Annotated in this window: 104 protein-coding genes (2 of these 104 cut by a window edge); 48 read left to right on the top strand and 56 right to left on the bottom strand. The window is 35.4% G+C overall.

Annotated elements, in window-relative coordinates; translation table 11 throughout:
• The 12 genes from C1638_RS05920 to C1638_RS05975 form a co-directional block, all read left to right on the top strand.
• Positions 1–440, top strand: partial view of a TlpA family protein disulfide reductase gene (locus tag C1638_RS05920; protein WP_109619177.1) — the 3' portion only. Its footprint begins 121 nt before the window's first position; the window shows 440 of its 561 coding nt (coding positions 122–561); its start codon lies off the left edge, out of view; it ends in the stop codon at positions 438–440.
• A 25-nt stretch (positions 441–465) separates the two neighbouring features.
• On the top strand, positions 466–1,437 hold the full coding sequence (locus C1638_RS05925; protein WP_185140410.1) for an iron chelate uptake ABC transporter family permease subunit: 972 nt from the start codon (positions 466–468) through the stop codon (positions 1,435–1,437).
• A 332-nt stretch (positions 1,438–1,769) separates the two neighbouring features.
• On the top strand, positions 1,770–2,147 hold the full coding sequence (locus C1638_RS05930; RefSeq protein WP_109619181.1) for a GxxExxY protein: 378 nt from the start codon (positions 1,770–1,772) through the stop codon (positions 2,145–2,147).
• A gap of 102 nt (positions 2,148–2,249) precedes the next feature.
• The gene (locus C1638_RS05935) at positions 2,250–3,173 is read left to right on the top strand and encodes an ABC transporter ATP-binding protein (RefSeq protein ID WP_109619183.1); all 924 of its coding nucleotides are present in this window, start codon (positions 2,250–2,252) and stop codon (positions 3,171–3,173) included.
• Positions 3,174–3,338: 165 nt separating this feature from the next.
• A complete protein-coding gene (locus C1638_RS05940) occupies positions 3,339–3,791 on the top strand; it encodes a MarR family winged helix-turn-helix transcriptional regulator (RefSeq protein WP_106916701.1) in 453 nt (150 codons plus the stop codon).
• A 55-nt stretch (positions 3,792–3,846) separates the two neighbouring features.
• Positions 3,847–6,240, top strand: a complete 2,394-nt coding sequence (locus tag C1638_RS05945) for a 3-hydroxyacyl-CoA dehydrogenase/enoyl-CoA hydratase family protein (RefSeq protein ID WP_109620564.1) — start codon at positions 3,847–3,849, stop codon at positions 6,238–6,240.
• A gap of 39 nt (positions 6,241–6,279) precedes the next feature.
• Positions 6,280–6,633 carry a four helix bundle protein gene (locus C1638_RS05950; protein ID WP_109619185.1) on the top strand — a complete coding sequence of 118 codons (354 nt, stop codon included), beginning with the start codon at positions 6,280–6,282 and terminating at the stop codon, positions 6,631–6,633.
• A gap of 72 nt (positions 6,634–6,705) precedes the next feature.
• On the top strand, positions 6,706–7,884 hold the full coding sequence (locus C1638_RS05955; RefSeq protein ID WP_109619187.1) for a thiolase family protein: 1,179 nt from the start codon (positions 6,706–6,708) through the stop codon (positions 7,882–7,884).
• Between the two features lie 49 nt (positions 7,885–7,933).
• The gene (locus tag C1638_RS05960) at positions 7,934–10,198 is read left to right on the top strand and encodes a hypothetical protein (protein ID WP_109619189.1); all 2,265 of its coding nucleotides are present in this window, start codon (positions 7,934–7,936) and stop codon (positions 10,196–10,198) included.
• A 17-nt stretch (positions 10,199–10,215) separates the two neighbouring features.
• The gene (locus tag C1638_RS05965; RefSeq protein ID WP_109619191.1) at positions 10,216–11,991 is read left to right on the top strand and encodes an acyl-CoA dehydrogenase FadE; all 1,776 of its coding nucleotides are present in this window, start codon (positions 10,216–10,218) and stop codon (positions 11,989–11,991) included.
• 305 nt (positions 11,992–12,296) lie between these two features.
• Positions 12,297–12,632 carry a YegP family protein gene (locus tag C1638_RS05970; protein WP_109619192.1) on the top strand — a complete coding sequence of 112 codons (336 nt, stop codon included), beginning with the start codon at positions 12,297–12,299 and terminating at the stop codon, positions 12,630–12,632.
• Positions 12,633–12,712: 80 nt separating this feature from the next.
• Positions 12,713–13,159: a phosphohydrolase gene (locus C1638_RS05975; RefSeq protein WP_106915834.1), complete on the top strand. Its 447-nt coding sequence runs from the start codon at positions 12,713–12,715 to the stop codon at positions 13,157–13,159.
• Here C1638_RS05975 and C1638_RS05980 read toward each other — a convergent pair.
• Together C1638_RS05980 and C1638_RS05985 are read right to left on the bottom strand one after the other, a co-directional pair.
• Positions 13,156–13,872, bottom strand: coding sequence for a DUF2490 domain-containing protein (locus C1638_RS05980; protein ID WP_109619194.1), 717 nt, complete (start codon positions 13,870–13,872; stop codon positions 13,156–13,158). The genes C1638_RS05975 and C1638_RS05980 overlap by 4 nt on opposite strands.
• A gap of 71 nt (positions 13,873–13,943) precedes the next feature.
• Positions 13,944–15,755, bottom strand: a complete 1,812-nt coding sequence (locus C1638_RS05985) for a TonB-dependent receptor plug domain-containing protein (protein ID WP_109619201.1) — start codon at positions 15,753–15,755, stop codon at positions 13,944–13,946.
• A 648-nt stretch (positions 15,756–16,403) separates the two neighbouring features.
• On the opposite strand from C1638_RS05985, the gene uvrA reads away from it, so the two are divergent.
• Positions 16,404–19,196: an excinuclease ABC subunit UvrA gene (uvrA, locus tag C1638_RS05990; RefSeq protein ID WP_109620565.1), complete on the top strand. Its 2,793-nt coding sequence runs from the start codon at positions 16,404–16,406 to the stop codon at positions 19,194–19,196.
• A gap of 473 nt (positions 19,197–19,669) precedes the next feature.
• On the opposite strand, the gene C1638_RS05995 is transcribed toward uvrA, so the two are convergent.
• Complete coding sequence (locus C1638_RS05995; RefSeq protein WP_109619203.1) at positions 19,670–21,391, bottom strand: helix-turn-helix domain-containing protein; 1,722 nt, start codon at positions 21,389–21,391, stop codon at positions 19,670–19,672.
• 126 nt (positions 21,392–21,517) lie between these two features.
• Complete coding sequence (locus C1638_RS06000) at positions 21,518–23,122, bottom strand: helix-turn-helix domain-containing protein (protein WP_109619205.1); 1,605 nt, start codon at positions 23,120–23,122, stop codon at positions 21,518–21,520.
• Positions 23,123–23,560: 438 nt separating this feature from the next.
• On the opposite strand from C1638_RS06000, the gene C1638_RS06005 reads away from it, so the two are divergent.
• From C1638_RS06005 to C1638_RS06030, 5 genes are all read left to right on the top strand, one after another.
• A complete protein-coding gene (locus tag C1638_RS06005; protein ID WP_109619207.1) occupies positions 23,561–24,154 on the top strand; it encodes a hypothetical protein in 594 nt (197 codons plus the stop codon).
• Between the two features lie 116 nt (positions 24,155–24,270).
• Positions 24,271–24,798 carry a phage tail-like protein gene (locus C1638_RS06010; RefSeq protein WP_109619209.1) on the top strand — a complete coding sequence of 176 codons (528 nt, stop codon included), beginning with the start codon at positions 24,271–24,273 and terminating at the stop codon, positions 24,796–24,798.
• 188 nt (positions 24,799–24,986) lie between these two features.
• Positions 24,987–32,078 carry a thrombospondin type 3 repeat-containing protein gene (locus C1638_RS06020; protein ID WP_123838347.1) on the top strand — a complete coding sequence of 2,364 codons (7,092 nt, stop codon included), beginning with the start codon at positions 24,987–24,989 and terminating at the stop codon, positions 32,076–32,078.
• Between the two features lie 248 nt (positions 32,079–32,326).
• On the top strand, positions 32,327–32,656 hold the full coding sequence (locus C1638_RS06025) for a hypothetical protein (RefSeq protein ID WP_317047557.1): 330 nt from the start codon (positions 32,327–32,329) through the stop codon (positions 32,654–32,656).
• Between the two features lie 74 nt (positions 32,657–32,730).
• Positions 32,731–33,057: an AsnC family protein gene (locus C1638_RS06030; RefSeq protein WP_109619216.1), complete on the top strand. Its 327-nt coding sequence runs from the start codon at positions 32,731–32,733 to the stop codon at positions 33,055–33,057.
• A 144-nt stretch (positions 33,058–33,201) separates the two neighbouring features.
• Here the strand turns inward: C1638_RS06030 and C1638_RS06035 are convergent, their stop codons facing one another.
• Both C1638_RS06035 and C1638_RS06040 read right to left on the bottom strand, forming a co-directional pair.
• On the bottom strand, positions 33,202–33,420 hold the full coding sequence (locus C1638_RS06035) for a hypothetical protein (protein ID WP_185140411.1): 219 nt from the start codon (positions 33,418–33,420) through the stop codon (positions 33,202–33,204).
• Positions 33,421–33,573: 153 nt separating this feature from the next.
• Positions 33,574–34,416, bottom strand: a complete 843-nt coding sequence (locus C1638_RS06040) for a helix-turn-helix domain-containing protein (protein ID WP_109619218.1) — start codon at positions 34,414–34,416, stop codon at positions 33,574–33,576.
• A gap of 202 nt (positions 34,417–34,618) precedes the next feature.
• On the opposite strand from C1638_RS06040, the gene moaA reads away from it, so the two are divergent.
• The 5 genes from moaA (at position 34,619) to C1638_RS06065 (ending at position 39,048) form a co-directional block, all read left to right on the top strand.
• Positions 34,619–35,605, top strand: coding sequence for a GTP 3',8-cyclase MoaA (moaA, locus tag C1638_RS06045; protein WP_109619220.1), 987 nt, complete (start codon positions 34,619–34,621; stop codon positions 35,603–35,605).
• Between the two features lie 2 nt (positions 35,606–35,607).
• Complete coding sequence (locus C1638_RS06050) at positions 35,608–36,810, top strand: molybdopterin molybdotransferase MoeA (RefSeq protein ID WP_109619222.1); 1,203 nt, start codon at positions 35,608–35,610, stop codon at positions 36,808–36,810.
• 66 nt (positions 36,811–36,876) lie between these two features.
• Positions 36,877–37,353, top strand: a complete 477-nt coding sequence (moaC, locus tag C1638_RS06055; protein ID WP_109619224.1) for a cyclic pyranopterin monophosphate synthase MoaC — start codon at positions 36,877–36,879, stop codon at positions 37,351–37,353.
• Complete coding sequence (locus C1638_RS06060; protein WP_109619226.1) at positions 37,334–37,939, top strand: NTP transferase domain-containing protein; 606 nt, start codon at positions 37,334–37,336, stop codon at positions 37,937–37,939. The genes moaC and C1638_RS06060 overlap by 20 nt, the downstream gene beginning before the upstream one ends.
• A gap of 74 nt (positions 37,940–38,013) precedes the next feature.
• The gene (locus C1638_RS06065; protein WP_109619227.1) at positions 38,014–39,048 is read left to right on the top strand and encodes a HesA/MoeB/ThiF family protein; all 1,035 of its coding nucleotides are present in this window, start codon (positions 38,014–38,016) and stop codon (positions 39,046–39,048) included.
• A 23-nt stretch (positions 39,049–39,071) separates the two neighbouring features.
• On the opposite strand, the gene C1638_RS06070 is transcribed toward C1638_RS06065, so the two are convergent.
• From C1638_RS06070 to C1638_RS06105, 8 genes are read right to left on the bottom strand one after another with little or no spacing between them, the layout of a single operon-like run.
• Entirely contained in the window at positions 39,072–39,986 is a 915-nt protein-coding gene (locus tag C1638_RS06070) for a bestrophin family protein (protein ID WP_109619229.1), read from the bottom strand.
• Between the two features lie 27 nt (positions 39,987–40,013).
• On the bottom strand, positions 40,014–40,499 hold the full coding sequence (locus tag C1638_RS06075; RefSeq protein WP_109619231.1) for a molybdopterin-binding protein: 486 nt from the start codon (positions 40,497–40,499) through the stop codon (positions 40,014–40,016).
• Between the two features lie 21 nt (positions 40,500–40,520).
• Positions 40,521–42,914, bottom strand: a complete 2,394-nt coding sequence (locus C1638_RS06080) for an FdhF/YdeP family oxidoreductase (protein WP_109619234.1) — start codon at positions 42,912–42,914, stop codon at positions 40,521–40,523.
• A gap of 21 nt (positions 42,915–42,935) precedes the next feature.
• The gene (locus C1638_RS06085; RefSeq protein ID WP_109619236.1) at positions 42,936–43,286 is read right to left on the bottom strand and encodes a DUF7009 family protein; all 351 of its coding nucleotides are present in this window, start codon (positions 43,284–43,286) and stop codon (positions 42,936–42,938) included.
• Positions 43,287–43,343: 57 nt separating this feature from the next.
• A complete protein-coding gene (gene fdhD, locus C1638_RS06090) occupies positions 43,344–44,216 on the bottom strand; it encodes a formate dehydrogenase accessory sulfurtransferase FdhD (protein ID WP_109619238.1) in 873 nt (290 codons plus the stop codon).
• Positions 44,217–44,265: 49 nt separating this feature from the next.
• Positions 44,266–44,682 (bottom strand): molybdenum cofactor biosynthesis protein MoaE, encoded by a 417-nt coding sequence (locus tag C1638_RS06095; protein WP_109619241.1) that lies wholly within the window; start codon positions 44,680–44,682, stop codon positions 44,266–44,268.
• 4 nt (positions 44,683–44,686) lie between these two features.
• On the bottom strand, positions 44,687–44,929 hold the full coding sequence (locus C1638_RS06100) for a MoaD/ThiS family protein (protein ID WP_109619243.1): 243 nt from the start codon (positions 44,927–44,929) through the stop codon (positions 44,687–44,689).
• A gap of 11 nt (positions 44,930–44,940) precedes the next feature.
• Complete coding sequence (locus C1638_RS06105; protein ID WP_109619245.1) at positions 44,941–45,690, bottom strand: sulfite exporter TauE/SafE family protein; 750 nt, start codon at positions 45,688–45,690, stop codon at positions 44,941–44,943.
• Between the two features lie 262 nt (positions 45,691–45,952).
• Between C1638_RS06105 and C1638_RS06110 the strand changes: the two genes are divergently transcribed.
• The gene (locus C1638_RS06110; protein WP_109619247.1) at positions 45,953–47,029 is read left to right on the top strand and encodes a resolvase; all 1,077 of its coding nucleotides are present in this window, start codon (positions 45,953–45,955) and stop codon (positions 47,027–47,029) included.
• 113 nt (positions 47,030–47,142) lie between these two features.
• Positions 47,143–47,709 (top strand): hypothetical protein, encoded by a 567-nt coding sequence (locus tag C1638_RS06115; protein WP_109619249.1) that lies wholly within the window; start codon positions 47,143–47,145, stop codon positions 47,707–47,709.
• A 71-nt stretch (positions 47,710–47,780) separates the two neighbouring features.
• On the opposite strand, the gene C1638_RS06120 is transcribed toward C1638_RS06115, so the two are convergent.
• From C1638_RS06120 to C1638_RS06185, 13 genes are all read right to left on the bottom strand, one after another.
• On the bottom strand, positions 47,781–48,410 hold the full coding sequence (locus C1638_RS06120; RefSeq protein ID WP_076355544.1) for a response regulator transcription factor: 630 nt from the start codon (positions 48,408–48,410) through the stop codon (positions 47,781–47,783).
• Positions 48,411–48,412: 2 nt separating this feature from the next.
• The gene (locus C1638_RS06125; RefSeq protein WP_109619253.1) at positions 48,413–50,620 is read right to left on the bottom strand and encodes a tetratricopeptide repeat-containing sensor histidine kinase; all 2,208 of its coding nucleotides are present in this window, start codon (positions 50,618–50,620) and stop codon (positions 48,413–48,415) included.
• A gap of 200 nt (positions 50,621–50,820) precedes the next feature.
• Positions 50,821–51,021: a contact-dependent growth inhibition system immunity protein gene (locus C1638_RS06130; RefSeq protein ID WP_228428050.1), complete on the bottom strand. Its 201-nt coding sequence runs from the start codon at positions 51,019–51,021 to the stop codon at positions 50,821–50,823.
• Between the two features lie 147 nt (positions 51,022–51,168).
• The gene (locus tag C1638_RS06135) at positions 51,169–52,386 is read right to left on the bottom strand and encodes a hypothetical protein (protein ID WP_109619255.1); all 1,218 of its coding nucleotides are present in this window, start codon (positions 52,384–52,386) and stop codon (positions 51,169–51,171) included.
• A 46-nt stretch (positions 52,387–52,432) separates the two neighbouring features.
• Positions 52,433–53,197, bottom strand: a complete 765-nt coding sequence (locus tag C1638_RS06140) for a hypothetical protein (RefSeq protein ID WP_109619257.1) — start codon at positions 53,195–53,197, stop codon at positions 52,433–52,435.
• Between the two features lie 42 nt (positions 53,198–53,239).
• Positions 53,240–53,710 carry a hypothetical protein gene (locus C1638_RS06145; protein WP_076355552.1) on the bottom strand — a complete coding sequence of 157 codons (471 nt, stop codon included), beginning with the start codon at positions 53,708–53,710 and terminating at the stop codon, positions 53,240–53,242.
• Positions 53,711–53,743: 33 nt separating this feature from the next.
• The gene (locus tag C1638_RS06150) at positions 53,744–54,196 is read right to left on the bottom strand and encodes a hypothetical protein (RefSeq protein ID WP_228428052.1); all 453 of its coding nucleotides are present in this window, start codon (positions 54,194–54,196) and stop codon (positions 53,744–53,746) included.
• 182 nt (positions 54,197–54,378) lie between these two features.
• A complete protein-coding gene (locus C1638_RS06155; protein WP_109619259.1) occupies positions 54,379–55,140 on the bottom strand; it encodes a hypothetical protein in 762 nt (253 codons plus the stop codon).
• Between the two features lie 89 nt (positions 55,141–55,229).
• On the bottom strand, positions 55,230–56,096 hold the full coding sequence (locus C1638_RS06160; protein ID WP_109619260.1) for a DUF4303 domain-containing protein: 867 nt from the start codon (positions 56,094–56,096) through the stop codon (positions 55,230–55,232).
• 172 nt (positions 56,097–56,268) lie between these two features.
• Positions 56,269–56,796 carry a hypothetical protein gene (locus C1638_RS06165; protein WP_228428054.1) on the bottom strand — a complete coding sequence of 176 codons (528 nt, stop codon included), beginning with the start codon at positions 56,794–56,796 and terminating at the stop codon, positions 56,269–56,271.
• Positions 56,797–56,917: 121 nt separating this feature from the next.
• Entirely contained in the window at positions 56,918–58,030 is a 1,113-nt protein-coding gene (locus C1638_RS06170) for an SMI1/KNR4 family protein (protein WP_109619263.1), read from the bottom strand.
• A 7-nt stretch (positions 58,031–58,037) separates the two neighbouring features.
• Positions 58,038–58,667, bottom strand: coding sequence for a hypothetical protein (locus C1638_RS06175; protein ID WP_109619265.1), 630 nt, complete (start codon positions 58,665–58,667; stop codon positions 58,038–58,040).
• A gap of 417 nt (positions 58,668–59,084) precedes the next feature.
• Complete coding sequence (locus C1638_RS06185; RefSeq protein ID WP_109619269.1) at positions 59,085–60,563, bottom strand: hypothetical protein; 1,479 nt, start codon at positions 60,561–60,563, stop codon at positions 59,085–59,087.
• Between the two features lie 206 nt (positions 60,564–60,769).
• Between C1638_RS06185 and C1638_RS06190 the strand changes: the two genes are divergently transcribed.
• A complete protein-coding gene (locus C1638_RS06190) occupies positions 60,770–61,255 on the top strand; it encodes a hypothetical protein (protein ID WP_109619272.1) in 486 nt (161 codons plus the stop codon).
• Positions 61,256–61,424: 169 nt separating this feature from the next.
• On the opposite strand, the gene C1638_RS06195 is transcribed toward C1638_RS06190, so the two are convergent.
• Complete coding sequence (locus tag C1638_RS06195) at positions 61,425–63,224, bottom strand: POTRA domain-containing protein (RefSeq protein WP_109619274.1); 1,800 nt, start codon at positions 63,222–63,224, stop codon at positions 61,425–61,427.
• Positions 63,225–63,536: 312 nt separating this feature from the next.
• Here C1638_RS06195 and C1638_RS06200 point away from each other — a divergent pair, with 312 nt between their 5' ends.
• Complete coding sequence (locus tag C1638_RS06200) at positions 63,537–63,770, top strand: hypothetical protein (protein ID WP_109619275.1); 234 nt, start codon at positions 63,537–63,539, stop codon at positions 63,768–63,770.
• 20 nt (positions 63,771–63,790) lie between these two features.
• On the opposite strand, the gene C1638_RS06205 is transcribed toward C1638_RS06200, so the two are convergent.
• Entirely contained in the window at positions 63,791–64,642 is an 852-nt protein-coding gene (locus C1638_RS06205; RefSeq protein ID WP_228428057.1) for an AraC family transcriptional regulator, read from the bottom strand.
• A 65-nt stretch (positions 64,643–64,707) separates the two neighbouring features.
• Here C1638_RS06205 and C1638_RS06210 point away from each other — a divergent pair, with 65 nt between their 5' ends.
• Together C1638_RS06210 and C1638_RS06215 are read left to right on the top strand one after the other, a co-directional pair.
• Positions 64,708–65,655, top strand: a complete 948-nt coding sequence (locus C1638_RS06210; RefSeq protein ID WP_109619277.1) for an NADP-dependent oxidoreductase — start codon at positions 64,708–64,710, stop codon at positions 65,653–65,655.
• A gap of 53 nt (positions 65,656–65,708) precedes the next feature.
• Positions 65,709–66,290, top strand: coding sequence for an NAD(P)H-dependent oxidoreductase (locus tag C1638_RS06215; RefSeq protein WP_109619279.1), 582 nt, complete (start codon positions 65,709–65,711; stop codon positions 66,288–66,290).
• Positions 66,291–66,342: 52 nt separating this feature from the next.
• On the opposite strand, the gene C1638_RS06220 is transcribed toward C1638_RS06215, so the two are convergent.
• Complete coding sequence (locus tag C1638_RS06220; protein WP_109619281.1) at positions 66,343–66,975, bottom strand: NAD(P)H-dependent oxidoreductase; 633 nt, start codon at positions 66,973–66,975, stop codon at positions 66,343–66,345.
• A gap of 213 nt (positions 66,976–67,188) precedes the next feature.
• On the opposite strand from C1638_RS06220, the gene C1638_RS06225 reads away from it, so the two are divergent.
• Complete coding sequence (locus C1638_RS06225) at positions 67,189–67,548, top strand: winged helix-turn-helix transcriptional regulator (protein ID WP_109619283.1); 360 nt, start codon at positions 67,189–67,191, stop codon at positions 67,546–67,548.
• Positions 67,549–67,557: 9 nt separating this feature from the next.
• Here C1638_RS06225 and C1638_RS06230 read toward each other — a convergent pair whose 3' ends face one another.
• The gene (locus C1638_RS06230) at positions 67,558–68,406 is read right to left on the bottom strand and encodes an AraC family transcriptional regulator (protein ID WP_109619284.1); all 849 of its coding nucleotides are present in this window, start codon (positions 68,404–68,406) and stop codon (positions 67,558–67,560) included.
• Between the two features lie 73 nt (positions 68,407–68,479).
• On the opposite strand from C1638_RS06230, the gene C1638_RS06235 reads away from it, so the two are divergent.
• On the top strand, positions 68,480–69,862 hold the full coding sequence (locus C1638_RS06235; RefSeq protein WP_109619285.1) for an MFS transporter: 1,383 nt from the start codon (positions 68,480–68,482) through the stop codon (positions 69,860–69,862).
• A gap of 46 nt (positions 69,863–69,908) precedes the next feature.
• Positions 69,909–70,298 (top strand): hypothetical protein, encoded by a 390-nt coding sequence (locus C1638_RS06240; RefSeq protein ID WP_109619287.1) that lies wholly within the window; start codon positions 69,909–69,911, stop codon positions 70,296–70,298.
• 76 nt (positions 70,299–70,374) lie between these two features.
• On the opposite strand, the gene C1638_RS06245 is transcribed toward C1638_RS06240, so the two are convergent.
• The gene (locus tag C1638_RS06245) at positions 70,375–71,532 is read right to left on the bottom strand and encodes an MFS transporter (protein WP_109619288.1); all 1,158 of its coding nucleotides are present in this window, start codon (positions 71,530–71,532) and stop codon (positions 70,375–70,377) included.
• Between the two features lie 190 nt (positions 71,533–71,722).
• On the opposite strand from C1638_RS06245, the gene C1638_RS06250 reads away from it, so the two are divergent.
• Together C1638_RS06250 and C1638_RS06255 are read left to right on the top strand one after the other, a co-directional pair.
• The gene (locus C1638_RS06250) at positions 71,723–72,571 is read left to right on the top strand and encodes a helix-turn-helix domain-containing protein (protein ID WP_228428058.1); all 849 of its coding nucleotides are present in this window, start codon (positions 71,723–71,725) and stop codon (positions 72,569–72,571) included.
• A 59-nt stretch (positions 72,572–72,630) separates the two neighbouring features.
• Positions 72,631–73,251 carry a hypothetical protein gene (locus C1638_RS06255; protein WP_123838348.1) on the top strand — a complete coding sequence of 207 codons (621 nt, stop codon included), beginning with the start codon at positions 72,631–72,633 and terminating at the stop codon, positions 73,249–73,251.
• 74 nt (positions 73,252–73,325) lie between these two features.
• On the opposite strand, the gene C1638_RS06260 is transcribed toward C1638_RS06255, so the two are convergent.
• From C1638_RS06260 to C1638_RS06270, 3 genes are all read right to left on the bottom strand, one after another.
• Positions 73,326–74,243, bottom strand: coding sequence for a helix-turn-helix domain-containing protein (locus C1638_RS06260; protein ID WP_109619292.1), 918 nt, complete (start codon positions 74,241–74,243; stop codon positions 73,326–73,328).
• A gap of 78 nt (positions 74,244–74,321) precedes the next feature.
• Entirely contained in the window at positions 74,322–75,119 is a 798-nt protein-coding gene (locus C1638_RS06265; protein WP_109619293.1) for an SDR family oxidoreductase, read from the bottom strand.
• Positions 75,120–75,334: 215 nt separating this feature from the next.
• Entirely contained in the window at positions 75,335–76,831 is a 1,497-nt protein-coding gene (locus C1638_RS06270) for a catalase (RefSeq protein WP_109619295.1), read from the bottom strand.
• Positions 76,832–77,006: 175 nt separating this feature from the next.
• Here C1638_RS06270 and C1638_RS06275 point away from each other — a divergent pair, with 175 nt between their 5' ends.
• On the top strand, positions 77,007–80,345 hold the full coding sequence (locus C1638_RS06275; RefSeq protein WP_109619297.1) for a DEAD/DEAH box helicase: 3,339 nt from the start codon (positions 77,007–77,009) through the stop codon (positions 80,343–80,345).
• 94 nt (positions 80,346–80,439) lie between these two features.
• Here C1638_RS06275 and C1638_RS06280 read toward each other — a convergent pair whose 3' ends face one another.
• From C1638_RS06280 to C1638_RS06305, 6 genes are all read right to left on the bottom strand, one after another.
• Complete coding sequence (locus tag C1638_RS06280) at positions 80,440–81,744, bottom strand: T9SS type A sorting domain-containing protein (RefSeq protein WP_109619299.1); 1,305 nt, start codon at positions 81,742–81,744, stop codon at positions 80,440–80,442.
• 199 nt (positions 81,745–81,943) lie between these two features.
• A complete protein-coding gene (locus tag C1638_RS06285; protein WP_109619302.1) occupies positions 81,944–82,828 on the bottom strand; it encodes a leucine-rich repeat domain-containing protein in 885 nt (294 codons plus the stop codon).
• 46 nt (positions 82,829–82,874) lie between these two features.
• On the bottom strand, positions 82,875–84,050 hold the full coding sequence (locus tag C1638_RS06290) for an acetyl-CoA C-acyltransferase (protein ID WP_109619303.1): 1,176 nt from the start codon (positions 84,048–84,050) through the stop codon (positions 82,875–82,877).
• A 151-nt stretch (positions 84,051–84,201) separates the two neighbouring features.
• Entirely contained in the window at positions 84,202–84,702 is a 501-nt protein-coding gene (locus C1638_RS06295) for an endonuclease V (RefSeq protein ID WP_109619305.1), read from the bottom strand.
• Between the two features lie 40 nt (positions 84,703–84,742).
• Entirely contained in the window at positions 84,743–85,222 is a 480-nt protein-coding gene (locus tag C1638_RS06300) for a GNAT family N-acetyltransferase (protein WP_228428060.1), read from the bottom strand.
• Between the two features lie 83 nt (positions 85,223–85,305).
• The gene (locus C1638_RS06305; protein ID WP_109619307.1) at positions 85,306–86,349 is read right to left on the bottom strand and encodes a M28 family metallopeptidase; all 1,044 of its coding nucleotides are present in this window, start codon (positions 86,347–86,349) and stop codon (positions 85,306–85,308) included.
• Between the two features lie 183 nt (positions 86,350–86,532).
• Here C1638_RS06305 and C1638_RS06310 point away from each other — a divergent pair, with 183 nt between their 5' ends.
• On the top strand, positions 86,533–87,672 hold the full coding sequence (locus tag C1638_RS06310; RefSeq protein WP_109619309.1) for an aminotransferase class I/II-fold pyridoxal phosphate-dependent enzyme: 1,140 nt from the start codon (positions 86,533–86,535) through the stop codon (positions 87,670–87,672).
• A gap of 90 nt (positions 87,673–87,762) precedes the next feature.
• Here the strand turns inward: C1638_RS06310 and C1638_RS06315 are convergent, their stop codons facing one another.
• Complete coding sequence (locus C1638_RS06315; RefSeq protein WP_109619310.1) at positions 87,763–90,492, bottom strand: sodium-translocating pyrophosphatase; 2,730 nt, start codon at positions 90,490–90,492, stop codon at positions 87,763–87,765.
• A gap of 136 nt (positions 90,493–90,628) precedes the next feature.
• Here C1638_RS06315 and C1638_RS06320 point away from each other — a divergent pair, with 136 nt between their 5' ends.
• The gene (locus tag C1638_RS06320; protein WP_109619312.1) at positions 90,629–92,350 is read left to right on the top strand and encodes an amidohydrolase; all 1,722 of its coding nucleotides are present in this window, start codon (positions 90,629–90,631) and stop codon (positions 92,348–92,350) included.
• A gap of 83 nt (positions 92,351–92,433) precedes the next feature.
• Here C1638_RS06320 and C1638_RS06325 read toward each other — a convergent pair whose 3' ends face one another.
• From C1638_RS06325 to C1638_RS06370, 10 genes are all read right to left on the bottom strand, one after another.
• Positions 92,434–93,045, bottom strand: coding sequence for an inorganic pyrophosphatase (locus C1638_RS06325; protein ID WP_045496234.1), 612 nt, complete (start codon positions 93,043–93,045; stop codon positions 92,434–92,436).
• A 17-nt stretch (positions 93,046–93,062) separates the two neighbouring features.
• On the bottom strand, positions 93,063–93,575 hold the full coding sequence (locus C1638_RS06330; RefSeq protein ID WP_109619314.1) for a DUF7935 family protein: 513 nt from the start codon (positions 93,573–93,575) through the stop codon (positions 93,063–93,065).
• Between the two features lie 36 nt (positions 93,576–93,611).
• A complete protein-coding gene (locus tag C1638_RS06335; RefSeq protein WP_109619316.1) occupies positions 93,612–94,544 on the bottom strand; it encodes a phytanoyl-CoA dioxygenase family protein in 933 nt (310 codons plus the stop codon).
• Between the two features lie 21 nt (positions 94,545–94,565).
• A complete protein-coding gene (locus C1638_RS06340; RefSeq protein ID WP_109619318.1) occupies positions 94,566–95,480 on the bottom strand; it encodes a hypothetical protein in 915 nt (304 codons plus the stop codon).
• Positions 95,477–96,154, bottom strand: a complete 678-nt coding sequence (radC, locus tag C1638_RS06345) for a RadC family protein (RefSeq protein ID WP_109619321.1) — start codon at positions 96,152–96,154, stop codon at positions 95,477–95,479. The genes C1638_RS06340 and radC overlap by 4 nt, the downstream gene beginning before the upstream one ends.
• Before the next feature lie 29 nt (positions 96,155–96,183).
• Positions 96,184–96,762: a murein L,D-transpeptidase catalytic domain-containing protein gene (locus tag C1638_RS06350; protein WP_109619323.1), complete on the bottom strand. Its 579-nt coding sequence runs from the start codon at positions 96,760–96,762 to the stop codon at positions 96,184–96,186.
• Between the two features lie 14 nt (positions 96,763–96,776).
• Positions 96,777–97,445 (bottom strand): ABC transporter ATP-binding protein, encoded by a 669-nt coding sequence (locus C1638_RS06355; RefSeq protein WP_109619325.1) that lies wholly within the window; start codon positions 97,443–97,445, stop codon positions 96,777–96,779.
• A gap of 114 nt (positions 97,446–97,559) precedes the next feature.
• Entirely contained in the window at positions 97,560–99,161 is a 1,602-nt protein-coding gene (locus C1638_RS06360) for a dihydrolipoamide acetyltransferase family protein (RefSeq protein ID WP_109619327.1), read from the bottom strand.
• Between the two features lie 110 nt (positions 99,162–99,271).
• A complete protein-coding gene (pdhA, locus tag C1638_RS06365; RefSeq protein ID WP_109619329.1) occupies positions 99,272–100,273 on the bottom strand; it encodes a pyruvate dehydrogenase (acetyl-transferring) E1 component subunit alpha in 1,002 nt (333 codons plus the stop codon).
• 318 nt (positions 100,274–100,591) lie between these two features.
• On the bottom strand, positions 100,592–101,011 hold the full coding sequence (locus C1638_RS06370; RefSeq protein ID WP_109619331.1) for an NIPSNAP family protein: 420 nt from the start codon (positions 101,009–101,011) through the stop codon (positions 100,592–100,594).
• A 219-nt stretch (positions 101,012–101,230) separates the two neighbouring features.
• Between C1638_RS06370 and C1638_RS06375 the strand changes: the two genes are divergently transcribed.
• Together C1638_RS06375 and C1638_RS06380 are read left to right on the top strand one after the other, a co-directional pair.
• Positions 101,231–101,833 carry a phosphatase PAP2 family protein gene (locus C1638_RS06375; RefSeq protein WP_109619333.1) on the top strand — a complete coding sequence of 201 codons (603 nt, stop codon included), beginning with the start codon at positions 101,231–101,233 and terminating at the stop codon, positions 101,831–101,833.
• Positions 101,834–101,841: 8 nt separating this feature from the next.
• Positions 101,842–102,330, top strand: coding sequence for a BlaI/MecI/CopY family transcriptional regulator (locus C1638_RS06380; protein ID WP_109620577.1), 489 nt, complete (start codon positions 101,842–101,844; stop codon positions 102,328–102,330).
• Between the two features lie 34 nt (positions 102,331–102,364).
• On the opposite strand, the gene rbp is transcribed toward C1638_RS06380, so the two are convergent.
• The gene (rbp, locus tag C1638_RS06385) at positions 102,365–102,727 is read right to left on the bottom strand and encodes an RNA-binding regulator (protein WP_076355637.1); all 363 of its coding nucleotides are present in this window, start codon (positions 102,725–102,727) and stop codon (positions 102,365–102,367) included.
• 442 nt (positions 102,728–103,169) lie between these two features.
• Between rbp and C1638_RS06390 the strand changes: the two genes are divergently transcribed.
• From C1638_RS06390 to C1638_RS06425, 8 genes are all read left to right on the top strand, one after another.
• Complete coding sequence (locus tag C1638_RS06390) at positions 103,170–103,583, top strand: DUF6157 family protein (protein WP_109619335.1); 414 nt, start codon at positions 103,170–103,172, stop codon at positions 103,581–103,583.
• A 97-nt stretch (positions 103,584–103,680) separates the two neighbouring features.
• Entirely contained in the window at positions 103,681–104,076 is a 396-nt protein-coding gene (locus C1638_RS06395; protein ID WP_076355641.1) for an acyl-CoA thioesterase, read from the top strand.
• On the top strand, positions 104,073–104,633 hold the full coding sequence (locus C1638_RS06400) for a helix-turn-helix domain-containing protein (RefSeq protein ID WP_109619337.1): 561 nt from the start codon (positions 104,073–104,075) through the stop codon (positions 104,631–104,633). Before C1638_RS06395 ends, C1638_RS06400 begins: the two co-directional genes overlap by 4 nt.
• 191 nt (positions 104,634–104,824) lie before the next feature.
• Positions 104,825–107,674 carry a heavy metal translocating P-type ATPase gene (locus C1638_RS06405; protein WP_109619340.1) on the top strand — a complete coding sequence of 950 codons (2,850 nt, stop codon included), beginning with the start codon at positions 104,825–104,827 and terminating at the stop codon, positions 107,672–107,674.
• A 436-nt stretch (positions 107,675–108,110) separates the two neighbouring features.
• Positions 108,111–108,971, top strand: a complete 861-nt coding sequence (locus tag C1638_RS06410; protein ID WP_109619342.1) for a polysaccharide deacetylase family protein — start codon at positions 108,111–108,113, stop codon at positions 108,969–108,971.
• A 76-nt stretch (positions 108,972–109,047) separates the two neighbouring features.
• Entirely contained in the window at positions 109,048–109,707 is a 660-nt protein-coding gene (locus tag C1638_RS06415) for a YggS family pyridoxal phosphate-dependent enzyme (RefSeq protein WP_109619344.1), read from the top strand.
• Between the two features lie 56 nt (positions 109,708–109,763).
• Entirely contained in the window at positions 109,764–110,948 is a 1,185-nt protein-coding gene (locus C1638_RS06420) for a sigma-54-dependent transcriptional regulator (RefSeq protein ID WP_109619346.1), read from the top strand.
• A 100-nt stretch (positions 110,949–111,048) separates the two neighbouring features.
• Positions 111,049–112,410 carry an MATE family efflux transporter gene (locus tag C1638_RS06425; protein WP_109619348.1) on the top strand — a complete coding sequence of 454 codons (1,362 nt, stop codon included), beginning with the start codon at positions 111,049–111,051 and terminating at the stop codon, positions 112,408–112,410.
• A gap of 353 nt (positions 112,411–112,763) precedes the next feature.
• On the opposite strand, the gene C1638_RS06430 is transcribed toward C1638_RS06425, so the two are convergent.
• Positions 112,764–113,273 (bottom strand): GNAT family N-acetyltransferase, encoded by a 510-nt coding sequence (locus C1638_RS06430; RefSeq protein WP_228428061.1) that lies wholly within the window; start codon positions 113,271–113,273, stop codon positions 112,764–112,766.
• Between the two features lie 249 nt (positions 113,274–113,522).
• Positions 113,523–114,083 (bottom strand): Crp/Fnr family transcriptional regulator, encoded by a 561-nt coding sequence (locus tag C1638_RS06435; RefSeq protein WP_109620581.1) that lies wholly within the window; start codon positions 114,081–114,083, stop codon positions 113,523–113,525.
• Positions 114,084–114,158: 75 nt separating this feature from the next.
• Here C1638_RS06435 and C1638_RS06440 point away from each other — a divergent pair, with 75 nt between their 5' ends.
• Entirely contained in the window at positions 114,159–114,848 is a 690-nt protein-coding gene (locus C1638_RS06440; RefSeq protein ID WP_109620583.1) for an HAD family hydrolase, read from the top strand.
• 74 nt (positions 114,849–114,922) lie between these two features.
• Here the strand turns inward: C1638_RS06440 and C1638_RS06445 are convergent, their stop codons facing one another.
• A protein-coding gene (locus C1638_RS06445) for a S9 family peptidase (protein WP_109619350.1) crosses the window boundary here: on the bottom strand, positions 114,923–115,343 show its 3' end. Its footprint extends 1,982 nt past the window's final position; only the last 421 of its 2,403 coding nucleotides appear in the window; its start codon lies beyond the right edge, outside the window; the stop codon is at positions 114,923–114,925.

Raw genomic sequence — 115,343 nt, forward strand, 5'->3', positions numbered from 1 at the left:
CACAAGGAAGTACGTATGTTCCTAAAGAACTATCTCCTGAAAATGTAGGTCAGCACTTAGCTAAAAATAATGATACTTTATATGTAACTAATTTTTTTGCAACATGGTGTGGCCCGTGCATGAAAGAAATTCCAAGTTTCAAAAATAAGATGCAGGAATTAAAGGATAAACCTGTAAAATTCACTTTCGTAAACCTTGATGATAAGAATGACTGGGATACAGCAGTTAAAGATTTTGTTGAAGAAAATAATCTTGGTGCGAATGTTATTTTACTGGATGGCCAAAAGTTGGATCAGAATTTCTTCTCCAAGAATTTCAAGCAATGGAATGGCGGATCAATTCCGTTTACTTTCATGAGAAAAGGAAATCAGACTGATGAATATCTGGGAATGATGACGGAAGAAGTATTGAATTCTAAAATTGATGCTTTTTTAAAGTAAAAACATACCGAACTCTTTCTGAATAATGTCAAAAAGATTTAAAATCCTGTGTTTATTATTAGTAATTGCAATTATTGTAAGTGCAGTCATTAATCTGAACACAGGATTTTTGAGTTTAGGCTTACAGGATTTCTTTCAGGATTCTGCTCAAAGCCAGATTGCTGAAATCCGTATCAATCGTGTTTTGGTAATGATTCTGGCAGGAATTTCAATTCCCACTTCAGGGTTTCTGATGCAGGAATATTTCCAAAACCCACTGGCTGGACCTGATATCTTGGGGATTACATCTGTAGCCAGTTTATCAGTAGCTTTCTACATATTTTTCTCACATAATATTCTTCTCCCTGAATTTTTGCAAAACAGCTTCCTTAGTTTATCTGCTGTTGGAGGAGGCCTTGGCCTAATGCTGGTGCTCTTATCAATGTCAAATAAATTTCAGGACAAGTCATATCTTATTATTTTCGGGTTTCTGGTATCTGCTTTTGCAGGGGCAATAGTATCTCTGCTACAGTTCTATGCGGAGAACCAAAGTTTGAAAAACTATATTTTATGGTCATTTGGAGCCAATAATATGGTTACAAGAAATCAGATCTATATCTTATCAATCCTGGTATTAATAGGGTTATTCTTCTGCTTTAAGTCTGTAAAACCTCTAATCGGAAACTCCTTGGGAACATCTTATGCACAGAGTTTAGGAGTCAATTTAAAACAGTTAAAATTACTGATTATAGTAGCCTCTTCCCTACTTTCAGCTTCTATTACAGCATTTTTGGGACCTATCTTATTTATCGGGATTATTGTTCCTCATTTCTGTCGATTGATCTACAATCCCTCAAAATTATGGCAGCAGTGGATCCTTAACATGTTTCTGGGAATGCTAATCATGCTATTTTTCTCAGTGATTGCAGAAAAAACACAGATCCCATTGAATGTGATAAGTTCTGTATTTGGAATTCCTGTGATTCTTGTGATGCTTTTGAGACAGAATAAAGTATAATCTTTTTGTTGGAAAGCGCAAAGACGCAAAGATTTTTTATCCAATCTGCAAATTTTAAGGCGCAAAGATTTTATCTCCGATAAAATTGAAAACTGCATATTTAAATCCTAAAATTATACACACACGCTTGCTGAAAATCTTTGATTTTCTTGCGCCTTAAAAATATACCCAACGTATTATAAACCTTTGCGCCTTTGCGTTTACCCAAACAATAAAACTCTACTCACACTTTCTGAAGGTTTTTAATTTTCTTATACATCATAGATTACAGTCTTCGATCTCACAATTATTAACCAACAATTCATATATTTAGATTCAACAAAACACCACAAATGACAGAAAATGAATTATCAAAAGTAGTTTTTGAAACCGGTTTAAAGATTCATAAAAAACTTGGAGCGGGATTATTTGAACATGTATACGAAGAATGTATGTTCTATGAATTAACAAAATCTGGGTTTATGGTAGAAAAACAAAAACTTTGTCCCATCATTTATGAAGATTTGAAAATAGAGAATGCTTTCAGACTTGATATAATGATTGAAACCAAATTAATTTTAGAAATAAAAACTGTCGATTACATTAGCCCTACTCATAAAGCACAACTTCTAACTTATTTAAAAATGACAAACTGTAAATTAGGCATGTTGCTTAACTTTCAATCTGATGTCTTCAAAAATGGAGTAACAAGGGTTGTAAATGGCCTATAAGTTGAAAACACATAAAAATTTGATAAAGTCAAATTCTTTGAATCCTAAAAACAGTATTTTTGTAAAACATTTTGCCCCTTTTGTCTCTAACAAGCTCTCAATATGCACCTACAAATCAAACAAGCAAATATTGGTTACAATAAAACTTTAATTTCAAATGCTGATGCAAGTTTGAAGCTTGGAGATGTATGCCTATTGATTGGAAATAATGGTGTTGGGAAAACAACTTTAATTAAATCTATTCTTCATCAAATTCATTTATTAAATGGTGAGATTTTGATTAATGGTAAAAATGTAAAAAAGCTTTCCGTAAAAGAAATTGCAGAAAATATAGCGATTGTCTTTTCAAAATCGATCATTCCCCAGCATTACACGGTTGAAGACCTTATCTCATTGGGGAAATACATCTACTATCCTTTTTATTTTGAGTTAAAAAAAGAAGACCGTGATGAAGTTGCTCATATTATTGAGGAACTGGACTTAAATCAATATAGATATACCTTGCTTAAAAACCTTTCGGATGGAAATCTTCAGAAAGCATTTATAGGAAGAGCTATTACCCAGAACTCTCCTATTATTATTTTGGACGAGCCAACAACCCATCTGGACGAAAAAAATAAAATCATTATTCTTAAGACACTGAGAAGATTAGCCAAGGAACAAAATAAACTGATATTGTTTTCTTCCCACGACTGGAGGCTGGCTAAGGAATTTGCAGACAAGATCTGGTATGTGAAAAATACCGAGCTGCACACAGGAATCGTTGAGGATGTTTTACTTCAGCATGATGAACTTACGAATGCTTCATTGTTTCAAATACACGAAAACTTTATTCCGCCACACATCTCTGCACCCCAGGTTCAGAAAGAAATGCTGTATTCTTTGCTTCAAAAAAACTTTCAAAAAGACCTTTCTTTCCTAAATTTCGAGTTTAGGGATAACTTTTGGGTAATTACTAATGATTCCACGTTACACCAATGTGAATCTTTTGAAGAAATCATCAATTTCATTGTAAACATTTATTAATCTGGGTTTTTCTTTGATTATTTCACATACTATGCATGCATAGTATTATGCTACTCATATAATTTAATCTGTTTATTATCAGCTTATTAACAAAATTTAACGTTAATAAATACTATGCATGCATAATATTTACTAAATTTGGGTAAAACCATTAGCGCAAAAATGATGGATAATAATAAGGAAAAAATAGAAAACGTAGATTTAATTTTGAAGCAGACCTGGTTGGCTGTTTCAAAAATGTACACAGAGCTGGCTCAGGAACATGATTCCACAGCTGTACAAGCCCTTACCCTTCTTAAAATTGATCCCAAGGAAGGAACACGAAGTACCAATCTTGGACCCAAGATGGCCATAGAGCCTACTTCCTTAACGAGAATCATCAAACTTCTTGAAGACAACGGATATATCTATAAGGAAAAGACTACCACTGATAAAAGAGAGGTGATCATCAAACTTACAGATAAAGGATTAAACTCCAGAAACATGTCAAAGGAAGTAGTCGTCAACTTTAATAAAAAGGTGATGGAAAAGATTGCTCCGGAGAGATTGGAAACCTTTAAGGATGTCATGACGGAGATCATGAAAATAGCCAATGAACTTTTAAATAACAGAAAATAAATTATAATGAAACCGTATGGTTACATACGACCTTATAAAAAATAAAAATTTACATATGAAAAGAAGAATCAAACATGTAACGGTTCTTGGTTCAGGAATTATGGGTAGCGGTATCGCAGCTCACTTCGCCAACATCGGTGTGGAAGTGTCACTTTTGGATATTGTCCCTTTTGAATTGACCGAAGCTGAACAGAAAAAAGGTTTGACCAAAGATGATAAGGTAGTAAGAAACAGAATTGCTACTGAAAACTTTGAAAAACTTAAAAAAGCTAGCCCTGCACTTCTTTATTCTCCAAAGTTTGCAGACAGAATCAAAGTAGGAAACTTCGATGACGATCTTCAGAAAATTAAAAATACTGACTGGATCATTGAAGTAGTAGTAGAAAGACTTGATATTAAAAAGTCAGTATATGAAAAGATTGAGCAATTCAGAAAACCGGGTACATTAATTTCTTCAAATACATCCGGAATTCCAATCCACTTCTTGACAGAAGGAAGAAGTGACGATTTCAAAAAATACTTCGCAGGTACCCACTTCTTTAATCCGGTAAGATATCTTCCTCTTCTTGAGATTATCCCTACAAACGATACAGATCCTGAGATCATTGATTTCTATATGAATTATGGGGCTAAATTCTTAGGTAAAACTACCGTTTTAGCAAAAGATACTCCTGCTTTCATCGCCAACAGAATCGGGGTATTCTCCATGATGGATCTTCTTCATAATGTACAAAAATTGGGACTTACAGTTTCTGATGTAGATAAATTAACAGGTCCTGTAATTGGACGTCCAAAATCTGCAACTTTTAGAACAGCTGATGTTGTAGGTCTTGATACCTTAGTAATGGTAGCCAATGGGGTTCGCCAGAGCGGTGCTGAAGCCAATGACTTCAATGATGTATTTGCTCTTCCTGCTTATATCCAGAAAATGATGGATAACAAATGGCTGGGTTCAAAAACGGAACAAGGTTTCTATAAAAAAGTGAAGAATGCAGAAGGAAAATCTGAAATTCACGGGTTGAATCTTGATACTTTAGAATATGAACTTCAAGGAAAATCATCATTCCCTACTCTAGAATTAACAAAAGCTATCGATAAGCCAATTGACAGATTCAAGGTATTAATCGGAGGAAAGGATAAAGCAGGTGAATTATACAGAAAATCATTAGGAGCATTATTTGCTTACGTTTCTCATAAAGTTCCTGAAATTTCTGACGAGGTTTATAAAATTGATGATGCCATGAGAGCCGGTTTCGGTTGGGAAAATGGTCCATTTGAAATCTGGGATGCCGTAGGTGTTCAAAAAGGTATTGAATTGGCTAAAGATGCTGGTTATGAAGTTTCAGACTGGGTAAAAAATGTAGAAACTTTCTATAAAGTTAATGATGAGGGGCAAAGTATTTATGTTGATAAAAACTCAGGAGAATACAACAAAATCCCTGGTCAGGATGCATTTATCATTCTAGATAATATCAGAAAAAACAAAACACTTTGGAGCAATTCAGGAGCTTCTATTGAAGACTTAGGTGATGGTATCATCAACTTTGAGATCCGTTCAAAAATGAACTCTCTTGGAGGCGAAGTTCTTGATGGATTAAACAGAGCGATTGATTTAGCTGAAAAAGAATATGATGGACTGGTAGTTGGTAACCAAGGTACTAACTTCTCTGTAGGTGCTAACCTTGCGATGATCCTTATGATGGCTATTGAGCAGGATTGGGATGATTTAAATATGGCTATTGCTTACTTCCAGAAATCAATGATGAGAGTTCGTTACTCTTCTATTCCTGTAGTTGTTGCTCCTCACGGAATGACATTAGGAGGTGGATGCGAAATGACTATGCATGCAGACAGAGTGGTTGCCGCAGCAGAAACTTACATCGGACTGGTAGAAACCGGAGTGGGTGTAATTCCTGGTGGTGGTGGTACAAAGGAACTTACTTTAAGAACTTCCAGAGAATTCCACAGTGATGATGTTAAAAACAACAGACTTCGTGAAGCATTCATGAACATCGCTATGGGTAAAGTAGCTACTTCTGCCTATGAGGCGTACGACATGGGAATCCTTGAAAAAGGCAAAGACATTGTTTCAGTAAGCAAAAACAGACAGATTGCAGAAGCTAAAAAAGTGGCAAAACTATTAGCAGAACAAGGCTATACTCAACCTATTGAGCAGAAAGTAAAAGTTCTTGGTAAAGATGCCTTAGGAATGTTCTATGTAGGAACAGATCAAATGCTTACCGGAAACTACATCTCCGCACACGACAAGAAAATTGCAGACAAGCTAGCCAATGTAATGGTAGGTGGAAACTTATCTGAACCAACTGTTGTTACTGAACAATATCTATTGAATCTTGAAAGAGAAACATTCTTACAACTTTGTGGTGAAAGAAAAACATTAGAAAGAATTCAGTACATGTTGCAAAATGGAAAACCACTTAGGAATTAATTTGTACAATGTCGGATGTAAAATGTAAAAAGTATTGATATGCATAATTTCAGGGAATTGGAGGTTTGGAAAAAATCTATTTTGCTTTGCAAGCATTATTACAGTATTTCCAAGGACTTTCCTAAAGACGAGTTATTCGGATTGACCTCGCAGTCAAGAAGAAGTCTTTATTCAATTCCATCAAATATTGCTGAAGGAGCCGGAAGAGATTCTAATCCTCAATTTTGTCAATTTTTAAACATTGCATTAGGTTCCTCTTTTGAATTTGAAACTCAACTTATAATTGCTAATGATTTAGAGTTCATTAAAAAAGATGACTTTGATTTGCTACTATCCGAAATCAAGCATGTTCAAAACATGATAATCAAATTAAAACAAAATTATACAAAATAGAATTGTACATAGTAAAAGATAGGTTCAATATACCTGACATTTTACATTATACATTTTACAAAATACAACAAAATGAAAACAGCATATATAGTAAAGGGTTTCAGAACTGCCGTTGGAAAAGCTCCAAAAGGAAGTCTAAGATTTACAAGACCCGATGTAATGGCCGCTACAGTTATTGAAAAATTAATGGCTGAACTTCCACAATTAGATAAAAACAGAATAGATGACCTTATCGTAGGAAATGCAATGCCAGAGGCTGAGCAAGGACTAAACGTGGCTCGTCTGATCTCTCTAATGGGGTTAAATACAGATAAAGTTCCGGGAGTAACTGTCAACAGATACTGTGCTTCAGGAAGTGAGGCAATCGCTATTGCTTCTGCAAAAATTCAGGCTGGTATGGCAGATTGTATCATCGCTGGTGGTACAGAATCTATGTCTTACATCCCTATGGGAGGTTACAAGCCTGTTCCGGAAACAGATATTGCAAAGACAAACCCTGATTACTATTGGGGAATGGGATACACTGCTGAAGAGGTAGCAAAACAATATAATATTACAAGAGAGGAACAAGATCAGTTTGCTTTTGAATCTCATATGAAAGCTTTAAAAGCGAATCAGGAGGGGAAATTTACAAACCAAATTGTTTCAATCCCTGTAGAATATAACTTTCTGGATGAAAACCAGAAAATGCAGACTAAAAAGTTTGACTTCTCTATAGATGAAGGTCCAAGAAAAGATACTTCTTTTGACGGATTATCAAAACTAAGACCTGTATTTGCCAACGGAGGAAGTGTAACTGCCGGAAACTCTTCTCAAATGAGTGACGGAGCAGCTTTCGTAATGGTAATGAGTGAAGAAATGGTAAAAGAACTAGGGCTTGAGCCTGAAGCTAGATTAGTAGCTTATGCAGCAGCCGGACTTGAACCAAGAATCATGGGAATGGGACCAATCTATGCTATTCCAAAGGCTTTAAAACAAGCTGGTTTGGAATTAAAAGACATCGATTTGATTGAGCTTAATGAAGCTTTCGCATCTCAGTCGGTTGCTATTAAGAAAGAACTAGGTTTAAATCCTGATATATTAAACGTAAACGGAGGAGCAATCGCTCTTGGTCACCCACTGGGATGTACCGGAACAAAATTGACTGTTCAGCTTCTAGACGAAATGAGAAGACGTGGCAACAAGTACGGAATGGTTTCTATGTGTGTGGGAACAGGACAAGGAGCGGCAAGTATTTTTGAACTTCTATAAAATAAATTGGGAAGACTGAGTTTTCTTTCTTCCCAAATTTTAATTTTTCATGACAAATAAATTATCTTTTTTTTCTCTTTTTATGGTCATTCTGGTGAATTCTCAGCAGAAAAAAATAACATATTTTGACAAAGAATGGAAAGAAACAACAAAAGATAAAGCAGCTTTTTATAGACCTACTCCTGTTGCATTAAATGATTCAATAGAATTTATCCGGGATTATTTTATCAATGGAAAACTCCAATATCAAGGATATTCTTTGAAGAAAGAAAATATTGGTTCACAATATTGGTATGGTGAAAATGGCTTGGACAACAGTTCAAACTATTCACAGAACAGTGCTAAAGATTTAGAACTTAAATTCTACTACCCTAGCGGAAAACTCTGGAAAATTCAGAAACTGAATGGAGAAAAAGCACAGGAAGAAGTTTACTTTGAAAATGGAGGCTTAAAAAGTATTGATTCAGTAGATTACCGCTCGGAGTTAAGAAAATTTGGAGTTAAAAAAGTATATTGGAACAATAGTAATAACCTTGCTTATGAGGAATTTTATAATACTGAAAATCAGTTAGTTAAAATTAAAAACTACAAGCAAGATGGAAGCTTGATCAGTGAAATAAATACTGATAATATTATTGATGGGTATGTAATCAATCATGAATATTTTAAGTATGATATCCTTAATAGCTTTGCTATTGCTTCTGAAAAGCTTTCATTTAATGATAAAATATCTACAAACCAGGTAATTGATTTTCCCGATGCTCATTTTATAGTGCATGGAAAATACTCTGATATTCTTCAAAAAAATGGAGATAACTATATTTTTTATAACTATAAGAGCTGGATTTCTGATGATCGCAGAAAAAACCGGGCGTATACAGAGCTGGAAAATGATGATAGAATTTTTAACTTCAAAAATATACAGGACTATTTAGGTGAAAAAAACTTTCTTTTAGACGTTAATAAAATTAAAAACCAAACCATTGAAAATTTTAAAAATGAGATAACTAAGAAAGTTTTCAGCTATTATGATAAGGAAGAACAATTATTATATAAATATTTTTTTCCTACACCTGAAATAATTAGCAAACAAGTATATAAGTTTGAAGATAATGAGGGTTATGGATTTGGGTATCATAAGTCCAATAAGGATGATCATGAAAAAAAATGGAGACTCTATTCTTCCGAATCTTTCACGGCTTTCTTATTTAACCTTCAAACCAATAGACCTGTAATATCTTTTAAAGATTCGTCAGACAATTTCTTTATACCTCTTGAAGACGGTTACTTATTGAATAATATAAAGGTAAAGGCAGAAGATAAATCTGACAGTAAGATTGATCATAATCTCGATGTTCAAAAGCATTATACAATTATAGAAGAAAATGGCAAAAAGAAATTGTATTCAGTATTTGGGAATCAGGTAATTCATGACAGCTATGATGAAATTCTAATGAATGATTATTTTATTGTAACTAAAAAGGGGGCTGATTATTCCATTTATGATCCATTTTTTAATAGATTAAATATCAACAATATAAAAAGTGTTTATCTAAAAGGTGACTATATCAATGTTTTATATGATGGAAAGGTAAGAAATCTCAATTCATTATTGGAAGATACTCTACCTAAAAAATACATTTATATGACATGCAGTCAGGATCCGAATACCTATTATAAATTTTCGCCGGCTTATGATAAAAATTCTAACCGAAATGTAATTGTAAGAATAAGAAACCGATGGGATTCTTCTGAAACACAATCATATGCTTTAAAAAATCTGCCTCAAAAAGCAAAACTAAATTATATCTATAATGATATAAAAGCAGGCAGAAAGGATATTCTAAACTATTTCAAATATGATGCTTATGATATTGAAGATTTTTTCATAACAGCAGAGTATCAAGGTAAAAAAGGACTTTTCTCTTTTGATAAGGAAAAAAGACATTTCGTAAATGGTTCGAGAATAACAATTAAGGATAAAGAATTTGAAAAACAATATTCTGAGATCACTCAGGAAGCAAGTTTTAGCAGATTTAACAATGAGGATGAAGATGACCGTAAATTTAGGTTCTATGATTTCAATTATGAATTTGATGCCATTACCCTATTACCAATGGAATATGATGATATTATTTTCAAAGATGAATTAATCATTTTTTACAAAGACAGAAAATACGGAGTTTATAAACTCAGCAAAGAACCGAAATACAAAAAAACAGGAATCCGAAAAGATAATTTTTTGGAAATTACAAACGAAAAAAATCAGCAGGGCTGGCTTGACCTTGCTACAAACATTGAATATTATAATTAAAAATAAAAAAAACAAATATGGCTACACTAAAAGGAGGTGAATTCCTAATCAAACAAATTCCTGCAAACGACATTTTCAGTATTGAAGAATTAAACGAGGAGCAGAAAATGCTTCGTGATTCTGCAAAGGAATTTATAGACAGAGAGGTTGTTCCTCAAAGAGAACGTTTTGAAAAGAAAGATTATGCATTCACTGAAGAAACAATGCGTAAGCTTGGTGACATGGGAATGTTAGGAATTGCTGTACCAGAGGAGTACGGAGGTCTTGGAATGGGCTTTGTGACTACAATGCTTGCTTGTGACTATATTTCAGGAACTACAGGTTCATTGGCTACCGCTTATGGAGCTCACACCGGAATCGGTACCCTACCTATCGTTCTTTACGGAACTGAGGAGCAAAAGAAAAAATACCTTCCGGACTTGGCAACAGGTACAAAATTCGGAGCTTACTGCTTAACTGAGCCTGATGCAGGTTCTGATGCAAACTCTGGAAAAACAAGAGCAAAACTTTCCGAAGACGGAAAACACTATATCATCAATGGTCAGAAAATGTGGATCTCCAACGCAGGATTTGCTGATACATTCACGTTATTCGCTAAAATTGATGATGATAAAAACATCACAGGTTTCGTTATTAATCGTTCTGAGCTTGAGAATCCTGAAAGCTTAACTTTCGGTGAGGAAGAGCACAAACTAGGAATCCGTGCTTCCTCTACTCGTCAGGTTTTCTTCAATGACATGAAAGTTCCTGTAGAAAATCTTTTAGGTGAAAGAAACAATGGTTTCAAAATCGCTCTAAATGCATTGAACGTAGGTCGTATCAAATTAGCAGCAGCTTGTTTGGATGCACAAAGAAGAATCTTAAACCACTCTATTCAGTACTCTAACGAAAGAAAACAGTTTAATGTTTCTATCTCTACTTTCGGAGCAATCAGAAAGAAAATTGCTGAAATGGCAACCGGAGTTTTCGTAAGTGAGGCTGGTTCTTATAGAGCTGCTAAAGATGTTCAGGATAAAATAGATGAATTGGTAGCAGGAGGAATGGATCACCAGGCTGCTGAGCTAAAAGGAGTTGAAGAGTTCGCTGTAGAATGTTCAATCCTTAAAGTATTCGTTTCTGATCTTGCACAGCACACTGCAGATGAAGGAATTCAGGTATACGGAGGAATGGGATTCTCTGAAGATACTCCAATGGAAGCTGCATGGAGAGATTCAAGGATTTCAAGAATCTACGAAGGAACAAACGAAATCAACAGATTATTAGCTGTAGGAATGCTTATTAAGAGAGCAATGAAAGGTGAATTAGATCTTTTATCTCCTGCAATGGCTATCAGCAAAGAATTAATGGGTATTCCATCATTTGAAGTTCCTGATTATTCAGAATTCATGAGTGAGGAAAAAGCAATTATTGCTAACCTTAAGAAAGTATTTCTAATGGTTTCTGGTGCGGCTCTTCAAAAATACATGATGGATATTGAAAAGCAACAGCATTTATTATTGAATGCTTCTGAGATCCTTAACCAGATCTATATGGCAGAATCTTCAATTTTAAGAGCTGAGAAGCACTTCTCTCCTGATTCTGTAGAAGCAGCAATGGCTCAGTTGAACCTTTACAAAGCTGTAGAAAAAATTACAGTGGCAGCTAAGGAAGGAATTATTTCTTTCGCTGAAGGAGATGAGCAAAGAATGATGCTATCAGGGTTAAGAAGATTCACAAAATACACCAACAATCCAAATGTAGTGGCATTAACTGAAAAGGTAGCTGCTCATTATATTGAAAAAGGAAATTATTAGTCTTTTATAACATAAATTTGATTCAAAAGCGTCCCATTTGGGGCGCTTTTTTATGATAATAACTGCTTTACCCGAAACATTCTCATTTTAATTTTATCAGAAATACCTATTTTCTACTGATCATTTTAAATTTTGCACTGCATTAAACAAAGTTTTTATTATAAAAATACATACCATCAATGATCCTAATAAATCAATTGAGTACTGAATAACAGCAGATTCCAATATTTTTTTTATCTTTAATTGAAAAGAAGTAGCAATGCTATCTAAATAATAACCAAACAACAATTCTAAAAACTATTACTATGGGAAAATTCATTATTTCAAAAAGAACCAATGGAGAATTTCAGTTCAACCTTAAAGCCGGCAACGGTCAGGTCATTCTAACAAGTCAGGGATATAGCACAAAACCTTCATGTGAAAATGGCATCAGTTCTGTAAAAACCAATTCGCAGGAAGATTCTAAATTTGAAAGAAATACTGCTAAAGATGGCAGATGTTATTTTAATCTTAAAGCCGGAAACGGTCAGATCATAGGAACCAGCCAGATGTATGAATCTGATAATGGGATGGAAAATGGGATAGAATCTGTAAAAAACAACGCTCCGAATGCTTCTGTAGAGGATGAAACAAATTTATAAAATCATCTAAAATAATATTAATAAAAATGTCTTATTTTTTTAAGGCATTTTTTATTTTTGTATTCTATTTTCATCGAGAAATGACAAAAGAAGAATTATTAAATAGAGCTATAAAAATCGCTGATAAAGCTCATAAAGGACAAACTGATAAATACCATGCCCCTTACATAGCACACGTAATGCGTGTAATGGAATATGGTAAAACAATGGATGAAAAAATTGTAGGTGTGCTGCATGATGTTGTAGAAGACCATCCATTAGAATTCAGCCTTGATTATCTAAGAACGGAAGGTTTTCCTGAATACATCATTTTTGCAGTAAGCTGCCTTACTAAATTTGATCCTGAGGAGGATTATGATGAGTTTGTCAAAAGAACAGAGAGGTCTCCACTGGCTGTTGCTGTGAAGCTTAATGATCTTCGTGATAATATGGACCTTAGAAGAGTAAACCGAGAGCTTACTCCTAAGGACATTAAAAGATTTAATAAGTATCTTAAAGCTTATCGCTATCTGATAGAGAAATATTAATCTGCACCAGGGAAGTCATACGTCTTCACATGATGATCTGTACCATCAATATTGATGTTCAGGGCTAGATAAATAAAGTGCAGGTTCTTGTTTCCCTTGGCTTCAAACTCACGTTGCCATAAATAACCTGTCAAAATTCCAAAGTAATCATCGATCTGATAGCCGAAACCGCCATAGACTCTGTTTCTGGCAAAAGTAGGCTTCATCGGGGTTACAAAGAAGATTTCATCGTAGGCATTGGCAAAGACAGTTCCTTTTTTTATTGTTGGAGCATTTAGAGGAACGCTTACATTCAAACGGTAACGGTAGCGCATTCTCTGAGAAGTCTTATCAATCTGAGGTTCATAAAACCAGCTTTTTTCAGCACGAAAACGGTTTTCAAACTTCACGATACCTTTTTTGAAATCAATAACATCCTGAAGCCATACCCTGAACTCTTCTCTGCTTAGGCTATGCTCTTTATAGTTGACGTATCTTCCCAATCCTATGAAAGGTTTATGGTTCTTCGTAAGATTATATCCCACTCCTCCTTTTATCTCATAATAATCCGGATAGGTGTAATCTTCGTTACCTCGCAACTGCCCTTCAGCATAAAGGAAAAACTTTGGATGAAACTTATAGGTTAAAGTCACTGCATTGAAGCTGGAAATATGTTCCTGTGCTTTGAAGAATGATAAACTAAGAAGTAAGCTTAAACCTAAAAAACGTTTCATAAAAAATTTTTGCAAATGTAATTTTTTTAACAATTTGTTAATATTAACTTTAATTAATATACAATTAACACCTACTTAATGTTAATTGTATATGAAAAACCAATGTGGAACCATCTTTGAGGCATTTCTACTCCAAATGCTTCTGTATATTTCGTATTGGTCACATTATTAATTAAAACATACACAGAATAGTCCTTTTGACTAAAGCTCAATTTCTCGTCCAAAAGATTATAAGTTCCAAGATTTACCCTTTCATTATACCTATAGGCTAGCTCATTGGTAAAGCTTTTAAGAAACTTTGTTTCTAGTTTAGCAATAAACTGATGTCTCAGATTATCCAGAATATATCTTGATACAAGCTCATTGGGTTCCTTGTACTTACTGTCAATATAAGTATATCCTACCGTATATTTTAACCAGTCTGTTACCCTATGATTAAGCTCTGCTTCTATTCCCTTAATCTTAATATCTCCTACATTTCCGGCAGCCCAAACATCATCATTAATGTCTTTTTTAACCCAATCAATAGAATTTTTGGAGTCTCTTAAGAATCCACTCACTTTTGCTAAAATCTTTTTGTTCTGATACTGATATCCAACTTCGGATGAAATAGCATTTTCAGGCTGTAAATTGGGATTTCCGTGCTCAGTTGGACTTATATAATAAAGTTCTGTGAAAGTCGGAATACGGTGTACTTTCGCTATGTTTCCGTAGATTTTGCTGTTAGGAGTAAAGTTATACCCTACATCTAATCCCGGATAGAAAAAGTTTCCTTCTTTAGAATAATTCGCCCATGAAATTCCCGGGCTGATATTCAACTTTTTATCCAATAAAGAAAAGTGGTGTTCAAAAAATACCTGTGATACAAAACGATTAGGGTTTCCAAGGTTACTGCTCACCAAAAGTTCCTTTCTTAGCTCAAAGCCAACTCCGGTTGTTCCCAATCCCCATTGGTAGCTGGAATTCACTTCTCCGCCTACATTGTTTCCAATGTGCATATTTCTGTATCCATTAGGATTTTGTCTGGTATAAAGGTACATGTCCTGCCCTCTTCTCCAGTATACATTAGAATTAAGCTTTAATTTCCCAAAGGTCTGCTGATGGGCTACACTTACAATAGAAGCCTGCATTTCCTCATACTGATCTCTTGCTTTCTTTGAAGCATAAAATCCATTAGCACCAAACTTTTTCTCTGAAAAACCAGCCTGAAGCCTTAAATCACCATTTTTAATATTCAATTTTCCCTGATAAAACACATTCCTGATTTCGTAATCAGTATTGTACATATATCCTTGTGAAGCCGAAGAATTTGCCTGAAGTGTATTTGAGAATTTTTCATTTCCCAACTGCGCATTGAATCCTAAGCCATAGGAAGCATTATCTCCTCCTTCTGCACTTATCTTAACACGTTTTCCCGGAGTTGTCTTTGTAATCACATTGATAACACCCGCATAGGCATTCTGGCCAAAACGTCGGGCAGCAGGCCCTTTTATAATTTCAATTCTCTCTACATCTTCAAGATCTACAGGAATATTCATAGAATTATGACCTGTCTGAGAATCATTCATTCTGATTCCGTTCAATAACAATAATACCTGTTCAAAAGAACTTCCGCGGAAGCCAATATCACTCTGTACTCCATTCGCTCCTCTTCTTCGGATATCCATTCCCGGAACCTGCTGAAGAATTTCATCAATACTTTTAGAGGGAGAATTAGCTATATCTTCCTTTGTAATTACAGTAATATTTTGATTGGCGCTTTTGTAAGGTGTAGAAATAAATTTCCCCTGAAATTCAATGTTTTCTATATCCGTTGTCTTTTCCTGTGCATTTACCCAAAGTAAAGATCCAAGAAAAAAAGCACTTCCTATCTTTTTGATCATAATCGTTTCCGTAGTTTCTTTTAACAGAATTCAAAAGTAAGGGAGTTCGTGTAGACAGGCAAATGATACTTGTCATAAAAAAATGCAGCATGAGTGTGCTGCATTTTGTGTGTCCGAGGGAGTAGTTTTCTATCTTTTTCTCATTAAATGTGTAACTAGATCTCTGAATAATTTTCTCATTTCTATATTACATATTTATGAATACAATTTTAAATAATTTTAAAACATAAAACAATACCTTAATGAAAAAACATACTGGATATGGATAAACCATTTGTAATACGATAAAAATAAATTGAAAAACATAAATAAGTCCACAAAATACTTTTATATTTTTATTTTTCATAGTCCCATTTTTGATCTTTAAGCATCTTTTTTGGATTCAAAATATATTATTTTAGAAATAGGACAAGCGTAAATTTTCGCCAAAAAATTCGTAATTTTGTGGGTCTTAATTTTACAATTAAATCATTCTTTTTCAAATATATTTTTTGGACAGCATTTTACAAATATGCTATCTCCTGATCATATTAATTTGGAAAGAAACTCGAGAGTTCAATTGATGACAGTCTTAGAATATTCTAAGGCAGAACACCATTACACTGGCAGACATGATGCTGTACAGTTACTTTTATGAATAAACAAAATATGGCTAATATTACAGAAATAGACATAAAAAAACAGATCTACGTTAAGAATGCACATCTTAACAATCTGAAACATATAGATGTCCTGATCCCCAAGAACAAATTGATTGTCATCACGGGTGTTTCAGGAAGCGGTAAATCTTCATTAGCCTTCGATACTATTTATGCTGAGGGACAGAGAAGATATGTTGAAAGCTTAAGCTCTTATGCCCGTCAGTTTTTAGGAAAACTTGAAAAACCTAAAGTTGATGACATTAAAGGATTAGCACCTTCCATTGCCATTCAGCAGAAAGTAATTTCTTCTAACCCACGTTCTACAGTAGGAACATCTACTGAGATCTACGATTATATGAAGCTTTTATTTGCAAGAATTGGAAAAACATTCTCTCCTGTTTCAGGTGAAGAAGTGAAGAAAGATTCAGTTTCTGATGTGATTGATTTTATCAAGGCTTCTAAAAAAGATACTTCTTTTTTATTAACAGCTCCTTTGGCATATGATGCAGATAACTTTAAGGAAACCCTTAATATTTTAAAGCTTGCAGGTTTCACAAGACTTGAGATCAATGGAAATCTTGCAGGAATTGAAGATCTTGAAAGTTTCGGATTTACTCCGGAAAAAGGAATGGCCATCAATCTTGTTATTGACCGTTTTGCTTATGAAGAAGATGAAAGTTTTTTACAACGATTGGCAGACTCTATTCAGATGGCATTTTATGAAGGCCATGGTCATTGTTCTTTAAAAAATACAGATACTGAAAAAGTAAAGGAATTCTCCAATAAGTTTGAACTGGACGGAATGGAATTTCTCGAGCCTAATGTTCATTTTTTCAGTTTCAATAATCCATACGGAGCATGTCCGGCTTGTGAAGGATACGGAAAAGTAATCGGAATTGATGAAGACCTTGTTGTTCCCAACAAAACTTTATCGATCTACGAAGATGCTGTAGTCAGCTGGAGAGGCGAAACGATGAGTGAATGGAAAAAAGACTTTATAAAAAAGGCAGGTGACTTCCCGATCCATAAACCTTATCATCAATTAACAAAGGAACAAAAGAACTTCCTTTGGAAAGGTGATGGAAAAAGCAATTTCCCATGCATTAACAATTTCTTCAAAATGCTTGAAGAAAATCTTTATAAAATTCAGTACCGAGTTATGCTTTCACGTTACAGAGGAAAAACCCTTTGTCCGACTTGTGAAGGATTGAGACTTCGTGAAGAAACCAGCTGGGTAAAAGTAGATGGTCATAACATTCAATCCATGATTGAACTTCCATTGGATGAACTAGCACCTTTAATCAACAGCTTACAGCTTTCGGATCATGATAAAGAAGTTGCCAAAAGACTTCTGTACGAAATCACAACTCGTCTTGAATTTTTATTGAAAGTTGGTTTAGGCTATCTGACCTTAAACAGGACCTCCAATACCCTTTCAGGAGGAGAGAGTCAGAGAATTAATCTGGCAACAAGCTTAGGAAGTTCGTTGGTAGGTTCCATATATATATTAGATGAACCCTCTATTGGTTTACATTCCAAGGATACGGAAAACCTTATTGGAGTATTAAAGAACCTTCGTGACCTGGGAAATACCGTGATTGTAGTAGAGCACGATGAAGATGTAATGCGCGCTGCCGATTATATTATTGATATTGGCCCTGAAGCAGGTTATTTGGGTGGTGAGCTTGTATTTGCCGGTGACTATAAGGATCTAAAAAAAGCAAACACTCTTACCTCAGAATATCTTACAGGAAGACTTGAAATAGAAGTTCCAAAGAAACGTAGAAAAGGAAAAGAATGGATTTATATCAAGGGGGCTCGTCAGAATAACCTTAAAAATATAGATGTAGATGTTCCTTTGGAAAGTTTAGTCGTAATTTCAGGAGTTTCGGGAAGTGGAAAATCTACCCTGATGAAAGAAATCCTAACAAACGACATTCAAATCCAACTGGGAATGGGTGGTAAAAAAGGAGATTATGACTCTGTAGAGTTCCCGAAGAAATTAATCAAGAATATTGAACTGATTGACCAAAACCCAATTGGAAAATCATCCCGTTCAAATCCTGTTACTTATCTGAAAGCTTATGACGATATTCGAGATCTTTTTGCTAAGCAGAAAATCTCAAAAATGATGGGTTATAAGCCCAAGCATTTCTCTTTCAATGTAGACGGCGGAAGATGTGATGAATGTAAGGGCGAAGGAGTGATTAATGTTTCCATGCAGTTTATGGCGGATATTGAGCTGGAATGTGAAGTTTGTAAGGGGACACGATTCAAGAATGAAATCCTTGAGGTTAAATTTGACGAAAAAAGCATTTCCGATATTCTTCACATGACCGTTGATGAAGCATTGGAATTCTTTAAGGATAATAATGAAGAGAAAATTGTTACTAAACTAAGACCTTTACAGGAAGTTGGTTTAGGATATTTACAGTTGGGACAAAGCTCTTCTACCCTTTCAGGCGGTGAAGCACAGCGTGTAAAACTAGCTTCATTCCTTGTAAAAGGAGTAACTACGGATAAAACTTTATTTATTTTTGATGAGCCTTCCACAGGGCTTCATTTCCATGATATTCAGAAACTTCTAAAGTCATTACAGGCTTTGATTGACCTTGGGCATTCAGTAATTGTTATTGAACATCAACCGGATATCATCAAGTGTGCTGACTATATCATCGATATTGGCCCGGAAGCAGGAAAATATGGTGGTGAAGTGGTATTTGCCGGAACTCCGGAAGATCTGATAAAAAATAAAAAGTCTTATACTGCAAAATATATCAAGGAAAAACTTGAAAACTAAATACAGACAGAGGGCAATTGCTCTCTGTTTTTTTAGCGATATGGGAAAGTAAAGCCTCCTGATTTGTAGATATACGTAGGTAAAATATTCACTACCATTATTGTATTTGGAGATCAACCTAAGAGTTATCCACAAAAAAATGTGGATAACTTGTGAATTTTAACATTAAATTCATATTTCGTATTAAAAATAATAGTACATTTACTATGTAATAATAATCGAAGTGGAAACTTTATTTGCTTTTCTTACTACTATTGAAATTGCAATTAAATTTGAAATAAAAATTTAAGCACAGCATTGTCGGCTGTGCTTTTTATTGTTGTCTAATTAAAAAAATGAGATGTATTATCTACTGAATCTGCTCCTAAAGAGCAGATTCTTTTATCATAAAACCCGATTAAACCTTTAATAATCGTTCTCATTTGTGAATCATAGAACATCTGTTTTTTAAGGGTATAAACTGAAGTAATATTCTATTCTGCAACACTTTCATACCTGCTCGCCCCTAATAATACTGGAGATTTTAATTGCTCCACAAAATACGAGGGAGTAAAACCTGTTTCTTTTTTGAAAGCATTCACAAATACCCTTGGTGTTGCGTATCCACACTCCTCCGCCAAATAAGTGATCTTGTATTCTCTATATACCGGATTTTCATAAAGCTTCTTAATGATATAGTTAATCCGCAGCTCGTTGATATAGCTGGTGAAATTGTGTTCTCTATAAATCTTAATGATCTCCGAAAGGTATTTTGGATTGGTAGAAAGACTATTGGCCATCCAAGTCAGACTCAAATCTTTCCGAAGGAACTTTTCTGAGTTCTCAAATTTTTCAAGTTTAAGGAGAAGAGCCCTCACTGTTTCATCAGTGATTGTAATTGAGGATTTTATTTCATCATTTCTCTCCAAGGTTGGTGCTGCTTTATTCTCTTCTTTTTCTTGGCTTATTTTATCAATGAGATCTTCGTATTTCTTATGAATAATCTTATTGCTTCTCTTTCTATATATCAGCATACCTGCGGTTATAAGGATAAGGATAACAAAAGAAATAGCAACAATTTTTTTTATCTTTTTGTCTCCGTTGACTTTAGTTTCTGAAATCATCTTCTTGACAGGAGCTTCCACAGCTTCTTTCTCTATGGAAGTAATACTGTCATTCAATTTTGAAAAAAGATCAAGATATCTTTGAGAAGTTTGGCTATCTCCAACTCCCAGATAAGATTTGGCCAATACCATATATCCTACTCTTCGATTGTAAGGCATACTATTGGATTTTTCCATGGCCAGCATATTCTCTCCATATTCTATTGCTTTCCTGTAATCTTTTTTCAGCTGATAAAACTCCTGAAGTGCCTGATACAAATCTATTTTTGTATCAATATTTACTTCTCCTTTAACTAAACCAAGTTGTTCTAAGGCTTCCTTAAAATAAAGCTCAGATAATTTTATATCCCTTCCTTTATTTTTAGAGTCCCTGTAATGAATTCCCAGATTCATATTTACTGATATCAGCATATCAACCTTTTTCTCTAAAGGGATATCTTCACTATTATCAATTACTTTCAAAATTTCCTCCCTGCTCTTTTCCAGATAATACAAAACTTTTTTATCTGATCTCCTTTGGTAATACGGAGCCATATTATAATAAACCAAAGAGGTCTGATAATGTCTCTCATTGGTTTCAGAAATCAATTTTGCATATTTCAGAGCGGCTTCATATTCATTTAGACTCTCGTCATATAAGCCAAGATTTTCATATAATATCGCCCTTTTATTGCATAAAATAGATAATGTTTTATAATTTTTCTGATTGATTGCCAAATCTCTGGCTCTATTGGATATTTCCAGAGCTTTTTTATAATCATAGGTTTGGGAATAGACTAATACTATATTTTTTGTTGCGTCCAATTCGCCTTTTTCACAGCTTGCAGACCTCGCTATTTCAACAGCTTTTTGAAGTAATCCTAGAGCCTCCTTACTTTTTCCTTTGTCATTAAGAGAGATAGCCTGATCTATTAGTTGGTCTATACTTTCATTTCCTGGGCATAAGGTTGTTTCTGCACTTGCCATGGAAAATAAAAATAAAAACAACACAGAAATAACAATAGTGTACAATCTTTGAATACGTTGATTACGGTTTCCCTCTTTCCTGGAAAAAATAAACTGAGACGTTCGCAAGAATAATTTTTTAACCATAAGATTCCATTTTATAAAGAATTATCATTTTTCAAATTATTTGAGCAGTCAAAAACATTAAGCTTTTGAAGTTTTTTTACTGCTAAGACCACAAAATTTAACTTAAACCGTAAAATAGATTGAACACTAGGCAGAAGCTTTCAATTGCTCCACAAAATAGGATGGCGCGAAACCTGTTTCTTTTTTGAAAGCACTAACAAATACCCTTGGTGTTGCATATCCACACTCCTCTGCCAAATAAGTTATCTTGTATTCTCTATATACTGGATTTTCATAAAGCTTCTTAATGATGTAGTTAATCCGCAGCTCGTTGATATAACTGGTGAAATTGTGTTCTCTATAAATCTTAATGATCTCCGAAAGGTATTTTGGATTGGTAGAAAGACTATTGGCCATCCAGGTAAGGCTCACCTCTTTCCTAAGATATTTCTCTGAGTTTTCAAATTTTTCAAGTTTAAGGAGAAGAGCTCTTACTGTATCATCGGTGATGGATACAGATGATTTTGTTCCATTATTTCTAGAAATATCTTGTAATTCTAGTTCCTGCTCTTCTTGTTTTGCATTTATTTTAGCAATCAGATCTTTATATTTTCTATGAATAAATCGGTTCTTTCTCCTCCAATATAACCAACCAATGAATACTACAACACCAAAAGCCAGTACTGAAACCATCAGTATTTTTTTGATAGTGGTCTGATTCTCATGTTCATTATCTGAAATAATCTGTTTAACAGGTGTTATCAAACTCTCTTTTTCCGATTTCAACAAGCTATCACTCAAATGCATATAAAGCTTTGAGTAGTATTTTGACGAATCCTGCTTGTTGGTTTCTATATATGAACTAAACAAGGTATGATAAATACCTTTCCTGATATAAGGCATCGAGACCTGCCTTTCAAAATTTTCCGCTCTCTTGGCAAAGAAGATCGCTTTATGATACTCACCATTATCATTATAGAATTTTGCCATATCACTTAGCAGGATTGCCTTTCCATTTACATAGATATCAACCTTATCACTTTCATGAATCTCCAAAGCTTTCTCAAAATAGTGCTTAGCAGAATCATTAACTTTTAAATTGCTATAAATCAAACCAAGGCTCGCATATTGATAAGCCAGATTTTGATATTTTGCATTTATAGTTACCGGTTCATTTCCAGGTATTTGATAGGATGATATGATACTCTTTTGTCTGTAAAAAATCTGCTTTTTAATATCGTTCTTTTTTTCATAAACTCCAGCATAGGATTCATAGATAAGAGATTTTCTGTAAATGCGACGGTTTGGAGATTTAATATCATCAATATTAATTAAAGATTTTTCTAATTCTTTCAGACATTCATCCAAAAGCCCCATTTCACCATAGGCATTTGCCCGCATTCTATAGATATCGGAAACATAATCAAAGGCTTCTAGCTCTTTGGCATATTTTTCAACAAAGCGACTTTCTTCTATGGTTTTTTTATAATTACCCTCATTATAGTAAAGCAAGACAAGTCCCATGGAGCTGGTCATTGCTCCATTTGTATAATGAATTGTTTCACATTGTTCTTTCAGCTGTTGCAATTTTTTTGTGGCTGCCACAGGGTCTGAAGCTGCAGAAGTTTTATACTTCTTAATTTCAGCATCAATTATTTTTATTTTGGAAACTGATTCTTTCGGTGTTTTTACATTTTGGGAAAATGCTGCATAAAAAGAAAAAATGATAAAAAATAAATAGATTTTTTTCATTAGGAAATAGAGATTAGTTTTTAGAAGAAAGATTTAATAGAGCAGTGCAATCAGTGAATTCAACACCTATATAGCTTAAGGAGCATAAAAACTTAATTGACTTTCATAAATCCATTGATATATTTTTATTTCTAACAAATTCATACTCATCAATTCTTTGATTTCAATACCTCATGTATTGTTATAAGATTGATTCTTTCATATTATAACCCCTATTCATAATTATCATTCGCACAAATTTAACGAAATATATATCCTAAAAATACAAATACCTATTTGGGATTTTTAAAATACTACACAAATAGCTCGAAACAACACAAGCGACTGATTTACAGAAGTATTTATTTGTAAAATCAATTAAAAAGTATATGAAACTTTCCGAATTATTCCTGTATTATACTTGTATAGGCATTATGGTAGTTATAACATTGCATCAAAATGCTAACCGATTCTGAAAATAACATGATGAACCCACTCTTCTCTCTACAATCAATTGGAGAGAGAAGGTTTTTCTTTTTGGTATTACTGTTGGCTAACTTTCAGATTATACAAGCTGTTTGCAGACATGATAATATTCCCTCATCAGATACTTCATCCTCTCCAGCTTCGCTATTTACATCAAAGGGTGCTATAGTTTCAGGTATGGATCAAATATATGTTCATCAATCTGAAAAGGTGAAGAGAAAATTCAAAAGAAAAATTTCACCTACACCCTATAAAAGAAAACATAAAAAAGAACAGAAACGGTCTCAAAGTGATAAAAATAACAATATAACCGTATCTATATTTATCAGGAATACAACCTCAGAAAAATACTTACTGGCTCTTTCCGACAACCACAAGAAAATTGTCATCCCCAGCCAGCCTACAATAAAATCCTTTTTGCTTGGCTCCGAAAACAAAATATCGGTTCTAACCCATTTACTGGTAATTTTTCAAAAAAAAATCTATAAAAACCATGGATTTTCAAGTCTTAGATTTTATCAAAACTTCAAAAGACCTCCACCATTCCTACATACGGCTATCACTTAAATACAAATTATCAGATAGCCTTTCTTCAACGAAAATTTCAATATGATCCATCCATATTCGTCGGGTTTATCCGGTGCGAACAGGTAGCATCATTTATTAACTCAAACAAAAACATAATGAAAAAAGCAGTACTGGCAATAGCCACCCTCATGGTTTGTACCATCCAAGCACAGGTTGCAATTGGAAAGCAAAACATTACGAATACCTCGGTATCCTTAGAATTTTCCAATACCGAAAACAGAGGTCTTATTCTACCCTATGTAGAAAACAAAACCGGACTAACCTCCGAGGGAACCATTATCTATGATACTTCAGACCACAAGGTAAAGTATCTGAAAAACAACACACAATGGACAAATCTGAGTGAAGATGACGGAACAGCTGCCACGATAGGTAGTGCGGACTTAAGCATACAGGGAACCGGTAAAATTGAGAAAACAACTGCCAAAACCAGCATTGGAACCCCTTCTTCCACAGATGGAATCCTCGTATTGGAAGCAACTGATAAGGCTATGATTCTACCCAAGGTAGCTAGTCCGCATCTCAACATCATGGACCCTGCTCCCGGAATGATGGCTTATGATACTGTTAAACGACAACTAGCTGTATACAACGGTAAAGTTTGGACTTTCTGGAAACCCTAAATGAATAAAAATGAAAAAAAATCAATTTTATTGACCCCTCTTTTTATAAACATGAATGCTAATAATCAAATACACACTAGCATCATATTACTACAAAAAATTACCACCATAGTAGATGAACTCATTATTTATAAAACATCACATTTCAAAAACACACTTGTCGAACATCGACTAAAAATTAGTAAACCATGAAAAAACAGACTGTCTTTTCCATCATACTCCTCATCTTGGGCAATATGATGATTCTGGCACAAAACTGCAGCATCAATGCAGGTGCCAATGCCGTCATTTGCGGTACATCTGCCAATCTATCAGGAAGCCCGGGGGGCAGCACAACAGGAAATCCTTTATGGACGCTGCTATCCAAACCCGCAGGTGCACCTGATCCGGTTATTGTAAATCCTTCGGGTTACACTACCAACGTTACGGGGATGACCTACCCCGGTAATTATGTATTTAACATTACCCAGAACTGTACAACAGGAACAGCAACTTCACAGGTAACCATTACGGCTCCCGGAGATGTTTCTTCCTTTACTGCAGGACCTGACATCACCAATATCTCTGCTGCTACAGGTGCAGCAACCTTAAATGCAGTAATACCTACAGGGTATACGGCTTCGTGGACATATTACAACATTTATAATAAAGAATATTATAATCAAACCACCACCACGAATGCTACTATGTCTAATACGACAACCGCTACACCTACACTATCCCTTACAAAGAAAGCTAATCATGACATTGATCCAGCTTATCGTGCAGTATTAAGAATAACGTCCATCAACAACCCAAACTGCTGGTACGAAGATGATGCGATTGTAAGATTCATTCCCAATACACAAATCAGTCTTTCGGCAATCCAAAACAGGTGTTATTCATCCACAGAGACCAACCGGTATATCAGTTTGAGTGGCACCTCTCCAATGTTTGCCACCAATACGACAAACTCATCAGGAAACCCGGCATTTGGGACAACAGTTACCCTGAACGTTATCAGCCAGCCAGCTGGGGGAAATATTTCATTTTCCAGCTTAAGGAACAGTTCAATCTACTTCAATGGAGTAAATGTCACGGGAGCCTATGTATTCACCATCACCGTCACCAATGCCGGTGGAACCTATACCACTCCTCAGATTACCTATAACTACAATGGAACAGATCCTCAAAAAGTGAGTTTCCTTGATGCTTCATATCCAGATCAAATGCAGTATTATAGTTCTGGTGGCAGCGGAGGTTCAGTGTATTGCAATATGGTAGGAAAAGCGACTCCCATTACCTTTTATTTCAAGATCGATCCTTTACATCAGGCATCCATAACAACAGCAATTGCTAATTCAGGGATTACACCTCCTGGAGGAGCTCCTACTTTTGTATTGAACGGTGCGGGTACCATGAATAGAAATGTCACGGTGACCCCTCCTGCTGGCGGATGGAGAGCTGGTACTTATATCATTGGAATCTCTACAGGGGATGGTATATGTAAAATCTCTCAGTCTTATTATATTCATATTTCAGATGGAAGCCGTCCCAATGTAATGGTACCTACCACCACAGTATGTTATCCGGGATCAGGTATTGTAACCGCAACTATCCCTTTACCTACTGTATATCAAGGGGTAATCAACAGCAGCTATTTACAAGGTTTCGATGGCAGATATGACTTTACACTCATTTCCAAACCTGCGGGAGCTGCCACCCCGATTTATGAAAGCACCAACCTTAGAACAATTACCAATACTTCCACTACCATAAGTAATTTGGATAAACAAGGAGAATATGTTTTTAAAATAAAAGCTGTTCCTAATGCAGGAGGTGTGGATCCCGGATTCTTAGATAGGGAATATGCCTGCTCGGGAACTTCCCCAGAAAGTACGTTCTCTATATTTGTATCAGCACAGGTAAATGCCAATGCAGGATCCAATCAAACATTGGAGATAGGAGCATCACAAATCACCCTCAATGGAAATAATCCAGGGACATCATCCACTGGTATATGGACGTTGGTATCAAAACCAGCCGGAGCTCCGGTCCCGGTCATTTCCAATCCATCACAATATAACACGAATGTTACAGGACTTATCAGTTCAGGAGCGTATACTTTCAGGTGGACAGTTACCACCGGTACTTGCAGTAGTTTCAGTGATTTAACAGTTAATGTTTCTGCCCCATCCCCAGGAGGTGTTGCAGCAGCAGTTTGGTACAAGGCAGATGCTGTTACCTCATCGGATAACACTCCATTGAGCCTGTGGATTGACCAAATGGGAACTGGAAACAATCTTGTACAGGCTACCACTACCCTACAACCTATCTTTTCAAATCAGAATACCTTGGCTAATTTCAACCCAACGGTGACTTTCAATTCTACAGCGCATGGAATAGGACAAGGAGGTTTTATGGCAGCGGATCCAGGGAGTGGAAACGAGATCATAGACCGCTCAAAAGGAAGTATTTATATTGCCGGTAAAATGAATACATTAGGTGCTGCTGGACTGGCAGGCTTTGATCAGACCATGGATTATCCTGGTTTACATATTTCAAATAATGCCACTACGGATAAATTGTTATTTTATACGGCGGGAAGCGGCTATACTACATTATCGACCAATTTATTTGCTGATATAAAACCTTTTGTAGCAGGATCTTCATGGTTGAATGCTGCAGGAAGCACGGCTTCATATCCATTGGCTAAAGTTTGGTTGGATGGTAATGAATCTGTTTACAACAATACACTTAATAATGTAAATACTGGAAATACGGCCCGTACCTTTAGAATAGGTCGTGATATCAATTGGGGAAGCCATGATGGACAAATGAATGAGGCCATCGTATTTGCCACCCCTCTTACAGCATTAGAAAAAGCTCGTGTAGACTCTTATTTAGCCATTAAATGGGGAACAACCCTTACGGGAGATTATGTAAATTCTACAAACAGTATTGTTTGGAATACTTCCACGGCTTACCAAAACAATATCTTCGGTATTGCAAGGGACAATCTTTCTGCTCTATATCAAAGACAATCGCGAAGTGAAAATCGTAGTCAGAAATTGATTATTGGCGTAGGAAATTCATTGGCAAATACAAACTTTGACAATACTAATTCTTTGACGGAAGGGCAATTCTTAATTGCTGGAGACAATGGTCTGAAGCAAGAGCTAAAAACATTGGTGAGCTATACAACCGGTACCAACGGAGAAGTCAATTCCCGTTTTGAATCCATCTGGAAAGTACAGAATACAAACAATATAGGAACAGTAACTGTTGCATGGCCAAAAAGTGTAAAAAACCTTTACCTGGTACAATCTTCAGATGCTGCTTTTGACGGAACGGATACTTTTACTCCAATGACTGCGGAGATAACAGTAAACGGAGTGGTATATAACACCGCCAATGTAATACTAGGAAACGGACAGTTTTTCACTTTTGCAGGTTTTATTCAGGCCCCTGGAGGGGTTGTTGGTCCTGATTTTTGGGTAAAATCTGATGATGCCGGAACTCTAAGTACAGCATGGAAAGATCATTCTGCCAATGCAGATAACATCCCGAATGTAGGTGGAATAACACTGTCATCAGCAAACAGAAACCATAACTTCCACCCTTATACCACAGGATATACTTCAGCGAAGTTTTTTTACAACAATGCTTCAGCACTGAATCCTTTGGGTAACGTTCAATATCCGAATATCAGTACTTCTGTTTTTTCGGCAGTAAGACCTACTGAAACGAGTGGAACAGGACGTATTACAGGAATTGATGATGATGCAACATATGCTTCTGAACCGGGAGTTTCTATTGCCAATGGAAAACCAAGACAATATGAATTTTTTAATACAACAACGTCTTCTGATTTTTCTACGGCTTTCAATACTGGTGTTTCCAATATATTTTCAGCAATTGCGAATAATACGATAGCCAATGGCGGAACTTCCTCTATTGCCGGAGGAGAAAAGAGATTAGGTTTAAATGGCTCTTATGAATCTTTTTCCGGTTTTGCTACAGCCAATAAGTTCCAGATCTACGGTAGAAACCTGCGAATAGGTCATGCCGGTTGGGATGCTCCGGGTGCTTTCCCGGGTGATATCATGGAAGTTGCATGGTATAATCGTACGCTAACAACAAATGAGCAGTCAAGAATTAATTCCTATCTCGCTGTAAAGAATGGGGTTACTTTAAATGAAGATTATCTTTCTACTACCAGCAGCATTGTATGGGATAGAACTAATAATACGGGTTATAACAACAATATCTTCGGTATTGCAAAAGACGATTTCACAGCCTTGCATCAAAAACAGGCCGGAAGTGTGAACAGCGGACAACTGCTTGTAATTTCTACAACAGGCTTTGCCGATAGCAATGCTGGCAACAGTACAGGCCTGGTTAATGACCTGCAATTTCTTCTTACAGGAGATAATGGTTTGAAACAAGGTCTCAGCGTGCCATTTTCTTATACAGCAGGTTCTAACGGGATTACTAATTATCGTTTTGAGGGTATCTGGAAAGTACAAAATACCAATAATGTGGGAACAGTAACTGTTGCATGGCCAAAAAGTGTAAAAAACCTTTACCTGATACAGTCTTCAGATGCTGCTTTTGACGGAACGGATACCTTTACTCCAATGACTTCGGAGGTAACAGTAAACGGATTGGTATATAATACAGCCAACGTAACATTAGGAAACGGGCAGTTCTTTACTTTTGCTGGATTTGGAAATGCTCCGGGAGGGGTTGCCAACAGCCTGTCTTACTGGTATAGAGCGGATAAAAACGCAACCAATACAGGTACGGGAACAGACGTGACCGGATGGACAGATCTTTGGAACGGAACTACTGTTGCACAGATGGGAACCAATGCACTGCCTAAGTACGTATCTGGTACGGCTAATTATTTCAACTTCAACCCGGGAGTTAATTTTACAGGAGGAACACAAACTCTTGGGAATATCAATGTCAGAACATTCTCTAAGGATTCTTATGATGTATTTACATTGACTAAAGAAGGCATGACCAGTGGTGGTGCTCATCCAAGTATCTTCAGATCTCTGGTAGATAATGCATTGCTTACCGGAGACATACGCAGATGGGATGGTCTGGGTATTATAATGGATAATAGAATAGAACGATTCTCCAACACAGGAGGAACTACCGATTATTATGGAAGTCCTACAGGATCATTTTCCACAACAATCCCGAGTATTATGTATCATACATTTACAGCTCTTACCACTACCAAGGCTCTTAATGGAAGTGCAAACTTTGCAACGACCAATCATACAGGTACAGGTGTACGAAATCTGAATGGAGGACATTTATTTGGTGATTCTCAATTTGGAGGTAACGGTAGTGATAACCGTGGGTTCATAGGTAATTTAGGAGAAACAATTATCTACGGTTCAGGTAACCTTACAACTACTGAACGTAGAAGAGTGGATTCTTATCTTGCCATCAAGTATGGTATTACATTAGGACAGGTGAATACAGAGCATTATCTTTCCACGGATGGAGGCATTGTATGGAACGGAGCAACCAATACTACTTACAACAATAACATTTTCGGAGTATCCCGTGATGATATAGAAGCGTTTGAACAGAAAGTATCAAAAAGCGTCAACGCCGGAACGATCCTTACAGTTGCGACCACCAATGATTTCATTAATCCGAATCAAAATGCTGCACGTACAGGATTTCCTAGTGATAAAACCTATTTTCTTTTGGGAGATGACGGAAATATATCCAGCATCCCAACAGATATTGCCCTGGGAAGCAAAATCTATAAAAGAATTCCAAGAACCTGGATGTCACAGGAAAAGAATGCTGATGCAGGAACTTTATTCTTTGAGACAGACCTTTCAGCCTATAACAGTGGTACATTCAACACTGCATCCGGTAGCGTGGTAATGCTGATAGCTGATGATGCTGCTTTCACAAGCAATGTTGGAATAGTAAATCCTATATCTAATAACACTACAAAATGGACATACAGCCAAAACATAGCTGATGGAAAATACATCACATTTGCAGTAGATCCTTGCTATGGTCCTGATACCGATGGTGATGGCATTGCAGACATGTGTGATTTGGATAATGATAATGACGGAATAACAGATCTCAATGAAAACTGTGGCGGATATTATTCAGATAATGAAAATGGCCCATGGAAAGGAGATACAGTCTCTAATCTGACCATAACAGCTCCAAATACCTCTCTACAGACTGCCTCTGTTTTTAATGACAATCTGAATCATTTTTATACCGACAGCAATGGAGCTACTAAAAGATTGGTGAGGTTTCATTCCAATAATGCAGTAAGTTTAACCTATAATTTCTCACCTGGAGTTCCCGCCAATGAGCTTGCATTTTACATACAGGATGTAGATGGTCTTTCAGTTGGATCCTCAGCAGCCAGTTATTCCTTAAAAATAAATGGAGGGAATGTAAATGGCTTATTGGTAAAAGATACGACGACATCCTTAATGCCTAACATTCCTTCTACGGTAATGAACTATGATCCGCTAGTAGGAACAATTTCTTCAATAGGTTCTGTAAATGATCAATGGATACTGTTGAGAGGTGTAGGGAATAATCTTGTTACTTCCATTATGCTTACCAGCAATAATTTTGGAACAAATGATGCCGTTGCTTATAATCTGTTTGCCCACAAATCCTGTGATACCGATGGAGATGGTATCCCTAATTATTTGGATTTGGACTCAGATGGAGATGGCTGCCCTGATGCTATTGAAGGAACAGGAGGGTTTACGGCTGTCAATCTTGTAAATTCTTCACTTCCGGGTGGTAATACAGGAAGTGGCTACAACGGAACAGCCGGTCCTGTCATCCAAAACCTTGGCAATACTGTAAATACTAATGGAATTCCAACCATTGCCAATGCAGGACAAGCCATCGGAAGTTCTCAAAACTTATCTGTTTCAGCTTGTATTCCACCATTCTGTTACAAACCCGGTATTATGACAGGTACCGTATTGGATACTAAAGTTGGAATCACTTCTCTTGGCAGAGCCGGAGCTGGAAGTATCGACAACTGGCCAATGGTAAGAAAAGGAGGATGGCTTGCCTTGGAAGCCAAAACTAAGGGCTTTGTACCCAATAGAGTTTCGTTTGATGCATCAGGAAACCCGGTTGGCATTCCAACAGCCAATTTCGTGGAGGGAATGATGGTATTTGATACAACCAACAAATGTATGAAGATGTACACCCTTAAGGAAGGGGATTCATCCATGGCTTGGCATTGCATCACCACACAAACTTGCCCTGATTAGAAAGAGACCGTTTTCATAAGTGATAGATATTTAGCTCCGGGAAGTATTGTACGGAACGGAGCTAAACTATCGATCACAACACTATTTGTCAACTACACTCAAGACATTATCATCATAATGTCCTTTACACTACCCTATTAAACGAAACGTTATTTATGGATTCAAATTTCAGAAATATTCATATTGGAAGATTCATTCATCTACGGGTTAAAGAAAACAACATAGACATACCCCGTATCTGCAACTTCATGAAATGTACAGAGCTTGAAATAAATGAAATGTACGCTCTGGAGAATCTACCCACCCATACCTTATTGAGGTGGAGTAAACTTTTGGAGTATGATTTCTTCAGATTGTATTCTCAGCATCTCATACTATATGCCCCGCCTTCAGCATCAATTCGGGAATCCGAGAGCTCAAAACTACCTCGCTTCAGAAAGAATATCTATACCCGAGAAATGATAGACTTCATTTTAGAACTTATAGGGAAAGAAGAAAAGACCAAGCGTCAAATTACAGACGAGTATGGAATCCCCTATTCTACATTGTGCAAATGGATGGCAAAACATAATAAATAATTGTATCCTCTAGAAATGAAAGGCTAAGAATAGCCACAATAAAACAACTTCCTATAGACTTTAAAAATAATGTAATGAAACAACAGAACCAACCTAATTATAAACGAATTTATTCTGATATTATTGACCGGAAATTCCCTCATAAGAAAGCGGAATGCAAAAAGCTATTGGAAAAGAAAATGCTATCTGCCATAGATATTATGGAGCTGAACAAAAAAATATTTGAAACCAAGGACCGAGATATAAAAAAAATGAATCAAAAGCTTCGTTCCTACAATACATCAGATATTCTGCGTATTCTTGATTACCAAAAAAACAATAGAATGAATAATCTTCAGGTGGCAGAACACTTTGGATTAAGCAGGAATACAATGACCAAATGGCGGAGGATATTCCAATAATTTACATCGTCATTTACGCCATTAAATATATTGAAAAACAACAAAGTAGCTTTTTTTTAAAGCTCCTTTGTTGATAATACTTTCTCAGAATTTTGCTTTTTGAAACTCCTCAGTTCTTTAGTGAAAATCTCTTATTGTTTCTTACTACAAGAAATTTTTTTTCCATTTTGCTACGGTGTTCCGGCTCAATTTAAAATGACTTGCTAATTGGCTATTATTGAGTTGTTGTTCTTTCTGATAATCCAACATTTCCAGAATGTCAGACTTGTTGTAGGACCTGTGTTTTCGGTTTTCAGATTCCGTTTCTTTGTTGGGGATTCCGAAAATTTTCTTGTTCAGTTCAATGATTTCAATGGCTGACAAGTATTGCTTTTACTATAAAATATAACCTAATTTTTATTTAGTAAAACATCGTATGTCGAAATTCCATAAAATAATTATAGAGTTAAAAAGTGAATTAATACGTAGAAGAGGAATTCATTTTTCTACTTAGTTCATCTAAAAAGATTTGACCTCCTAGCTTTTGTTCATGGTTAATCTATAACTCTTAGGTGTCATTCCTGTTTGAACTCTAAAAAAGTATGAAAAATGAGAAAAATTCTGGAATCCCAGCTCAAAAGCGATCTCCTTAATGGACTTATCAGAACTGTGTAATAATTTTTTTGCTTCTAATAAAACCCGCTCTTTAATAAACTCTAAAGGGGAAACTCTGTATTGTTTTCTACAAATCACACCCAAATAGTTAGGCGTAATGCATAACTCTTCTGCATAGAAAGAAACACTTTTTTGGGTTTTATAATGTTTTTGCACCAATGAATGAAACTTGAAAGCCAGATTATTATGATGGGTTAAGGCAAATTTACCATATACCTCCTCTACCCATAAATTGATCATTAAAGCCAAAAGCCTTACCCTCGCATTAATAAGCTCCGGAAATATCATTTCCGAATGAATCTCCATTCGTATGGCATTGAACTCACTACTCAATTTATCATAAACTTCATCATTCGGCTGTATCATCTCGTATGTACTATGGGATGAAAAAGTATGTTTTAATGTCGGAGAAAATGTTTCAAGAATAGAATCATTGATGATGAGTCTTCTTCCCGATGCACCAGCAGGTAATTTCCATAGGTATTCCCTCTTCGGAAGATGGATAAATAACTGTTTAGAATTCAGAATGTATTTATCAATATCTGTAGTACATTCTCCTGCATTACATTCATCTAAAATAATGATGGTAAAAGAATTATCTGGAAAACGATTAAGCTCAGAAGAATTTATTTCATCCTGATAAATTACATCAATTTTCCTTTTGTCTTCATTCCCTAATTGAGATGTCATATTCTTCTCTTTCATTATTCATTATTAATACCTGCTAAATTATAAAATACTGATAAAAATATCATTAGGTTATCAAAAATTAAGCAGGTATTTCTCATTCTCCGGTTTTGACTATCCGGAATTGTGAAAAAAATATTCCCGTTTACTTACAAATCTAAAAATGACCTCTTTTACGCAAAAACAATCAGTATATTTGTAATAAGACACTTTATTTAAAATGCTGACAGATCAATTCGGACGAACAATAAATTACCTAAGACTGGCTGTTGTGGACCGGTGTAATCTCCGATGTACCTACTGCATGCCTGAAAATGGTCTTACCTGGATTAAACAGGAGGAATTAATGACTGATGAAGAAATGCTAAGACTCTGTTCTGTTTTTGCAGAATTAGGGGTCAATAAAGTCAGACTTACCGGAGGTGAACCTTTTGTAAGAAAGAACTGCATTGATCTTATCGGAAAAATATCTCATTTAGATGGAATTACAGATCTTAGCTTAACGACCAATGGGCTTCTTACGGGGCAGTATATTCCGCAACTCAAGAAGTTTGAAGTGAAATCTGTTAATCTCAGTCTGGATACTTTGGATGAAGAACGCTTTTTCAGAATTACCCGCCGTAAAAGTTTTGATAAAGTAATGAAAACATTAGACTCTTTACTGGAACACGATATCAAAGTAAAGATTAACACGGTGGTAATGGAAAATCAGAATATTGAAGATATTATTCCATTGGTATTACTCACCAAGCAGCTTCCGATTGATGTACGCTTTATTGAAGAAATGCCTTTTAATGGAAATAATGCAGACATTTCTCTAAAATGGAACTATCCTAAAATTTATCAACATATCAAAGATCATTTTCCTGAAATAGAAAAAACAGAAGACCCGAAAAGTTCTACGTCATATAACTACAAAATTCCTGGTTTTACAGGTGATGTAGGAATTATTGCAGCGTATACCCGTTCATTTTGCGGAGACTGTAATAGAATACGAATTACCCCCTCAGGTGTGCTCAGAACTTGTTTATATGAAGGTACCGGTATTAATTTAAAAGATGAAATGCGTTCCGGAAAAACAAATGAAGAGCTCAAAAACATTATTGTGAATACGATACAGAATAAGCCAAAAGATGGATGGGAAGCTCAGAAATTTAATTTAACAGAGTCACAAATTCATCAATCGATGGCTACAATAGGAGGATAACAATGGAAATGATTACCGTACAACAGGCAGAAGACATCGTCATGTCACAACATCAGGATTTCGGCACAGAAAAAATACCCTATGAATTGGCGTTGGGAAGAGTTTTAGCAGAGGATTTGTGTGCAGACCGAGACTTACCTCCTTTTGACAGACCCACTGTAGACGGCATTGCCATCAATTATAGTTCTTATCAAAAAGGGATTCAGTCATTTACCATTAAAGCAGTACAATCTGCAGGTGAGCCTTCTTTATCTATAGATTCGGAAAATGAGTGTATCGAAATCATGACGGGAGCAGCATTAGGTTCCTCAGTGGATACGGTTATTCGTTATGAAGACATTTCAATAGATAATGGAACTGTAAGCATCAATATTGATGTTAAAAAAGGAAAAAACATTCATCTGAAAGCAAGGGATAAAAAACGAGGAGACATTTTGGTAAAAGCTGATCAGGTTATTACTCCTGCCATTATTGGTATCGCTTCCTCCGTTGGGCAAACTACTCTATCTGTAAAAAAACTTCCAAAAATCATCATCATATCCACAGGAGACGAGATGGTAAGTGCTGAGTCTTGTCCTACTCCTTTTCAGCTAAGACGTTCTAATGGAATTACCATACAGACCGTATTGGAAAAATATAAAATTAAGGCTGATGTGCTTCATCTTAATGATGATTATGAAGAGATCAAAAAAGAACTTTCCCGCTGCATCAACGAATATGATGTACTTCTTATGAGTGGCGGAGTTTCTATGGGAAAATTTGATTATCTGCCAAAAGCATGTGAAGAACTGGGAATAGAGAAACTTTTTCATAAGATAAAACAAAGGCCCGGAAAACCGTTTTGGTTTGGTAAAAGCAAGAATCAGAAACTCATATTTGCATTTCCCGGCAATCCGGTTTCTGTATTTATGTGTCTGCATCGGTATTTTATTCCCTGGTTAGAAAAATCTTTGGAAATTCCGGATTCCGGATTTCAGTTTGCTGTCTTACAAAATGACATTGATTTTCCTTTTTCACTTCAGTATTTTGCTCAGGTAAAACTTAGGATAAACTCATCCGGACAATTAACAGCAGAATCTGTAGATACGAATGGATCTGGTGACTTTTCACATCTTGCCGATACCCATGCTTTTATAGAATTACCTATGGAACAGAATACTTTCAGAAAAGGTGAAGTTTATAAAGTATGGCGATATAATTTTTAAAATTGATTGGTGCATACACTCATGAAAAACAGATAATTCGTGTATCTGTGGTTAAAAAATAAAACTATGAAAGATTTTTCACATCTTAATAAAAAACTTGAACCTACCATCGTTAATGTAAGCGGAAAAGCAGTTACCCATCGTAAGGCTATTGCCAAGGCAACAGTAGAACTGCCCGATCATATTTTACAAAAACTCAAGGAAGGTGATTTTAAAACTCCAAAAGGATCTGTTTTCCAGACTGCAATTATTGCAGGAATCATGGCTGCAAAAAAAACAGGAGAACTTATTCCGCTTTGTCATCCGATAGGTTTGGAAAATTGTGAAATAGATATAGAACTTACCGACAACAATGAAATTGAAATCTACTGTACTGCCGAAGTGGAAGCTAAAACAGGAATTGAGATGGAGGCACTTACAGGGGCTTCTGTAGCGGCATTAACTATTTATGATATGTGCAAAGCCATGAGCCATGACATTACCATTAAAGAAATTAAATTAATAGAAAAATCCGGTGGAAAAAATGATTTCAGGAGAGAATAATACAATCCCGAGCATCAACGGGCTGGTGCTGGCTGGTGGCAAAAGCAGAAGAATGGGAACTGCAAAAGACTTACTCAAATGGCATGGTAAAGAACAGCGTTACTTTGCTGCAGATTTGTTAGCTTCATTTTGTGACGAGGTTTTTATCTCCTGCAGGCAAGATCAGTTGGAAAATTTTGATACAGATTATAACGCTCTTACCGACACTTTTCTGAACATGGGACCTTTTGGAGGAATTCTTTCTGCATTACGTTCTCAAAGGGATAAAGCATGGCTGGTTGTCGCTTGTGATATGCCTTTACTGGACGAAAAATCACTGCAGATCTTAATTGAATCGCGTAATCCTGAGAAAATGGCTACTACATACAAAAGCCCTTTTGATGGTTTACCAGAACCCCTAATTACGATTTGGGAACCTAAAAGCTATCCTCTTCTACTCAATTTTTTAGGAATAGGAAATACCTGTCCCAGAAAGGTTTTAATAAATAGTGATACACTTATTTTAGAACCCCATAATCCTGATGCTTTAATGAATGTAAATACTCCAGAAGAGGCTGAAAAAGCGCAAGGGTTTTTAAAGAAATAATCAAAAATGCTCGCAATACACGATTTATATTTCCAAAAAAAACATTTATAAATCTGTAACAAAAAGAAACAATTATGAGTGACTCATTTGAACGCTATCAATGCCAGATTGTTTTACCGGAATTTGGAATTTCTTCTCAGGAATTACTTAAAAATGCCAAAGTACTGATTGTAGGTATGGGAGGTCTTGGATGTCCATCAGCACAATATCTTGCATCTTCCGGTATCGGAACAATTGGTATTGCTGATGATGATATCGTGTCTCTAAGTAATCTGCACCGGCAGATTTTGTATACTCCGGATGACATCGGTTTGTTTAAAGTAGAGGTAGCTGCTAAAAAATTGGGGCAACAAAATCCATCCATTTCGGTTAAACCTCATCGCTTAAGAGTTTCTTCTTCCAATGTAATGGATCTGATCTCAGAGTATGATTTGATTATTGAAGGAACAGATAACTTTGAAACAAAATACTTATTAAATGATGCCTGTGTATTAGCGGGAAAACCATTGATCTATGGGGCTATTTATCAATATGAGGGTCAGGTAAGTTTTTGGAATGTATTACAAAAAGATGGTGCCTATTCTACGAATTACCGTGATGTATTTCCCAATGTTGAGGAATCACAAATTCCTAATTGCAGAGATGGGGGTGTGATCCCTACTCTAGCCGGAATTGTAGGTTGTATGCAGGCTAATGAAGCCATCAAATATTTAACTCAATCCGAAGATATTCTAGCCGGAAAATTATGGATGATGAATGTAATGAGTGGCAAAACTCAAATAATTAAGCTAAGAAAAACCTCAGCTCCAATTACAGAACTGCAGCAAACGATTCCTTTGATAACATTTGAATATTTTAAAGAAAATCAGGAGAATTTTGAAATAATAGACGTCCGTACAGCACAGGAACATCAGAACTTTAATATTGGCGGAAAAAATATTCCTGTAGAAGAACTGCATGATCATTTTCATACAATCTCTGCTGTCTCCCAACCCATTTTAGTGTATTGCCTGTCCGGAAAGCGAAGTTCTGAAGCTGCCAGGAAAATTAAAAAAGCTTTCCCTGACAAAGAAGTATTTTCTTTGAAAGGCGGGATTAGCAAGACGTAACAATCTTTATTCAAAGTAAAAGATCAGTCAATAATATTGTGAATTGGTTTTTGGGAGGTATTAATTTGCTCTCCGGCCAGTTCATGGATTGTTTCATCAATCATATTGCACATGCTATTCAATGCTAAGTCATTTGCCTCCGTGCCAAACGGGTCTTCAATTTCGTCTGCAATGGCTTCAAATGCAACAAATGTATAGGCAACGAATATCACAATAAAGGGCATAAACCAACCCAGTGTATCAACCAGTCCGAAAGGCAGCAAAGAACAATAAATATACACCGTACGATGCAATAAAACACGATAGCTGTAAGGAATTGGCGTTGAAACAATTCTCTCACATCCACCTACTACATCTGCAAGCTTATCTAAGTTTTCATCAAAGCGAGCCTGTTGTATGGTATCAATCTTACCCTGATCCTTTTCTTTTTGAACCCACTCTGCCATGAATCGCATAATGACAATCGGTTTGTACTTTGCCTTCATGATAAGATCCAGTTTACTTTCATCGAGCCTTTGCTTTAAATCCTCATAAGGATCTGTTCTTCTAAGCTGGTGTTTCAGAGCAAATATAAAAGAACTCAATAACTTAATAAATTCAGGAACCGAGGAATCATCCTTATTATTTTTCAAGGTTAAAGCCTGACGGGTTAATGAACGCGAAATATTCAACAGAGCACCCCATAATTTTCTTCCCTCCCAGAATCTATCATAACTTACATTATTACGAAAGCCTAAAAACAAAGCCAGCACAAACCCAAACAATGTTAAAGGTGCAGGATTAAGAGGAATTTTAAATGAAAAGATAATCCCATGAAGATAAGCTACCCCGAGAGACAATATAAAAAGCAATATAAGGCGAGGCAGCAACCCTGGTAATACAGAGCCGTGCCAAACAAAAAGCATTTTGAACCAATGTTCCTTTTTCCTTATAATCATATTGTATCTCTAATCACTGTATGGAAATTAATCTTTAATGTGGCCTATTGTCAAAGACTCTACCTGATAGGAACTGCGAGCAGGCTTTTTCTCTCCTTCTGCAATAATACGAAGCGGGCCTTTTTTCTCCAACAATGGTTTACCATCTATAGTATCTGCAATAATAACATTTTTGTCGGCTATGGAAGCGTCCAGTTCTGCCAATGAAAATAAAACCCGGTATCCGTCTGTACATTTTACCAGCAAATATTTTGAAATATTTTCTCCGTGAAGTTCTTTACCGGACGGAACTCCGGCTTTCGCAAGAATATCGCCGATGGCTACGCCTGTATAAATATGTATATTTCCATCCTTATCCTTTAATGAAGCTTCTTTTCGAGGCATTTTTGAAAGATCTGATAAAGAGAGTTCCAATGGCTGCTGCACTTCTCCTCCAACCTTTAGTTTATATTGTGACTGGGCAAAGGCAATACCAGAAGCTAAAAATAGGGTTACTAGAAATATCTTTCTCATATGGATAAATTATTTTAAAAGTTATGGTCGTTGAACAGCTCCTTTATAAAGCATTTCATCTACCTTTTTGTAGACTTCCGGATCGTGTTTTTTAATTTTGATTTTCACATATTTGGATGCCGGCATGTTACTGTCTTTCACTACATTGTTTACAGATACCAACACATTGGTTTCCGGGAAATAAGTGACTGTATTCTTTTCCGGAATCTTATAGGAAACAATGATAAATAGAGGCGCCACTCTTTCTATGCCATCATCATAGTTGTAAAGGTCTACTCGATCTCCTGCTTTAAATCCAGCTTTATCAATATCATTTTGATTCATAAAGACAACACGGCGTTCATTTTTGATGCCACGATATCGATCATCTAATCCATAAATAGTGGTATTAAACTGATCATGGGTACGTGTGGTAGCCATCATATACTCATCATCGGCCAAAGTATTATCCGGTATTTCCGTTAAAGTAAATGGAGCACGACCTCCGAGTTCCTTAGAGAAGTATTGCTTATCGCGTGCAGCATTGGGAAGGTAGAAGCCTCCTTTTTCCCGAACTCTAACATTATAATTTTCAAAACCGGGAATACATTGTTCAATATCGTCCCTTACCGCATCATAGCTGTCATGGTAACGTTGCCAGTTCACAACAGACCTTTCTCCTAAAGTAGCCATTGCCATTCGGCAAACAATCTGGGTTTCATTAACCAGATTATCTGATACGGCATCCAGCATTCCTTTTGAATCCTGCACGACTCCCATGGAGTTTTCTGTAGTCACAATTTGTATTTCCCCATTTACGATATCCTTATCACTTCGCCCATAGGTTGGCAGGATAAGTGCTTCTTTCCCATGCACCAGATGTCCCCTGTTCAACTTGGTGGAAACAGATACAAGTAAGTTCAGTTTTCGTAAGGCATTTGATGTATAGGTAGTATCCGGTGTTGCAGACACAAAATTACCTCCCATACAGAACATGACTTTTATTTTTTCTTCATGAATTGCTTTAATAGCTCTTACCACATCATAACCATGTTTACGCGGTACTTTGAAGCCATAAAAGTTTTCAAGACGGTCAAGCTGCTCATCGGTAGGTTTTTCATCAATCATCATTGTTCTGTTCCCCTGCACATTACTGTGACCACGAACAGGACAAACGCCAGCCCCTGGTTTTCCAATACTTCCTTTTAATAAAAGTATATTCAGAATTTCACGAATCATATCTACCCCATTAGGTTGTTGGGTAAGCCCCATTCCCCAGCTCACAATGATTCTTTTTTTGGAGGCTATCATTTCTGCAGCTTTATAAATATCTTCTTTAGAAACTCCTGAAAGTACAGCCAATTCATCCAGATTATAATGATCAAACTGATTCAGGAAATCAGCATATCCTACAGTCTTTTCTTTAATAAACTCATTATCGAATACAGTACCGGGATTTTTCTTTTCAAATTCAATTAATAAAAGCTCAAGAGCCTTTAATAATGCCATATCACCATTAATCTTTACAGGCAGATAAAGGTCTGCAAGCTGAACACCTCCTTTCAGGATATCTTTAACACTCTGTGGATTAATAAAGCCCATCAATCCTGCTTCCGGCAATGGATTAATGGCAATGATTTTAGCTCCGTTTGCTTTTCCTTTTGACAAAGCACTCATCATTCTCGGTGCATTGGTTCCCGGATTTTGTCCTATAATGATAATAACTTCGGCCTCATAAAAATCTTCCAGGGTTACTGTTCCTTTACCAATTCCAATAGTAGGCCGCAATGCAGATCCGGAGGTCTCGTGACACATGTTGGAACAGTCCGGCATATTATTAGTTCCAAACTCTTTTGCAAACAGCTGATAAATGAATGATGCTTCATTACTTGTTCTTCCTGAAGTATAGAAAGCAGCCTCGTCCGGAGATTCCAGTGCATTAAGATGCTCTGCTATTTTTTTAAAGGCATGATCCCAGCTGATCGGTTGATAGTGGGTGGCACCTTCTGGCAAATACATAGGATCTGTAAGTCTTCCCATTTTACCAATTTGATAATCGTCTAGTTTGGCAAGATCATAGACTGAGTTTTGTTTAAAAAACTCTGGAGTAACTCTTTTGGTAGTTGCTTCTTCAGCGAGTGCTTTCGCTCCGTTTTCACAATACTCACCAAGAACTGAGCGTTCATCATCAGGATCAGGCCATGCACAGCTGGGACAGTCAAAACCTCCCATCTGGTTCATTTTAAATAAAGCCCTCATCCCCCTAATCGGAGTTTTTTCTTCAAATAGGTCACTAAAAGCGGCCATCACAGCAGGAATCCCTGCCGCGGATGTTTCAACATGGGTAAGCTTCAGATCAAGTAATCTATACGGATTTTCAGCATTAGGCTCCTTATTTATTTCCTCTTCTATTTTATTTTTATCAATTTCTTTCATGACCTTGACATTTTAGGATTATTAACATTTAATATTAGGATTCGGGTAATTATCACTTTGATCCTCTTCTGTATTATCAATACATACAAAGTCCTTTTCTACAAGGAGTTTTATTTCTCCTGTTTGCCCGTCAAAACCTACTCTGTCTGTTGAAACAAAGTCTTCCACCATTAGTTTAGGCATTTTTAATACGATTCTATTTTCAATAAATTCAGCAGACAAAACTTCATCATCTGTTCTTTCTATTGCATAAATAAATGGCCTGTCTACAAACTGGGTAAAGCTGGAAATGATTCCGTTTTCTCCTAGTTCTAAAACTTCTGACTGAGTCAAACGAAATCTTATTGAGTTATCTTTAATTCTTATTTTCATTTGTTTATTCTTTTTCCCTGAGTGCCTGAATATTCTCTATTCATACATTCTTGGTAATTATTTTTGCATAATCTCTAGACTGGCACTTTGATTATAAATATTAAAACGATTATCCCTTAGAAAGCCTAACAAGGTAATATCAAATTCTTTTGCCAGATCTACTGCAAGACTGGATGGTGCTCCTATGGCAGCAACAATAGAAATACCCGCCATAGCTGCTTTCTGAATCAGTTCAAAGCTGGCTCTTCCGCTTAATACCAAAATTTTGTGGGTAAGTGGAAGCATTTTGGTAAAGAGAGCGTGCCCAATAAGTTTGTCCAATGCATTATGTCTTCCTACATCTTCCCGTAAGGCAAGCAGATTACCTTCTAAATCAAAAATACCGGAGGCATGAATTCCGCCCGTTGCGCTGAAATTATTTTGAAAAGACTGTAATTTTTCTGATAATTGATACAATGTAGAAAGTGCTACTTTCTGATGTTCTTTCTTAAGATTCTGAAAGGAGCTAACCGTTCGTATTGACTCAATAGAACCTTTTCCGCATACTCCACAACTGGAGGTTGTATAAAAGTTTCTGTCAGCTTTCATCAATTGGGGCGTAAAGCCCTCTACAAGCTCTACAATCACAATATTTTCTCGGTTTCTGGAACATTCTGCCGGAGAATGGTTTACATCTTTAATCTGCTCACAACTGGAAATAATTCCTTCCGTAAACAGAAATCCTGCAGCAAGTTCCGTATCATTACCTGGTGTACGCATGGTTACCGATATATTTTTACTTTCTCTTCGGTCTTGATCATGATAAGAAACCCTTATTTCTAAAGGTTCTTCCACCGAAATATCATCAGTATAAGGAAAGCTGTTGTTCTCATTAACTTTGACAATCTCGATCTTCTGTACTGATTGGTTTTCCAATATATTGGTTTTCATCTCTATAAAGAACTTGTATAGTAAATATACGAAATTTTATTCCTCAAAATTATGGATGGGCAGAAACCCATTCATCTCCATCTTCAAAAACTTCTTTTTTCCAGATGGGAACTTTTTGTTTTACGGTATCAATAATATAACGACAGGCATCAAAAACGGCATCTCTATGCCCATCACTTACAACAATCATCACTGCTGCGTCACCAGGAAGTAAAATTCCGGTACGATGATGAACCACTACGTTACGTACAGAAAACAAAGAAACAGCACTTTCCACTATCTTTTGTATTTCTTTTATTGCCATAGACTGATAACATTCGTATTCAAGACGAATAACGGATTTATTTCCTGTCTTATTACGAACGGTTCCTATAAATGTTGCAATACCTCCACTACCAAGATCCTGGGCAATTTCAAGACAGTTGACTATATTCAGCGGATCTTCTGTTATTTTTATATCAATCATATGTTTACCCTCCACTTACAGGAGGAATTATTGCTATTTCGTTTGTACTGGTTATTATCTGATCATCTTCTGCATATTCTTCATCCACTGCAATAAAATAAGACTTCAGTTTTTGAAGCTGTGGAAAATCTTCTTCCAGAATATTCTTTAATTGTTTTACATTCAATCCTTCATCTACATCTATTTCTTTTTCTGATGCGCCGAGAATATCTTTTGCTATTCCGAAGGTTAATATTTTAATTTTCATTTCTTAATTTTTTACCAGTATTTTATTAAAATATTGATGCCCGCTACCAAGACAAGTACGGCAGTCATTCTTTTGATTATTAAAGGGTTCCATTTCAGAGACATTCTTGAACCAATCTGTCCGCCAATCAAAACAGCAAGACATAAGCTTAGAATTCTGAAATAATCCATATCTACAGATAATTTTGAAAGCTGTCCAAAAATTCCTGATATAGAATTTACCAGTATAAAAACACTGGAAGTTGCTGCAATTTTTCTTGGAGTATCCCATTTTAACAGATTAAGTAAGGGTGAAAGAAAAATTCCGCCCCCTATTCCTACCAATCCGGATAAAAACCCTATTCCACCGCCCAGAAAACTATTTCTAAGTATTGATTGTTTGGAGGCTTCCGTTGACTTTTCTTCACTTTTCACTTCTGTCCTCACCCATAATAGGATAGCTGCTATAATTAAAGTGATTCCTAAAATCAAAAAGAAAGTTTCCTGACTCATTTTTAAGGTAGCTCCCAGATATGCCATAGGTACGCTGACAAAGGTAATGGGGAGTATTTTTTTCCAGTCAACCTGCTTATTTTTAATATAAATATAAACCCCACCCACTACAACAATAACATTACAGATAAGTGCTGTTAAGCGTATTTCCTGATATGGGAGGCTGTACATTGCCAGCACGGCAAGATAACTGGAACCACCACCAAATCCTACGGATGAATAAACGAAAGCGATTATTAAAAATAATAATAAGATTTCCCAATAACCCATAATTTTTTACAGCCAATTTAATTTCATTACAATAATAATCATTTTTACTATGTGTTTGCTCTCCACATTTGAAAGTCTATGCAATGCTTTGTGAAAAAAATATCATAAATTATTTATTTTGATAATAAGACAAAAAAAAACGAAGCAATCTATCTGATTAGCTTTAAATACATCCCTGTTTTCAGCCAATTTTCCCTTATATTAAGTGGTTTTGTTGGTTGCTAATTTGAATGCTGATATATTTGGATCAAAAAAATAATAAATGAAAATCTCATATCAGTTTTTTATATCATCTATGGTGGTTGTTTTTGTAGGTTGTAATCCTCAAAATAAAACGTCAGAAGCTACAAAAACAGAAGCTACAGCTACTCAGAAAGCTATAACATTTGCCGATTTCAAAAAAATAAAAGGGGTAGATAATGTACTAGAGGTACCATTTCAACTATCTACTCAACTTGATTCTATTCGTTTTTTTGTGGCTCCGAATAAGGATGCAGCTCACATGAAAATTGCCTACAATAAATTTGATAACTATTATGGATTCGAAGAATTTGATGACTTCTACTCTATTCATTATAGTATTAATAATAATATTTCGAATAGTATTGAAGCTTTTGTTTTGAAATCTGAACTCACGGCAGCATTTGATTTGACTTTACAGGGGGTGGATTTATATGAGATCAGAAGCAGTATATTTAAAACATCTCAGGATCTAAAAAATAAATCGTTCAATAAGTATGGTACCATATCAGAAGTTTCAGAGCAGGAATTTAAGACTGCCTCTAAAAAAAGAATCGATGAAGTTTTAGTAAAAAACCCTTATATAAAACTGAAAGACGGGAACTGGATCAACACCGAAAATGGTAAAGAAACGGTAATTGTACAACACGAAAATGTATCTACTGAAGACGGTACATTATCCAATGAATATGTAGGAAAGTCACCTTTTCTGCATTTAGAAGTTTTCAAGGAAAATTCGGTAGAGGTTTCAGATACTTTCTATTCTTTTTATAATATAAAATCCGGATCTAATTTTCAAATTTTCACCGCCGGTTATCCTCAGATTATTCCTACTAAAAAATGGATTTCTTATTTTTCTTCCAATAGCGATGTAGGAAGTGATTTTGAGGTGAGTAAATATCTGGAACAAAAAAACAATCAGGAAAGTCTTTTGTATGTAAACTTTACTAAATTTAAAATAGGCGACGAAACAAAAGCCTTTTGGACAGAGAATGACACCTTTTATGCAGAAGTTTACCCTACAAACTCAGCTCCATCGAAAGACAAAAAACAAAAGGCAGCTTTCATCAAAATCCAGTTAAAGCCCAATTTATTTTAAGTAAGAAAACTTATCGGTACAAGCTTAGAATAAGATAAAAAACCCCTGAAATCGGCCAGTGTTTATGGAGATAAAGTACAATATCTTTGCCCCAGTTATTTTAAAGATATACCATGAAAAAAATAAGTTTAACCATTCTTTTTTCTCTATTGAGCTTAATGGCTTTTGCCCAATCATTAAAAGTGGTTATTAAGCAAGACGGAAAAGTAATTGAGCCTGTAAATGATGTTTATAAACTGAAAAAATCTGCTTTTGTATTTGAAATTACGGCAACCAATCTGGAAGGGTTTTTAATTGGAGCCACTACGAATAAGGACATTTATGCGGCGGCTTTAGGCCTTTACAACCAGGAAGTACCTTGGTTTCAGAATACAGGCATGGCAGAAGAATTATACAACAAGGATAAAGAACTTTTTTTGATGGATTCGGCACCATCGTATTGGTACTATACGGATGCTAAAGATCATAGATTTGATAAAACTCCAAAAGGTAACGTAAAACAATGGACAGCTACCCGTACTATTACCAGGTTTTATGATGTTATGGTAGATCAGGCTATTAATTTAAAAGATTTTGACGGAAGTGCTTTTCTATTCATGTATGAACCTGTATATAACGAAGAATATGATTTAATAGGAAAGAAAAATCTGTTTCAGGCCGCTTTGAGATTTATAGATTAATTATGACACACCTAATTATTTGATTATATAAGAAAAGGTCTGCTTTCATTACGAAAGCAGGCCTTTTTATTTTATGTGATGATTAAACCATATTCTATGGCTAGTTTAATGGCTGAACTAAGATTAGAAGTCTGAAATTTTTCTATGAGATTCTTCCTGTGACTTTCTACAGTGTGCGGACTGATAAAAAGCTTTTCCGCCATTTGATTGGTGGTAAGTCCTTTGGCTGCTTCGGCTAGAATTTCCTTTTCTCTTCTGGTTAATTTTGGAACCTGATTTAATCCGTCTGAAGATTTTTTATCCAGAATAAGCTTGGTTTGTGAACATAAGAACTGCTTTCCAATATATACGGTATTAATCCCTTCCAGAATTTCTGAAACAGAGGCGTTTTTCTGAATGTATCCCAAGGCGCCCTCAGACAAGGTACTATTAATGACAGGCAGTTCATTGTGAACGCTCAGCATAATAATCTGAAGGTTTTCATACTTTTTCTTTAAAGGTTTTATGAGCTCAATGCTATTGGTATCTACCAAATTGATGTCTAGCAACAAGATATCGATCGCTTGTTTCGCTAAACCTGCATTCATTTCTGAAACGTTTCTGAAACAGTCTACCACATCTATCGTATCGCTATTTCCTAAAATATTCTTCAGACCTTCCAATAATAATGGATGATCATCTGTTATGGCTACTTTTATCATGTTTAATGAATAGGAATTTGAAGTTCTATACTGGTTCCAATATTCAATTCGGAGATGATGTTCATCGTTCCTTTTAAAAATTGGACTCTTGATTCTATATTATGAAAACCTGCTATTTTTCTCATGTCTAAGGCTGCATGGTCAAAGCCTTTACCATCATCCTCCACCGTAAGGTTTAATACGTTCTCTTCTTCACTTATCTGAATAATAATTTCGGAGGCATCGGCATGTTTTATAACGTTATTTACCAACTCCTGAATGATTCTGTACAGCAATAATTGCTTGTCTTGTGATATGGAATTGCTGTATTTTATAAATTCGGTATGAATATTTAACGTAGCATTGGACATGCGGGATGCAAATTCCTGAATGGCTACTTCCAAACCATATTTCATTAATAAATCAGGCATTAAATTATGTGCTACACGTCTCAATTCTTCTACAGCACCATCAATCTGGCCAATCGATTTTGAAATTCCCTCCTGTATGGTTTGGGTTTTATGAGGATCTAAATAAGACAATTGAAGTTTAGTTCCTGAAAGCAAACCTCCCAACCCATCATGAAGATCACGAGCTAAGCGGCCTCTCTCCTGTTCCTGTCCTTCAAGCAATGCCGTAAGCGTAGATATTTTTAAATTTTGTTTTTCTTTTTCCATTGCCAAAGCATGCAGTTCATCTCTTTGTTTCAAAGAATGAACACGTTGCCTGTAAGCATACAACAATAGGGCAATTAACACAATGAAGATAAAAATGAAAATGGCGTAATATGTATTGATCTTTTCCTTGTAGGCTAGAAGCTTTTTAATGGTATTAATATCGTTGTTTTTCTGCTGTGTTTCTAACTTTGATAAACGAAGCTGCTGCGCTCTTTTTTCGGATTCAAGTTCAGAAAACTTTAGACGTTCTCGCTGATTTTCTTCTACCAGCTTTAAGTTGTTATAAACCTGTTCGCGCTGTTTCCGAAGAATGTTCATCAAGCTGATTTGCTGTGCTTTTTTATCACTTTCCAGCTGCAGCTTGATATATTTTTGTTCCTGTCTCTCTTTCTCAAACTGAGATTCCAGTCTTTTGGTAATATCCAGTTTTTCCTGATTGTAAAGGCTTTGGTATTTATCAACATAACTTTTATAATACGTCAGCGCTTCTTTATAATTGCCTTGTTCTTCACTAATTCGAGACAAAGATTCTAAAATAGATAATTCTATATTCTGATCTCTAACCGGACTTTTTCCAATTTCCATGGAAGCTTTTAGAAAATAAGACTTGGCTAGATCGTAATTTTTATTTTGCATGGCTAGTTCAGCCATAATCCCAAATGAAGAAGCGATATGAATAGCTTCACCTGTTTCCAGACTTACAGTATTGGCTAACTGGGCGTATTGCATGGCCTTATCTCTATCAAAACCTGTATACAGATTGGCCAAATTAATGGCTGCATAAGAAAGGCTGCTTTTGTTGAGCATGGCATCCTTACGTTTGTTAAAAATCGTGATAGCCTGTAAATAATATTGCTCTACTTTATTTCTTAGGTCTATATTCGATGGGTTCTGATCGTATTTTTGTTCGTACACATACCCCATTCGCATATATGCATCGAAGATAAGATTTGGATCATTTTGTTTGGAGGCTAACAGCAAAAACTGTTTGCTGTATTTTTCTTCCAGTTGGTATTCATTAAGGTTAGAATAAATGGCAGACAACTCTTTGGCTACGTTACCAAACCTTCCGTAGAGTGTGGATGTTGTGGGTGAGTTTTCGTAATAATCAATAGCTTTTAGGTAGGCAGCAACAGCATCTTCCGTTTTATTGTTACGCGTTAGAATCCAACCCTTTGCATATTGAAAATAGCCTTTAGCTTCATTATTATTGGTCTTTAAACTATACTTCTTTGCTGTCTCCAGACTTTTTAACGATTCAGTTTCTTTATTGTCAAGTCTGTAATTCATAGCTTGCACAGCATACAGAATGGTGGCATACTTTCCATCGGACTGTTTTGTTGCAATAGAAATATTGGTTTGTAAAATCTGATATGATTTAGCCTTATGGTTATGAAAAAATAAGGCAGTCGCATATTTGGGAGCAAGATTCAGCTGCTCTATTGTATTGTCTGAAGCATGGCTATATTCTTTCTCTAATTTGCTTAAAACATCTTGTGCTTGAGCAAAAAACGGACAAATAAGTAAAGTAAATATAAATAATAACCTGTACATCAAACCCTTATCTCTTTTAAATTGTATTGAATTAAAGAACGTAAATATAGGCAAAATACCCGCTCATCCATTTTGAAAACCATGCCCTATAGCGAAAGATTTCCTGTTTAATTTTCTTCCAGATAGATCAATATCTCATTCAGCCATTTCAATACATCATCATTATTTTCAAAATAAATATTAGAAAGATGAGATATGTATTAATGATTAATCGTATTTTTATCTAGTTCCTTTTTTAATTCTGGTAATTCTAATTTTAATAACTCTAAGTTCTGTTTCTTTGTTACCTTTTTATAGTTTTTAATCACCTCTTCATATGTAATATCTTCATAATCTATGTCGCTAAACCAAGCACCCAATAATTGGTATGTTAAAGGAAAATTGGCTTGAAAATTATTCATCATTAATTAATTTTGTTAGCCTTGACAAGGCTGTTTCTTCAGATTTGGGATTTTATCGAGAAAAGAAATATTTTTATCCACCAATTTGCCTTTATTTTCAATAGTCAGTTCTTCCAGGCTTTCCTATATACATCTGATATGCATGATTTAACAGTTATAATACGCTTGGGGGATTTCAACCGACCTTTTCGTCATTTGCTCCAATTGTGCAGCAAACTGATCAAAGAAATAGGTGTCCTCTGTAAAAATATATAAATAATTTTCTGTTTTAAGATGAACAATAAAATCTGCATACCCTGCTCCTTTTGCAGGAAGAACATTCTGAAGGGTAAAATATTTAATTTCTTCAAGGTCTAAAATCAATGCAGTATCTATTCCTGCAAATCCGATTTTATTATTAACACGGTCCAGCCAGATACCACTTTTTTCTTGCAGCAGTTCTTTTACTTTAAGTGGAATATGTTTAACTCCATCATTATCAATATATTTAACACTTAACTCTAATTTATTGGGGAATGATAGTAATTCTGAGACTTCCATCACTTCTTCATATTCTTTATTTTCTAAAAAATACTTGTATTGTCTTTTGTTATAAAAATGAAGCGATGTACTTCCATCGTCATATCCATACTCCTTATCATAAGTATAGCAAATAGAAGCACTTATACCGTCCACCAAAGCAAATTGCAGGTAACATTGGTCGTCTCTTTCATAACCGTAACTATTAATATCAATATCGTCATCAATCCAGAGTTCGCGTAGTTTTTTGTAGCTTTTATCGGTATTGGTTTCATCGTACAGGTCTACGAAAAACTCCTGTACAGGGCGATTAGTACTGATATTGTCTGTATATATTTCCAATTGATCAATAAGAATACTTTCTATTCTAACCGGATATTTGAATCTTAAATATTTAGCTCCGAAGTCGGTAAAATAAGCTTCTACACAACCCCATGTTTCCAATTGTTCATAGGTAGTATCCCAGGATATCATTTGTTTAGGCTCTGTATATACTTCGTAGCCCAAATCACCATCATCATGATACTCCTCCAGGATTTGATAATTCTGAAGCATTTTTTTTGCCCAAATTTTTACTTTCTCATCTTCTTTTCTGGCCTCACATACGGCAAAAAAAGTTTCGTTATCAAAACTAAAACGATCTGATAGTTCGTGATATACTTCTTCAAAACCATGTAGTTCAGTAGAGATATAGTGTTGATGACCTGCAAAGACAAACAGAAAGGGTACATCTCCTAAAATCTGTACATAAGCATATTTTATTGCATTAATGTCTGCATTTTCAATATTACCATGATCTTTATAAAAAAGTGTATCTCCGTCTATCCAGATTTCTTTATTCTCCATTTTCTTTTTCTCTTATATATTTTGCAAAGTTGAATTTTCTATCAGATTACGTGTATTCTAAACAAATGACTGCCTTTTTAAGCTCTTTGTCATAAAATAAAAACACTTGGTCTGCCGAATTTTGTTGAAAATCATAACCTTCCAAACATGCAATATAATCCATCAGGGTTCCGTCGGTTTTAAAGGGTTTTTCAATGAGGTTTCCACCTCCGAAATTGCATTCTTCTAAGGGGAGCGCATTGGTATTAAGTTCTTCAAGAATACCGAAAAGCTTATTTTGCAAACGTTCCTCTGCATATTCTGAGTAACCATCTTTCTCCAGATCTTCAACCGTAAGCTTTCGTAAACGCTCTAAACGGCGAATGTCGTAAACCTCTAAACCCGGACGATTGAAATCTTTATCATAAAGCTTATTGTGTTTTTGGTAATATTCCTTTTTTAATTGATACATCGCATCATTCATATTGTATTCAATCTCTACATCTGAATAATTGTTACCATAATCTTCCGGGAAAATCTCGGTATGTGCTGAAAAATAATTCCAATCTGCATCAAATTTGTATTTGCCGTCAATAACATCAAAGCCAAACATATCGGCTTTAGTAAATTGTGTGTGATATTCCGGCTTATCTTCCCCGACACAACCGTCATAAATTTCCTTTACAGAAACAATATGCAGCCATTGATCTTCTGATGGATCAATCATCTTTAAATTAATTGAACAAATCGGAAGAAAATATTTTTTATGATTTTCAATGTCATCATAAAATACGGCTTCATAAGCAGGGAATATTCTTATTAAATCTGTCATTCTATTTTCTTTTAAATTTTAACTGAAGTGTATTTATTCCATCTAGCTTAACAAATCATCAAGTACATTTACTTCGTCCCAATTTTGGTCTGTAAGCATGAGAGAAATATCAACTTGTGATTGAGCCTGGTTATACTTGTTAAGTTCATTTTCTTGAAATGCAGTCAAATCCTGCAAATAATTGGGATCTTTTATAATGAGCGTATTCTTATTATAAAAAACTACATATCCTATTATTTCTTTCTGAGTATTCATTTGATGAGATAAAAAATCTACATAGTCTACAACAGAGGAAATGTTATAAAAATCAACTGGAAAATTAACTTTTTGTTTTGCTATCTGTACTCCCTCTTCACTATGAATAGTAAGAATGGATATAATATCAGGGGCAGCACTCATCATAGCCCAATCAGGCATAGCATATGTAAATTTATCAGAATAGTGATTCTCAATTTTTTGTTTTATTTTCAGAATAACTTTATGGTGGTTAAATCCTTCTCTTATATCTTTCATATCATACTGAAATTTGACATTTGAAACGTCATTTTATTTTCTTACTAATTGTAGTTTCTCTTTTTCTTTTACAAGATTAAAAAACATCTCTTTTGATGGTTTAAAAATTTGGGTAGGTACATCACAGAATTCAGATTTTCTAATACTATCTACTTCCATTTTTATCTGGTTGGCTTCCGTAAAATAATATCTGCCATGTACCTCTGTGAAGCAATCGTTTCCACATTGCCATGCGTCATAACTTTTGAATTTTTCTTCATCCAAAAAATTTACAGCATGAAAGTTGAAAATAATAGCAGTATCTATTCTCTTGGATAAATCATAGGTTTTCTCGCCATCTGGGGTCATAAGTCCGCCACTATCAACAATCCAGTTGGTGTTTTTCAGATAATTCTGGAAATTTGTTTTTTCTCTTTCCGGATTTTTACAACTGAAGAGGATAATCAACAAGACACTCAAAAACGGGAGGACAAAATTCTTTTTCATCATTGTGTTTTTTATAATTATTGAGTCTGCTACTCTATTTCCAATAATCAAATTTTATGTTTAATTTTTCAAAGCTCAGGATAAGTAAAATTAAATTCTTTTTCTAAATCTTGTAAAGTATTCATATGTATGTTTTAACCTGATTTACTAAACATCCTTGATATTTCCCAGACGATTTATCATTAAATAATATTTTTAAAGTGATCAACTAATACAGGATTGATGATGGAGAAGCTTTGTTGTAATGCTTTCTGAAGGGCAATAGTAACCAGATATTTCTCCTGAATACGATCTAATTTTTGCAGAACAAAACAAAGCTGTAACCATTGATCAAAATGAATATTCATTTTTTTTGTAACAAATTCATCCCCTAATCTTTCATAATAAATAATGTTTTGCTCCCTATCAAACGTCCAATAATCTTCGCCTGTGCTTGTTGCAAAAATCCATTCATCTGTTTTTTCTCTATATAAATTCATCTTCAATGCTTCTTCTACATTCAGTAATTTTGATTCTATAGAAATAATCTGTGTCTCAAGAGTTGAAATCATATCCACGTACAAATCAGGTACCCATACCGGAAAATATTCAGCTGCCATGGTTGAATATTCTTGTTTGGAAAGTTGATTTTTAAGTTTTTCAACAGGCAAAACTTCTATATCAAAATTATTGACTGTTTGATTTTCTTCTTTAATTTTTTCATAACAAACTCCACATACAACTTTAAAATCGCATATCTCTTCCCATTGCTCTCTTTCTATTTCAGATTGCTTCATGAATTGCCAACGCTCATGACAATCATTGCACCATGCATCGGGTTTTCGTTGGTCTTCGGCTTCCTCTTCATGGAAGCCTAAATTTTTCCCATTGGTCTTAAGATGTCCGCAAACCACTCCAAATGTTTGTAAATTATGGTTGCAACAATCAATTAATTTCATATTCATATAAAATGGATATTTTTAAAATAAAATACATTTGATTTCCGCTTCGTTGAATTTTGTTTTCAAATTAATCTGCAGAATGTACTCCGTTTTTAAATGTATAAGCTATCCAATAGCTCTTTTACTTTCGTATTATCTTTATTATTAATGGCTAATGCACTGTTTTTTTCTACAATCGGTTCTCCCGGTATACTGATGTAGAAAGCCATCTTTTCAACTTCATTGCCATATTTTTTCACGAGCTCATGCTTGGCCCTACACATTGCATCTGTAAATAACTGCAAATTCTTTTGACGTTCCGGAGCATAATCAAACCCTTGCTTAAATAGCGGTGCAATATTATTCCAATAATGCTTCAATAGCTGTTCAATAAAATGGCTTACTCCATCTTTCACATCTCCCTCTCCTACACCCCAACACCATTCAGGAGCGTCCCATTCTTTATTTTTATGAATTTTCTTTAGGCTTTCTTTTGTAGAAACTACCGAATAAGCAGTTATGCAATCATCATCCAATACCAAAGCAAAGGCATAAATATTTTGTTTTTTCTTGGTTAAAAGCTGATAGAGACAATTAAAATCATTGATTATCGAATGAGTAAGTATTGATAAATTCTCTTCATGCCAATTTTCAACATTGGAAGAAAGGGAAAGAAATTCCTTATCTTCCGGAGACCAATATTGATTTCTACTACATGCTCTTTCCAGATCGTTTTTATCATCTTCACCTATTGTAAGCGAAAATTTGGAAGATAATAGGCTTCTGACTTGTGCCAGTGTCTGATTTACTTTTTCGTTAACAATATAATCGCTGAGTGTCTTATCATGTTTCTGAATATCCTTTTCTTCTGCAAAATGACTTTTTATTTTGTCGAATGAAACAACAATCTGATCAAGCTCAACAATTATTTTTACAGCCTCTTCTTCACTAAGATTTATCTTATTATTGCTTTTACCCATAACTTAATATTTAATATTTTCAATAAGAGCGTTCCATTCCGTTAAAAAATAATTCTCAACATTGGGGTACAGTGTTGAACTCCTGTTTTTGAAACCGTCTCATAGCTGTAAAATTTTCTAGAATTAATATCTTAATTTACGTTCCGAAATATGTATTATTATTTTCAAGTATTTAGGTTTTTGCAAAAAAATTAAAGACTGATTCGGCAATAAGCTTGGGATTTGTATCTGATATCTCATTGATCCTATCCTCGTACAATTCGATTTTTATTACTTTAATATCATCTGGTATTTTGTAAACTTCATCTTTTATATAATTATAACCCAGCACATTCGTACTTTCTTTACCCGGCTTTTTTTTGATCTCAACAAAATATTTCAAGGTAATGGAATTGCCAGTTTGCTCTCCTTTTTCAAAACGAATTTTTCTCACCTGATGAATGGTATGTCCGCTAGAACTGATATTTCCCTGTAGACGAAATTTGAATATTTCAGCATTTTTAGAAAGCATGAAAATCATAGGATGAAGACGTTCCGTAGCTTCTTTACGGGTCGTATAAGTATGTGTTGCGCCTGTTTCCGGAATCTCTCTTGTAACCCTTTTGGGTTCTGAGTAAATGGCAGTAACCTGCATTTTCTGAGCATTGGTATTACAGCCAGACAGGGTTAAAAATGAAGTTAAAATAATGAAATATTTCACTGCTTTTTATCAATTAATCTTTGAATTAAAGATAATTAAAGCTGTTGTATGAAAGTATCCCTGAAAATGGTGGTTTTTCATCATTTTTAAGATGTTCCTTTACCCCATCATCATCATAAATTTATAGCATGACTGTTTCTACTGTTGCCCCTAAACTTTCTAATTCTTGGACACTTCCTTGTATCCATTTGTAAGGGCCCTTGTGATATAAAATTCGGTTTTGTTTACTCATTTGAAGAGCTTCACCTCCTGATAATTTGTATGCTACCTTTAATAGAGAAACAATTTTCATTTTATTTGGTCCAATATCTGTGATGTAAACTGCTGCTTCACGCCAATCGGATTCGTAATTTTTTTGGCTTTGCTCTTCCTCAGTTCTATCTGGTAACTCTGATACATTTTGATACACTTCCTCCCAAAATTCATTGCCTGAAATTGTCAATTCCTTTACAAAAGAATCAAGATAGTTTTTGTCAAATCTATTTTCGAAAATCTTGTTTAGTATTTCTTGAAATTCACTTATACTATCTGCAACTTGTATAGGCGTCCATTTTCCTGCACCATGAAAAGCAAAGTATACAGGAAAATTCTCCTTTGCATCATTAAAATCAATAAAAAAAGGATCTGCAAAATAGTTACTGGCGATAACTAACCAGCTATCCTTAAAGTCTCCAACCTTTTCTCCTATTAATTTTTCAGTTACAACAGAACTAAAAGCATATCCCTCTTGGAACGACAAAATATTTTCCATTACCGGATAGTTTTCCGGCAAACTTAAATTTTCAATTGAATAGGTTTCTTTCAAAAAATTCTGGAGCGATGGAAATTGATTAACTTTTTGCAGCAGCTGTTCATTTTCTCTTTCAAATACAGCTTGTTGTTCCACTGTTATTTCAGGTGTTTTATTATCTTCTTTATCAAAAGGAAATTTTTGCTGCATCCAATGCAGTAAATCACGGTCCAATATTCTGAGCTCTTTTTCCTGTAATGTTCCGTACGATGTAAGATATACTTTTGTATCCTTATCATTCTTATAAATTACAGCTACCTGCCCACCAGAGTCGTCAGCTACGGGAATATAATCCGGTAAATATGTTTCGAACTCGTAAGTGGTAAAGCGCTCGTTGATGGTTTCTTCATCTTGAAAAATATGTACTAAGCCATATACTATTTCAGAATCAAATTTCTTCTGAAATATTTTGATAAAGCTGTGCCAGTGGTTGGGTAGTTTCATAAATATGCTAGTTCATTCCGTTTTTGGCATCTTTCAGTATTTTTTCAGCTTTCAATCTTATTGCTTTGGGCAATAATTTGAAATTGGTATCTTTTTCTTCCCGATATTGATCTTCTTCCTGAAATGGGATCCATCCGGTAATTTTTGCTTTTGAAAATATTTTTTCACTCTTTGTATACACTATAACTTTCAAAGGTTTAGCATCTAATCCGTCTGATTCTTCAAAATAAGTAAGATAAAATTCAGGAAAACCATTATGGTCTGCATCGCCAATTTCACAGAAATTAATGAGATATTTAGGTTGTGCCAGGCCTCCTGCAAAGTCTTTAAAGGTGATCTGTGGAATGAGGCCGCCATGATCTTCCAAAAAAATACCGGCATGCAAATCTTTTGGACTTTCATCTAAATAAGCAGGTTTCTCAGACTTGCTTTCATTCAAAAACCAAATATAACTTCCATAATTAGGAACAAATGATTGTACAATCATCACCGGATTTCCTGGTAAGGGATTTCCAACATCTTCAATAATTTCATTGTATTTTTTATCTGAAGAAAAATATACGCCTGTTCTTATCTGTGCAAGAGATGATATACTTATAACACAAGCAACAGCAGGCAATAACTTTCTGAAAATCATAGTTGTACTATTTAAATTTCTTATTTAATTCTCTTTGTATCCTTTTCCGGAGCATATAATTTACTCTGAAACGGGTTTAATACGTTACGGTTTATTTCGTTTTTGGCAGATGATTCAGGATATATAAAGTTCAATCTATTCAATTAACATTATATAAAAATAAAATGTGACTAAAGCTAATACAATAATTCCGGAAATTAGAAACGAAAGGATATAATAAAGTGTATTTTTCTGTTTTTTTCTTACAGAATTAATAGTAAAAATAATGAGCATACAGGAAAATCCTGCGCCTAAAAATAGAATCAAGGCAGTAAGAATCAATGCTCTTTCAAGGTGTAAATCTGCAGATGAAAGCATATTCAAATTAAATATTTAGTGGATAGATTTATGTAAATGACGGCAAGCATATTTATATGATCATTCTTTGTATTCTTTCCCGGAATAGATATCAATATAATAATAAGTACTTTCCTCCGAACTAAGCTTGGTATTCACCAAACCGTCTGAACTAATTGATTTATAAGCTTTTGATCCAATACTTTTTTTAGTCTTATTATCATAAAGAGTGTATAAACCCTTTTCCTCTTTTTGAAGAGTATAGATCTCTTTTTCTGTATCCAAAACTGAGATATTATGGTATTCAGGCTTTATCTCCCAAATATTTTTATCACTGTTCCACAAGCCCATGGTTTTCAAATGTTTTTCGTCTTCAATTTGAATAAGATACCAATTATTCATCCCTCGATAAGATTTTATTTTTCCGAATTTCCAGTTTTTATTAATGAATTGATTGGGTAAAATCATTCTTCTATCAGGCCAAACCATATTCCCGATCTGGTCCAAAACCTTAAAATTATATTTATCAATAGAATCTACAACATTTCCCTTGGTATCAATATAAAGCCAATCAAATGCCCAGACATCATGATCGTAATTAAAAACGCCCAATAAAAAATAAGGTGAATTGGTTATAGAATACACCAGTGAAGTTTTTTTAATGAAGTCGATCTGTGAAGCCGTTGCCTTTGTAATTTCTTTCGGAAATACCTTTTCGTACTGTGGAAAAGGATAAACATCATTGGTTTTACTGTCTGCTAAAAGCTTAGGAACTTCCGGCTCATAACGTTCTTTATTAATTTCCGTCATCGTTATGGTTTCTTTCCCAAACTGAAGTTGAAGTGTTTCAATACCTTTCATTCCGCTGTGAATTGCTTTTTTCTGACCCAATTCATACATTGAAAAATCTGTATTTGAAACTTTGATAAAACGTTTATTCTCTAACAGCTCCGCAATATCTTTTTCTATTTTATTTAACCGGTTTTTTTTTATTTCGTAAAGATCTCCATTCCAAAAAACGTGATTTTCGTCTACTGAAACAATGTTCAGATAATAATTATCATCCAGATAAGGAATGTCTTTATCCAATAAGATTTGTTTGGTTTCTAAAACTCCAATCTCTGTTTTATGATAGGTTTGTTCTTTCTTGATATCGCCGCCCATGATATTCCAATCCCATTTCCAGGCAGGCATTTTCTTTTCGTATTCAATCTCTTTTAGGTAAAATGTAAGCCCGTTTACAACATTTAAACTGATTTCGCTGTCTGAAAAATCCAAAACTATTTTTCCATTTTCATCTATGACTGCATATCCATTTTTTTCATTTCCAACTGTAGCAAAACCTGTAGGAGTGTATACTGATGCATTTTTGAATTTTTGATTAGTGATCGGTTTCAGACTTGTTTTATCAACATAAATAAAATCATTTTGCTTTGTTAAAAAAGGAACATTATTTATGGTCTTCATCTTTGGAGAAATTAATGGAGAATCCTCTTTTTTTTGTGTACAAGCCGTGGCTGAAGTCAACATAAAAAGGAAACTAAATGCTATTGTTTTCATGCTTTGCAATATTATTCATCATATTAATCAATATTAGAGAGAATTGAAGAATAAGACAATCCCAATTATCAGCGATATTTTATGGCAGTACATTTCAGCAAAAAAATAATAATCCGGAATCTATAAACCTAACTTAAATCATAAAAACAAGACCTTTCCAATACAGCCTTTTTACCTATTTTTACTTAACAATTTTATAGTATAACATGAAAAAATTCTTATTAACGGGAATAGCTGTTTTAGGCGGATTTCTAACAGCCAATGCACAGTGTAAAACAGTATCTACACTTGTAGAAAATTTTGATACATGGAAGGATATCAACAAATGCTGGACTGCTCAGTCTGGAAAAGCAATGCTTTATGCCAAGGATAAAAAAATCACGTTTTATTCAATGACCAACCCGGGAGAAAATATGTATTTAGTAACTCCAAAAATTAAGGCAGGAAACTATACTCTTTCCCTTGATCTTTCTGATAACGGAGGAGAAACCACACTGGAGCTTTTCTCAATAAACAATCCTTCTGACACAAAATCATATGTTTCAATTGCTAAACCTTCAAAGATAACTGGGGAGAAAAAAGTGATAAATATTTCTTTAAAGAAAGACTCGCATTTGGGACTGAAAGTTTTATTGAATGGTATACATCAAGCTGTTTACTTGGATAACCTTTCTCTAAATCCAAAGAAATAGATCGTTTAAGATTAATTTTTAAGAAACATCCACTTATCAAATATTGAAAACAGTTCGATCCTAATAAGGTCATAAGACCGAAAAGAATCGAACTGTATTTTTTGCTTACTGAATTAATCTCGAATTATTACAGTCTAATACATCAGTCGGATGATAACCGATTGAACTATTAATTTCCAAAATTCACAAAGTGAGGAATATCTGTTGTAAAACTATTCATTGGTAACATATTATTTCGGTTACTGTTAAAGTCTAAAGCAGAATTATTATCGAAAGGAACACGAGGATAATAAGTGAATGAAATTTGAATCCTGTTGAAAACCAAATACGGATTATTAATTAAAACACCAATTCCTATTTTTGTATTTGTCTTTGTTGAGAACAGTTTGTCATCCGGCATCCCTAGCCAACCTGCTGCCGCCGTTAGGTACGGACTGAAATGGAAGTTCTTCCAGGTTTTATTAATAAACAATTGAAGCTGATATCTTAGCACCAACTTTTTGGTTCCGATATAGTCCGAATTGTAAACAGGAAATTCATCTGCAGAAGTAAGATTTATTCTGTCTTTATAAGAATAATTATGCTGTGGATTTCCCAATGCTAAAGTCGGAGAAAAGAAATGTCTTGCTTTGGCGAATTTCCAATCCTGAAGATTGGTAAAATAGGTTCCATCCAGACGAAAAGACTCACGATTTTGGTTGTCCTCATTAAAAAATCTTCCAAACTGAGCTTTTACATTGAAATATCCTAGTTTCGTAAAATTACCATAGGACGCAGAAATTCCCACATAAGGATTCACTTCTTTAGTTCTTGATAAAGCTCCTGCGGTAAGATTCAATGAATTACCATAAGCAATATCCTCCGGCAGATCATATTGAAAAATATTCTTCTGAACCGAGAATTTTCTGTTGATAAACCCAACAGACATCAGAAAGCTGTTGTAGGAGCTAAAGTACTTATACTGGTCAATTCCCGGGCTGTCTTTATACTGATAATTCTGAAAGCGTCCTATCACAGCAATATTACTCGAGACTTTTTCATTAGAATCAGATGAAATAGGAATCTGATAACCACCCCATAAATCCTGACTGTAGACTTTAATCTGAACTTCAGGAAAACCAGCATCAGTTTCTGTCGGAAGTAAAACATTTCGCTTAAAATATTCGAACGTAAAGCCTCCTGCCCATTTCGTTAAGGGAGAGAAAAAGTCTCTCCTTAAATTGAAATTAATTCTTTCATTTCTTACAAAGTCCCTTTCTCCCAAAATTTGAGCATTGATATAGGACCCCAAAAGATTATAGGTGGTATAACTTCCTAAAAGATAGTCCTGCTTTTCTTTGGAATCATTTCTATAAAGAAAATCAAGCGTATGGCCTAATCCCAATACATTTTCTTCAGTGACTCCTAAACCAATTTTGCTTCCGGAATAACTAATTCTGGGCTTTAAACTCCAGGAATCAAGAACTCTTACAACGACATCGATAGAGTCTTTGCTGGAAGTACTTTCATTCACGCTGATATTAACTCTATTGATAAAAGGAGTTGCTCTCAGTAAACGTTCAGATTCATAGAGTTTCTGCGCATTATATTCTTCACCCTCTTTAAAAAGTAAATAATTATCAACCGTAGAAGCTCTTGTGGGAGCATGAAGATGATCTTTAACCCAATCGTACCATTTTAATTTTTCTTTATCATCTTTAGAATCATATCCAAAAGGGTCAATGGTTTCTACCCTGATCTTTCTGATGTACTTTTTGTTATAAGTTTCCTGCAGCATTTTTTCTGTTCTGGATTTAACAGAAGTAGAATCTGCTTCCCGTCGAAAAATCAAACGATGAATGAATTTGGTCACTTTTCTCTGATCCGAAAACTCTTCTATTTTGTAATAAAGGGAGTCTTTTTTTTCCTGTGCATTTAAAAAGAAAAAACCATTTAAAAAGAAAATTAAAAATATAGCCGATTTGTTCATTAATAATCAAAATTCAGTAAAACTTGTAGCATCAATTTATAAGCCAATAGATACTACTACCTCCAGACTTTTTCATGCAAAAAGGCAAGATATTCATTATTATTTAAAATATTCCATTCTAAAAGTGTTTTTTATCCTAACCATACTATATCTTCCTTGAAAAAATTCCACAAAGCATCTGTTACGACTACAATTTACCCTTACAATCAACACATTACAATATAACACCTTAAAACACTCCCTAAAACAAGTATTTTTAAATAAGATTTCCGAACTTTGCTTAGAATTTTAAATACATAGACCCAGCAATTAATGGAAGAATTTGAATTACCCGTAACCTATAAAGGCAAAGATCTCACATTCAATGTACGACTGGCAACATTCTCTCACGGTTACAAATTCTACGTTGATGTTGATGGCTGTGAAGTAGTTTTCGAGCGCGATGATGAGGGTAACCTGCGGGCAATTGTGCCGGAAGCATCTTCCAATCCCCCTGTAGAAAAAGAGCTTATTGCCGCTATTATCAATGTATTTAGTGATCTTTAGATTTTTGAATGGGCTTATGTTCAGTCACTTACCTCTACTCTATAAGCCTTAAGGCTTTTTCCTCTGTGTCTTTTGAAAAACTTATTGATGTGACTTTCATCGGCAAATCCAAATTCATCGGCAATTTCATGTACCCTTTTATCGCTGAAACGCAATCTATGTTCTATCAAACGGATTTTGTATGAGGAAATATATTGCTGCATAGATTCATTGCATTGTTTACGAAAATAGCTCCCAAGATACGTTGATGATAATCCAAATTCATTGGCTATGGTTTCTATTTTCAGAAGCTTAGGTTGTCTTATGTTTTCCTGAATATAATCCAATATCTGCAAAATACGTAGATCTGCTCCGGAGGAAATCTTTTCTGGTTTGATCACAGCAATATTTCTTGCAGCAATTACAATCACGGCATTGACCAAGTGACGCACCAGATCTTCATTGTAAACAGACTGATGTTTTATAGCTTGTTGTAAATTCTGTATGAGCAAACCTGTCATTTTTTTATCATCATTATTAACCAGTACAGAACCTGACAGATGGGAAGCGTAATATAAAAGACATTCAATGTGATCTATACTTTTCCATTGGTATTCCCGAATATAGTTTTCTCCAAATCGAACCACCAGAAATTCAGAAATTCCGTTCAGGTCAAACCCATGATAATCATTGGGTGTGATCAGAAACAAATCTCCGGCAGAGTAAGCAATTTTATTTCCATTGACCAAATGATCTCCACTTCCGGAAATAACATATACCAATTCAAAAAAATTGAATAGCCTGTCACGCAGCGGACATACCTCTACTTTTTCATAGAATACTTCAAGGGACTGATGGATGTTTTCTCTTACCATAGATACAAAGATACCCAAACAAGCTTTAAATGTACCTGTTTTTCATGTTTTTTACAGTCTATTTTTGCGTAAACAAATTAAATATGAAAGCAATCGTACTAGAAAAGTTTGGAGGTGTTGAAAGCCTCATCTATAAGGATATAGAAGTACCTGCAATAAAGGAAAACGAAGTCCTTATTAAAGTAAAGGCCATTAGTATTAACCCTGTGGATGTCAAAGTTCGTAGTCGGCAGGCTCCGTTAGCAGAAGATCTGGTAATGAACAATCCCTTGATTTTGGGCTGGGATATTTCGGGGGAAGTAGTTAAAATAGGGAATGAAACCACTGAATTTAAAATTGGGGATCAGGTATTTGGGATGATCAATTTTGTGGGACATGGCAAAGCGTATGCAGAATATGTTGCCGCCCCCGTTGAACATCTTGCTCTGAAACCAAACAACATATCTCATGTTGAAGCTGCCGCCAGCACTCTGGCAGCATTAACGGCCTGGCAGGCTTTTGATCGTTATGGTAAGCTAAGACCAAATGATAAAGTCCTTATCCATGCTGCATCAGGAGGTGTAGGACATTTTGCTGTACAAATAGCAAAACATATTGGGGCAAATGTTATCGCAACCGGTTCTACAACAAATAAAGATTTTGTAATGGGATTAGGAGCAGATGAATTTATTGATTATAAAAATGTTCGCTTCGAAGAAGTTTTGCATGATATTGATTTTGTACTGGAAGCTATTGGAGGTGTTAATTTTCAAAAATCGGTACAGGTGCTGAAGCCATTCGGTACTATTGTCACATTGCCATCGGGGTATACAAAAGAAGATGAATTAAAGGCTCAGGACAAACAACTTCATGCCTGCTATTTTATGTCTGTTTATTCCAATGGGCAAGATATGAACCATATTGCCTCTTTATTGCAAACTGGAATATTGAAACCTCATATATCTCATGTATTTGGATTTGATGAAATGGCTAAAGCCCATCTTCAGGTTGAAACAAATCGTACAATTGGTAAAGTGGTTGTACAATTATAACGGCTTTAGACATTTCAAACTGAATTATTCGAACCAATTTTACATTCAATGACATGAAAAAAATTGTTGTCATCAACGGACATCCAAACAAAGAGAGTTTTAATACTGTAATTGCAGATTCCTATATCAGTTCAGCAATCAATTCCGGTTCAGAGGTACGGTATATTGCTATTGGCGAACTTCACTTTAATCCCAATCTACAGTTTGGTTACCAACAAAGAATGGAACTGGAACCAGATCTTGTAAAGGCACTGGAAGATATCCAATGGAGTGAGCATCAGGTATGGATCCATCCTCTATGGTGGCTTGGTATGCCCGCTGTAATGAAAGGCTTCTTTGACAGGGCTTTTCTTCCGGGTATAGCTTTTAAAAGTAATAAAAAAGGACCAAGTGAGGGATTATTAAACAGTAAATCCGGAAGAATCATTACTACTGCCGGAGATTTATCCATAACTGTATATGAAGAAGAATACAGATCTAGCGGACTTGTTCAGCTGCAAAAGGGTATTCTGGAATATTGTGGAGTATCTTCCATTACCAATCATTTTATAGGTCCTCTTTATGAGCTTAGTGAGGAGGACAGGAAAGGCTGGCTTAACAAAATAAAAGATATGGCTGTTTTAGACTCCATATAAAAGGAGGCCGTTAAGGTCTCCTTTTTCTTTTTATTCTAATGAGGAATTAAGTTTAATTGAGTTCAATAAAAATTTCTTCATGGGATCTTCTTATCTTCTTAAGTTTTGCCCACCAGTCGTTGTCCTCATCTTTATATCCAAGTGCCATCATCACCGTACTTTTTAACCCTTGTTGCGGGAGGCTAAGCAATTCATCCACTCCATTATGATCAAAGCCCTCTATAGGTGTTGCATCAATTTTCAAATCGGCTGCAGCCAATAATCCAAACCCTAATGCAATATAAGTTTGCTGTGATGCATTCACAAAATGATCTTCTTTTGTCTTTTTATCTAGCATTCCTAATAGATTCAGACGATAATCATCTGTGGCAGTAGATGGTAAATTTCTTTCCTTATTGCTGAATTCAAAGAACGCATCCACCCTTTCCGTTGTATATTCATCCCAGGCAGCAAAAACCAGTATATGTGAGGCTTGTACAATCTGTTGTTGTTGCCATGCAATGGGCTGTAGTTTTTCTCTTAGTTCTTTGTTTGTAATCACAAAAACCTTGAAAGGCTGTAAACCAGAACTTGATGGAGCCAAACGAATGGCGTTCAATATTTGATCAATTTTATCTTGTTCAATAGTTTTCCCGTTGTAACTTTTTGTAGCAGATCTCCAGTTCAGTGCTTCTTGTAGTGACATAATTTTATTATTTTATTTATTCTGTTATTGTTTAAAGACAGGCTCCTTTTTGTAGGCTTCTTCCTCTATTTTACTCTGCAAAGTTACTTTGTTTATAGTTGCAATATGTTACCTGTTACCTTTTAGTAACCAGTTACCAAGAAGTAACCAGGTAGTTTTTTGTTATATTAAATTAAATCAATTCCGTAATTTTGAAATATCATTTTTTGAAATATGAAAAAGGAAAAAATTGAAATCGATCCGGAATGTAAAAACCATATCCGCGGAGTACGAGACACCATCTATCTGCTTGATGGAAAATGGAAAACCATTATCATCAGCCATTTGTATTACACGGGAAAGCTCCGCTTTATGGATCTTAAAAGACAGGTAGACGGCATTGCTTCAAAAACACTATCCAAAGAACTGAAGATTCTGGAAATGAATAATCTGATAAAAAGAACCCAAAACAACACGATGCCTGTGTCTGTAGATTATGAACTGACAGATTTTGGAAAAAGCCTTCACAGCATTATAGATACTATGGGCGAATGGGGAATAAAGTACAGAAAACAACTATTACAAAAAGAATAAAAACTTCTGTTACTTATGATTTTTTCTATATTCTCCCGGTGTAACCCCTCTATATTTTTTGAAAATTTTTGAAAGATGGCTTTCATCACTGAACTGAAGTTCGTAGGCTATTTCACTCAATCGTATACTGCTGTATTGTAAATAAGTCTCCACCAGCTTCAAGCGATAATCTAATAAGTAATCCTGATAAGAAACTCCGGTTTGCTGCTTAAAGTATTCTCCAAAATAATTCCCAGAAATCCCAAAATGATCAGCAATAGCCTGAACTCCTGTCTTTTCTCTGTCTTTTATATGCTGCTGAATATAAGTGATGATCTTCATAATAGAGAACGCCTTTTTATTTTCCTGCAGGTCTGAAGTTTCACTCTGAATAATATTTCTGGCAATAAGGTTAAGCAAAATCGAAATGCAGTTACGGATAATCAAGTAGTCCTCCGCGTTATTCTTAAACTCTCTTGCAATCTGCAAAATAAGAGCTTCCGCAAAGCTTTCATCATTCTTATTTCGAAATACACATCCAGCCCGGGCATGGTAATTATTGCTTATATATTGCAGTTTATAAAGGTTTTCGCAACTTTCAATACGATCTGCCTCCAGACGTATTTTATCAATAAACTCAATGGGACATTCAATACTAATCAGCGCAGCATTTTCACTTTCAAAATGATAAGACTCCTGTTGAGGAATAATAAAAAGCTTTCCCTCTGTAAAATCAATACGGCGTTCATCATACACCAAACTTCCTTTTCCTTTTACGACGTATACAAATGAAAGAAAAGATTTAGTTTTCAGAATAACTTCTTCACTCTTAAGCTTCATTTCTCTCACTTTGATACTTTCAAGATGTAATCCTTTCATAAACGCACTATACTTTCCTCCAAAAGTACAATTTTAACAGAATATCAAGAGGTTATTTTTGCATTAAAAAAATATGTATACATATCCGAAACGATGGCAAGCACTCAATTTTCTGATAGCAGGTGCTTTCCTTTCCCCATTGGATTATTTTATTGTCAATATGGCTTTACCTTCCATAAAAGATGCTTTAAAAGCCAGTGATCATCAGTTGCAAATGGTCATTGCTATTTATGGGCTTACCTATGCGGCCCTTGTTGTTTGCGGAGGACGACTGGGTGATCTTTATGGGCGAAAAAGAATCTTCATACTAGGATTGTATATCTTTTTATTTTCATCTCTGGCCTGTGCCTTTTCTCCTACTGTGATCTGGTTAATTATTGCACGGCTATTTCAGGGAGTTGGAGCATCATTACTTGCCCCCCAGGTTTTAGCTTCTATAAAAGTTTTATTCAGTAATAAGGAACAGCCTAAGGCGGTAAGTCTTTTCAGCTCCGTATTTGGATTAGCCTCTGTGGTTGGTCAACTTCTTGGCGGCTTGCTTCTCAGTATGCATTGGGGAAGTTTTTCCTGGGAAATGGTGTTTCTTGTGAATGTACCTATTACGGTTATTTGTATTGTGGGAATTCATTTTACCATGGATGCTCATCATAAGGAAACCAATTCCGGAATTGACTTTACAGGCTCATTATTATTAATTCTTGCCTTACTGATGCTTATATGCCCTCTTATTTTTGGGCAGAAATATCATTGGGCGTGGTGGATATTCTGCTTTCTGTTTGCAGGTATTGCTCTATTGATAGGATTTTTAAAATACGAAACCCATTTAATGAAAAAAGCCAGACCTATACTTATAGACCCAACCCTTTTACAGTATAAACCTTTTGCATTAAGCCTTTTAATTATCTTTTTTTACAATTTTACGGCGGGCTTATTTATTTGCTATCCTTATTATCTCCAACAGTTTTTACACCAAGACTCTATGCAGACAGGAATTGCCATTGTTCCCTACGGAATTGCTTTTTTCCTGGCTCCTTTTATGGTTTCCAAAATAAAACTGATCCCTCACAAGATCATCTCCATCGGACTTGGACTGTTAATGACAGGATTCATCTTCAGTGCACTGGCTTTCTATATTCAACACAAGCCATCTTTCATCACCAATATCCCCCTATTTATGGCAGGATTAGGACACGGAACCATTATGCCTGTAATGATGCGAACAGCTATTGCCCTTATTTCTAAAGATAAAGCTGGACAGGCTTCGGGCCTTATAAGCATTGGTATACAGATAGGCAGTGTAACCGGAGGAGCCATAATAGGTACATTTTTTTTTAATATGATAAATGTAATAGGTTTTTCTGAGGCATTCTCTTTGGCTATTGCAATGATCGGAGGTTTTCAGGTTATGGGAATATGGGGAAATATCAAATTAAGAAAATACATTCATCAGCTTTGATACAAAAAGCTTTATTTAAAATTAAAAAAATTATACATTTAAATCTATGAACAACACAGAAAAAATCATCAGAGAAATTACCGAATTCCATCACAATATTGAAAAATGGTTTCAAGGGAAAGCTGAAAATCAGGAAGCTGTTTACCAACAACTTCTCTCCGGGTTTTCTCCAAATTTCACAATGATCAATGGAGATGGAAATCCTGTTACTTTATCTCTGTTTTCAGACTGGCTTCCAACCGTTTTTGGAAAATTCCCGGAACGTATGATACAGGTTGAAAATATAGAAATACACCATTCTGATCATCACGGACTGGCAACTTATATCGAAACTCAGACTACAGAGGGAATAACAAACAAAAGAAAATCATCCGCAATCTTTCTTCTCAACGAAGAGAAAGCATTGTGGTTCCATCTGATAGAAAATTGGATATAAAAATAGAAACAGTCTGTTTTCAAAATCATTGGTATTCTGAAAACAGACTGTTTTTTCTTCATGAAAAAATATGTACTTATTTACTCCTAAATACTTTCATTTGTCCCGCCATAATGGTCAATAATATTCCAAAGCAGGCAAAAAGACCGTAGGAATATCTTAGATCAAACCATTCAGCAATGTATCCAATCAATGGTGGTCCCATTAAAAATCCTAAAAATGAAATACTGGAAACAAAGGATAAAGCAATACTTGGTGCTACTTTACTTACCTTTCCTACAGTGCTATACACAGACGGTACACTTAGGGAGCTACCAAGACCTATAATCATGAAAGCGATGATGCAGATCCATAATTCTGGAAAGAAAACACTTAGAAAAAGACCACCACTCATCAGAATACCACAACATTGAAGAACAATTTTCTTTCCATACCTTTCAATCACACGGTTTCCAATAAAACGACCTAAGGTCATCATTAAGATAAAACTGGTATACCCAAGAATAACCAGCTTTTCCGGCGCCTTTACAATGGTTTGAAAATATACACCACTCCAGTCAAACATAGCCCCTTCAATAGCCATACTCAAAAATCCTATGACTCCTAACCCTACTAATGTTGGATTTACAAATTTTAAAATTGACTGTCTTTGAGGTTCTACTTTATGAATGATGTTCGTTAAATGCCCCTTACTATAAAACCAAATTGAAAACACAAGAACGAAAGTAAGTACAAAATGATAAAACGTGCTTACATTCAGGTTTATCATCAATAAGCCCACCACCGCTCCTATTAATCCTGCAAAACACCATGCTCCATGATAAGATGACAGCAATGTTCTTTTTGTGATTGATTCTATTTCTATGGCTTGTGTATTGATGGCTATATTGCACATATTTCCGGTAACTCCAAAGAAGAACAGCACTGCTGCCAAAGCCCAATAAGAAGGAGCAAGCCCAATCAACAAAAGAAAAGCCGGGTATAATAAAAAGCAACTTTTAATAATTCGACTGCTTCCGTACTTACTAATTAGTTTTCCTGCCAGAACCATTGTAGAAAGCTGCCCTATCGGCATTAAAAGCAAAAGAGTTCCCAATTCTGCCTCATTAATGGAAAGAGCATTTTTAATAATGGGAATCCGGCTCGCCCAGGAGGAAAAAACAAGCCCATGGGCAAAGAAAAGTAAAAAGCAGGCCGTCGGCATTCTCGTAGCAGAGGTTTCTCTATCGTGCATTACAACAAATTTTGATTAAAATTTCCGTTGGCGAAGTTAGTCACACTCATCCAATAAAATATATTCCATTTTTGATATTTTATATTCCATTTTAAACAAGGTATTTAAAAAGAAAAATTAACTGCTTACATTTGATCGCAGTAATTCAAGAGATAAAAGCATTAACTATTCCAAGAAATAATCCACCTGTATGATGATAGATATTAAACCAAAATTTGAAGGATTATATATTGAAGAATATAAGGCAGACAACATCCACAGCTTTTACAAAAAAGCCAGTAAGCTCAATAAATTATTGCTTTGCTTTGTATCATCCGGAGAGCTGGATCTTCAAATCAATACCTTTCCGTTTCATATACAGACCAGTTCCATCATAATGCTCTTACCAGATACGAATCTGGCAGGTATTTCCTGCAGTGATGATCTTGAATTATCCGTATTTTATATCTCCCTGGATTTCATCAGTACCTATAGTTTTCTAACGGTACTTTTAGCCAGTGACGAAATCAAGTTCAATCCTGCCATGTCGGTAGAAAATAAAACAAGAAAACTTATTTGGGCTACCGTTGCATTAATACAGGATTATCATTCCAAAACAAAGGAACAAAGCACTTTAGAATCTGTACAATATCTACTCTATGCTCTTCTCGAGCTGGTTTCAAAGCTTTATCTGCCTATTATCAGAAATAACAGTCTTTTGCAAACCAGAAGCCAGGATATCATAGAACATTTTTTTGAACTGTTGAATAAACACGGGCATTTGGAGCGAAGTGTCTTATTTTATTCCAATCAATTGCATCTTTCCCCACAGTATTTAAGCAGTTTAATAAAAAAGGAAACAGGAAAGCCTATCAAGCAATGGATCAGCTATAGGGTGATAAAGCAGGCTGAAGAACTTCTTAAAACCACCCCACTTTCCATTAAGGAGATCAGCAATCAGTTGCAGTTTGTAGATTCTTCCCTTTTTTGCCGGTATTTCAGGCGTTGTACAGGAATTACGGCTAATACCTACAGGGAAAATTACAGGATTAAAAAATAAAATTACACCTCTGGATTACTTTTATATTTTAGTAATTTTGAGGTCTGAAAAAACTATTTATGCCTAGGAAAACTTTGTTGCTATCTACTGTTCTGATGCTGTTTACTCATTGTAAAAAAGAAGATACTATAAAAAAATCAGTAGTGCAGGACACCATAAAACCTCAAAATACAACCGTTTCCATTCAAAAAATTCAGGATAATTCTCAGGTTGAAACAGTAAAGGCTTTTCTGAAATGGTATAAAGAAAATGAAGATAAACTCTACAGTTTCAATTCCATAAAAGGTGGAATTCTTACCGAAACTGATCCTCCAGCCAATTATTATGTAGACTTTGATGAGGTGGATAAAGAAATTAAATTTCTGGAAAGCAGTGATTTATTCTCTACAAAATTTCTATCTGCTTACAAAGAAAAATATGTGGATGGAAATGAATATTTCAAGCAAAACCCTGCTAATGACGGACCTCCGTTTGGTTTCGATTATGATTATTTCTTTATGACACAGGATGATTATCAATCTGATTTAAAGAATATTAACACTATACAATTCACGGTAAAGCCGATTAATGAAGAATCCTGCAACGTAGAATTTCATTTGAAGAACTGTGGTATGACTTATAGATATACCCTTACTAAAAGTGACAAATGGAAAATAGAATCCATTAAAAATATAAGCTAAGTGATTTTTATTCATTGCAAAATAAGATATACTATACAACAAAACACCCAGCTAATGGCTGGGTGTTTTTATATTTAATTGAATGACTGTCTGTAACTTAATGGCGTTTTATCCGTTTTCTTTTTAAATAGTTTATTAAAGGATTGTGGGTGTTCAAATCCTAATGCATAAGCTACTTCGGATACAGAGAAACTGGTTGCTGTAAGGTACTCCTTGGCTTTTTCAATCAGCTTTTCATGAATATGCTGCTGAGCATTCTGTCCGGTAAGGTTTCTCAACATATCACTCAGGTAATGAGGTGATAGATTGAGTTCCGAGGCCAGAAACTCTACCGTAGGAAGCCCATGGGTTAAAGTTTTCTGTTCATTAAAATAATCCTCAAGTATAGTTTCCATTTTGGTCAGAAAATCACTATTTACAGCTTTTCTTGTAATAAATTGTCTTTTATAAAAACGATTGCTATAATTAAGAAGAACCTCAATATAAGACACTATTACATCCTGACTTACTTCATCAATTGCTGTGTTCAGTTCATTTTTGATGCTGTCCAAAAGTCCGGTTATGATACCTTTCTCCTGATCAGACAAATGCAGAGCCTCATTCGTATCATAAGAAAAGAACCCTAAATTTTTAATATTCTTGCCTAAAGGATAATTTCTGATAAAATCCGGATGCACTACAAGCGTATACCCACAATATTCAGCATTTTCCTCCGGAGAAAGAATCTGACCAGGCGCCGTGAACATCATTCCACCTTCATTGAAGTCATAATACCCCTGTCCATAGCCCATTTTCTTCCCATTCATAGAGAATTTATAGGAAATCTTATAAAAATTCAATAAAAAACTTTTACCAAGCAAGTCATTATTAATGCTCATCCTTTCGTTATCCATAAGGCTTACCAACGGATGAAGTGGCCCAGGAAGCTGCAACAAATTATGCAGTTCTGATATGGATGAAATTTTCAGAGGAATATTTTCTTTCTTTTCCATGTTGTAAAGGTATAAACTTTTCGATTAAAAAAAACACATAACAAACGCAGAATCAACCACATGAATTTAAGGAAATTATTAAATAAACTGTTTCCCTAACTGATCCCTGAAAGCTTCATCTCCCAGTTCCAGCCTTTGTGCATACAGGAGTTTTGCATCCTCACCAGCTACATATCTAAGTTGCTTTTTGCCATCTGTGGCAGCCTCATACACTACTTCTGCAATTTGTTCCGGTGTAGAAGCAGCCTCCATCATTCCTTCCATGCTCGAATATAAAGAATTAATCATTTCTTCATAAGCAGGGCTTGTAGCAGAATCCAGAGAACGGCTTACAAAATCAGTCTTGATTCCTCCGGGAGAAACAGTCTTGATATCTATTCCGAACTTATTAAGTTCAAAAGCCATACTTTCACTCCAGCCCTCTAATGCCCATTTTGTAGCATGATAGGTTGATCCCAAAGGAAACGCAATTAAACCACCTATTGACGTTGTAGAAATAAAGGTTCCGCTTTCTTTCTCTCTGAAATAAGGAATAAACGCCTGCGTAACACGGATAACACCTAATAAATTCGTGTCAATCTGTTTTACGATTTGATCATCACTAAGCGCTTCCAAAGGCCCAATAAGACCATATCCTGCATTATTGAATACTACATCCACATCACCTAATTCAAGCGATTTTTTAATGGTCGATTCAATTTGTGCCGGATTGGTAACATCCAACGGAAGCAGTGTTACATTTTCCAGAGAAGCCAATTCTGTATCTGCATCCGGATTTCTCATCGTAGCAATCACATTCCAGCCTTTGTTTTGAAATAATTTGGCAGCTACTTTTCCTAATCCTGTAGAAGCACCTGTTATAAAAATTGTTTTCATTTTTTTCTTGTTTAAAATTACAGGACAAAGTTCAGGAACTAAAGAATGACAGAAGTTGCCAAAACGGATAAACATGTAGCCAAAATGGATGGATTGAAAATAAAAAACGTTGAACAAAAAAATCCTTTAGTTGATAATTCAAACTAAAGGATTTCACTCCGGAAATACATATGGCTACTTTCCGGAGCTAAAATCAATATTTAATAAACGCTTCTTTAAATAGTATCTAAAGTAACTTTCTTCATTTCATACCCCTCATAGTCAAAAACTTCTGACATAGACAATCTCAGTTCTCTACTTACTCCTTCCCCATAAACTGGATCAGCCCGATAACAATTTCTAACATGACGAATTTGTATAAACTTCTGTGCACTTCCTACTGCTTCTGCTGTATTTTTAAATAAAACCTCTTTTTGCTGATCAGACATCAATCTGAAAAGATTCCCTGGTTGAGAAAAATAATCAGCATCTTCTCGATGGTCCCAGTGTGTAGCATCACCATCGATAGGTAAAGAAGGTTCGCTAAAATCATGTTGCTCTTGCCATTGACTAAAACTATTAGGCTCATACCCTATTGTACTTCCAAAGTTCCCATCCGTTCTCATAGCACCATCACGATGATAAGACTGGTATGGACATTTGGGAGCATTAACAGGAATCTGATGGTGATTAACTCCTAGTCTGTATCGTTGTGTATCTCCATAAGAAAATAGACGTCCCTGAAGCATCTTATCTGGCGAAAAGCTTATTCCCGGAACTATAGAAGCAGGATTAAAAGCAGCTTGCTCAACTTCAGCAAAATAATTGGATGGATTTCTATTCAATACAAGTTCTCCTACCGGAATAAGCGGATAATCCCCATGAGGCCAAACTTTTGTTAAATCGAATGGATTGATGTGATAGCTATTGGCATCTTTTTCTTCCATGATCTGAATATACATTGTCCACTTAGGAAAATGACCTTCCTCAATGCTCTCATATAGATCTTTCTGATGGCTTTCCCGATCACTACCAATGATTGCTTTTGCCTCTTCGTTGCTCATATTTTGGATACCTTGCTGTGTTTTAAAATGAAATTTGACCCAGAACCTGTTATTTTTATCATCAATAAAACTGAAAGTATGACTGCCGAAACCATCCATATGCCTGTAAGATCTGGGGATACCACGATCACTCATGGTAATGGTAACCTGATGAAGAGATTCTGGCAATAAAGTCCAGAAATCCCAGTTATTATCAGCACTTCTGAGATTGGTTCTGGGATCTCTTTTCACAGCATGATTTAAGTCCGGAAACTTTAATGGATCCCGAAGAAAGAAAACGGGTGTATTATTTCCCACAAGGTCCCAATTTCCTTCTTCTGTATAGAATTTTATAGCAAAACCACGAATATCTCTTTCCGCATCAGCTGCTCCTCGTTCGCCAGCCACCGTAGAAAAACGAACAAATAAAGGCGTTTCCTTTCCAATAGAAGAAAAAAGCTTTGCTTTTGTATATCGGGTAATATCATGGGTTACCCTAAAAACCCCATAAGCACCTGATCCTTTAGCATGCATTCTCCGTTCAGGAATTACTTCGCGGTCAAAATGAGCCATTTTTTCTAAAAACCAGATGTCTTGTAATAAAGCCGGACCACGGCGGCCCGCAGTTTGGATATTCTGATTGTCCGATACAGGTGCTCCAGTTCGGTTCGTTAATTTATTTTCGTTCATATTGTATAATTTATTATTCAAAATTATTGGATTAATACGATGGCAGAATCATCCAGTTTATACAAAAAAAAGCAGTCCAAAAATTGATTAATGCAATATCTTCTCGAAAATAGTCGCAGGCATCAGAAGTCTTTTCATTCATTTGTTTTTTGTAAGTTTGCCTCTATCAATTTTTATGGCAGAATATATCCTTGAAAACACCAATCTCACTACACTTTCCGTATATGATCTTTTGAAACATACCACAGAAAGCGCATTTGTTGGCATCAGGGATTTTCGTGAGATCTATCCTGTTACCATAGAAAACAACATCGGAACATTTACAAAAAACACCTCTCTTCAGGACTTTCCTGTAGTCACTATAAGCAGGATAGGTAACTCTCTACTCTGCTCCTGTACCTGTGACAATCTCAAAGATCAGCTTTGTTCTCATCAGGCAGAAATTATCCATTGTATTCTGGAGGAAAAAAACTATCGAATCTTCTTTGATGACACTCTTCGAAGAAAAATACTGATTCCCAAAGCAAAAGGATATGGCTTGGAAAATGAACCGGATCTTGACCTCTATTTTCAACCGGAATATATTGATGGGAAGCTTGAAATACAGCCTAAAATTAAGGAGATGCTTCCCATAGATGAGATCCTTTTAAAAAAAGAGCTTCTTCCTCAGCAATCATCCAAATTAGATGAACTGGCACATTTTGAAACCGGTAAAAAACAGATATTAGTGATAGGAAAACACCGTTACTATAATCATCTGGTCTTTTCATTAATGGAAGCTGAAATGACCCAGACAGGAAAAATTAAAAATCCGGTAACCTCAGTGGATGCTATGCAGCTGATATGGAAAGCAGAAAAGCCTTTAGAAATAAAATTTTATACAGCCATTGCGTCTTTCCATAACAATTACAACGAGGAATATAATCCTGCAGAATTGGAAGCTTTAAAGCTGATTGTACAAAACCCTTTGGCATTAGAAGCCTATTATCATGATCGAGATATTACAGAAACAGTTTCCTCAAAGTCTCTTGTTTCCATTAAACTTAATACTTTAGATGCAGAGGCACAACTATCTGTATTTAAGAAAGATCCATTTTATGAAATTATAGGAGAATTGCAATTTAATGATATTTCTGTACCTTTTAAAAATGTTATACTTAGAAATGAGTATTTTGTTTATAACAATAACACATTCAGCCTTGTAGACCATCCGGACATCCTTAGAATCATTAAATTCTTCAAGGCAAATAATGAAATTTTACTGGTACATTCTTCCAAATATGAAGCTTTCATGCAGAACATTTTATCTAACATAGAAGAACGTATCCATATTAATTACAGCTATATACAACCCGCAACGAAAGTACAACTTAAAGATAAAAATTATCAGATTGAAAGGGTCGTTTATCTTCGTCAACAGGAAAATTATATTGGAATAACGCCAGTAATGAAGTATGGTGAGGTTGAAGTTCCTGTATATTCCAGAAAGCAAATTTTTGATACTGACCAAAACGGAAACGTATTTAAAATAGAAAGAAATGATGCTGCAGAAGCACGCTTTACTTCTTTAATCATGCAGCAGCATCCTGATTTTGAAGAACAGATGGATGGGTATGATTATTTCTATCTTCACAGAGATAAGTTCCTGGATGACAATTGGTTTCTCGAAGCTTTTGAAACATTACGCAATGAGGGAATTATTATACTTGGCTTCAACGAATTAAAAAACAATAAGTTAAGTTCACATCGCGCAAAAATAAACATACAGATTACCAGCGGATTAGACTGGTTCAATGCTAAGCTAAAGGTTGGATTTGGGCCAAAAGAAGCTACCTTAAAACAACTTCACAGGACCATTCGTAATAAAAGTAAATTTGTTCAGCTGGATGATGGAACTTTGGGCATTCTTCCTGAGGAATGGATAGACAAAATAGCGGCTTATTTTCAGGCAGGAGAAATTGATGAAGAGTTATTAAAAATTCCAAAGATCAACTTTACAGAGATATCTTCGCTTTTTGAAAAAGAGATACTAAGTGCAGAGACAAGGGATGAGATTACATCCTATTCGTCCCAATTTTCAGCGCTTAAAGACATTCCAAGAATTGATATTCCTGAAGGATTAAATGCAGAATTAAGAGATTATCAGCATGATGGTTTAAATTGGCTTAATTTCCTTGATGGATTTAATTTCGGAGGATGCCTTGCCGATGATATGGGACTGGGAAAAACTCTTCAGATCATTGCATTCATCTTATCTCAAAGAGAAAAACGAGGTCACACAACCAATCTTGTTGTTGTCCCTACTTCACTGCTTTTCAACTGGCAGGATGAGATCATCAAGTTTGCTCCCTCTATTAAATTTTTGGTACATTATGGTGCCGACAGACAGAAATCCACAGTGCATTTTTCTGATTATGAAGTCATTCTCACGAGTTACGGAATGTTGCTTTCAGATATTCGTTTCTTGAAGACTTTTACCTTTAACTATACTTTCCTTGATGAATCTCAAACGATTAAAAACCCTAATTCAGAAAGGTACAAAGCTGCACGTTTACTCCAATCCAGAAATAGAATTGTACTAACGGGAACACCTGTTGAAAACAGTACTTTTGACCTCTATAGCCAGCTTTCATTTGCCTGCCCTGGATTATTGGGAAGCAAACAATACTTTAAGGATATTTATGCAATCCCCATTGATAAGTTTGAATACAGTAAGCGTGCGATAGAGCTTCAGCAGAAAATTAAACCATTTATTCTCCGAAGAACAAAAAAACAAGTTGCCAAAGAACTTCCGGAAAAAACAGAAACAGTTATCTACTGTGAAATGAATACTGAACAACGTAGGATTTATGATGCCTACGAAAAGGAACTTCGTGAATTCATAGCTGCCAATGACGACGATGATCTTAATAAAAACAGTATGCACGTGCTTACAGGTCTTACAAGGCTTAGGCAGATCTGCAATTCTCCTATCCTGATTAAAGAGGGGTATTCTGGCGAGCATGCCGTTAAAATTGAGATTCTGATGGAACAGATCCTTGGAAAGTCAAAAGATCACAAAATTCTTGTATTCTCTCAATTTGTAGGGATGCTAGACCTGCTGAAACCCGAATTGGAACGCCATGGAATTCCTTTTGAATATCTCACCGGTCAAACCAAGGACAGAGGTAAAAAAGTATCTAATTTTCAGGAAAATGAAGATATCCGTGTGTTTTTAATAAGTCTAAAAGCCGGTGGTGTTGGACTTAATCTTACCCAAGCTGATTATATCTACCTAATTGACCCTTGGTGGAATCCTGCTACAGAAAATCAGGCGATTGACCGTAGTTACCGTATAGGCCAGACCAAGAATGTAATCGCCGTTCGAATGATATGCTCAAATACGGTGGAAGAAAAGATTCTTACGTTACAGAAAAAGAAAACAATACTAGCTCAGAATCTACTCAAAACAGATGGAAAAAAACTTCAGGGCCTATCAAAACAGGATCTTCTCGAGATTCTAGAATCTAAATAATCTGATTCCATTATTCAAACAAAAACCGACAGATAGAATCTGCCGGTTAAAAAACAAAAATTGATATGGATATGATTAGATATGATATGTGTGTTTATTTTTTGATCACCTTTTCAGTGATTATATTTTTACTCTTTGTAAGGATTTTGATAAGATAAGTTCCCGGAACGAAATTGCTCATATTGACAACTTCAGAGTTCCCTTCCGAAAGTTTTTGTCCTGAAATATTATAGACTTCATACTTTTCCAGTCCCTCTTTCATTTTGATCGTTACAGACCCTGTAGTAGGGTTTGGATATACTTGTATACTCTTTGATGCATCCTTAGAAACCTCTGTAGTTGAAAGGTTTTCTGGCTGTACATTAATGGTATAATCCTCTGCCTGACCAATAAACCAACCTGACGGACATGGTAAATTCTCCAACGTTCCCATCCATGAGCTGGACTCATAAGCTTTTACAATTCTGAAACGAGTTGCTCCCAATAATGCATTGGCAGGGATGGTAATCGTTTCAGAAGTTACCCCAGATTCATGACCTGAAACAGGGTTTGAATTATCCAAGAACCCCAAATTAAACTTCTCATCAGCATCAAACTGATTATTATGATTAAAATCGATATAGGCGTAAGCAGAAACTGTTGCCTGACCATGAGTTCCTCCAGTTACTGTTATGGGGTAACCACTTCCGCGATTAACATTGAAAACAGTTCCTGTAAAGTCTTCCATTACTGATGAATTTCCATCAATAGGACTTTCATTAGTTAGCCCAACAAACTCCACCTTGCTTATTTCGCTTACCGTAAGAGTTGTTATATTTTCAGAACCACAGTATGGCGCCGGGAAGCCCGGGCTGCCTCCTGAAATATTCACGGTGTAATCTTCAGTCTGCCCTGCTCTTAATCCCTGATCACAAGCAGAATTGATTGAATTCTGTGCATTAGGATCTGAATAAGCCGATATATTTGTATTCTTAAGAATCCTCATTCTCTTGCTACCGCCGGACACATTAGATGGAATTGTGATCGAGCTATCGATCGTAAAAGCATTTGCCGGATTGGCAGCAGCCAGCCTGCCTATAAAAAAGCTCTCCCCTGCATCATCGAAGTTGCCGTTCTGATTAAAATCAATATATACCACTACATCACTTGGAAACGTGCTTGATGGCCCTTTTACAGATATAGGATATGAATTTCCTGCTACCAGATCCGTTGAAATTGAAGTAAAATCCTCATATTCCGGAGCTGTTGTCGAGCTTGTTGTAGATGCATTGTTAATGCTTCCAAAGGTTACATTACTTATCATGTTGCTGCTGGCACCATATTGAAATGCAGGAGCACAATATTGAGCATCCATTAGTCCGCATAAAATGACAGCAGAAAGAGTAGTTAATTTTCTCATGAAGTTCTTAATTTGATTGAGGCAAATTTATATTTATTTAGAATCAATAAAAATAAGAACGTAATGACATTTATCAGTTTATTAATATTTAGCGTATATTGATTTTCAAATAATCAATAAAACCCAAACTAATTATATAATTATCAATCAGTTTGGGTCATCAGTTTTTAGATTTCTTTTAAAACAATATCCAGCGGAATTATTGAGATAGAATAATTTCCAGATATTTTTGCTTATACTTTTCATATTTTTCAGTATACGCTTTCAATTTTTCGGATGCTTCAGGATGGTTGAGCTTTATTCTTCCCTCTCCTTTCCCTAGTAAACTTACGTATCCCTGATCCACATAATCTTTATTGATATATAAAGGCCACGAAGTTCTATCTTCAAATCCCTTTTTAACATGAGGCTTAGCACTATCTAAAAATGCATATTCTGCTGTATCCAACATCTGCATAGGTATTCTTATTCCTAACATATTTTTCAGCTTTAAAACAGAAAGAAAAGCCGGAAAGGGAGTTTTATTAACAATATTCATAAGGCTGAGAATTTCAAGTTCAGGAAGTTCCTCCAAAAAAGAGAAATTTTCTACAGGCTGCTTCCAGTCCAGAGTACCATCAATATGAAGATATTTCAGCGTCTTGATTCTACGAAGTCCATCAAAGCTGCAAACTTTCCTAAGATTTTCCAGATGAAGCGATTTCAGTTTAAGAAGATTCTGCAATGGAGAGAGATCTGAAAACCCGGATACATACTCAAGGGCAACTTCTTCTACATTGACAAGAGTATTCACAAACTCAATATTATTAGTACGGAAATTTTTAATTATTAATCTTTTAAGACTCGTTAATTCATCCATTGCTTGAACTTGTTCTTTGCTGGGTTGATCCAGATTTATTTCTTCAAGATTTGGACATTCAAAAATCAATTTCCAGTTTTGATGATGTTTACTGAGTGTTAAAACCTTAACCGTTTTGTTATCAAAAGTCTCTTTATTTACAGAATAAGATGGTGTATGATGGGTTGAAATCATTTCCCAATAATCATCCATTTTCCCAAGTAATCCTACAACATCCTGTTCCATATCAATAACAATCTTTAATTTTTTTACCGTACTAAAATTATGCTTTTTAATTCATATTTTCAATAAGAATGGCTGAAGCGCCACCACCTCCATTACAGATGGCCGCAATACCATATCGTCCTTTTTCCTGACGCAAAACGTTTACTAAAGTCACTATAATCCTTGCTCCTGAAGCCCCGATTGGATGTCCAAGTGCCACTGCTCCCCCATAGACATTTACCCGATCCAAATCATATCCCAGAATTTGCTGATTGGATAAAATTACAGAAGAATATGCTTCATTAATCTCAAAATAGTCGATATTCGACAAACTGAGCCCTGACTGTTTCAATACTTTTTGAATGGCTATGGACGGAGTAGTCGTAAACCATTCCGGAGATTGGGCAGCGTCAGCATAGGCAACAATTCTCGCTAACGGCTTAAAATCATGCTCCTTTATCGCTTCTGAGGATGCCAGCAATATTGCAGCCGCTCCATCATTCAGATTACTTGAATTAGCCGCTGTTAGTGTACCGTCATTTTCAAAGGCGGGCTTTAAGAGTGATATTTTTTCAGGAATGAGTTTATCAATGTCTTCATCTCTATCTATAAGTGTTGTCCCTTTTTTCCCTTCAATCGATATATTAATCAACTCATTATTGAATTTATTACCGGATGCAGCCTCTTGTGCTTTTTTATAGGAAAGCAAGGCATAATCATCCAATTGCTGCCTTGTCAGTCCATATTTTTTTACACCAAGTTCTGCTGCACTTCCCATATGAAAATCATTGTATACATCCCACAAACCATCTTTGATAAGCCCGTCTACAAGGATTCCGTTCCCTAATTTCAGACCTTTGCGCAGGTAATTGTAATGAGGAACATTGCTCATGCTTTCCATCCCACCTGTCATCACAATATTCTCCAAGCCAAGCTGAATTTGTTGAGACCCTATCATCGCAGCCTTCATTCCTGAAGCACAAACCTTATTGATTGTGGTAGCATCCTTATCTACCGGAATTTTAGAAAAAATAGCCGCCTGTCTCGCGGGTGACTGCCCCACACCTGCTCCCAAAACGTTCCCCATATACACGCTATCTATATATTCGGGAGAATCTAATGTACCCTCGTAAGTATTCTGTATTGCTATAGCCCCTAATTGAGGAGCTGTAAACCCTGACAAACTTCCCATAAAACCCCCGATAGGAGTTCGCTTTGCTGCAATGATAAATGCTTCTTTCATATTTTTACTGATTTAAATATACCAATCGGTATTATTTGGATTAAAAAAAATCTCCTTGATTGGAGTATAGTACAAATATAGCTAAAATATACCAATCGGTATATTGCTGATTGAAAAATATCCTACCTCTTTATGGTAAGATATGCGATTTTTAGTCTCTGCTTAATTGATCTAATTTTTTCAATAAGGTTGGGATTCTATAAGGGCCATGCATTTGTTCCACGCTATGCTTAACTTCATCTACATCAATGCCTTTGGCTGTAATAAATAATGGAGTTTTACTTTCTCCCCGAAAAACATTTCTCCTTTGGAAATCCGGAGTGGTAAATTCATTTTTAGCTATTCCTACAACTGCAAATTTTTCCTTTAGTGCCTCATAGAGATGTCCTCCGAGACCAATTTTACCATCATTATCAAGAGTAACATAGCCATCAACAATGATAATGTCATCATCTTGTAATACGATCTTATCTAACAAACTTAGGATGCATGGCAATTCTCTTTTATAAAAAGCACCGCTTTCATATCCGGAATTGATGTCTGTTTGTTCAGTAAAGGTTTCTATTTCTCTTTCAGAGGTCCAGTTATCAAATGCAATACACACAGTATTTGCATAGTCCTCGTAATAGTAGGTGTCAAATGCGTAAATCATTTTATCAGTTTCCCAAGCACAGGGAATTCAAAATTGTTTATTAATGCTTAAAAAGCTTGTTAATTGGGCTTACTGACTTGTGTTCCCCCCAATCTTTAAAGGTCATTTCAAATTTAACCTCTCCTTTTCCGTGGCTTCCGATCTCTGTCCATCCAGATTTTCTGTAGAAAGTTTCAGCTTTTGTTCCGGGTGAAGTGCCAAGCCATATAGTGTCTTTTTTCTGCTCAAAATACCAATCAATCATAATATTATGAAGCTTTCTTCCTATTCCTTTGTTTTCAAAATCAGGGTGCAGGAATAATGCCCAGACGTTATTTTCTTTCAGATCTACTATCGAAAAGCCTACAATCCGCTGATCTGCTTCACACACCCAGCCTTTTCCCCTTTCAAACAGAAACTCTTCACAGTCCCTATCTGTAACCAAACCAGGATCGGATAATGTATTTTCTTTTACTGAGTTTCTTACCACCTGAATCTGAGGAATATCTTCTAATTTGGCTTCGCGAATGGTTATATTCATTATTTTTTTGCTGGGACATACAAAGACAAAAAGTTCTTCTTGCAAACTTTATGTCTTTGTTCTCCCAACTTATTTTAAAGTTCTTATTGTTTTCTGTCTACCACAATTCTATCTGTTCTGTTAGCAATATCCCAGGCTGTGGTAAAAATAAGCTGGGTTCTTTTTTCTAACAGTTTATAATCAATCTTTTCAGGATCATCCGTTGGCTTGTGATAATCTTCATGAATTCCGTCAAAGAAAAATGCTACTGGAACATTGTTTTTTGCAAAATTATAATGATCTGAACGATAGTATAATTGTTCCGGATCATTAAGATCATCGTATTTGTAGTTTAATTCCAGGTTATTGGTTCTCTTGTTGGCTGCCTCATTAATGACTTTAAGCTGAGAACTTAGCATGTCGGAACCAATTACATAGACATATTGCTTCCCTCTGTTGGCAGGATCATCACGTCCGATCATATCAATATTAAGATCTACAACAGTGTTTGCTAAAGGGAAAACAGGATTATCTGTATAATATTCTGAACCAAATAAGCCATGCTCTTCTCCTGTAACATGCAGGAATAGAACTGATCTTTTAGGGCCCTTACCTGCTTTTTTAGCTTGCTGAAAAGCCTTTGCCATCTCCATTACGGCAACAGTTCCACTTCCATCATCATCAGCTCCATTATATACTATTCCGTTTTTTGTTCCAACATGGTCATAATGTGCGGAAACCACAACAATTTCCTCCGGTTTTTCGCTACCCTCTATGAAAGCCAGAATATTTTCAGAATCCGGAAGATTCCCACCGCCTCTTTTCTTCATAAAGTCTGACGGAACTTTCTGATAATAAGATCCTAATGCCTTAGGATGAGAAACTCCTAAACTTTTATAATAGTTAACAATATACTCTCCCGCCTTTTTTTGTCCTTTACTTCCCGTATCTCTGCCCTCCATTTCATCAGAGGCAATAACGTATAGGTTTTTCTTCAGATCATCGGCCTTAATCATATTATAAGCATCTGTAAATGCCTTGTTATGTTTTGTAGAAACAGGGTGTGATGATGCTCCATCAGAAACCTGTGCCGTTCCACAACTCGTTAATACAGCTATGGAAAATAGCGGAATAAGTATTTTTTTCATAAAGAATAAATTTCTTAAAAATAACAATTTTTATTGAATCCAAAGGAAAAGTTACACATTGCTACTCACTAAATTTTATTTTTAAACATATCGAAACAAAACTAAGCAATAAACACACATGTGTTTAATAATTAACACAAAACAATATCTATTTTTCATTATATTTGACAAAATACAATATGAATGAAAAAAATTAATGGATTTACTCATTATTCCTTTTTCACGGAAATGTCTGAGCTGGCTTCAAAACATGGGAGCTTTGATCTTTCTTTGGGCCTTCCGGATTTTGATATTGATGAACGATTGAAATCATTTTTAAAAGAATCCGCAGACCTCGATACTCACAACTATGAACCGCTTGCCGGAAGCCCTTTATTGATCAAAAATATTGTCTCATTTAATGCAAAACGGGAAAATAAAATCCAACTTACAACCCATGAGATCACGATTGTCCCATGTGCAACCTTTGCTTTATATACTGCACTTCAATCTATTTTAAATCAGAATGATGAAGTTATTATTATTCAACCGTCTTACTATACCTATGGACCTTCAGTAGTAATGAATGAGGGCATCCCTGTCTATTATGATCTTGAAGAAGATTTTACGATAAACTGGGAACTTTTTAAAAACTGTATTTCGGGAAAAACCAAGGCCATCATCGTCAATTCTCCACAAAATCCAACGGGAAAAATATGGAAGCAGGAGGACTGGAATCAACTGTATGAGCTAATCAAGGATCAGGAGATCTATTTAATTTCAGAAGAAATTTATGATACTTATTGCTATGATGAAGCTGAACATTATAGTTCATTTATTCATCCTGAACTGAGAAAAAGGACTTTTTGTGTTTTTTCCTTTGGCAAAATGTTCCATACATCAGGATGGAAAGTCAGTTATATGCTTGCTTCTGAAGAATTGACCGCTTTGTTCAGAAGTCACCAACAATATATTTCATACAGTGCAAATGCTCCTGCGCAATATGCTTTGGCAAAGTATCTGGAAGTATTTGATCCTGCCATAAATAAAAGAATAATGCAGAAAAAAAGAGATATTTTTTATGAACTGCTCAAAGAAACCCCTTTAGAAATTGAGCAAAAAGCCGAGGGAAGTGTTTTTCAGGTGGTCAATTTTAGGAATATCTCCAAAACAATGACTGATGTAGAGTTTTCAAAATGGCTGACCATTGATAAAAAGGTAGCCTGCCTCCCTCTTTCTGCCTTTTATAATTCAAGGCAAAATTCAGATTATATCCGATTTAGCTTTGCAAAAAAAGATGAAGTAATTATACAGGCATTGGAGCATCTCAGAAAAAATCTTTAGTACCAAGAGGAACAAAAGAAATGTATGAAACAATTTCCACAGATAAAAAAAGCACCGCAAATGCGGTGCTTTTTTATATTTCTATTGATTTTAAAGAGCAAGAACTCTTACATCAATTCTCCTGTTTTTTGCTTTACACTCGTCTGTGTCATTGGCTTCACAAATCGGATGCTGTGAGCCATATCCCTCTGCTTCTACTCTATCTGCAGACACTCCCAGTTCCAAGAGCTTAAGTTTTGCAGTCTGCGCTCTTAGGTTTGAAAGCTGCAGATTGCTTTCCTCATTACCACTGTTATCGGTATATCCACCCAGTTTTATTTTCAGATCAGGATAGGCATTCAGAAGCTCAGCAAGGTTATTCAATTGTAATTCATAACCTGCTTTCAGATCACTGGATCCTGTTTCAAAATAAAGATTTTCAATGGTATACCATTTATTAGGATCCAAAGCTGTTTTATCTTTCTGGTTAACAACATTATACAATTGATAAAGTTGGCTTGCTTCTCCTATTGCAATTGTTTTTCCTCCTTTTAGTTTTACCTTTTGAATATTTCCGGTTTCATATACAAAGTCTCCATTTTCATTAAGACTTCCTTTCACTTCACTAGAAATAGCAGGACTTGTTGTAATACCTGTATGGATACCTGAATTGCTTGAAATTCCGGTTAAACTTTCAATTTTAGCTTTTCTGTTAGCTTCAATTTTATCTTTATGTACAACAGCCAACGTAGGTGCAATAACCAATGAAACAATTGACATTAGCTTAATCAGAATATTCATTGATGGTCCTGAAGTATCTTTAAATGGATCTCCAACTGTATCTCCTGTTACTGATGCTTTATGAGGCTCTGAACCTTTATAATAGGTTTGTCCATTAATGTCTACCCCTTTTTCAAATGATTTTTTAGCGTTATCCCAGGCTCCACCGGCATTATTCTGAAACATTCCCATTAGAACACCACACACGGTAGCTCCTGCCAAAAAACCTCCCAATACTTCAGGTCCAAAGATAAACCCGATTAATAAAGGTGAAATGATTGCAATAGCTCCGGGCAACATCATTTTTCTGATGGATGCATCTGTAGAAATGGCCACACATTTTTCATATTCAGGTTGTGCCTTACCTTCTAAAATCCCCGGAATTTCACGGAACTGTCGTCTTACTTCCTCTACCATTGCCATAGCGGCTTGTCCAACTGCTGTAATCGCTAAGGATGAGAAGATGAAAGGAATCATTCCTCCTACAAATAATCCTGCCAAAACATCTGCTCTGTAAATATCAATCCCATCGATCCCTGCAATCCCAACGAATGCTGCAAACAAAGCCAAGGCCGTTAATGCAGCTGAAGCAATAGCAAATCCTTTTCCCGTAGCTGCTGTTGTATTTCCTACTGCATCCAGAATATCTGTTCTTTCACGAACCTCCTTTGGAAGCTCACTCATTTCAGCTATTCCTCCGGCATTATCTGCAATGGGGCCAAAAGCATCAATAGCCAACTGCATGGCTGTAGTAGCCATCATTCCGGCTGCTGCAATAGCTACCCCATACAATCCGGCACATAAATAGGAACCATAAATTCCCCCTGCTAGTACAATAATCGGAAGGAATGTGGATTCCATTCCAACAGAAAGTCCACCGATAATATTGGTTGCATGCCCTGTTGAAGACTGTCTCACAATGCTCGAAACTGGTCTTTTTCCCATGGCTGTATAATATTCTGTAATGATACTCATAAGTGTTCCTACCACTAAACCTACCATTATTGCTCCAAAAACGCCCATTTTGGTAAATTCATGTCCTCTAAGAACCATTTTTTCCGGAAGAAGATACGTTACCAGAAAATAAGACGATATAGCGGTAATAACAATACTTCCCCAGTTTCCAAGATTTAATGCATTCTGGACGCTGGACGTGGATAAGCCCTCATTATCATTTATTTTCACAAATAAAGTCCCTATCATTGAGAAAATAATCCCTGTACCTGCAATTAACATTGGCAATAGGATTGGTGCAAAACCACCAAATGAATCAACTGAAATAGTTTCTCTTCCTAAAACCATTGTTGCCAGAACTGTTGCTACATAGGACCCAAAAAGGTCAGCGCCCATCCCTGCAACATCGCCTACATTATCTCCTACATTATCTGCAATTGTAGCCGGATTTCTAGGATCATCCTCAGGAATTCCTGCCTCTACCTTTCCTACCAGGTCTGCACCTACGTCTGCCGCCTTTGTATAAATACCTCCGCCTACTCTGGCAAAAAGAGCAATAGATTCTGCCCCCAAAGAAAATCCAGTAAGAATTTCAATTGTGGTTTCCATTTCATGAGAATCTACTGTAGCACCCGGCGCAAAAATCTGCTTAATGATTAAGAATAAAGCTCCTAATCCCAACACAGCCAGTCCGGCAACTCCCATCCCCATTACGGAACCTCCTGTAAAAGATACTTTAAGGGCCTTTGCGAGTGAAGTTTTTGCAGCTTCTGCAGTTCTTACATTGGCTTTTGTAGCAATCTTCATCCCAATAAAGCCTGCCAATGCAGAAAATATAGCACCCACCACAAAGGCAAGTCCTATACTCCAGTGGGAGTTCGCATTACTGGAACCCATCACAGCCAAAAGAATGGCTACTACCACCACAAAGTAGGTTAAAATCTTATATTCAGCCTTTAAAAAAGCCATTGCACCATCAGCGATATGACCACTGATAATTTTCATTTTTTCATTTCCGGCATTCTGTTTATTGACCCAGTTGCTTTGAAAAAATGTATAAAGCAAAGCTATCACACCAAAAACCGGAATTAAATAGAACAAATCCATAGTTTATTATTTTTATATTAAAAAATTGTAATTAGTTTTATAAATATAATAAAATTATAAATACAGTATAAGATCAAACCGTAATAATACATTATTTCGTAGATTTGTTTATCACCATAAAATGAATTAAACAACTATGAGAAACTACATTTACATTCTTTTATTGGCAATCAATATGAGTAGTTGTCAGAACAGGGTTCCACAAGAGAAAGCTGATATTATTTATTTTGGAGGCTCTATTGTAACGATGGAAGATCTTTCTCCCAACGTTGAAGCTGTAGCCATAAAAAATGGAAAAATACTTTTCACAGGAACAAAATCAGAGTTAGATCGTTATTCGGAAGCAGCAACAAAAATGATTGATCTTAATGGTAAGACCCTCCTTCCAGGTTTTATAGATGTTCATGGGCATCTGACTTCAAGAGCAGGAATTATGGATGCCGTAGACCTTTCTCCAGACCCATATGGCACCGTAAATTCTATTAAGGATCTACAGAGCACGATTAAAAATTACCTTAAAGAAAAGAAAATAGCAGATCAACAGCCTATTATCGGAAATGGTTATGATGATGCTATTATGACAGAACACCGCCATCCAACAAGAGAAGAATTGGATGCTGTCAGTAAGACCAATCCGATCATTGTTATTCATGCTTCAGGCCATGCTAGTGTTGCTAACAGTGCCATGCTGAAATATCTGGAAATACCTGAATCAGTAAAAGATCCTGAAGGAGGACATTTTGGAAGAGACAAAAAAACCGGAAAATTAAATGGAAAGCTGGAAGAGAATGCGAGCTTCAAAGCATTACTGACTTTAACTGAAAAAATGAATAAAGGGAAAGATACCCAAGCACAAGCCCTACAGAATCTGATAAAAGCTCAGGAAGAATGGCTGAGCTATGGGCAAACTACTATTTGTGACGGAAGAACGATGGGAGAAAGTGTAGCGCTTTTACAAAATGCGGCCTCTCAAAAACTTTTTAAAGCAGACGTAGTGTATTTTCCAGATTATGAGTATTTCAAAAATAATTTTAATACTTTCAAACCAAAGTATATGCATTATGAAAATCATTTGAAATTAGCAGGGTTCAAGTTTTCAGATGATGGGTCTCCACAAGGTAAAACAGCATGGCTCACCCAGCCTTATTTGGTACCACCTGCAGGTCAGTCCAAAGACTATAAAGGTTTTCCGATCTTTACCGATGATACATTATACACAGACCTCAAAACGCTGTTCCAAAATCATATCACAGCACAGCTTCATGTGAACGGTGATGCTGCTATAGATCAGGCAATACGGGTTATTCAACGATTAAAAGACGAAAATATTTACAAACCGGAATTGCGGGCCACGCTGATACATGTACAAAACAGCCGTCCAGATCATATTCAAAAAATAAAGGATTTGGGAGTCATTCCATCTTATTTTTCTACTCATACTTACTTGTGGGGTGACTGGCATTATTCTAGTGTTTTTGGTCCTGAGCGAGCCTCTTTTATAAGTCCGGCAAATTCAGCATTGAAAGCAGGGATTACTTTTACAATTCATCATGATTCTCCGGTTACTCCACCCGATCTGATTACGGCAGTATATGCAGCTGTGAATAGAAAGACACACTCAGGAAGAATTCTCGGGCCTGATGAAAGAATTACTCCTCTGCAAGCGTTAAAGGCAATTACTATTAATGGAGCCTATCAATTGCAAGAAGAGAATAGAAAGGGTTCTATTAAAACCGGAAAATTAGCTGATTTTGTGATACTTGATCAAAATCCTTTGACAATAGATCCTGAAAAAATCCGAGATATCACTGTTCTCGAAACAATAAAAGAAGGGAAGTCCGTATATAAAAGAAATTAAATATTCCTATCAACGCCATAAAATAAAAATGCAGACGAAAATTCGTCTGCATTTTATTATCATTATACTGTATCGAAGAACTATTATCCTCCGAATTTATCTGCGTAGTCTGTTTGAGAAGCTTTGATAACTTTTCTTGCATGTTCTGCACCGTAAACCTCTTGAATTCTGCATTTTGCAGGCTCATCCGGTAGGTTTTTATATGTTAGGAAGTAATGCATTAATCTCTTAACCTCCGCTTCTGGTAGCTCAGTAATATCTCTGAAGTGTCCGAAAGCATGGTCATTGATCATTACAGCAACAATTTTATCGTCAGCTTCTCCGCCGTCGATCATTTTGAAACCACCGATTGGAATAGCTTCCATCAATAGACCTCCTGCATGGATATTGTGAGAACTTAAAACACAAATATCAAGAGGATCATGATCTCCCATTGTCACATCAGTAGCTCCTGCTTCTACAGCAAGTCTCATCACTTCTTTATCACAATATGTTCTTGGAACAAAACCATATAAAGCCGGGATGATGTTAGAGAACTTCTGAGGTCTGTCTACTTTTAAATATCCTGTTTCTTTATCTACTTCATATTTAATAGTATCTGAAGGAACAATTTCCACAAATACATTTACAACATTTGGCGCATCTTCTCCTGCAGAAATTCCGTGCCATGGATGTGCTTTAAAATTTGGAATCATTATTTATCTGTTATTTTTTAAGTTATTATTAAAATTTCTTTTCTTAAATCCTCTATCGTGATTGTAATATAATCGTCACTTTCCATATAGTTCATGATAAAAATAGTTTTGAACTCGTCCAGTTCAACGTCTCCTTTCAATCCGTTATAGGTGGTATGAAGTAAATCGATAATTGCATTTTTGGAATCTACAATATTCTTCCATGAATGCTTTGTAAGGTACAACTGTTGTGAGGAATTATACTCAAATTCTTCATTAATTGACTTTTCTGTAAGGAAAATAAACTCATGAACAGCCAATCCTCTATCAAATCTCTGAATAAGATTGGATGGCTTTATCCTGTCCAGAAACAACGTCATTCTCTCATAAGAGTGCGCTTTGTTCTCGGAATTTGACTTCACGGTAAGCAGTTTAATTTCCTGATTTTTAAGGGTAATGTACGAGTGTACAAATTGTCTAAGCAAAACCAGAAAAGGAATTGCAATGATTAATGCAAATGCATACGGTAGATATCCTGAAAAACTCGCCATAATTTTAGGATGCAAAATTACTAATATTTTCTGATATTACAGTTCAAATAGCGCAGGTCTTTGTGTAACTTCATGATAGCAAACACTGTTTTCATCAAAAAAGTGATATACAAGGCTTTTTCTGGTTCTGTTTTTATCCGTATGAGGCTCACCACCATGAAGAATATTGGCATGCCATATCAATAAGTCTCCTTTTTTGGCTTTGAAAATTTCCTTTTTCAATCCCATTTCCTTTACTTTATTTTCAAGGAACTCTTCGTAAGCCTTATAACTTTTCTTTCCAATTCTTAAAGCATTTCCTTCATTATCATAGTCGGAATTTAAGAAGTAAGGAAGTTTGTGGCTTCCCGGAATGTAGTGCAGAGCTCCGTTATTTTCATCCACATCTTCCAAGGCGATCCACACTCCTAAAAGTCCTCCCAATGGATATGTTGTCATATGAATACTATCTGAATGGGTCTTTTGCTGGCTTCCGTTAATGAAATTGATGCTCTGAAACAATTTAGCTTTACCATCCAGTAAGACAGACAGAAACTCCAACAAGTCTTTATCACTTCCAATGTTTTTAATGATCTCTGAATGATGAATGGCAAACATCAGTTTTCCGCCATAGCGAAACTTCAAGGTACCATCCTCCATCAATTTTTCAATCTCTGTATTAATTTTCTCTGCAGTATCAGGGCTTAGAAAATTTCTTAGGATCATATATCCATTATCATCATATTGAGAAGCACTTTTCTGATTTTCTTCTGACAAGCTCTTGAAAAAAGCCGTAGATGATAGTTTATCTTCAAGAATTACTCTTTCTGTGGCCGGAAGATGTGCAAAATCTGAACTGGAAATTGGAGAAAAATAACTCTTCTTTACTCCATATTTTTTATACAGTGGAATATTGTGCTTCAGCTTATCTTTATGAAAAAAATTGTAGAAGATATAGGGAAGCTTATAATTCCTGATAAATTTTAGCATGATTAATTATTTTCTATAAAGTTACCTGTTTTTCGTAAAGACAAGCTTAATTATTTTACTGATAATATTCAGTTTCTGATGGTTTATGATGGAAAAAAAATATTCCTTAGCTCCAAATCTTTCATTAAAAGAAGCAACACTTGGCACATTACTTCCCATAAAGTCAAAGCTCTTTTCCTCAATGCATTTCTGAAGCTCATAATCTATTGCTATGGAGGGCAGATTTTTATTCTCAAGTTGAGAAGAATTGATAAACATACTAAGATAATCCGTTTGTCCCCCACAATATATTGCTACAAATGACTGAATACTGCCTTTATATTTAACAGTAAATGCATCCATAAGCCCGGCATCCATCAATTTCATCACGGTATTCCAATACACTTTTTTAAGAGGCATTTTGTCTATTCCCCTTACATTTTGGAGAAAGAAATCTTCAACATGGGCAGTGAAGTCTATCTTATCATTAAATTCAGCATTTGTCTGGATATCTTCGGTGTGCCTTACATTTCGACGTCTGTGGATATGGTATTTTTTCTTAACATCCTCATAGTTATTTTTAAGGAGTAGATATGATTTTTTCTTTTGCGTATCTACAGGAAAACCATTGTCCTTATTAAATGCGTAGAAAGCAACTGCAAAATTCTCTTTCAAGAATTTAAAAAAAGATAAGTTTACTTCGGGGTTATCTACTTTTGAAAATACTCCCAGCTGATGACAAAGTGCAGGCATCTGGATAATTTTAATTCCAAAATTGCTAGACCATGCTATTGGCATTACAGCTTCATAATCTTTGTAAATCAAAAGTCCCCAATTTTTACCTGCAATGATATCTAAAAAATCTTTTCGGGCAAAATCCGAAAGCTGGCATGCTTCAGATAAAGCCTTTTGATATTTTACAAAATCAATTTCATGGTATTTCAATCTCTTAATCATAATAATCCTTCGTCCGAAAAGCTAAAATAGGAATCTTGTGTAACAATAATATGGTCTAAAAGCTGAATGCTTAGTACCTTTCCTGCTTCCTTTATTTTTTGTGTAATATTAATATCTTCCTTACTTGGCTTTAAGCTTCCCGAAGGATGGTTGTGCGCAATAATAATTCCTGTTGAAAAATGTTCTAAAGCAGTTTTAAACAATACTCTCACATCAACAATGGATTGGCTTATACCTCCCTGGGTTAGCTGTGAAATATGAATAACTTTATTGCTGTTATTCATAAAAATGGCCCAAAACTCCTCTGTTCTTAAATCTGATAATTGGTTTTTAAGAATTGAATAAGCATCATGACTGTTTCCAATGATGGGCTTCTCCGGAATTTCCTGTCCGGCTCTTCTCCTTCCAATTTCCAATGCGGTGATGATAGAAATAGCTTTCGCTTCACCTACTCCTTTGAATTTCATTAAATCTTTTACAGAAAGCAGGCTTAGTTGGTGCCAATTATTATTGACTGAAGCTAAAATCTTCTTTGATAATTCTAAAACGCTCTCTTCTCTGCTTCCACTTCCCATAATGATAGCCAGCAGTTCCGAATCAGAAAGTGCACTCTTACCTTTTTGCAAGAATTTTTCACGGGGCCTGTCGTCTTCAGCAAGAAATTTTATAGACATGAGACAAAGTGTACATTACACGTTATAAATTAGTAAAAAGCATACAAAATAATTGGCTGCCTTGATTGATCAATATGTTTTGCTGTTTCTTTAAAAGCATTTACAGAAAGCATGGGACATCCTAAGCTTAAACATGCAGGATTTTGAGACTCTGCATCAGAAACACATCCAAATGAATGAAGTACAATAGCTCTCTTCATTGCATTGCTATTGGTTGAGTCCAGCCCTTTTAAACGATAGGCTTTTCCAAATTGTCCTACATAGCTCTCCCCAATTGCATATTTTCCTAAAGAAGATTGATATGAACCCTCAACATTGCTGAATTTCAAAGCATCCGATTGAGAAGTTACAGATCCAGAACCATGAGAAACAATAGCTTTTTGAACTATTTTATCATTTTTCAGATCATAGATAAAGTAACGGTATTTTCCTGATGAAATTTTAAAATTAATAAAGACAGCCAGATCCTGGTTGTAATTTTTATTCTTGATATAGTTCTTAATTTCAGAAATTTTGGATTGAGGTACATCGACAACATTGGCCTGCTGTGATTCAATTTTTGAACAGGAAATTAAAAATATTAAAAGGAAAATAAAATGTTTCATCATCTGTGTAAATACTGCTATTCTATAATCATTCCGTCTTTCATGACAAGTTTACGGTCTGTAATTTCAGCAAGATTGGGATTATGGGTAACAATCACAAAGGTCTGATTATACTTATCTCTAAGGTCAAAAAATAACCTGTGAAGATCATCCGCATTTTTTGAATCCAGGTTTCCCGTTGGCTCATCAGCAAAGATAATTTTTGGTGAATTGATTAAAGCTCTGGCAACAGCTACCCTTTGTGCTTCTCCACCTGAAAGCTGGTTGGGTTTATGATTAAGTCTCTGTTCAATTTTCAGATCTTCAAATAAAGCATGGGCTTTTTCAAGGGATTCTTTCTCATTTGCACCTGCAATTCTTGTAGGAAGAAGCACATTTTCCAAAGCGGTAAACTCGGGAAGAAGCTGATGAAACTGAAATACAAAACCAATATTTTGATTTCTGAATTTCGATAACTGCTTATCATTCATATTAATAAATGACTCTCCTGCAATTTCAATTTCAGTATCATATTTTCCGGATTGTGTAGGATGATCCAAGGTTCCTAAAATCTGCAGCAATGTTGATTTACCTGCTCCTGATTCCCCCACAATAGAAACAACCTCTCCTACCTTGATATGAATATCAACTCCTTTCAGTACTTCTAAATTCCCATAAGATTTATGGATATTTCTTGCTTTAATCATGCTTCAAAAATAGTAACATATTGTCGATTTTACAACAAATTGTATTAACATTATTTGTATTAAAATAAAAAAACCTCCCGGATTGGGAGGTTTTTATTATTTCTACATTAGAAATTACAGTAACAATGTTAATGGGCTTTCTAAATAAGTTCTTAAAGTTTGTAGGAACTGCGCTCCTGTAGCACCGTCTACTACTCTGTGGTCACACGCTAATGAAAGCTTCATGGTATTTCCAACTACGATCTGACCATCTTTAACGATTGGCTTCTCGATAATTGCTCCTACTGAAAGGATTGCAGAGTTTGGTTGATTGATGATACTTGTAAACGTTTCAATTCCGAACATTCCAAGGTTAGAAATAGAGAATGTAGATCCTTCCATTTCATTAGCCTTAAGACCTTTGTTCTTAGCTCTTGAAGCCATATCTTTCACAGATGCTGAGATCTGAGTGTAAGACATTTGATCTGTATTCTTCAATACAGGAACTACCAATCCGTCAGGAATAGCTACTGCTACACCAACGTTGATATTTCCTCTGTGAATGATCTTATCTCCAGCCCAGCTTGAGTTCACCTGTGGATGTTTTCTTAAAGCAATTGCTGTTGCCTTAATGATCATATCATTGAATGAAATCTTTGTATCTGGTAAAGAATTGATTTCTTTTCTAGCCTCAATTGCTTTATCCATGTTGATCTCAACCATTAGATAGTAGTGAGGAGCAGAGAATTTACTTTCAGAAAGACGTTTTGCAATAATATTTCTTACCTGAGAGTTTGGAGTCTCTGTATCTTCTCCCTGAACGAAGTTTACTGCAACCTGTGCAGCAGCACTTGCAGCCGGAGCTGAAGCAGCTGGTTTCGCCTGAGATGGCTGGTAGTTTTCAATATCTTTTTTAACGATTCTTCCGTTTTCTCCTGAACCTTGAACACTGTGGATGTCAACTCCTTTATCCTGAGCCATTTTCTTAGCTAATGGAGAAATTGCCACTCTGTCAGAAGATGAAGAATCAACAGCCGGAGCAGCTTTCTCTTCAGTTTTAGCTTCTGTCTTTTGTTCAGCAGGTTTTTCTGAAGATTGAGCAGCAGCTTTTGGAGCTCCTACAGCGGAAACATCAGTTCCTGCAGGGCCAATAATTGCCAATACAGAATCAACCGGAGCACCAGCTCCTTCTTCTACACCTTGCTTCAATAGTACTCCATTGAATTCAGACTCGAAATCCTGTACTGCTTTATCTGTTTCAATTTCAGCAAGAAGATCTCCTTCTTTTACTGTATCTCCAACATTTTTGTGCCATTTAGCTACTTTACCTTCTGTCATTGTATCAGAAAGTCTTGGCATCGTAATAACTTCTACTCCTGCCGGAACATCAGCTGTAGCAGTTTCAACAGCTTCTGTCTTAGGTTGCTCTTCTGATTTTGTTTCTTCAGAGCCAGCATTGGGAGCAGCTGCTCCACCTATTAAGCCTGAAATATCTTCTCCCTCATTACCGATGATTGCTAAAATAGAATCAACAGCAGCAGCAGCGCTTTCTTCTACACCAATATATAAAAGAGTACCTTCTACCTCAGATTCGAAATCCTGAACAGCTTTGTCAGTTTCAATTTCAGCTAAAATATCTCCTTCCTTTATTTTATCTCCTACTTTTTTATGCCATTTCGCCACTTTACCTTCCGTCATAGTGTCGGAAAGGCGGGGCATCGTAATTACTTCTGCCATAATTTTTATTAATTTGAAAATTTAGCAATCTGAAAATTTGAAATTTAAAAAAGTAACTGTTATAGTCTCATTTTCAAGTTTTCAAACTGTCAAATTAACTCATTATCTTTTTAGTTTTCTAATTTGTCTAAGAATGGATAGTTTTCCTGAGCATACACATATTCATATACTTTCTCAGCATCTGGATACGGAGAGTTTTCCATGAATTCGATACATTCTTCAACAAAGTCTCTAGACTTGTTATCCATAGCTTCCAATTCTTGTTCTGTAGCCCATCCGTTTTCTAAAATTCTGTGTTTTACCAACTCGATTGGGTCATCATTTTTGTGAATTGCTACTTCTTCCTTAGATCTGTAAGGTTCAGCATCAGACATAGAGTGTCCTCTGTAACGGTAAGTTCTTGCTTCAATGAACGTTGGTCCGTCACCTCTTCTTGCTCTTTCAATAGCCTCATAAGCAGCTTCAGCTACTTTTACAGGATCCATTGCATCTACAGCAAGACAAGGCATTTCGTATCCTAATCCTAATTTATAGATATCTTCGTGGTTAGCAGTTCTTTTTACAGAAGTTCCCATTGCATATTGGTTGTTTTCTACAACAAATACTACAGGAAGTTTCCAGTTCATTGCCATGTTGAATGTTTCATGTAATGAACCTTGTCTTGCAGCACCATCTCCGAAGAAACAGATATTCACTGCTTTTCTGTCAAAAAATTTATCTGCAAAAGCAATACCTGCTCCTAAAGGAATTTGTCCTCCAACAATACCATGACCTCCGTAGAAACGGTGTTCTTTGCTGAAAATGTGCATAGAACCACCCATACCTCCAGACGTTCCGGTAGCTTTACCGCAAAGTTCTGCCATGATTCTCTTAGGATCTACTCCCATCGCCATTGGATGGATGTGGCATCTGTAAGCAGTAATCATGCTATCCTTTGTCAGATCCATTGCATGTGTGAAACCAGCAGGAATCGCTTCCTGACCGTTATACAAATGTAAAAATCCTCTGATCTTTTGTTTTAGGTAAAGAGAACGGCATTTGTCTTCAAACCTTCTCCACATTGTCATATCTTCATACCACTTCAGGTATACCTCTTTAGAAAATTCTTTCATGTGTTAGCTCTTGCTTTTTTATGATGAAATAGTTGAGCAAAATTATGAAAAAAACTTTGTTTTTATTCTATACATAGATAACTTTTCGCTTTTTCTGTAAAATCTATTTGCAGGCCGAATGGATTATTCTTAATTTTCGACCCCAAGAAAGACTCAGAAAGTAACATTTTATCTATTACTTTCTTACTGTTATATATAAGGAATCAGCCTGCCTATCTACCTTTACATAAATAAGTAATAAGGCACGAGCATCAGGAATACATTACATTTTATCCCTCTACTTCTTTCATCTTTAATTATTGTTAATATGTCTTTTGGTTATTTTAACAACCTCTTTTCCGGAGAAAAATCTGTAAGTTTCAGTGTCCTGTCTTCAATTTCATTAACAAAATTGCCATATTGCTTTGCTGTTCTTGCTTTAATCTCTTTCCATTCTTCATCTGCCATAAATCTTTCCCACGCCATTTTCATTGTATTTTCATCTTTCCATTCAAGAAGATATACAAACTCTGTTTTTTCATTATACTCAGATTCCCATATTGACACAATCGTAAACCCGTATTTCTTCATTATTCTAAGAGCATGATCTCTAAATCGATCTAAAAACACCTGTTTATTTTCTTTTGGAATCTCATAAATCCTTAATTGATGAATGGGAGAAGATTCTTTTTGGGAAAGTACCTGTCCAAAGACTGAATTGCCAAAAATAATCAGTAATACAATAAATATTTGTTTCATTATAAATAGGTATTGAATGAATACTAACAAAAAATAAAATCCAAATTTCTTGAAAAGGGAATAATTAAAGTTATGAATTTCAAGAAATACATACTATTAATTTTAAAAGAATAATATTTTGTGCACGAAGGCAATCACCTTTCATTTTCTATATTCCATCTTTCTTATCTCATTTGTTTTTTGGGCTTATAGTCTTATATTTGATTTTTAAACTTTAATATGGAAGAAAATAAGTCTTCATTACTACATAAAACATCAAAGGTCATCTCTGATTTCTTCAATCCTTTGGTTTCACTGATCATCTTTTTTGTGTACATGAGCACCAAAGAATATACTGCTAAGGAATCTTTATTTTACTTTCTCCCCATATTATTAATGATTATCATACCTGTCGTTGTTTGGCTGGTATGGAATGTGAAAACCGGAAGATACACCAATATGGATGTCTCGAATAGGGTTCAGAGGAAGACGTTATATATATTTATCACAGCATGTGTGATTGCTTATCTTGTTTTTAATTACATCAAGAATGGATATATTGATCTGGTAATGCTGTTTATTTTAATTCTTCTTTTTTCTCTTCAGATCAGCAACTTTTTCATTAAAAGCTCCATGCATACCTCATTTAATATATTTGTAGCTGCATTATTTTTTACTTTAGACTGGAAAATGGGACTAATTTGGCTCGGAATCGCTATTTTGGTAGGGGTTACCAGGGTTATTTTAAAAAGACACACCGTAAAAGAAGTATTTATGGGTGCCGGAATAGCTTTTGTGGTATCTTTTATTTATCTTTATTGCAATATACAATTTCAACATTAGAAGAATATATGAAAATCAATCATCTTACTGCCGCAGAAGAAAACTTTATGAAGCTGTTTTGGAAAATGGAATCTTTCTATCTGAAGGACGTTATGGAGCAGCATCCGGAACCGAAACCACACCAAAATACGGTTTCCACATATTTGAAAATATTAGTTGAAAAGGGCTATTTATCTACGGTAAAGGAAGGACGAATCTTTAAGTATACCGTAATTGTTCCATTTGAAGAATATAAGAAATTCTTATTGAAAGAACTTTCACACAACTTTTTTAATGATTCAGGAAAGGAAATTCTGGAGTTTTTATTCAATGAAAAATTAATATCGCAGGAAGACTTAAAAGGCTACTTTGATCTTAAAATTGAAATTAAGCCCGCAAAAATTGAGGAACCAAAGTTTGAGGTTGCTGATGAGATATTAAATCCGAAGAAAGAAAAGAAAAGTAAGATCAGCAAGGATAAGGAAAAAGATAAAAAGAAGAAGAAAAAGAAACAATAAAAAAAAGCGGCTTAAAAAAGCCGCTTCATATTTTTTACCAACGATTTCCACCGCCGTTACCTCCACGGCTATTTCCACCGTATCCACCACCGTTACCTCCACGGTTGTTTCCGTAACCACCACCTCTGTTGTTGTCAAAGCTTCTTCTTGGCTTTTCTTCTCTTGGCTTAGCTTCAGATACGTTTAATGTTTTACCGTTGAATTCTTTTTGATTAAGAGCTTCAATAGCTTGCTTTCCTTCTTCATCACCCATTTCTACGAAACCGAAACCTCTAGAGCGACCAGTCTCTCTGTCTGTAACGATTTTAGCTGATGATACATCCCCAAATTCTGCGAATAGATCGTGCAACTCATACTCTTTAGTTGCGTAATTGATGTTTGAAACAAAAATGTTCATTTTGAATAAATTAAAAAATTAATAAAAATTTGGTATATAAAAGAAAAACAACATAAATTAATGAACAAATATTGATTCCAAATATAAACGTATGCAAGATACAATTAAAAATGTCAAATCAAAGCTTTTTTTTAATGTTTCTCACATTAGTTTGAATTCAAGCAACCAAAAGCAGTTAAAAACAAATTTAAATAGTTGACTATCAAATAATTAAATAGTTGAAATTACAAAAGTTAAAGTTAGTTAATATTATAAAATTAATAGATAATTATAAGGAATAATTTCTCAACCATTACCTTTATTAATAATGTAAACCTATAAAATCATTCATTTACAGATTACAATCGTCATAAATCTTGATATTATCTGATCAAAATGGCATTTCAAAAACATGGAATAGTATTATATTTATAAACCAGTTGTAACCCAATCTAATTCTATCATGAAACAACATACCACCAACTATATTAATACATTCATTGAGGTTGCCGAAGACTGCCCTGCTTTCCAGGCACTGATACCGCCGGAAAAGAAAGAAAAAACACTGGCTAATCTTCAATATGAACAAATCAGTAAACATCCTTATCAATATTCGTCAGATGATATTATTTTTGACTGCTATTCTTTTAAAAATGATATTTCAGAGAATGAAAAACAGGAAGCAAGAGATCAGTTCTTTTCTAAAGGCCAGGCCTGCCTACGATCCTCTCCCCTAGCCAAAAGATATGGATTTGGAATTCATCATAACCATGAAGGAAAAGTAGCCATCTTTCCTATAGAAAGTGAAGAATATCAAAAACTACTTAATGACCCCTCTATTGCGAAAACAAAAGCAATGCGCTCCAAAAGAAAATGATTGAGAAAATGAATAATTCTTTTCAGATCAATGAATACCTATCTTTTGAAAACTCCAGCTTTTAACACTAAATTTGTACTGCAAATTATTTAAGAATATGAACTATCATACTAGAAAATGGGTTAAACCCGAAGATTTAAATCCTAATCACTCTCTTTTCGGAGGAAGACTACTACAATGGATTGATGAAGAGGCTGCATTATATGCTATTATTCAATTAGAAAACACTAAGGTTGTCACCAAGTTTATTTCGGAGATCAATTTCGTAAGCTCAGCAAAACAGGGTGACATTATAGAAATAGGAATTGAAGCATCTCATTTCGGTTCTTCTTCTATTACTTTAAAATGTAATGTTCGAAACAAAATGACCCATCAAACTATTATTACTGTTGATAAAATTGTAATGGTTAATCTGGACAGCGATGGAAATCCGGCTCCTCATGGTAAAACTCAAATTGAATTTGTAAAAGACAGATTAAATAGCGGCCAATGAAAATTTTCGTAAAGAACATGGTCTGTAGCAGGTGTATTGCTGCCGTGGAGACGATCTTCAATAATGCTGATGTAAAAACCAGTTCCATTATCCTGGGAGAAGTTGAAACAGAAGCAGAAGTTCCTGTCAATACCATGCAATCCATTGAAGAAAAACTCTTGGAAACCGGTTTTGAGAGAATTATGGATTCTGCACATCAATTGGTTGAAAAGATCAAAAACTTAATCATTGTAAAAGTCCGCGAACTGGATATTGATGAAGATTTTCTGCTTTCCGAATTTTTAAGCTCAAAACTTCATAAAGACTATAGTTCCCTTTCAAAAACATTCTCGCAGAACGAGAATATTACTCTGGAACAGTTTTTTATCCTTCAAAAAATAGAAAAAGTAAAGGAACTGCTTTTATATAATGAATTTAACCTCACTGAAATTGCAGGAAAATTAGGTTACAAGAGTGTGCAGCATCTTTCTTCTCAATTTCGGAATGTTACAGGTTTCACTCCTACTGAATTCAAAAAGCTAAAGGACCACCACAGAAAACCACTAGACAATCTTTAAGGTGCAAGAGTCGGAGCGTGGGAGAATTTTAATATTGTAAAAAAATACAACACTCTCCCACTCTAACACTCTAATAACCTACCACTTCCAATACCTTAGCACCCTCAAGCCAAATTCTATAACTATTATCCTTAAATTTATAACAACCTTAGCTTTCCATTTTGGAAATTTGTAATATAAATTTAAGAATCATGGAACAACAGTATAAAATTCTCGGAATGACCTGTTCCGGTTGCCAGAAAAAGATATCTAATCAACTGAACGGTATAGACGGAGTAAAGGCTGATGTAAATCTGGAAAATAATACCGCAACAATTACTTCTGACCACCAAGTTGGACTTTCAGTTTTAAACGATGCATTGGCAGAAATAGGAAAATACAGACTTGAAGACCCCAACAATCCTGAAAAAGCGTTTGTAAAACCTCAGGATCGTGTCTCTCCATCCTCAGTATATTATTGTCCAATGGAATGCGAGGGAGACAAAGTATACTTCAAGCAGGGTGAAAGATGTCCGGATTGCAATATGTACTTAGTTCCTATTGAAGAGAAGCTAGCTAAGGACCCTAACCACAAACCCACTTATTCATCCACCCATCTTCCTGAAAACTTCAAAAGCAGTGTTGGAAAATACTATTGTCCGATGTTTTGTGAAGGAGATAAGATATATGATGAAAAAGGAGATTGTCCGGTATGCCATATGCATTTAGAAGAAATCACGGATAATCTTGCAAAAAGTGCAGGCGAACAACATCAACACTCACATTCACATAGCCACAGCCATCATCATGAAGCCCCTAAAGTTACAGATGAAATGGCCGGAAAATACTATTGTCCGATGTATTGTGAGGGAGACAAAACTTATGACTCCAATGTAGGATGTCCTGTGTGTGGGATGGATCTTGTAAAATATCCTGAAAAGAAAACAGCAAAGTACACCTGTCCGATGCATCCTGAGATTATCCGTGATGAACCCGGAGACTGCCCTATTTGCGGAATGGACCTTGTAAGAATGCCCGATAACGAAGACGATGAAGAAGATGAAACCTATAATATTCTAAAAAGAAAATTCATCACCTCACTGGCGTTTACAATTCCTGTTTTCATTCTTTCAATGGGCGGAATGTTTATTAATTTTCCTTTTTCTCATCAGATTCAGGGATATATTGAACTTGCTTTAACACTTCCTGTCATGTTCTATTCAGGCTGGTTTCTGCTGAAAAGAGGCTGGGTGTCATTTAAAACATGGAACCTTAACATGTTTAGTCTTATCGCACTGGGCGTGGCAGCAGCATTTATTTTCAGTATTGCAGCATTGGCTTTTCCTGATATTATCCCCCATGAAATCAGAGGACATAATCATGAAATTCCATTATATTTTGAAGCGGTCTGTGTCATCCTTACCCTTGTTATTTTAGGACAATTAATGGAAGCCGCAGCTCATAAAAAGACAGGAAATGCGATCAAGGAATTAATGAATCTATCACCAGATGAAGCCAACCTCATTGTAAATGGAGAAGAAAAAAGAGTTCTACTTTCTCAGGTAAAAATCGGAGATCTATTAAAGGTTAAACCGGGTGAAAAAATTCCTGTTGACGGGAAAATTACAGAGGGAAATTCTATTGTGGATGAAAGCATGATTACGGGAGAACCCATTCCTGTTGAAAAAGGTATAGACGACAAGGTTTCTTCAGGAACTATTAATGGAAATCAGGTTTTCATTATGAAAGCTGAAAAGGTAGGTGATGAAACTCTCCTTTCGCAGATCATTAAAATGGTTAATGAAGCAAGCCGTAGCAGGGCTCCTATCCAAAAACTTACAGATAAAGTTTCAAAAGTATTCGTCCCTGTGGTAATCCTTATTGCGGCACTTACCTTTGTATCATGGCAGTTTTTCGGTCCGGAGGGGAAAAGAAGCTTATTCGCTTTTGTGAATGCAGTGGCTGTTTTAATTGTAGCCTGTCCCTGTGCTCTAGGTTTAGCCACTCCAATGTCCTTAATGGTAGGAATCGGAAAAGGCGCCAAAAATGGTATTCTGATTAAAAATGCAGAAGCTCTTGAACAAATGAACAAGGTCAATGTTTTAATTACTGATAAAACAGGAACATTAACGGAAGGAAAACCTTCTGTAGAATATATTGAAACTGTCAATAATGAGGACAAGAAACAGCTTTTAAAACTTGCATTTTCCTTAAATCAAAATTCTGAACATCCACTTTCCAGTGCTGTAATCAAAAGAGCAAAGGAAGAGAATATCTCAGCAGAGAAAGTAGATCAGTTTGAAAATGTTTCAGGTAAAGGAATAAAAGGAAATATCAATGGTAAAACAGCTTACCTTGGGAATGAAAACTTATTAACCTCACACCAGATTCAAATTCCAAATGGATTGAAACAAAAAGCAATTGAAGTAAAGTCAAAAGCACATACCATTTCCTATATTGCACAAGATCAACAGGTTTTAGGATTCATCAGCTTTACGGATAAAATTAAAGCCAGCTCCAAAAAGGCTGTAGAACGATTAATGAGTGAAGGAGTTGACATTATTATGATGACCGGAGACAATGAGCATACCGCAAAAGCGGTTGCCACAGAACTTGGAATCAAGCACTTTAAAGCCAACTGTCTTCCGGAAGACAAATTAAATGAAGTAAAAAAACTACAGCAACAAGGAAAAGTGGTAGCTATGACCGGTGACGGAATCAATGACTCCCCTGCTCTTGCCCAGTCAGATATAGGAATTGCAATGGGAACCGGTACTGACGTTGCTATAGAAAGCGCCGAGATCACTTTATTAAAAGGAGACATTCTGGGAGTCGCAAAAGCAAAACTCTTAAGTGAAAAACTTCTTAAAAACATCAAAGAAAACTTGTTCTTCGCCTTTATCTATAACGTATTAGGAATTCCCGTAGCAGCAGGATTACTATATCCATTCTTCGGAATTCTATTGTCTCCGATGATTGCAGCTGCAGCCATGAGTGTAAGCTCATTATCTGTGATACTGAATTCACTAAGATTAAATTCAGTAGATCTGGATATAAAATAGCATTTTAAAATTTCAATAATAAAGAACCCATTTCATCAGAGTTATGAAATGGGTTCTTTTTATAACTATTAAAAGAAGTTTTAAAACCATTGATTTTTCTCTCTGTCAGAACTTTGTAAGAGACTTTCTGAAAAACAATTTCCTTTCAAAAAAATAGTTAAAAATTATTTCAAATTAATTAATTCTCCAACCTATGAAGAATTCTAAAACACGAACATAAATAGAGAAAACCTATCGTTTTGACAATTATAAATGTTAAGATTTAAAGAAAACAGAATTATTAGTTAACTATCAAAGAATTAACAAAAATACCCTTTAAAATAAAGTTCTTAAAATATCCTTAAAATAACAAAACACAACAATCAATGGCATATAATTTGTTAACATTCAAGCGTTATTTTTAACGATTTTTAACAATTTAATCTCCATTACCCTTATGAGAAAAATTTTTGCGGGAAAGTCAAGAAATAGGACTTTTCTCGGGATGTTTGCATTGGTGAGTGCAACTACTGTTCTAGTAAACAGCTGTAATTTTAAGAATGAAGTGAATGACTCTGTCAGCTCACAGGAACATCCTACCGCAGAACCCGTCACCCAGATGGATGAGGAAAGTGTAGATCCGGATAAAAGAGTAATCTATCTTACCTTTGATGACGGCCCCAACCAGGGTACAGAAAATCTTTTAAAAATCCTTGACAAAAGAAATGTTTGTGCAACCGCTTTTTTAGTAGGAAAACATGCATACGGAAGTACAAGGCAAAAGAAAGATTTTGAACTTTTGAAGCAAAATCCACTGATTGAGTTAGCCAATCATAGCTTTACGCATGCTCATAACAAATACACTGATTTTTACAGAAGTGCAGAAAGTGTTGTCCATGATTTTGATATCGCTAAAGACAGTCTAAAGCTTCATGATAAAATAGCAAGAACTCCCGGCAGAAATATCTGGAGGCTAAACAATATTAATGTAACTGATATTAAAAGCTCCACTGCAGCCGCAGACGGCCTTAAAAAAGCAGGATACAAAGTAATTGGTTGGGATCTTGAATGGAGACCATCTCAAAAAATGACATTGAAAGGAAGTCATGAAGCCATGTTGAAAAAAGTAGACAGCATCTTCTTGAACGATCTTGAAAAAACATCAAGACACCTTGTATTTTTAACTCATGACCAATATCTTAGAGATACAGATTCTATTAACGAACTGGATCTGTTTATTGAAAAACTACAGAAAAGCAACCGATTTGTTTTCAGAAAAATTTCTCAATATCCTAAGATAAATGAAGTCTTGAATTAATCTACTTTATAAAAATACAATGTAAAATGTATTGTTAACTGGGAAACTCTCAGGTAAATTTCGGAAATTTGCATTTATGAGTATTAAGGAAAATTATCAAGCTATAAAGGATCAGCTTACGTCAGATGTTCAACTGGTTGCGGTTTCAAAAACGCATCCGGTTTCTTCTATACAGGAAGTCTATGATCTGGGTCAAAGAGTTTTTGGAGAAAATAAGGTTCAGGAATTGATGGAAAAACATCCTCTCCTTCCTAAAGACATCCAATGGCACCTGATCGGGCATTTACAAACCAATAAAGTGAAGTATATAGCTCCATTCATAGATACCATACAAAGTGTAGATTCTCAAAAATTATTAGCTGAAATCAACAAGGAGTCAGGAAAAAATGAAAGAACAATTAAAGTTCTGCTTCAGGTAAAGATAGCAGCAGAAGAAAGTAAATTCGGACTTGAAATATCAGAAGCTAAAGATCTATTCCAACAGTATATTGATGGAGGTTTTCCTCACATTGAGATTACAGGCCTGATGGGAATGGCTACTTTTACGGATGATGAGCAGCAGGTCAGAAACGAATTTTTAACTTTAAAAGGTCTTTTTGATGAATTAAATCAACTAAAACGATTAAAAACCTTATCAATGGGAATGAGTGACGATTTCCCTGTAGCCATTGAATGTGGAGCCAATTCTGTAAGGGTTGGATCCGCCATTTTTGGGAGAAGAGACTATTCCAAATAGAATTTTTAGGTATGGTTTTTGCTAATAATTGAAACAAAAAATTTAAATTTGCAACTATGCAAAAAATCCTTATAGTAGAAGACGAAAAAGCAATCTCGGGAGTACTTCACAGTATTCTGTCTGATGAACTTACAGAATATGAATTTGTTATCGCTGAAGACGGCCTTGAAGGTTACAAGCAGGTAGAAAAAGAAGATTTCGCATTGGTGATTTCTGATATCAAAATGCCTAAACTTTCAGGAACTGAACTTTTAAAGCAGAGTCTTATATTAAAACCAGAAACTACTTTTATCATGATCTCAGGTCACGCAGACATTGATTCTGCTGTTTCCTGCTTGAAAGAGGGTGCATATGACTTTATTTCCAAGCCCATTGACATCAATAGACTGATCACCAGTGTAAAAAATGCGCTGGCTAAGGAAACTCTGAAGAAAGAAAACAAAAATCTTCAGACTGAAAACAAGACCTTAAAGAGAAAAGTTAACAAAAAATACCAAATGATCGGTACCTCTCCTGCCCTGCAGAAGATTCAGGATATGATCGAAAAGGTAGCCGTTTCCGATGCCAGAGTTTTGATTACAGGACCCAATGGTGCAGGAAAGGAATTGGTAGCTCATGCTATCCATAACCAAAGTGAGCGTGCAAGAGGACCAATGATTGAAGTAAACTGTGCTGCAATCCCATCTGAACTTATTGAATCTGAGCTTTTCGGGCATGTAAAGGGATCTTTTACAGGTGCTATCAAGGATAAGCAAGGAAAATTTGAACAAGCTAATGGTGGTACTATATTCCTTGATGAAATTGGAGACATGAGCCTTATTGCTCAGGCTAAGGTATTGAGAGCGCTTCAGGAAAGCAAAGTTTCTCCTGTGGGAAGTGATAAAGAAATAAAAGTTGACGTAAGAGTAATTGCGGCGACTAATAAAAATATGCAGAAAGAGATTGAGGAAGGGAAATTCAGAGAAGATCTTTACCACAGACTTTCTGTAATTGAAATCTATGTTCCGCCATTGGATGATAGAAAAGACGATATCAAATTATTAGTTGAGCATTTCTCCGGTATGATTGCTGATGAGCATGGTACTGCTATGAAAAAGTTTGATGATAAAGCTATTGATGCTTTAAAAGCACTTTCATGGACTGGAAATATCAGAGAATTAAGGAATGTTGTAGAAAGATTAATTATTCTTGGTGGAAATACTGTTTCTGCGGATGACGTTGCAAGTTTTGTAAGGAAATAATAAAGCTATTATTTACAATATTATAAAAATTTGCAGTATTACTACTGCAAATTTTTTTTTGGACTATTTGAATTATAAACTATATGAATCTTAAAATATTATGAAATTTTTAAACAAAAACTACACAAAGGAATGCCTGACTTTGGCTCTGCCTGTGATGCTCACCCAGGTAGGGCAAGTTTCAGTAAATTTATTCGACAATATTATTGTTGGAAAACTTTTAGGAGCAGATGCCTTGGCGTCTGTTTCATTAGGAAATGCAGTTTTCTTCTCCATATTTGTATTGGCACTTGGGTTTTCATTTGCCATACCACCGCTGGTTTCAGAAGCACACTCAAAGGAGGATCATGCTACTATTAATTCCGTGTTTAGTCATGGTTTTGTTATCAATATGGCGGTAGGAGTAATTCTTATGCTGGTTTTATTTGCAGTAATGCCTCTACTCCATCATTCCGGACAGCCAGCAAAAATTATTCCTGACACCATAGGCTTTTTAAGTATTATGGTGGTGAGTATGATACCAATTATGGCATTTCAGACGCTTCGTGAGGTTTCAGAGGGACTATCTTATACGATTGGAGTTACCAAGGCTACCATCATTGCCAATATCATTAATATCGTTTTAAACTACGTGTTTATTAAAGGACTTTGGGGAATACCTCCAATGGGGGTAAAAGGATCTGCTTTAGCAACTCTGATCTCCAGAATCTTTATGGCTGTTTTCCTTTATTTTGTATTGATTAAAGAAGAGAGAACAAGACGTTATATCAAAGACTTCTCTTTGAAAGTACAGGACTTCTCTAAGGCTATGTTTGATAAAATGGTAAAACTGGGATTACCTACAGCTTTACAGATGTTCTTTGAGGTAACCGCCTTTGCAGGTGCTGCCTTTATCTGCGGATTGATCTCTGCCCATGATATTGCTTCTCACCAGATTGCATTGAGTATGGCCTCATTTACATTCAACCTTTGTGTTGGGTTCAGCGTAGCTTCTACTGTTATGATCGGAAGAAAATTGGGTGAACAGAATTTTGTTGAATTAAGAAAAGTCGGAATCAATAATTTAAAGATTGCATTTATCTTTATGTGTATCTGTGGATTATTCTTCGTACTGGGCAGAAATATATTACCAACTTTCTTCACGAAAAAAGAAGAAGTTGAAGTAATTGCTCTGGCTTCAAAGCTAATGATTATTGCTGCTTTATTCCAGCTTTCTGATGGAATTCAGGTAACAGCTTTAGGAATGCTAAGAGGTTTGCAGGATGTTAAAATACCATCCATTTATACCTTTATCGCTTATTGGGTTATTACGATTCCTTTAGGATATTTCTTCTGTGTTACCCTGGAAATGGGAGCCTTTGGAATGTGGATCGCCCTTGGGCTTGGATTAACGGTATCAGCTGTTTTCCTTGTTAAACGATTCCTGAATATGTCTGCCAAGAGAATTAAGCAGAATATATAATACTTAAAAAAGGCTGTTTCAATAGAAGCAGCCTTTTATTTTTCTCGCAGGTTTTGGAGATTATGCAGATTTCAATTACAAATAAAAGTATTAATATTAGACATTTTCAACAGTTAAAAACATCTACAATCTTTTTCATGCTGTAAGACTAAACATGAAAAAACAAAAAGACTGCTGATACTCCTACGGGGTGACAAAGTATATGTTTTTTTAATCCCATAAACTATCAGTTTCATGCAAATCTTGAAAGTCATAAATATTTTAATATCTGCGTAATTTGCTAAATCAGCGAGATATATTTTTTAATATAGAAATAAGAGAAAAGCCACCTCAAATGAGACGGCTTTTATATTCTATTTTATTCTTTTACCTAAAATCACCAGACTTCTTTCAATACCATCCAAAACAGCGACATCGGGAAGCTTCCCCCAGTCTTCAAACCCAAAGTGCCTGAATAACTTCAGACTTGGCTCGTTGTGAAGAAAGATAAGCGCTACAAGATTGTTCACTCCAAATTTTCCGGCATTATCAATACAATACTGAAGAATGGTCTTACCATAGCCTTTTCCTCTACAGCTTTCATCCAGATAAATACTCACTTCTACCGTTCCGCTGTACGCAGGTCTTTCGTGGAATGAACTAAAGCTTACCCATCCTATAATCTGATCTTCGTGGTCTTCAACAATCCAGAGTGGCCTTGTTTCAGGATTATGCTCATTAAACCATTTCTGCTTGCTTTCTACAGAGACTTCCTCCACATCAGCTGTCACCATTCTTGAAGCAATTGTGGAATTATATATGGCCACGATTTTATTTAAATCTACCAACTCAGCATTTCTGAACTTTAATTCTTCCATTGACATTAAATCAAACTTATTTTAATACAAAAATAATAAATTTTCAAAATACCCCTTTAGAATTCAACTATTTTATATAAATAATAATATTAAAATCAATTAAACCCCTTAAACCAAAAGCCAAAACCTGTTTTTTAATATTTAAATTCACAAAGGCGCGATGGATCTGATCGCATTTGATATTTTAAGACGCAAAGATTTGATCTCCGATAAAATTGAATACTGCTCATTTTACTACTCGCATTTCCAACAAAATTATTTCAAATCTTTTAAAATCCTGTTCAGGCTTCTCACCGTTATTCCCAGGTAGGCAGCCATATTTTCCTTTGAAATTTGGATATTCTGTTTTGACTGCATTTTAAGCAGTTGTGCCAAGGTATGTTCTATGGTATAAAGCTGTTGATAAGAAGCCCTGCTGGAAGTATTAATAATCCTTTCAGCAAAGGAATCTAATAGTAAGTTGTTCAGGATAAGATCATTTTTAATCAGGTTCTTAAAATGATTCAGATTGATGGTATAAACTGCAACATCAGTCAACGCTTCAATACCACACAAACAAGGAATATTTTTTATCAATTCTACCTCTCCAATAATCTCTCCGCTTCCCAGAAACTCAACAATATATTCCTTTCCATTTTCCTCTCCAAAATAGCACTTACCTATCCCTTCCTTAATGAGCATAACTTTAGAAAGAGGCTGATCCTGAATTAATAACTTTTCTCCCTTGGAAAAAGACTGTAACATAATATCTTCTCCATTCTGGTTGTGATAGAGCTCTTCAAGATAGCTTAAAAATGATTGATTCGTCCGTAACATATTCATTCGGGACAATTGTCCTTTTCTGGTTTATTTTTTATGCTGAAATTTGAAGCTGAAAATTACAAAACTAAAATGAATAATCACATTACTACAATAGCCTTTGATGCAGATGATACTCTTTGGGTGAATGAGCCTTATTTTCAGGAGGCAGAAAAAGAATTCTGTATACTCTTAGAAGATTACCTTCCTCAGCATTCCGTTTCTCAGGAATTATTTAAGACCGAAATGCAAAACCTGCATTTGTATGGGTATGGGGTAAAGGGCTTCATGCTTTGTATGATTGAAACCATCAGCAGGGTTACCCATAATACAGCCTCTTTACAGCTGGTTAACAAAGCCATTGAACTAGGCCAGGAACTTTTGCAAAAACCCATTGAACTTTTGGATGGAGTTACGGATACATTGGATAGCTTAAAAGGAAAATACAGACTGGTTGTAGCGACAAAAGGAGATTTACTGGATCAGGAACGCAAGCTTAAGAATTCGGGATTACAGGATTATTTCCACCATATTGAGATTATGAGTGACAAGAAAGAGAATGATTATAAAAAGCTATTGAAGCATCTTGACTGTCAGCCGGAAAATTTCCTGATGCTAGGAAACTCCATTAAGTCTGATATTCTACCTGTTTTGGAAATCGGAGGATCTGCAGCACATATTCCTTATCATGTCACATGGAACCATGAACAACATGATGTGAATTTAGAACATGAACATTTTATGGAACTGAAAAGTATTGATGAAATATTAAAATACTTATAATTTTAAGCTTTAAAACTACATTTTTCACTTAAATAAAAAAGAGGTTGTTTCTTGGAAACAACCTCTTCTGTATATTATTTTTTCAAACATTTTTCAAGGAACTGATCCTGTTCCCATAAAACATGTAGAATATTTTCTTTAGCCTGATATCCGTGGGATTCTTTTGGAAGAAGAACCATTCTTACCGGAGCACCAAGGTTTTTCAAGGCCTGGAAATATCTTTCAGTCTGTAATGTAAAAGTCCCTGGGTTGTTATCTGCATCACCATGAATCAAAAGTAATGGTGTTTTCATTTTATCCGCATTCATAAAGGGAGACATCGTGTTATAAACCTCCGGAACATCCCAATAATTTCTTTGCTCACTCTGAAATCCAAATGGAGTCAACGTTCTGTTATATGCTCCACTTCTAGCAATACCACACGCAAAAAGATGAGAATGAGTCAAAAGATTGGCAGTCATAAAGGCCCCATAGGAATGCCCTCCTACAGCCACT

Source organism: Chryseobacterium oncorhynchi (genome assembly GCF_002899895.1).
Taxonomy (GTDB): domain Bacteria; phylum Bacteroidota; class Bacteroidia; order Flavobacteriales; family Weeksellaceae; genus Chryseobacterium; species Chryseobacterium oncorhynchi.

Coding starts and splice junctions, on each gene's coding strand:
- C1638_RS05925 (WP_185140410.1), top strand. CDS start 466: ATGTCAAAAAGATTTAAAATCCTGTGTTTATTATTAGTAATTGCAATT.
- C1638_RS05930 (WP_109619181.1), top strand. CDS start 1,770: ATGACAGAAAATGAATTATCAAAAGTAGTTTTTGAAACCGGTTTAAAG.
- C1638_RS05935 (WP_109619183.1), top strand. CDS start 2,250: ATGCACCTACAAATCAAACAAGCAAATATTGGTTACAATAAAACTTTA.
- C1638_RS05940 (WP_106916701.1), top strand. CDS start 3,339: ATGGATAATAATAAGGAAAAAATAGAAAACGTAGATTTAATTTTGAAG.
- C1638_RS05945 (WP_109620564.1), top strand. CDS start 3,847: ATGAAAAGAAGAATCAAACATGTAACGGTTCTTGGTTCAGGAATTATG.
- C1638_RS05950 (WP_109619185.1), top strand. CDS start 6,280: ATGCATAATTTCAGGGAATTGGAGGTTTGGAAAAAATCTATTTTGCTT.
- C1638_RS05955 (WP_109619187.1), top strand. CDS start 6,706: ATGAAAACAGCATATATAGTAAAGGGTTTCAGAACTGCCGTTGGAAAA.
- C1638_RS05960 (WP_109619189.1), top strand. CDS start 7,934: ATGACAAATAAATTATCTTTTTTTTCTCTTTTTATGGTCATTCTGGTG.
- C1638_RS05965 (WP_109619191.1), top strand. CDS start 10,216: ATGGCTACACTAAAAGGAGGTGAATTCCTAATCAAACAAATTCCTGCA.
- C1638_RS05970 (WP_109619192.1), top strand. CDS start 12,297: ATGGGAAAATTCATTATTTCAAAAAGAACCAATGGAGAATTTCAGTTC.
- C1638_RS05975 (WP_106915834.1), top strand. CDS start 12,713: ATGACAAAAGAAGAATTATTAAATAGAGCTATAAAAATCGCTGATAAA.
- C1638_RS05980 (WP_109619194.1), bottom strand. CDS start 13,872: ATGAAACGTTTTTTAGGTTTAAGCTTACTTCTTAGTTTATCATTCTTC.
- C1638_RS05985 (WP_109619201.1), bottom strand. CDS start 15,755: ATGATCAAAAAGATAGGAAGTGCTTTTTTTCTTGGATCTTTACTTTGG.
- uvrA (WP_109620565.1), top strand. CDS start 16,404: ATGGCTAATATTACAGAAATAGACATAAAAAAACAGATCTACGTTAAG.
- C1638_RS05995 (WP_109619203.1), bottom strand. CDS start 21,391: ATGGTTAAAAAATTATTCTTGCGAACGTCTCAGTTTATTTTTTCCAGG.
- C1638_RS06000 (WP_109619205.1), bottom strand. CDS start 23,122: ATGAAAAAAATCTATTTATTTTTTATCATTTTTTCTTTTTATGCAGCA.
- C1638_RS06005 (WP_109619207.1), top strand. CDS start 23,561: ATGCTAACCGATTCTGAAAATAACATGATGAACCCACTCTTCTCTCTA.
- C1638_RS06010 (WP_109619209.1), top strand. CDS start 24,271: ATGAAAAAAGCAGTACTGGCAATAGCCACCCTCATGGTTTGTACCATC.
- C1638_RS06020 (WP_123838347.1), top strand. CDS start 24,987: ATGAAAAAACAGACTGTCTTTTCCATCATACTCCTCATCTTGGGCAAT.
- C1638_RS06025 (WP_317047557.1), top strand. CDS start 32,327: ATGAAATGTACAGAGCTTGAAATAAATGAAATGTACGCTCTGGAGAAT.
- C1638_RS06030 (WP_109619216.1), top strand. CDS start 32,731: ATGAAACAACAGAACCAACCTAATTATAAACGAATTTATTCTGATATT.
- C1638_RS06040 (WP_109619218.1), bottom strand. CDS start 34,416: ATGAAAGAGAAGAATATGACATCTCAATTAGGGAATGAAGACAAAAGG.
- moaA (WP_109619220.1), top strand. CDS start 34,619: ATGCTGACAGATCAATTCGGACGAACAATAAATTACCTAAGACTGGCT.
- C1638_RS06050 (WP_109619222.1), top strand. CDS start 35,608: ATGGAAATGATTACCGTACAACAGGCAGAAGACATCGTCATGTCACAA.
- moaC (WP_109619224.1), top strand. CDS start 36,877: ATGAAAGATTTTTCACATCTTAATAAAAAACTTGAACCTACCATCGTT.
- C1638_RS06060 (WP_109619226.1), top strand. CDS start 37,334: ATGATTTCAGGAGAGAATAATACAATCCCGAGCATCAACGGGCTGGTG.
- C1638_RS06065 (WP_109619227.1), top strand. CDS start 38,014: ATGAGTGACTCATTTGAACGCTATCAATGCCAGATTGTTTTACCGGAA.
- C1638_RS06070 (WP_109619229.1), bottom strand. CDS start 39,986: ATGATTATAAGGAAAAAGGAACATTGGTTCAAAATGCTTTTTGTTTGG.
- C1638_RS06075 (WP_109619231.1), bottom strand. CDS start 40,499: ATGAGAAAGATATTTCTAGTAACCCTATTTTTAGCTTCTGGTATTGCC.
- C1638_RS06080 (WP_109619234.1), bottom strand. CDS start 42,914: ATGAAAGAAATTGATAAAAATAAAATAGAAGAGGAAATAAATAAGGAG.
- C1638_RS06085 (WP_109619236.1), bottom strand. CDS start 43,286: ATGAAAATAAGAATTAAAGATAACTCAATAAGATTTCGTTTGACTCAG.
- fdhD (WP_109619238.1), bottom strand. CDS start 44,216: ATGAAAACCAATATATTGGAAAACCAATCAGTACAGAAGATCGAGATT.
- C1638_RS06095 (WP_109619241.1), bottom strand. CDS start 44,682: ATGATTGATATAAAAATAACAGAAGATCCGCTGAATATAGTCAACTGT.
- C1638_RS06100 (WP_109619243.1), bottom strand. CDS start 44,929: ATGAAAATTAAAATATTAACCTTCGGAATAGCAAAAGATATTCTCGGC.
- C1638_RS06105 (WP_109619245.1), bottom strand. CDS start 45,690: ATGGGTTATTGGGAAATCTTATTATTATTTTTAATAATCGCTTTCGTT.
- C1638_RS06110 (WP_109619247.1), top strand. CDS start 45,953: ATGAAAATCTCATATCAGTTTTTTATATCATCTATGGTGGTTGTTTTT.
- C1638_RS06115 (WP_109619249.1), top strand. CDS start 47,143: ATGAAAAAAATAAGTTTAACCATTCTTTTTTCTCTATTGAGCTTAATG.
- C1638_RS06120 (WP_076355544.1), bottom strand. CDS start 48,410: ATGATAAAAGTAGCCATAACAGATGATCATCCATTATTATTGGAAGGT.
- C1638_RS06125 (WP_109619253.1), bottom strand. CDS start 50,620: ATGTACAGGTTATTATTTATATTTACTTTACTTATTTGTCCGTTTTTT.
- C1638_RS06130 (WP_228428050.1), bottom strand. CDS start 51,021: ATGAATAATTTTCAAGCCAATTTTCCTTTAACATACCAATTATTGGGT.
- C1638_RS06135 (WP_109619255.1), bottom strand. CDS start 52,386: ATGGAGAATAAAGAAATCTGGATAGACGGAGATACACTTTTTTATAAA.
- C1638_RS06140 (WP_109619257.1), bottom strand. CDS start 53,197: ATGACAGATTTAATAAGAATATTCCCTGCTTATGAAGCCGTATTTTAT.
- C1638_RS06145 (WP_076355552.1), bottom strand. CDS start 53,710: ATGAAAGATATAAGAGAAGGATTTAACCACCATAAAGTTATTCTGAAA.
- C1638_RS06150 (WP_228428052.1), bottom strand. CDS start 54,196: ATGAAAAAGAATTTTGTCCTCCCGTTTTTGAGTGTCTTGTTGATTATC.
- C1638_RS06155 (WP_109619259.1), bottom strand. CDS start 55,140: ATGAATATGAAATTAATTGATTGTTGCAACCATAATTTACAAACATTT.
- C1638_RS06160 (WP_109619260.1), bottom strand. CDS start 56,096: ATGGGTAAAAGCAATAATAAGATAAATCTTAGTGAAGAAGAGGCTGTA.
- C1638_RS06170 (WP_109619263.1), bottom strand. CDS start 58,030: ATGAAACTACCCAACCACTGGCACAGCTTTATCAAAATATTTCAGAAG.
- C1638_RS06175 (WP_109619265.1), bottom strand. CDS start 58,667: ATGATTTTCAGAAAGTTATTGCCTGCTGTTGCTTGTGTTATAAGTATA.
- C1638_RS06185 (WP_109619269.1), bottom strand. CDS start 60,563: ATGAAAACAATAGCATTTAGTTTCCTTTTTATGTTGACTTCAGCCACG.
- C1638_RS06190 (WP_109619272.1), top strand. CDS start 60,770: ATGAAAAAATTCTTATTAACGGGAATAGCTGTTTTAGGCGGATTTCTA.
- C1638_RS06195 (WP_109619274.1), bottom strand. CDS start 63,224: ATGAACAAATCGGCTATATTTTTAATTTTCTTTTTAAATGGTTTTTTC.
- C1638_RS06200 (WP_109619275.1), top strand. CDS start 63,537: ATGGAAGAATTTGAATTACCCGTAACCTATAAAGGCAAAGATCTCACA.
- C1638_RS06210 (WP_109619277.1), top strand. CDS start 64,708: ATGAAAGCAATCGTACTAGAAAAGTTTGGAGGTGTTGAAAGCCTCATC.
- C1638_RS06215 (WP_109619279.1), top strand. CDS start 65,709: ATGAAAAAAATTGTTGTCATCAACGGACATCCAAACAAAGAGAGTTTT.
- C1638_RS06220 (WP_109619281.1), bottom strand. CDS start 66,975: ATGTCACTACAAGAAGCACTGAACTGGAGATCTGCTACAAAAAGTTAC.
- C1638_RS06225 (WP_109619283.1), top strand. CDS start 67,189: ATGAAAAAGGAAAAAATTGAAATCGATCCGGAATGTAAAAACCATATC.
- C1638_RS06230 (WP_109619284.1), bottom strand. CDS start 68,406: ATGAAAGGATTACATCTTGAAAGTATCAAAGTGAGAGAAATGAAGCTT.
- C1638_RS06235 (WP_109619285.1), top strand. CDS start 68,480: ATGTATACATATCCGAAACGATGGCAAGCACTCAATTTTCTGATAGCA.
- C1638_RS06240 (WP_109619287.1), top strand. CDS start 69,909: ATGAACAACACAGAAAAAATCATCAGAGAAATTACCGAATTCCATCAC.
- C1638_RS06245 (WP_109619288.1), bottom strand. CDS start 71,532: ATGCACGATAGAGAAACCTCTGCTACGAGAATGCCGACGGCCTGCTTT.
- C1638_RS06250 (WP_228428058.1), top strand. CDS start 71,723: ATGATGATAGATATTAAACCAAAATTTGAAGGATTATATATTGAAGAA.
- C1638_RS06255 (WP_123838348.1), top strand. CDS start 72,631: ATGCCTAGGAAAACTTTGTTGCTATCTACTGTTCTGATGCTGTTTACT.
- C1638_RS06260 (WP_109619292.1), bottom strand. CDS start 74,243: ATGGAAAAGAAAGAAAATATTCCTCTGAAAATTTCATCCATATCAGAA.
- C1638_RS06265 (WP_109619293.1), bottom strand. CDS start 75,119: ATGAAAACAATTTTTATAACAGGTGCTTCTACAGGATTAGGAAAAGTA.
- C1638_RS06270 (WP_109619295.1), bottom strand. CDS start 76,831: ATGAACGAAAATAAATTAACGAACCGAACTGGAGCACCTGTATCGGAC.
- C1638_RS06275 (WP_109619297.1), top strand. CDS start 77,007: ATGGCAGAATATATCCTTGAAAACACCAATCTCACTACACTTTCCGTA.
- C1638_RS06280 (WP_109619299.1), bottom strand. CDS start 81,744: ATGAGAAAATTAACTACTCTTTCTGCTGTCATTTTATGCGGACTAATG.
- C1638_RS06285 (WP_109619302.1), bottom strand. CDS start 82,828: ATGGAACAGGATGTTGTAGGATTACTTGGGAAAATGGATGATTATTGG.
- C1638_RS06290 (WP_109619303.1), bottom strand. CDS start 84,050: ATGAAAGAAGCATTTATCATTGCAGCAAAGCGAACTCCTATCGGGGGT.
- C1638_RS06295 (WP_109619305.1), bottom strand. CDS start 84,702: ATGATTTACGCATTTGACACCTACTATTACGAGGACTATGCAAATACT.
- C1638_RS06300 (WP_228428060.1), bottom strand. CDS start 85,222: ATGAATATAACCATTCGCGAAGCCAAATTAGAAGATATTCCTCAGATT.
- C1638_RS06305 (WP_109619307.1), bottom strand. CDS start 86,349: ATGAAAAAAATACTTATTCCGCTATTTTCCATAGCTGTATTAACGAGT.
- C1638_RS06310 (WP_109619309.1), top strand. CDS start 86,533: ATGAAAAAAATTAATGGATTTACTCATTATTCCTTTTTCACGGAAATG.
- C1638_RS06315 (WP_109619310.1), bottom strand. CDS start 90,492: ATGGATTTGTTCTATTTAATTCCGGTTTTTGGTGTGATAGCTTTGCTT.
- C1638_RS06320 (WP_109619312.1), top strand. CDS start 90,629: ATGAGAAACTACATTTACATTCTTTTATTGGCAATCAATATGAGTAGT.
- C1638_RS06325 (WP_045496234.1), bottom strand. CDS start 93,045: ATGATTCCAAATTTTAAAGCACATCCATGGCACGGAATTTCTGCAGGA.
- C1638_RS06330 (WP_109619314.1), bottom strand. CDS start 93,575: ATGGCGAGTTTTTCAGGATATCTACCGTATGCATTTGCATTAATCATT.
- C1638_RS06335 (WP_109619316.1), bottom strand. CDS start 94,544: ATGCTAAAATTTATCAGGAATTATAAGCTTCCCTATATCTTCTACAAT.
- C1638_RS06340 (WP_109619318.1), bottom strand. CDS start 95,480: ATGATTAAGAGATTGAAATACCATGAAATTGATTTTGTAAAATATCAA.
- radC (WP_109619321.1), bottom strand. CDS start 96,154: ATGTCTATAAAATTTCTTGCTGAAGACGACAGGCCCCGTGAAAAATTC.
- C1638_RS06350 (WP_109619323.1), bottom strand. CDS start 96,762: ATGATGAAACATTTTATTTTCCTTTTAATATTTTTAATTTCCTGTTCA.
- C1638_RS06355 (WP_109619325.1), bottom strand. CDS start 97,445: ATGATTAAAGCAAGAAATATCCATAAATCTTATGGGAATTTAGAAGTA.
- C1638_RS06360 (WP_109619327.1), bottom strand. CDS start 99,161: ATGGCAGAAGTAATTACGATGCCCCGCCTTTCCGACACTATGACGGAA.
- pdhA (WP_109619329.1), bottom strand. CDS start 100,273: ATGAAAGAATTTTCTAAAGAGGTATACCTGAAGTGGTATGAAGATATG.
- C1638_RS06370 (WP_109619331.1), bottom strand. CDS start 101,011: ATGAAACAAATATTTATTGTATTACTGATTATTTTTGGCAATTCAGTC.
- C1638_RS06375 (WP_109619333.1), top strand. CDS start 101,231: ATGGAAGAAAATAAGTCTTCATTACTACATAAAACATCAAAGGTCATC.
- C1638_RS06380 (WP_109620577.1), top strand. CDS start 101,842: ATGAAAATCAATCATCTTACTGCCGCAGAAGAAAACTTTATGAAGCTG.
- rbp (WP_076355637.1), bottom strand. CDS start 102,727: ATGAACATTTTTGTTTCAAACATCAATTACGCAACTAAAGAGTATGAG.
- C1638_RS06390 (WP_109619335.1), top strand. CDS start 103,170: ATGAAACAACATACCACCAACTATATTAATACATTCATTGAGGTTGCC.
- C1638_RS06395 (WP_076355641.1), top strand. CDS start 103,681: ATGAACTATCATACTAGAAAATGGGTTAAACCCGAAGATTTAAATCCT.
- C1638_RS06400 (WP_109619337.1), top strand. CDS start 104,073: ATGAAAATTTTCGTAAAGAACATGGTCTGTAGCAGGTGTATTGCTGCC.
- C1638_RS06405 (WP_109619340.1), top strand. CDS start 104,825: ATGGAACAACAGTATAAAATTCTCGGAATGACCTGTTCCGGTTGCCAG.
- C1638_RS06410 (WP_109619342.1), top strand. CDS start 108,111: ATGAGAAAAATTTTTGCGGGAAAGTCAAGAAATAGGACTTTTCTCGGG.
- C1638_RS06415 (WP_109619344.1), top strand. CDS start 109,048: ATGAGTATTAAGGAAAATTATCAAGCTATAAAGGATCAGCTTACGTCA.
- C1638_RS06420 (WP_109619346.1), top strand. CDS start 109,764: ATGCAAAAAATCCTTATAGTAGAAGACGAAAAAGCAATCTCGGGAGTA.
- C1638_RS06425 (WP_109619348.1), top strand. CDS start 111,049: ATGAAATTTTTAAACAAAAACTACACAAAGGAATGCCTGACTTTGGCT.
- C1638_RS06430 (WP_228428061.1), bottom strand. CDS start 113,273: ATGTCAATGGAAGAATTAAAGTTCAGAAATGCTGAGTTGGTAGATTTA.
- C1638_RS06435 (WP_109620581.1), bottom strand. CDS start 114,083: ATGTTACGGACGAATCAATCATTTTTAAGCTATCTTGAAGAGCTCTAT.
- C1638_RS06440 (WP_109620583.1), top strand. CDS start 114,159: ATGAATAATCACATTACTACAATAGCCTTTGATGCAGATGATACTCTT.